Consider the following 115,343-nt stretch of genomic DNA (forward strand, 5'->3'; position numbering starts at 1 on the left):
TAACGAGCTAAAGCTTGCTGCTCATTTGCTTGTTCAATGTTGGCACAAACCGCACCTAGCATTACCGCTGCTTTGATAATGGCACCGGTTTTATGTTGGTGCACTTTTTCTAATTGCTCAAGGCTAACCTGTTGGTCGGTAGCTGCAATATCTAAAGCCTGACCGCCACACATACCGTTGTAGCCGGCCGCTTGGCTGAGTATTTTTAACATCGCCACTTTTTGGGCATCGCTAGCGGGGGCTTCGGCAATTAAGCTAAAGGCGAGGCTTTGTAAGGCATCACCCGCCAGTATTGCGGTGGCTTCATCAAAGGCAATATGGCAAGTAGGCTGGCCACGGCGCAGCTCATCATTATCCATGGCAGGTAAGTCATCATGAATTAATGAATAGGCGTGAATGCACTCTACAGCCGCCGCAGCAGCGTTCAGTATTTCTTTGGGTGCCTGAGTTAATTGCCCCACTAAATAAACCAATAGTGGGCGTACTCGCTTACCGCCTAGCAGTAAACCATGGCGCATGGCTGCCAAGAGTTTTGGGTCATTAACAACTTGATTGGCTAAAACACGGTCTAAATGGGTGTTTATTTGGGATTGGTAGTCAGCAATGGTGCTAGCTAAACTAGAATTCACTCAGAAGGCTCCTGTTCTAAGGGTTCTAGTGACTCGCCATTTGGCCCTTGGCGAAGTATTTCTACCTGTTGTTGAGCCTGCTGCAATTTAGCTTGGCCAGCATTGGCTAAACTGATACCACGTTCAAATTGCTTAAGAGAATCTTCTAGGCTTAGCTCACCTTGTTCAAGCTGTTGAACAATGTCTTCAAGTTCATTTAAGGTTTCTTCAAACTTCATCTTTTCTGGTTTTTTTGCAACCATGCTAAAGCCTCTATCAAGCGTATTCTGGCGCAAAGTTACCTTAGCCGTATGGGTAGGTCAAACTTGCGACTCAAGTATTTTAATATTGGCCGATAAATATAGAAGAGCTTGGTAGGTCAAGATATTGAAATGAGAACACAAAATTACCTTCGATTCTGTTTTGCGAGTAGACTAGTATTAGTTTAATTAGAATCTCTAGGCTACAGGTTAAAAGGAAAAAGCAGTGGATTTAGCAACGCTGATTGGGATTATCGGCGCCTTCGCCTTTGTTGTTATGGCGATGGTGATGGGTGGCGGAATTGAGATTTTTATCGACATTCCCTCGGTACTAATTGTTTTTTGTGGCTCCTTGTTTGTTGTATTGATGAAATACAACCTAGGTCAGTTTTTGGGAGCAGTGAAAATTGCGGCCAAGGCTTTTATGTTTAAAGCCGACAAGCCCGATGATCTTATCGAGCGCTCTGTCGAAATGGCTGACGCTGCCCGTAAAGGTGGATTTTTAGCCTTAGAAGAAGCCGAGATCACCAACCCCTTTATGCAGAAAGGCATTGATATGCTAGTGGATGGTCATGACGCAGACGTTGTGCGGGCCACCATGGAAAAGGATATCTTGCTTACCTCGGAGCGCCACGAATTTGGAGCCGGTATTTTTAAGGCTTTAGGTGATGTAGCACCAGCCATGGGGATGATTGGTACTTTGATTGGTCTGGTGGCCATGTTATCTAACATGGATGACCCAAAATCTATTGGTCCTGCCATGGCGGTAGCTTTGTTAACTACTTTGTACGGTGCAATTCTCGCCAACATGGTGGCCATTCCTATTAGCGAAAAACTGCTATTGCGTGCGGGTGAAGAAAAGCTCAACCGCACCTTGATTTTGGATGCGGTATTAGGCATTCAAGATGGCCAGAACCCAAGGGTGATTGAAGGCGTGTTGAAAAACTACTTGCCAGAAGGCAAGCGCTCACTAGGCACAACAGACGAGTAGGTAGCGCAGTATGGAAGAACCTTGCAAGTGCCCCCCCGAAGGACTGCCCGCATGGATGGGCACCTTCGCCGATCTCATGTCTTTGTTGATGTGCTTTTTTGTATTGCTGCTCGCTTTCTCGGAAATGGACGTATTAAAGTTTAAGCAAATTGCCGGTTCAATGAAGTATGCCTTTGGTGTGCAAAACTTATTGGAAGTAAAAGACATTCCAAAAGGGACCTCGGTGATTGCGCAAGAGTTTAGGCCGGGTCGTCCAGAGCCAACACCGATTGAAACTATCATGCAGCAAACCATTGATATGACTCAGGCAAAGCTTGAGTTTCATGATGGTGAAGAAGCCGATGCTGGTGGTCAGCAAAAGGCTGCTGGCCAGCAAACCGGTGGCCGAGCTTCAGCCACTCAAGCTCAGTCCTCACAAAGCCAATCAGAAACTCAAGCTCAACAAAATGAAACGGCAAAACGAATTGCCCAGCAGTTGCGTGATCAGATTGAAGATGGCGCGATTGAAGTGGAGTCACTTGGTCAGCAAATTATTATTCGAGTGCGAGAAAAAGGCGCTTTCCCTTCAGGTTCAGCCTTTTTACAACCTAAGTTTCGTCCGGTTATTCGCCGAGTGGGCGAGGTGATTAAAGACATTCCTGGCATTGTTACCGTGTCTGGCCATACCGATAACCAGCAAGCAGAGTCAGAGCTTTACCGCTCTAACTGGGATCTATCAAGCCAGCGAGCTGTGTCGGTGGCTCATGAGCTGATTAAAGTGCGCGGCTTTGCTGAAGAACGACTGGTTGTGAGCGGCTTAGCGGATACTCAACCACTATTGAAAAACAACACTCTTGAGAACCGTCGTCGTAATCGCCGGGTAGAAATTGGCATTATGCAAGGTAAGGCCTCTCAATCGGGTGAGATTGCCGTCTCAGGAGAAGAATAAATAAACCAGCTCGCTTAACTCTGTTAAGCTCGCTTAACTTCCTTTCTACTTTACTACCTTCTATTTTCATTTGATAAATAAGCACCAAAGCGAGCTAAACTAAACATTATTGGCTCACTGCCTAAACACGCGGTATAATTCGCGCCCAAATTTATCAAGGCCCTAGAGTTATGAAGTTCATCGTTAAACTATTTCCAGAAATTGCCATGAAGAGTAAGCCGGTTCGTAAGCGCTTCAGCAAAATTCTTCAAAGCAATATTCGCAATGTAATTAGTCCAATCGATGAAACTATTCGTGTGCGTTTAGACTGGGACCGCATGGTGGTTACCTCGCGTAACGACAGTGAAGAAAATCGCGCCGCGTTGATTCAAGCGCTTTCTTCTACCCCAGGTATCGTTCACTTCTTGGAAGTGAAACAGCATAGCTACACCGACCTACATAATATCTATGAGCTCACTTTTGATGCTTGGAAAGATCGCCTAAAAGATAAAACCTTTTGTGTGCGCGTTAAGCGCAGTGGTCAGCAAGATTTTTCATCAATTGAAGTAGAACGCTATGTTGGTGGTGGCTTAAACCAACACTGTGAAAGCAATGGCGTACGTTTAAAGAATCCTGATGTCACGGTAAAAATCGAAATTACCGACGATGTGATGTATTTGGTGCAAGAGAAGCACCCTGGCTTAGGCGGCTTCCCTATTGCCACTCAAGAAAGCGTATTGTCGTTAATCTCTGGTGGCTTCGACTCTGGGGTATCCAGCTACCAGCTCATTAAACGTGGCGCTAAAGTACATTACTGCTTCTTTAATCTAGGTGGCCGAGCTCATGAGTTAGGCGTGAAGCAAGTGGCGCATCACTTATGGAAGCGCTTTGGCTCATCACATCGAGTTAAGTTTGTAGCCATCGACTTCGACCCTGTAGTCAATGAGATCCTTGAGAACGTTGATAACGGCCAAATGGGCGTGGTACTCAAGCGTATGATGGTGCGAGCCGCGTCTAAAGTAGCGCAGCAGCTGGATATTCCTGCGCTAGTAACTGGCGAAGCGGTAGGGCAGGTCTCTAGTCAAACCTTGGTGAATTTAAGCATGATTGACAGAGTCTCAGAAACCTTGATTCTACGCCCGCTAATTGCCACCGATAAACAAGACATTATTGATACCGCCAAACATATCGGCACCAATGACTTTGCCGAGACCATGCCAGAATACTGTGGCGTTATTTCAAATAAACCCACGGTAAAAGCGGTTGAATCTAAGTTGCTGGCCGAAGAGCAAAACTTCGATTTCGCCATCCTAGATAAGGTAGTCGAAGACAGCCGCATTACTGATATTCGCGACGTGACTAAAGAAGCTGACGAGCAAGTAACCGAAGTCGCTAGTGAAGAAGAACTAGCACAAGATAAAGAAGCGGTAGTCTTGGATATTCGCTCGATAGAAGAACAGGAGCAGCAGCCTTTCTCCATCGACGGTGTTGAAGTAAAGCATATTCCATTCTTTAAACTATCAACTCAGTTTGGCGATTTAGACCAATCTAAGCATTACATGCTGTATTGTGACCGCGGTGTAATGAGTAAATTGCAGGCTTTGTATTTGCAAGATGCGGGTTTTAAAAACGTCGCTGTTTATAGCAAAAAATAAGCATGAAGAGAGCCGACGAAAGTCGGCTTTTTTGTAAACTTTACCAAGCAAACTCGTTAATAACTATGCGTTTTTCTGCCTACTTAGCATTTTTGCAAGCTTTTACTGATGGCTCACTCAAATCCTGCGTTTTGTCACACCGTTTGCTGCTAGGTGGTATAAACTTAAATTAGGTTTTAGCACAAAGGGGTAGATGTATGAGCGCTCTATTTTTAGTTACTGCCATGGGTGAAGATAAGCCCGGTACGCTAAATCGCTTGGCCGATATCACCCACTCTCATCAAGGAAAGTGGTTAAGTAGTCGGGTTGTAAATTTAGACGGGCAAGTGGCTTGTATCTTCAAAGTGCAGGTTCCGCAAAAAAACAGTCAGGCCTTGCAGCAAGCTTTGCTCGCAGTGGACGACTTACACTTAACCATAAATGACTGTAAACCCGCTCACTTAACTCAAAGTGAGTCATTAAGTTTGGTGATTGACGCTGAAGACCGCCCTGGCTTAATTAACGACATAACGCGTTTATTGGTGGGGCATGGAGTTAATGTTAATAAGCTCGAATGCCATCGAATGAGCGTGCCCGAAGCTGGCGGCAGCGTGTTTACTGCTGAACTAGACCTTATGGTGCCAGATAGTGAAAACACCGCAGGGATTATTGCCGAGATAGAAAGTTTGCAATCTCAGATGGTGGTAAACCAAGTTCACTAAATTAATTGGTAAACAGTAAAAAAGGGCAGCTAGCTGCCCTTTTTAGTGAGTAATGAATGCTGGTTTAATTATTTAAGATTAAATTCCTTCACAGCATGAAGAATGCTTCGAATACTGTATTGACCAATAAATTTGCCATTCTGCACCACTGGCATTCTGCGACGTTTTTCCTTAATTAACTTTTCCGCCACAGCAAGAATATCCATGTCGGTGCCAATAATATCTACTTCTTCACTCATGTAATCAGAGACTGGGCCGCCAATCTCACCATGATAAGTGCCTTTTAAAATGGCCTGTAAGCAATCAATTTCAGAAATAACGCCTACTACTTCACGTCGCTCGTTAATAACGGTCGCGCCAGAAACCTTGGCAGTAATCATGATATCAATGGCTTCAAATAGTGAGTTTGAAGGGGTAACCGTAACCGGATTTTTGGTCATGTAGTCAATTGCACGAATAGAGGTTAACGGCATGCTTTCTTCCTTAAAATTGCAGGGTTTCTTTAAGATATGAATAAAAAAAACGCTTTTTGTCCAGTTGTTTGTATAAAAAACTAGTGCGAGTTAAAAAAACCAAGGTGACTTTGAATTAATTGTAGTTGTAATGTTGCTCAATAGTCGTATTTTTTGTGGGTAATTAGATTAATAGCCCTTTGGTTACTCTAATTGCTCTGCTTACTACCTTGGTCTAGCGATGTAAATTGTGTGAACAATGAATACTTTAGTCTTAGCCGATACACGTTACACTTGAGCTTAATTGCTTAAGTTCAGCCAAAGAGATCCCGCTAATGAGTCAACGCAAGCTGCATGATTTGTTTTCGCCAAAGTCTATCGCGGTTATTGGCGCATCTAATCGTTCCTCACGCCCAGGCAATGTGGTAATGAAAAACCTGATGAGTGCAGGTTTTAATGGCCCCGTTATGCCGGTAAGCCCTAAATATAAAGCGGTGTTAGGCGTACTGGCTTATCCAAGTATCGAGAAGCTCCCGCAGCGGCCAGACCTCGCCATTATTTGTGTTAACGCCAGCCGCCTGCCAGAGGTTGTGGAAAAGCTCGGCCAATTTGGCTGCAAGGCGGCGATTATTACCGCCGGTGGTTTAGACATTACTTTGGAAGGACAAGAACAAAGTGTTGCAGAGCAGGTTCTGGCATTTGGCCAGCGCTACGGCATGCGTATTTTAGGTCCAAACAGTTTGGGTTTAATGCTGCCCAACATTGGCCTAAACGCTTCCTTTGCACACGCTAATAGCCAGCCCGGCAAAATCGCCTTTGTATCGCAATCGGCTGCGGTGTGCACAACCGTACTTGATTGGGCAAACAACAAGGGCATTGGATTCTCATCTTTCATCTCATTGGGGGATGCTTTAGACATCGACTTTGGCGAACTGCTCGACTTCTTAGCTCGAGACGCCAAAACCCAAGTGATTATGTTGTATATCGACTCGGTGAAAGACACTCAACGCTTTATGTCGGCGGCTCGAGCTGCCTCGCGCAACAAAGCCATATTGGTGATTAAGTCTGGCCGCAGCCGCTTAGGCGCGCAAGCCGCAGCGCTGCATACTGGTGGCTTAGTCGGTAACGATGCGGTATACGATGCAGCCTTTAAGCGTGCTGGTATGTTGCGTGTGAAAGATCTTCACGAGTTATTTGCTGCAGTAGAAACGTTAACCTACGCCAACCCTCTGCAAGGCGAACGCTTAGCCATACTAAGTAATGGCGGTGGCCCAGCTGTGCTGGCGGTAGATGCTTTGATGGAGCGCGGGGGTAAACTGGCAGAATTCTCTCAAGAAACCCTAGCAAAGCTCTCCGAGGTGCTACCCAGTGCTTGGTCAGGGCAAAACCCTTTGGATATTGTTGGTGACGCAGACCCAAGCCGCTACGCTAAAGCCTTAGACATTGTGGCTAGCTCGGGCGAAGCCGACGCACTGCTATTAATGCATGCACCTTCTGCCTTAGCCGGCGCCGAGTCTACAGCCGACGCTTTAATTAACGTAATTAAGCAAGACAGCAAGGCGCGCCGTTTAAATATTCTTACCAACTGGATGGGCGAAGAAACCGCTTATTCAGGCCGCTTGGCTTTCACCAAGGCAGGCATTCCTACTTACCGCACTCCCGAGGGGGCAGTGGGCGCATTTATGCATATGGTGGAGTTTCGCCGCAACCAAAAGCTGTTGTCGGAAACCCCCAGCACCACTGACAGAACCTTAGTTGATCAATCGGCTAAGCAAGTGCTCCAGCAAGCGATAGCTAAAAATATACTTGTACTGGAAACCCATGACGCCAAGCCCCTGTTGCACGCTTATGGTTTGCAAACTATCGATACCTGGTTTGTACACAATGTTGAAGAAGCCATTAGCTGTGCCGATAAAATCGGTTATCCGGTAGCTTTAAAAATTCAATCGCCCGATATATTGCATAAATCAGATGTGCATGGGGTGAGCTTAAACATTAATAACCAGCATGAGCTGGAAATAGCCGCAGAATCAATGCTCGACCGAGTTAAACAAGCCTACCCGCAAGCCAAGGTTGAAGGCATGATCTTGCAGCGAATGGCCTTAACTGCTGGCGCACAAGAGCTGCGTGTGGCGGTAATTAATGACCCAGTATTTGGCCCCGCGATTTTCTTAGGCGAGGGCGGTTCAGAGTGGGACGAAACCCAAGATGCGGCGGTAGCCCTTCCTCCACTTAACATGAGTTTGGCGCGCTACTTGGTTATCTCAGCGCTTAAAGCAGAAAAGATTCGAGACAGACGTTTGCCTAATGGCTTAAAAATGCAGGCGCTTTGCAACATGTTAACTCGGCTCTCAAATCTAATTATTGATTGCCCAGAGATTGCCCGCTTAGATCTTAATCCTGTGCTAGCTGCCGGTGATAACATTACTTTGCTGGACGTGAATATGCGTTTGCAAAAAAGCGATGAGCGCTCAAGCCAGCGCCTTGCTATTCGCCCTTATCCCAAAGAGCTTGAAGAATATTGCCAAACTAAAAGTGGCACTAAAGTACTGCTTCGCCCGATTTTGCCGGAAGATGAGCCAAACCACTTAGCTTTTGATTCATCGCTTACCGAAGAAGATCGCTACAAGCGTTACTTTGGCGCGCGCGGTCAAATGACCCATGAAGAAATGGCGCTATTAACTCAAATTGATTATGCCCGAGAAATGGCCTTTATTGCGGTAGATGAACAAGCTGAAGACGACCGGATGATATTAGGTGTAGTACGCGCCAGCATTGACCCCGATAACTTAGATGCCGAATTTGCCATGGTGGTGAGAAGTGACCTACAAGGCCAAGGCTTAGGCAAGCACTTGCTGCAAAAGTTAAAACGCTACTATCAACAAATGGGCACTCAAACTTTAAGCGGCATGACCATGATTCAAAACCGTGGCATGGCAGGTTTGGCCAAACATCTTGGTTTTAAAGTTAAGTTTGAGCTGGAAGATGGGGTAATTGAAATGCAGCTTGAACTACAAAACAATCCCCCAACCAATAATGAGTAGCTAGGATCTAAAGAACCTAGTTAGCGCTTGAGTTTACAAACTGCTGCATCACTGCGCAGTTTGCATTAATGCGCTGGTCAAAGTCTTCTAGAGCTGGGGTTTCGCTGCACGCACCTTGCTTAGCGCCAATGCGCACTAAGCATGACTCAAAAGAGCTATCGTAGTGGTTGTGAATTAAACCATCGTCAAGCGGGCAACCATCAATACTGTTGTCTTCTGCCACCGAAAAGTACTCGGCTAAGCTGTTGCGCAAACCATAACTGAAGCTGCCGGCTGCTTGCTCAGGCTCAAACGAATACACGTAGCAGTGGTGCTGCAATACATCCTCATGACAGGTAAGTATGCCGTCTCGGCTTAGGGCTTTAAGCAAAGCTTGCTGCTTGATTAACAGCTTACCTTCTTGCGAACTTTCCTCGGTTTCCACTGCATTACCATCGGCGACACCGAAGCCGCGATTAGGGTTTTCTCCTTGAATGTTAAAGCGATGCCCAGCTTTAAAACCAGTAGGATTTACTAGCGGCAATAAGCTTAGGTTTACGCTTGTGAAAACCTGTTCACTGAGCTGGCTAAGAAACTTTAACATGCCCCAAGGGCCAGCAGCCTCTTCACCATGAAAGCCAGCACTAATCAATATATTGGGTAGATGCTCCTGAGGCGCGGGTGAGCAATACAAATCCACCGGATAGTTTTCAATGTCGCCGAGGGTTTGTTTTAGCATGCCTAAGCGCTGCATTTGTTCACTAAGTAGTGAATAAAATCTGTCGATGTCATTGCTGGCGCAGCCAAATTGTTGAGACTGCCAATGAAACTGTTGGAATGAAGAACGACTCACAACCTAAGCTCCTGCATGGTTACGTGATTGGATACACGAACACTACCAGTAGTTTTGCCTAGGCTCTAGTCTGGAACGGCATTTACTTGTTTTCTATTTGCTTTTTAAAGTATTGGTGGGCGGGGCTTGAATGACTAAATTGGCTTAATCGTCGTCATCTGGATATTGGCTCACGACTTCAGCAAGTTCTTGTTGAAACAGCTCTGCAATCGCTCGATGTTTATCACTTAAATAGAAGTAGCTTTGAATAGTGACGTAGGGAGAGCCAAAACAGGGCTTTATTTGTAACTTCTCTACATCATCAAGTAGGAATTCAACGGAGCGTTTACTGGCAGGGAAGTAGTCTGCTCGACCTCGCCTTAGCATTTCTACCATTTGTTGTGGTGTTGAGACTTTCTCGTGACCCATTTCAGATATGTTGTAAAACATATTGAAGTAAGGAATACCGTTTAAGCCAACCGGCTTAAAATTTTTTAGTTGCTGAGGGTCGCTCACGCAGTTTTGCTCGCTAGGCACCCAAATCCACAATGATGACCTTTCGATAGGCACATCAATTTTTATCATATTGTTGGAATCACGACCGGGAATGTCATAGGGAAAAGCTTCGCCATCTAACTCGCCATTTTGTACTAGGCGGTGGGCACGGGCTTCGGGTAGAGGAATAAGCTCTAATTCAATGTCTATATTTTCTGCAGCTTCACTCAAGTAGTCTAAGCCTGGCTCATCTTCGCCCGAATCTAAATCGTAGTCGAGCACAGCTACTTTCATCAACGCTGCTGCGTTAATGCTACAAGATATAAAAAAAAGACTCGCTGCGAACAAAGGCGCGGCCATAATTACCTAGGCATTTTATTGGCTTAAGCAAAGTATAGAGGGCATTTCAGCTAAGCTGATTGTATTTTAGCCATTTTGTGCTGAATGCCTAAAAATACTCCGAAATGGCTAGGTAATGCTGCCTAATATGTTCGATCAGCAATTTGATTTTTTTCGGTTGTTGGCGGGTAAACGGATACATGGCGTAAATACCCAGCACCTTTGCCGCTTGTCCTACTAGCACTTCTTGTAAGTCTTGCGTGGCTAAATCCTGGTAGACCAAACAGCGCGGCACATAAATTAAACCGTGCCCCGCTAAAGCGGTTTTACGTAAGGCCCGAGCATTGTTGGTGCTAAAACCACTATTGATGCGAATGGCTTGCGTATTGCTGCCAACCTTAAATAGCCAGTCTTCGGCACCACCTTCTTGGTAGCTATAACTTAAGCAGCGGTGTTGTTTAAGTTCATCGGGGGTGGCGGGAGTACCATGTTGCTTTAAGTAGGCAGGGCTGGCTACAACCACCCAGTGCGAGTCGATAATGTGTCGAGCAATTAACGAAGAGTCGGGCAAGCTGCCGGTACGAATCACCAAATCGAAGCCATCTTCTAATAGGTCGACGAAGCGGTTGTCCATCGACATCTCAATACTAATTTCGGGGTGTTGCTCGCTAAAAGCCGCTAAGGCTTCGGCAAGTAGTAACTCCCCAGAAATTGTAGGTACGCTAATACGAATTTTGCCACTTAGGCTTTCGCCATATTCGCCTACTTCGGCGAAGGCTTCTTGGGCGCTCAAAGCTATGTTTTTCGCTTGGCTGTAAAGCGCTTGGCCTGCCTCGGTTAGGCTAAGTTTGCGAGTAGTGCGGTAAAGCAGCTGCACAGCGAGTTGTTGCTCTAACCTCGCCACGCGTTTACTCACCACCGAGTTGGTTAACTCGCGCTGTTCAGCCACTCGGGAGAATGAACCCTGCTCGACTACATCAGCAAATAAAATCAAATCATCTACATTAGGCATGTTTTGGAAATAATTAATTTCTTTGTTTCTATATATGGATAAATAACCAAGGTGTAAAGTAAATGTTAATTAAAGGTTTGTTTTTAGCTAAAGCTTGCATAGCAGTTCACGCTTTACTTGCACTAAGGTCTGATTTTCGCCCGCGCATAAACAACTAGAATCAAAGCTGAAATGCTAAACCTTAATGAATAACGTGTTGTTCTAAGAGTAAGGAAAAGGGATGAGCCAAACGGGATTAAGGATTTACCCCAGCAAACCACATAAGGTGTATTTTTATGCCACGTGTTTGTTGGACGTGCTCGATCCCGATGGTGGCATTGCAGCCATAGAGCTTATCGAACAACAAGGGGTAGAAGTAGTTTGGGTCGAAAAGCAAAGTTGTTGCGGCCAACCTGCATATACCTCTGGCTATCAAGGCCAAGCTAAAACCGTTGCCTTAAGCCAAATGGAACTGTTCCCCAAAAACTATCCCATTGTGGTGATGTCTGGCTCTTGCGCCGGAATGATGTTTAAACACTACCCCCAGCTATTTAAGAATGACGAGATTTACGCTGACCAAGCGGAAGCATTTGCTGAGCGGGTGTTCGAGTTCAGTGAATTTTTAGCCCACATTTGCCGAGCAAAACTGCATGACCAAGGCCCCTTAAGCTCGGTGGTATTGCATACCTCTTGCAGCGGAAGGCGAGAGTTAGGCATACATGCAAGCTCGCAAGCCCTGCTGTCACAACTCAAAAACGTAGAGCTTAAAAAAGCCGATTACGAAACTGAATGCTGTGGCTTTGGCGGCAGCTTTGCACTGCGCCATAGCGAGATTAGCGAAGCTATGGTGGAAGACAAGGCAAAGCATCTAAAACAATCTGGTGCTAACTACTTAGTGAGTGCCGATTGGGGTTGTTTAGCCAATATCAACGGCCACTTAGCCTACCGCGGAGAAGGCAATCAGTTTAGCGGCCAGCACCTAGCTAGCTTTTTATGGCAGCGCACCTTAGGAGCTAAGGCATGAGTGTGCAACATGACCAAGCCAGCCAATTTAAGCAGCAAGCTAGCGATGCCTTAGCCGATCCACAACTGCGTAGTAACTTTCGCGGCGCAATGGATTACTTACAACAAAAGCGTAAAGACGCCTTCAGCGATGAGCAAGAGCTCGCGCAACTTCGTGAACATGCAGAGAACATTCGCCAACGCTGTTTAAGCAAGCTGCCACAGCTATTAGAGCAGCTAGAGAAAAACTGCCAAGCCAATGGAATACAAGTGCATTGGGCCGAAGATACCAGCCAAGCTCAACAGCTGATTGCCGAATTAATTCAGCAAAAAGGTGCTAGCAAGGTGGTTAAAGGCAAGTCGATGGTGACTGAAGAAATCGAGCTTAACCAGCACTTAGAAAACCTTGGCATTGAGTGTGTCGAAAGCGACATGGGTGAGTACATTGTGCAGCTGGCCCAAGAAACTCCTTCACACATCATCATGCCGGCGATTCACAAAAACAAACAACAAGTGGCCGATTTATTCCAACAGCATATTAAAGACTTTGACTACACCTTGTCGGTAGACAAGCTAATCCAAACTGGCCGCGAGGTTCTGCGAACTAAGTTTAAACAAGCCGATGTGGGCATCTCTGGCGTTAACTTTGCGGTGGCTGAAACCGGCACCTTGTGTTTGGTTGAAAACGAAGGCAATGGCCGAATGACGACCACTGTTCCGCCCTTACACATTGCGGTAACCGGCATAGAGAAAGTGGTGGAGTTTTTAAGTGATGTACCACCACTATTTAACATATTAACTCGCTCGGCCACGGGCCAGCAGATCACCACTTATTTCAATATGATCTCAGGGTCACGGCGCGCGCCAGAGCGTGATGGCCCAAGTGAAGTGCATTTGGTATTGCTGGATAATGGTCGCTCGCAAGCCTATGCCGATGAAGCCTTACGTAAAACACTGCAATGTATTCGTTGCGGAGCCTGCATGAATCACTGCCCTGTTTATACTCGGGTGGGCGGCCATGCCTATGGCACCACTTATCCTGGACCCATTGGTAAAATCATCTCCCCACACTTGCAGGGCTTAGAGCAAACCAGTGACTTGGTGACCGCCTCTAGTCTATGTGGCGCTTGCGAAGAAGTCTGTCCGGTTAAGATCCCCATTCCCAGTTTACTGCAGCGCTTACGCCACGATGCCAAATTGCCCGCAGCTAAGCAGGCTGCCAGCCTTAAAGGCCAAGCCAGTGCCGCCAGCAGTTTAGAACATAATGCCTGGCGAGTATGGGCATGGCTTAGCACTCACCCCCGTTTTTATAATTGGGCGATGGCTGTTGGGGTAAAATTTGCCAAGTACTTACCCATGCCCATGGGAGAGTGGACGCGCTGTCGCAGCAAGCCGGAACTGGCAGAGCAAACCTTCCATCAAAAAATGAAGCAGCGCGCAGCTAAGCAGGCATCTGAGTCTGTAGCGTCTGTGAACAAAGGAGCAAACTAATGGCCGCCAGTACCACTAGTGCCAAGCAAAATATTATCCAGCGCTTAAAGGCTGTATCGGCCTTGGCGCCAGCAAACTCTAGCACCAGTTATAAAGCTTGGCAGGCACAATCTGCAGCGCAGCGTTTAGCCCGTTTTAAGCAAGCTTTAGTGGCTGCCCACGCGGAGGTGCTTAGCCTTACTAGCTCTAGCCAATTATCTGCCTGTTTGCTTGAGTTACATCAGCAGCATAAGTGGCAATCTGCCATGTGTGGAATCGGCGGCGAGTGGCACTCTTTTATTAAGCTGGCTTTGGCCGACAAGCTGCAACTCAGCCATTTCTCACAGCCATTTGAGCAACATAAACACGCCTTGTTTGAAAACACCCAAGTTACCTTTACCGCTTGCGATGCAGGCATTGCTGATACTGGCACCTTAGTGCTTAAGCCCAGCGCTGAAGAGCCGCGCAGTTTATCGCTAATTGCGCCCTGTCATGTAGCCGTTATTAAAGCCAGCCAAATTGTAGATAATTTCGCTCAGCTAATGGCCGAGCAGCACTGGCAGCAAGGTTTACCCAGCAATGTGGTGTTGATTTCGGGGCCATCTAAAACCGCTGATATTCAGCAAACCTTAGCCTACGGCGCCCATGGCCCCAGCGAGTTAGTTGTGATTGTGATTGACGGCGAATAGCCGAACAAATTTTACTTTTTAAAGTACCAGCAGAATCAGTGGAGTAGCAAAAAGCATGACTCAAGCACACACCGAGTTAGACGGACCTTACCTAAAATTGTTTGAACAACTGTCGCTTAAGCTAGCCTCCGAGCAGCTTATGAGCAGTAAAGCGCAAACCTTGGCTTATGGCACCGATGCCAGCTTTTACCGCTTAATCCCTAAACTGGTGGTTAAGGTGAACAGCTTGGATCAGCTGCAGTTGGTAATGGCTAACTGCGCTGAGTTAGCGCTGCCTTATACCTTTCGGGCCGCAGGTACTAGCTTGTCGGGCCAAGCGATTAGTGATTCGGTGCTTATTTTGCTGAGCGATGATTGGCGTTCTCATCAAATTTTGGAAGACGGCAATAAAATTAGCCTGCAACCGGGTGTAATAGGTGCTGATGCTAATCGCTATCTAGCGCCGTTTCAGCGAAAAATTGGCCCTGATCCCGCTTCCATTAACGCCTGTAAAATTGGCGGCATTGCGGCCAATAATGCCTCGGGCATGTGTTGCGGTACTGCACAAAACTCTTATCATACAATGGCTTCTATAACTTTGGTGTTTTCTGACGGCACGGTGCTTAATACCGGTGATCCGCAAAGTGTTGCAGCCTTTAAACAAAGCCATGCTAGTTTGTTGGAGCAGCTAAGTGAACTGGCGCAAACCACCCAACAGAACCAAGCTTTAGCCGACAAAATTCGCCATAAATATCGGCTTAAAAATACCACCGGTTATAGCTTAAATGCACTCGTGGACTTTAGCGATCCCTTCGATGTTTTGCAGCACTTAATGATTGGCTCAGAAGGGACTTTAGCCTTTATAGCCGAGCTTACCTACAACACCGTGGAAGAGCATCCGCACAAAGCTTCAACTTTATTAGTATTTGAAAACAGCGAGATAGCCTGTAAGGCGGTGCAGGTAATAGCCAAACAGCCAGTGGCAGCGGTAGAGCTAATGGACGGCCGCGCCTTAGCATCGGTAGCCAATCAGCCGGGCATGCCTGAGTTTATCGCCGACCTAGATAATCAAGCCTGCGCTTTACTAGTGGAAACGCGTGGTAGCCAAGCCGATGAATTAAGCCAACTGTGCCAACAAGTGATGGACAGTTTGCTTGATTTCCCCCGCATCGGTGAGGTTGCGTTTACCACTAAATCTGCCGAAACCGCAGCCCTTTGGGCCATTCGCAAAGGCATGTTCCCAGCCGTGGGCGCGGTGCGAGAAACTGGCACCACGGTGATTATCGAAGACGTGGCTTTTCCAGTAGAACGTCTTGCTAATGGCGTAAACGAGCTGCAAGCGCTGTTTACCAAACATGGCTATCACGAAGCGATTATTTTTGGCCACGCGCTAGCTGGTAACCTGCACTTTGTCTTTACCCAAGGCTTCGAAGACCCGGATGAAGTGGCGCGTTATGGACGCTTTATGGATGAAGTAAGCCAACTGGTGGCGGTGAAATACCAAGGTTCACTAAAAGCCGAGCATGGCACTGGCCGCAACATGGCACCCTTTGTTGAGCTAGAGTGGGGCGCCGAGGGGATCGCACTTATGCAGCAAATTAAGCACTTGTTTGACCCGCAAGGTTTGCTTAACCCCGGAGTTATTCTTAATGACGACAAACAAGCACATTTAGCTAATTTAAAACCAATGCCAGCCGCCGATGACTTAGTGGATAAGTGTATTGAGTGTGGCTTTTGCGAACCGGTTTGCCCCTCGCGCAGTTTAAGTTTAAGCCCACGACAACGGATAGTGCTGTATCGAGAACTTAGCGAGTTGCGCCGCAGTGGCGATAAACCCTTGCGCTTAGCCGAACTAGAAAAAGACTTTAAGTACCAAGGCGTAGATACCTGCGCCGCAGTAGGTTTGTGCGCAGACCGTTGCCCCGTAGGCATTAATACCGGAGATTTAGTGCGAAAACTTCGAGAGAAGCAATACGCCAAACATCAAGACATAGCCCGTTGGACAGCTGAGCATTTCTCTAGCGTAGCCACTATGACGCGCTTAGGATTAGGAACTGCTGAACTGGGCCACAAAGTATTGGGCGACAAAGCCCTCGGTGCGATAAGCAAAGGCATTACAAAAGTCTCGGCAGGCAAAGTGCCTACCTGGAACCCGAGTTTTCCGCGGCGGGCAAAGTATCAACCCCCTCAAGCGCGCTTTCATAAACAAAAGGTCGTGTATATTCCATCCTGTGCTTCGCGCACTATGGCGCCACCGGCAGATGCTATCGACCCGCGCCCCTTGCTAGAAGTGACTTGCAGCGTGTTAGAAAAAGCCGGTTTTGAGGTGATAATTCCCGACAATGGTGATGAGCTATGTTGCGGCATGCCTTATCACAGCAAAGGCATGTTTGATTTGGCTAGCAGCAAATCTCAACAGCTAGAAGACAGCATTTGGCAACTTAGCGAACATGGCCGCTGGCCAGTACTTATGGACACCAGTCCCTGTGCAAAACGCAGTAAAGAGCAGTTTGAGAAAGACTTAGATATTCACGAACCCATCGGCTTTATTCACCAGCACGCCTTAGACAAGCTAGAGATTGCCATGCTCGACGAGCCAGTAATGCTGCATTTAACTTGTAGCTCTAGGCGAATGGACATGCACGATCCCTTATTAAGCATTGCCAAGCGCTGCGCCAAACAAACAGTATTGCCAGAGCATATATATTGCTGCGGCTGGGCAGGAGACAAAGGCTTTACCACCCCTGAGTTAAACCAAGCCGCACTTGCGCCACTTAAAGCCCAAGTGCCAGAAGGCTGCACCCGCGGTTACAGCAATAGCCGAACCTGCGAAATAGGCTTATCGCAGCATAGCGGAGTGGTGTATCAATCGATATTGTATTTAGTCGATGAAGTGAGCTTGTAAAGTTCTGAGCAAACAAGCTTATAGCTAAGAGTGATAATTTGGTTTGTAGAGTTTGAGTTAACGCCGCGCTAAGCGGACGGAAATTGTTGGCTATTGTGCGGAGTTAAGCTGAACTAAGCTAACTGTTTTTATTCCGCTAAAAGCGCTTGTTAGAGATTGCTCTCTATACGGTTACTTTAATCCGTATGTAAGTACAGCTCCAAGGACAACTATTAGAATAGGAATCCATAACTTTTCTATTCTAAACAAGCTGCTTTGCTTTGAAACTGTCGGCTTTTCAAGGTAATCAACACCTAGAGTAGTTAACCTTAAATTTTGATATTCAAATTCGGTCGGCGATGAAGATGACGTAACATCTTCACCATAAACTAAGCCCCTCTCACAAAGGTCATTAACAATGTAACAGTCAACTCCCAAAGAGTTACAGTTCGGGTTAGCTTGAATATACTTAAGTACATCGCGTACGTTCACAATTGCATACCTCTGACATTTGTATAGTGCACATGCGTGTTTCCCACAGTAGACCAGTGAAAGCGCACGCAACTAATCATATGAACTTATTGAAGAAACAATAATAAGGCTCAATACGTTATCTGGCAAAACGCTCATGCACAGTTAATAAACCTATTATTTAATTTCACACTTAGCTAAGTGATTGATACTAATATTGTAATTTTTACACCTCAAGGCCAAACGGGCAAAATTTAGCGTATACGAGAGGTAAAATGGCTCAGAACCAATAACACTTTTGCAGTTTACATCTTTCGGCTAAGGCTAGGCCTTGGTTACCTAGCTATTGTTGATGTTTAAACTGCAACTCTACCAAGCGTTGATATAACTGGCAGCTTTGCAGTAAAGATTGATGGTTGCCAACATCAATTAGGCGGCCTTGGTCCATAACCGCGATTTTGTCGGCGTGCTGAATAGTTGATAGGCGATGGGCAATAATTAAGGTGGTTCTGTTGTGCATTAATTCTTGCAGGGCTTGCTGAACGTGGTGTTCACTTTCGCTGTCTAGGGCGCTGGTGGCTTCGTCCAACAACAGTATGCTGGGGTTCTTTAATATGGCTCTGGCGATAGCAATGCGCTGGCGTTGACCGCCAGAAAGGCGCACCCCGCGCTCGCCTAAAAAGCTGTTGTAGCCTTGTGGTAGTTGGCTAATAAACTCATGGGCGTGAGCTTTTTTCGCTGCCTCAATCACCTGTTCATCGCTGGCTTCGGGGTTGCCATAACGTATGTTGTGGAATACGTCGCTGCTAAATAGGGCTGGGTGTTGCGGCACTAGGGCCATGTGTTGGCGCAGTGCTGCTGGATCTAGTTGGCGAATGTTTACGCCGCCTAAACTTACCTCTCCCTTTTGCGGGTCGTAAAAGCGTTGCAGCAATTCAAACAGGGTTGTTTTGCCCGCGCCCGAAGACCCAACAAGTGCCAGTACTTTGCCTTTATCAGCCTGTAAACTGAGTTGCTCTGTGGCTGCGATATCGGGTTTGGAAGGGTAGAAGAAGGTAACATTGTTAAAGGCCACTTCGGCGGCTAGCCCCTTGGCTGAAATGAGGTGCTGGCGAGGTGCGGTAATGTGGCTTTCTACTTGGAGAATTTCTATCAGGCGCTCGGTGGCACCCGCAGCGCGTTGTAACTCGCCCAATACTTCAGAAATGGTGGCTAAAGAAGAGGCTACCATAATGGCATAAAACACAAAGGCGGCTAAATCTCCGGCCGACATTACGCCGTTAATTACGTCGCTTCCACCTACCCATAACATGCCAGCAATGGCACTAAACACAATTACTATCACGCCAGAAATTAAGATGGCGCGTTGTTTAACTCGCTGCCGGCCTACTTCAAAGGCCTTTTCTACTTCTTTAGAAAATAGTGCGCTTTCTTGGGGCTCGTTGCTGTAGCTTTGCACCGTTTTTATTTGCTCAATGGCTTCGCCTGCATAGCTGCCTACATCGGCCATTGAATCTTGGCTTTGTCGCGATAGCGCTCTCACTCGCCGCCCGTAAATCAAGATAGGAACCAAGATAAAAGGCACCGAGGCTAATACAATAAGGGTGAGTTTTATATTGGTGGCAAACAGCATAATTATTGCGCCCACGCACATTAAGGCGCTGCGCATGGCCATGGAAAATGACGAGCCAATAATACTTTGCAATAAGGTGGTGTCGGTGGTGATACGCGACATAATTTCGCCACTGCCGTTGGTTTCAAAGTAACTAGGGTGCAAAGTAATAACGTGATTAAACACCGCTAGCCTAATGTCGGCGCTCACCCGTTCTCCCACCGAAGACACTAAATAAAAGCGAAAAAAGGTGCCGATAGAAATGAGCAGGGTAACTAGCAGAATAAACTGAATGGCATTGCCCAGTTCTTGTTGCGACTGCTGGGCGAAACCTTCATCAATCAGTATGCGCACTCCATAACCCACCGAGAGCGTGAGCGAAGCGGTAAAAATGAGCGCTAGCAGTGCAGCCGCTACCTTAAATTTATAAGGGCGAATAAAGGCGATTAACTCGAACAAAATACGCAGGTTTTTAGTTTTTTGCTCAGGCTGCATAGAGCGGGTATTTGCTGTGGTTTTAGCCTTGTTGTTTGCCGGCGTTTGAGTTTGCATTGCTGAGCCTTGGTTGCACTAGCATGTCGCTAACTAGTTTTGTTCTGCGTGTTAATAGCCGCCTAAAGTAAACAGGGCTAATCATATAGCTATGGCCTTAAGTGCTTAGAATAGCAAGCCTAAGCCAGAGAAGTGTGGGTGAATTGTCACTTTGTAAGCCCGGGTTAGTTGGGGCGCTTACTACTTGGCGTTGTTGCGTCTTTTACGGCGCGGTAAACCTTGAGTTTGCAGGCGTCACATCTGGTTTCTAAACCAATGTATAAAGGGCCCTGGCAAAAGTGGCAGTGGGCGTCTTTAAGTGGTGCAAGTTTGGCTCGCCGCTGTTGGTGACTGGGCAGTTTTTTATGTTTAAACAACCACACTAAACACAAAATATTGATGATGATACTTAAGCCCCGTAGCCACCAAATGTAGTTATTGTATTGCTGTGCCTCTGGGTCAAATAGCAAAGCGGTTACGATCAGCGAAAATAACAAAATCACTATTTTTGAGACTAAGCCAGTGGTGTAGCGGCTATCGGTTTGCTTATTACATTTGCTGCAAAGCCAATGCTGCCTTTTATTTAAGGGCAAAATGGGGATCCAAAACAAACCTAGCCAAGCGCGATAACGCCACAGTTCGGCAATCACTGGTTTCTCACAATAGTTACAGTAATCTCGGCTATAGCCAATTCGTTTGGCGTGCCGCTTCTTAATCCCTAAGTGTAAATACATCCTGGCTGCTTCCGTGGCTAAGGGCTTATAGTTTCTGGCTTGGCTTTTGTTCGCTTGAGCCTTTATGTTACTGATTGCTATGCAATTAATACAGGGCATTATTGGATTATGTGATGTGACTTTAGCTGCACTAAAAAGGCCAGCAAATATGCTGGCCTTGGCTATTAACTGTGCTTATTAGCTTGGCTGAGATTATTTAGCGAAGTTAATAATTGGGAAGCACTTAAAGAAGCCATTGTCGGCACAGTTAAGTAAGCCGATTTGCACTCCGTCAATTTCTTTAGTCATGTTGAATACACCTAACTGAAAGTTAGACTTTTCAGACATGCTAGCCAAACCAACATCGGCTTTGGTGTAACCTTCAGATACGTTTACAGCGCTCCAGTTTAGTCCGTTCACGTCGTTTGTCACGTTAACCGCTGCTAGGTTTACGCCGGTCGTTGAACCGGTATTCCAGTTAAACAAACCTAAGGATGCGCCTTTCATTTCTTCGGTTACTTTAGCGCCGCCAAAGAACAAACCAAAGTTAACACCGGTAGTGCGTTTGGTTTCAGACATGCCTAGTACAGAAAAATCCACGCCTTTTACTTCATCAACTTGACCGTGAAGTACTGATAAACGTACACCACCAACAGCGTCTGAATCAGGCGCATTGTAGCCATTTAAGCTAGAGAACATAACTGGCGAGCTGGCCAGTGCTGGCGCAGAAATTAACGCGCTTAAGGCTAAAGCAGAAACAATCTTTTTCAAGGGTAGAACTCCATTTACTCTGGCTGGCGGTAAAGTAGTTTGCCAGTTGAGAGAAGGGTTAATTTGGGCGCGCAGTATACATTAGCTTTAGCTAAATGGAACACCGAAATGCTTATATCTACAATGCGCACCATGTAAACATTTAGTGCCTAGGGACTGTTGACCTTTCGCGGTTAAATTTTATTCGAGATAAAATCGTTTTAAGCGCGGCAAGGAGTGTGCAGCCTAGTTATTCTAAGCAAATACTCCTTAACAAAGCGTAAAAGGATTTTAGCCGAACCCTTCGGGCAGCGTTTGTGACTGGTTTCTACTGCGTTATCGGCTCCTCATGCAGGCCAGCTGCACATTAAAGCCTCAGTCATCTATAAATTAGCCACAAACTGCTGCAAAAGTAAGTGCAAAAGTTCAACAGACCCTAGTTAAAAGGGTCACTGTATTTTTCGTCGGCCAGCATGTCGTGGTCAGTGAGAGTATTCAAAAAGGCGATGAGCGCTTGCTTTTCTTCTTCATTAAAATTGAATTGGAAAGCTTGGCCATTAGAGTCTAAAAGTGGTGCTTGTAAATTTTGGTGTAGCTGAATACCGCTGCTGTAATGCTCTATCACTTCCTCTAAGCTGGCAAAACGCCCGTCGTGCATATAGGGCGGGCGAATGGCAATATTACGCAGCGAGGGCGCTTTAAACTTTCCGGTGTCGTTGGCATTGCCGGTTGTCTCAGAAATACCTAAATCATCGGTAGATAGCGCATCTAGCCCGTTTACTGTGGCGGTGGTTCTAACTACCGGACCATTAGGTATTGGGCCTACAAATGCCTCGCTAACATGGCAGCCTGCACAATTGGCTTGGTCGCCATTCTCATTTTCTCTGGGCAAGAGGAAGAGGTCTTTCCCAAGGTTTTCTTGAGCAGTAAAGCCCGGAAAATCAGGGCGTGGAGAAAGCACTTCGCTTCTGGCTATATCGTATTTAGCGGTGGTGCTTACCATGCTTCTTATAAACTGCGCTAAGGCTTTGGCGATGCGGTCACTGGAAATACTCTCATCACCAAAGGCATCGTTAAATAGAGCAGGGTAGTATGTTTGGTTTGAAACAATTTCTTCTAGTTCGGCGAGAATAAGCCCCATTTCTACAGGATCCTGAAAGGGCATAAGCACCTGATCTTCAAGTGTTGCTGCGCGTTCATCCCAGAAAAAGGCACCACTAAAATAAAAGCGCGCGTTAACAATACTCATTGAATGACGGCGAGTTAGTTCGCCATCAAAACCAATGCTTTGTACCCGCGGATCTGAGAAGCCATGTTCTGCCAAATGGCAAGATGCGCAAGCAGTAGTGCCATTGGCGCTAAGTTTTTTATCATAAAAAAGTACCCGGCCTAAGGTAGCACCCGCATCGGTGATGGGATTGTCTACCGGTGTATTATCAAGCTCGATGGCAGCATGTTGAAACTGAGATTGCGCCGGAAAGTTGTTTTCAGTGTAGTGAGTAGGCAGGGCAATGTTGGCGTAGTTAAAATGCTCTTCAGGTAGGTTTAACTCGGTTTCTGGCTCGGTGATGGGTAAGTCAATTTCTGGAATATCTCCGCTAGAGCTCGTTTCATCGCTGCCGCCGCCACAGGCACTGAGTAAAAGCACCAACCCAAGTTGAATAGCAAACTGTTTGTTCATCACTGAATTACACCTTAAAAAATCCTTTTTTTTAAACTACCAGCTGCAGTGTAAAGATGTGTAAACCTGCTCAATCTCTGGCGATAGTGTGAAGTATTTCTAGCATTTGCCGTGCTAAAGCACTTTACCAGGAGACACGCCGATAACCCGTTTAAAAGCGCGGGAGAATGCTGCTTCTGAGTTGTAACCGAGCTCTTCGGCTAACTCTATAAGCGGGATGCGCTGCTGTTGTAAGCGCTGGTGGGCCAGGTTCATTCGCCATTGGGTTAAATAGTTTTTCACACTGTTGCCAATAAGTTGGCTAAAGCGTGCCGAAAAGCCAGAGCGTGACATGCCGCATTCTTGGGCGAGGCTGCTGACCGTCCAGTTTCTCTCTGGTTGATGATGAATAGCACGCAGGGCAATGCCAATGTGTTTATCGCGCAGCGCACCTAACCATCCTTCGCTAGCTTGTGGTGCTTGCTCTAGCCAATGGCGGATTAGCTGTATCACTAGAATATCGGCCAAGTGGGTAATAATGGTTTCTCCGCCTGGTTTTAGCTGCTGCGCTTCGGCAGAGATTAATCCAAGGGTACTGGTAAGCCAGTGCGGATGAGCTAACTCATCTTGCTGCAAACTCAATACTGCAGGCAATTGCTGGATCAGTTGTTGTGCTGCCAGTTGGTCGAAGCCCAGCACGCCGCAGGTAACCTCTGTTAGTTCATCGCCGTTATTTATCTCTAGGGTTTCGTAGCGCTCGCTTAAGCGTTTGAGGCCAGATTCAAACAAGGGAATGGGTGTGAGTTGTGGATCGCTAGTTAAGGTATGACCAAGTGCATGCGGAATTAATACTAGAGTGCCTTGGCTAAGCAAGCGCGGAGCTTGCTGTTCAATACACAGCCAGCATTGGCCAGTTGTTACGATGTGAAACATCATTTTTCCGGGGAGTACTGGCATTGATACAGACCAAGCGCCTCGCAGGGTCGAGCGGCAATACAAACCTCCATCTACCCGTAGTTGATGCAAAGCTTCGCCTAAAGGGTCATTGGCGGTGGGGAAGGTGCTTGGATCGAGTGACATCTTTATTCTGGCCTAGGTTTTTTGGACGAATTATCAAAAATTGTAGCTATATAAGCATTAAAAATCCACCTGAGCTGTTTGATACTGAATAGGTGCACAACACCAAAAACTTTAATAACTATTCAGGAGCAACCCATGACAGCAACAACCTTAATTATTGGCGCTAAAGGCAAAACCGGTCGCCGCGTAGAGGCTTTATTACAGGCCAATGGTCACGTTACTCGAGGCGTTTCACGCTCAAGTTCACCAGCCTTTGATTGGCTAAAATCAGATACATGGCTAGAGGCCATGCAGGGCTGTGATTCAGCCTATGTGACTTATCAGCCAGATCTGGCGGTTCCAGCCGCAAAACAACACATTGCTCAGTTTATCCAAAAAGCCAAGCAGGCCGGCATTAAGCACTTAGTATTGCTATCTGGCCGCGGCGAGCAGGGGGCAGAGCTTGCCGAGCAACAGTTAATCAATAGTGGCCTCACTTGGAATGTGGTTCGCGCCAGCTGGTTTTCGCAAAACTTTAGTGAAGGCTTTTTAATTGAGTCGGTGATTGCCGGACAAGTCGCTTTACCAGCCGGTGATGTATTAGAGCCCTTTGTTGATGTAGACGATATTGCCGAAGTGGCTTTTGCTTGTTTAACCAATCCCGCCTTGGCCAATAAGTTATTTGAAGTAACCGGGCCTGAACTACTGAGTTTGCGAGAGTGTGTGAATCAAATCGCCCAGCTAAGAAATACCCCAATAGAATTTATTGATATTAGCGTCCCACAGTTTGTTGAGGCGCTTGAGCAGCAAGGTCTGCCAGCGGATATGCAATGGTTAATGAACGAATTGTTTGGCGTAGTGATGGACGGTCGAAATAGCCATTTGTGTGAAGGAGTAGAGCAAGCCTTGGGGCGTAAACCTAAAGCGTTTTCTGCCTATGCAGCAGCTGCTCAAGCAGCCGGGGCTTGGCAGGCTTAGTACAAATCAGCTTCCCAATTAAAAAGCGAATGCAGGGCATTCGCTTTTTCTGCTCTCAGGGCCGTTTAATTCGCTGGGAAGTTGCTCTGCTAAGAAAAATGAGAGGCAGTTCATAATCTTACTTACTGATAACTGGGTCACTAGCTATGCTACAACTAAGCTAGAACTATGAAAAACTATCTCATTAAATTTAGGGCCTTTTTACTGTTTGTTTGCCCAGCTATGTTTGCTTTTGCGCTGCCATTTGTAACACCATTTTCCCAAACTGGTGACTTTTATGGGCAACTTAGCCAAGCGCAGGCTTACAACATTTTGCTCAATCAACAGGGTGAACTGAATGATTACCAAGGCAAATACACCTATTTGTTTTTAGGCTTTCAGGGTTGTAGTCAGGCTTGCCCTCGCCAACTCCTCAATTTAGCTGCCTTAGCCGATGACGCGGCATTGCAGGCTGCCCAGTTTTTGTATATTGATTTAGTGATATCCGACCCTCAACAGGCCTTTAACTCTGCGGTGCTAAACAAAGTTGAGTTTCGTCAGGTTGCTGATTTTCAGCAATCCATCGAGGTATCACAACGCTTTCCGGGTTATGTCTCAACCAGTTTTGATCAGCAAGTTGTTGACCACTCAGCCTACTTGTATCTGCTTAATCCACGAGGTGAAGTGAGTTTGGTATATACCCAACAAAACCTCGATATAAGTCAGGTAGTTACCGATTTTAAGTTATTGCAACAAGGTGATTTATTATGATTTCTAACTCCGCACAGCTAGCCGATAAACAGGTGCTGTATATTTTGTTAGCGCATTTACCCGTAGTAGGGCTACTGGTACCCATTGGTTACGCAAGCCATTCTTTTGCGCTAACTATGTCGGTGCTTATCTCCATTGTAGCCTTGCTTAACTATACGTATATGCGAGGCACTCGACTGTCTTCTTGCATTAACGCCATGCTGCTGATGGTGTATTCCATGGTAATGATTCAGGCCCAGTTAGGCCGATTGGAAATGCATTTCCATATCTTTGCGGCTTTGGCATTTGTATTGATCTACAAAGATTGGTTACCAGTGGTGGCTGCAGCCGGTTTAATTGCAGTGCATCATTTGGTGTTTACTGCCTTGCAGCTAAACGATGGGAGCATAGGGAATATACCGGTGATTTTGTATAGCACCGGTTGTTCTTGGGGAACGGCGTTTGTGCATGCAGCCTTTGTGGTAGTAGAAAGCGGAGTACTTATTTTTTACGCGATAAACATGGCCAAGGATACGAAGGTGTCGAATTCGGTTATTTTGGCAGTAGATAAGCTGGCCGAAAACAAAGATCTTACCGCCACTATTACCAGTAATACCGAGCACCCCACGGTGATTGCCTTTAATACCTTAATCACCGAGTTCAATGAGCTGTTTAGCGACTTAAAGCAATCTATTGTGGATGTGAATGGTTTAGTGAGCGGGCTAAACCAGCAGAGTAGCGAAACCAAAGAAATCGTTATGCAGCAAATGCAGCAAAGTGACTCTGTTGCTAGCGCTTCTGTGCAGTTATCTCAATCAGCGCGAAATGTGTCTGATAATGCCAGCAATGCGGCAAATGCGGCGGAGTCAGTGGAAGCGCAAATTCAATCGGGCTCGCAAGATGTAGATGAATCGGTAGCCGCCACCCAAACTTTAAATAGCTTACTTAGTGATTCGGAAGTTTATACCAGCCAACTTAACGACAATGTACAGGGCATTAACGCGGTTATCGAAGTGATTAAAGCGATATCGGAACAAACCAATTTGTTGGCCTTAAACGCCGCAATTGAAGCCGCCCGCGCTGGCGAATTAGGCCGGGGCTTTGCGGTAGTGGCCGATGAAGTACGAGCATTAGCAGCAAGAACCCAGCAATCGACCGGAGAGGTCAATCAAATCATCGATACTTTGCAAACTAACGCCTCGCAGGTGGTTGATTCGATGCAAAAAGGGCTGGTGTATTCCGACGAATCTAAAGTCAAAATTGAATCGGGCGGCAGTACCCTTTCTCAGATAAATCAGAGCGTAAGTGATATGCGCGATGTGAATACCCAAATTGCCGACAGCACCACCGAACAAACCGATGCTTGTAATCAGATAGAACAAAGTATTAATGAGATAAGAGATAAAAATACCGTGTTAATTGAGCAAAGCCAGTTGCTTGCCGATACTGCTGAAGAAGTGGCTAATACTATGCTTTCGCTAGAACAGCGGGTCGCTTTATATCAAACTCAGGGTTGATTGCTAGGCAGCAGGCTAAGTTTAGCCTGCTGCCTTAATTGCTGTAGTTATTCAGTCAGCGGTATTAACTGCGCTTGCTGCTGTTTTGGAATACTGTTTAGCATTGCAATAGTGAGTGATTCTTTGCTTTCTTGTTTGTTTTCGCTGAGTTCTGCAGTGGCTTTTTCTGGCAGCTTGTACATAGCACCCGTGGCTGGGTCTACGATTAACATACCAATTAAGCCGCCAAACAAAATGTTACCAAAGTACCAACCATCTACACTGCTTTTAAGCTCGATGATTTGCTCTTCATAGCCTTCTTTATTAAATACTAATTGGTAGGTTTCGCCTTTAAAATAACCAGCAGATGCATTTAGGGTAAGGGTTTCTGGCGTTTGTCCGTTCTGAACGGTTACACCTGCTCTGTTCTTGATATAGAAGCTGGCTTGGCTGGGAGTAGAATCAATGGCTACCAAATATTTACTATCACTAACGATGCTCGAGCAACCTGAGGCCAACAGGATAGAAAGGGCTATAACACTTTTCTTAAACATGGATATTCTTCGTCCTTGATGTTTGACGCTAATACCGAGCAACATAAAGTAAACCAAATGGAGTGAACTTAGTTGCTGCTAGGTTTGGGGAAATAGAGAAAAATTGGTTCAACGATCCCTTGCAGTTGGCCAATTTGATGTTGGGGTGAGGATTCTAGGGCTTTTATGTTATAAAGCTAAGTAAGTTTGCACTACATCCTATAAATGTGAGCTGAGCCCCTGCTAATGTTTGTGACAATAAGTTGATGTAAAGAAAAGGGAAAAGCTATGTATCAAGGAAGTTGTTTATGCGGTGCAATCAAAGTAGAAATATGTGGCGGAATAGATGCCATTATTCACTGCCATTGCTCTCTATGCAGAAAAAATAGCGGTACTGCTTTTGCGACAAATGGCTTTGTAAATAGCAATGATTTTACTGTACGCGAAGGGCTTAATAGCTTTGGTCACTATCAAACTTCGCCTGGCAAGCAACGACATTTTTGTAAGGTATGTGCTTCGCCAATTTACAGCTCTAATGATGCCGACCCTAGCCGCATTCGTATCCGTTTAGGTATCTTAGATACGCCAATTAAAGAGCGGCCAATAGCGCATAACTTCGTTAGTTCTAAAGCCAACTGGGAAGACCTAGACGCAGATATACCGCGCAATAATGCTTACGAGAGTTCGCGCAGCAATTAGCTTGCTCAGTATTACTCAAAGGCCATACATCAAGGAGAAGATAGTTAATGACCGGGAAAAGTCTCGCTAAATATGAACAAGAATTAAAGTGGATTGCTTTAGTGCTTGGGATTGTTAGCACGGTAGCAGCAGTACAAGATTGGTACCCACTGACCATTTTTGTCAGCCTGCCATTTTGCTTGATTTGGATTTATTGTGCGTGGCTTCATACTGAGCGACAGCTTAAGTACATCAACATCATCTTTTCGATACTATATATTTACGGAATCATTCGTTATTTCCTAGTTGGTTAATGCCCTTAATCGTTAAGCTAAAGGGCTAGCAATAATACCCTCAACATAGCCCAAAAAACCTAGAGTACACATGGACGTTAAACCTTATATTGATTATTTCGACGAGATCGCCCACTTGGATCGAGAGCAGCAATTTACCCTGTTAGAAAAAGCCTTTGAGCAAGTAAATGGCTCGGCAAAGCTGCCGGTGCTTCCGCTTTTAAAATACTCGGTGCGTATTAGCTTTGTGCTGATATTTATGGCTGCGAGTTATTTATTTTTTGGTTTAAGCACTTGGGCACTAGTGCTATCGGCATTATTGGGGCTGCTAGGCGCGCGTTTAGTTATCACCGAAGTTAGCGATAAACTGATTCGTAAGGCGCTTAAATCCCTCTTGAGCGAATGAGTGAATTGTTGATTTTTATCAAATGCTTAGCCTACTTGTTTTAGTAGTCTCTTGAGACATTTTTTGCCTCAAGGAATAGAGCATGAGCAAGTGTGGCCAATGCCGTCAATTTACCCGTACTGCCGATAACCAAAAAGATTTGTGTGGCGCGTGGGAGCAACCTACCTTAGCAACACGAACCGCCTGTGATTTTTTTGCAGCTAAAAAGGCTTCGCGTAGCGCTACTTCGTTTAACCCTGAGCGTGACGACTGATTGAGTCTGTGGGCTGCATTGTCTACAATGACGCACTTTTTACGTATTTCAGGTATTGAACATGAGCGACAACAACGCTAAACCTGCTTTGCCAGATCACCTTGCGGGTAACCCTCGTAGCCCTCACCATGTAGCTGAGTGTTTTGAGCACGACATTGGCATTAAACTTAATGGCAAAGAGCGCACCGACGTTGAGGAATATTGCATGAGTGAAGGCTGGGTAAAAATCCCTTCACCTAAAGCAAAAGACCGTTTCGGCCAGCCAATGCTGATTAAACTAAAAGGCGAAGTTGAAGCGTTTTATAAGTAAGCTTCTTTTGTCTCAAGCCATGGAGCAACTTGCACTGTGGCTTACATTTCCCCTTTACTACCATTTAGCTTGTTAAGCTTTACCTCTGCGTTTTCCCTCATTTCCACTGTTTTCTTAATGCCTTAGAGAGTTTCTCTGTTTCTTCTCAGTTGATTGTTTTTGTGTGATTTTTCTATCGCTTGGTGTTGAGCGTATTCAGTTTAGGCTGTTCATTAGGCGTCACTATACGACTGCTTAGTTGACCTGGGTAGAATGTTCATTCTACAATTGCGGGTAGAATGAACACTCTACTTGATGGTAGTAATGATTGAACAACAGATCGCCGCACAACTTGAACAAGCTTTTAGTGATTATGGTTTTACTGAGCCAAGCGTAGCTAAATTGCAAAAAGCCTCAGGGGTAAGTTTGCGTACCCTTTATCGCTATTTCCCTTCCAAAGAATCCATGGTGATTGGCGCTTTGCAGCATAGACATGCTCGTTATATTGAGCTTTTGTCGGCCGAGCAAACAACCACGCGCAAAGACAGTTTATTAGCGATATTTAGTCAGCTAGAACAGTGGATGCAAACTCAAGCGCCAAAGGGTTGTATGTCGATGAGTGCATTGGCGGCGTATCCCGACAACAGCTTAATCAGCGAAGCGGTAAAGCAACATAAGCAAGATCTGCTGGCCCTGTTTGTAACACTGTGTGGCGATGAAGCATTAGCCATGCAAGTCTTTTTACTGCATGAAGGCTTAAGCGCTGCGTGGCCGGTAATTGGTGCCTCGAGCTTTGAGACGGCTCAACTCACTTTAGAACAACTTTTAGGTAACTGGTAATGACTACTCTTCCCAAAACAATGTGCGCCGTGCAAATGACTGGCCACGGTGATACCGACAAACTGAGCTACCGAACCGACATAGCACTGCCAAACATTGGCGCGCGCGAGGTATTAGTGAAAGTAGCCGCCGCTGGGGTAAACAATACCGACATCAATACCCGTATTGGTTGGTACTCAAAAAGTGACGATGCAGAAGACGCCAGTTGGTCCAGCGAGGCTTTGCAATTTCCGCGTATTCAGGGGGCTGATGTGTGTGGTTACATTGTTGCCGTGGGCGAACAAGTTGATGCGAGTCGAGTAGGCGAGCGAGTATTAATTGAGCCGTGCTTACGTGAAGTAAATGGCACAGAGCCAGAACAAGCCAGGTACTTTGGCTCTGAGTGTGATGGTGGTTTTGCCGAATATAGCAAGGTTGCGGCTCGCCATGCTTACCAGATTAACAGCGACTACAGCGATGCTGAGTTAGCCTCTTTCCCATGTTCTTATTCTACTGCCGAAAACCTACTAACGCGGGCGCAAGTAAAAGCGGGGGATCGGGTATTAATTACTGGTGCCTCTGGCGGTGTTGGCTCGGCTGCTATTCAGCTAGCTAAAGCGCGTGGCGCTTATGTAATGGCCTTAACCAGTGCGTCTAAGCAGCAAAAAATTAGCCAGTTGGGTGTAGATGAAATAGTACTTCGTAGTGAAAAACTTAGCGATGTTGTGCCAGCCAATAGCGTAGATGTAGTAATTGATTTAGTGGCGGGGGATTTGTTCCCACAGCTGCTCGAAGTGCTTCGCTCCAAAGGTCGTTATGCGGTGTCTGGTGCCATTGGTGGAGCCATGGTTGAGCTAGATGTACGCACACTTTATCTCAAAGACCTGAGCTTTTTTGGTGGTACGGTGATCGAGCCAGAGGTATTTGGCAACTTGATTAAGCGTATAGAGCAACAAGAAGTAGCGCCGCTGGTGGCCCATACCTTCCCGCTTAAAGAAATTGTAGCGGCTCAAAGCAAGTTTCTAGAAAAGCAGTTCTTAGGCAAAATTGTGCTTACAGTTTAACTTGCTAGGCCAAGCTAGCACCTTTGCTTAGCTTGGCCGATTTGCCATTAACCAAGCAGCGCAAGAGCGCGACCAAAATGAAATAACGAGTGTATTTTTGTAGGCTATGGGGTAAGTAAATACGTGAATAAAAAGCCGACTTTAGTCGGCATTATAGAGGCTGCAATTATCTAGATAAATTAGTTGGCTTTCATTTTTGCCGAGAATATCTCAAAGCTTTTCGCTTCAAGGGCTAAATTGCATCTAGAAAACGACTTTATGTAATCGGTTATATATAAGTTGTTTTGCTTATCTATTCCAAAAGATGTTGCTTGGGCCTTGCAAGCAGAATCCGACTTAAGGCTATTTTCGATAAAAAAGACATACATACCATTTACATATAAAGTTTTGGGAACGTTAGTCTTTCCGTGTGTCATTATTGAACACTGACCTTCCTGAGAGAAAGCAGGTTCAATCGTTTTTGTTATTCCATCTGTTTCAACAACGAGATTGCAATTGGCTTGTAATTCTACTTTTGAATCAAATACTTCTAGTGCCGCGGTGTTGCCAACCAAACTGAAGCTAAGTGTAATAAGGCACAGTGAGAAATTTTTCATTAAGTGATGCTCCAAAACCAAATCGTTTCGGCATCCCAATAGTGGCTGCCAACAGCATCCGTTTTATTCCACAAGTCAATGTGCCCTTGGCCATCAAAGCCCGGTATGTTCATAAAACAAATTATTCCTGTTTCGGATTTGATATCGTCTGGGACTACAGCATTTGGCGTGCCATTCCACCCTTTCGTTCTGGTACCTAATACACTAGGTTTCGAAAGCACAGATGCCAAATCTTGCGCACCTCGCAAGTAACCATGAGGGCACTTATTTTTAGCTGATCCTTTAAAGCGTGCTAAGAATAAACTATTTGTTTTTACTAAAGCTTCACTCATTCTTATTGCACACGTATTCGGGAAATACATCGTACAATCATGGGCATCATAGGAATAAGGTGAGTAGTTATTTTTTAAGTTACGAAATGCTATGTTGATCATGCTAACTCCTTTTGTATCTTAAAATTAACAGAAGGTAAGCTTTAAGAGAACCCCTAGTGATTGATTTATTATTAATTTCGCTTAACTCTTAAACTTTGAATGAAGTATCAACTCGTAGCTCTCAGCTTGAATGGAGTTTGTCATGGTAAAGACTTTACAAATAGACTCGTTTCTTAAGACGATAATTTGCTGTTTTCTATGTTTAATTGCTCTTGCCGCCAAAGCAGAGCGGTTGTCGACATTTGCCAGCCAAGACCAGTCTTTCGAGCTGGAAAAGCTCATTCAAGTCCCAGGTGTGCCTTGGGGTATGGCTTGGCTAAACAGCAATACACTTATCGTAACCTTGCGTCGTGGCGAGTTAGTAAGCGTTAACCTCACTAAAGCAAAGCAAGGTAAACAGGCTTGGCAAAACATTAGCGGTTTGCCAGCTGTTTGGGCGCAAGGGCAGGGTGGTTTACTCGACGTGGTAAAAGGCCCCGATGGCTACTTTTATTTCACCTACAGCAAACCACAAAATGGCAGTGGAGTGACTACCTTAGCTAAGGCTCAAATTCAGCAAAACGAGATTGGCCAAGTCAGTATGAGTGCTTGGCAGGATGTGTTTATTAGTGACTCTGCCAGTTCAAGTAATCGCCATTATGGTAGCCGCATCACATTTGATGACTCGTATATCTACTTTTCGATAGGGGATAGAGGCGACCGCGACAATGGCCAAAACACCCTTAACCATGCAGCTACCATTGTGCGCTTGAACCTTGACGGCAGCGTACCTAGTAACAATCCCTTTGTGGCCAATAAAAAGGTAGCCGACGCCATTTATAGCTATGGTCACCGTAATCCCCAAGGCCTAGCTTATGATACTAAACATCAGCATGTGTGGGCGATTGAGCACGGCCCGCGCGGAGGCGATGAACTTAATTTACTTGAAGCTGGAGCCAATTATGGCTGGCCAATCACCTCTCACGGTAAAGAGTACTGGGGGCCGTTAAAAGTAGGTGAAGCAGAAACTAAAGAGGGGATAAACTCACCGCTAAAAGTATACGTGCCTTCCATAGCTCCAGGCTCGCTGCTTTACTATTCGGGAGAGGCTTTTCCAGCATGGCAAGGTGACTTGTTTAGTGGTGCCTTAAAGTTACAACACCTTAACCGAATTATCATGGACGAAAACGGCATGCCAGCGGGCGAAGAGCGGCTGCTTGAAGATCTTAATGAGCGAGTGCGCGCGCTGCTTAGCGACAGCCAAGGAAACCTCTACTTTAGTGCCGACAGCGGCAACTTGTACAAGATAAGCCCAGCGCGCTAAGGCTGGGTCTACGCTGCTTGAGCGTAAGAATTTAACAAAACTCCTGCCACTATTTTAGCCTGCTTGGCCGAGGCTAAATCGTTAGTGGTGTGAGCGCCTACTATCGCGCCATCGGCTAAAATAGCTAGCTGCTTGGCGGTTTCTAAAGGCTGGGGAAGTGCTAACTCACTTAGCTGCTTTTCAATCAGTTTTATCACTAAATTTTTGTGCTCGGTACAAGCTATGTGTACTGGGTTGTCGGCTTGATGGTATTCGGCAGAGGCATTAATAAACATGCAGCCAAAAAAATCATCAGAGTTTATCCAGCCATCTAATGCATCAAAAAAGGCCATAATGCGCGCTAGCTGAGGCGAACATTGTTGCTTAGGGGCCAGTCGCTCAATGCTGTTTTCTAACAAACTTAATAGCTGCTGATCTCGGCGATACAAACAAGCTACAATAAGATCTTCCTTCGACTTAAAGTGGTTGTATAAGGTTTTTTTTGCCACCCCAGATTCTGCCAAAATAGTATCAATACCAGTTGCTCTAAAACCATGTTGGTAAAAAAGCCCTTGGGCAGTGTCGATCAGTAAATCTCGTTTAGTGCTAGCCATATTAATTCCCAATTGCGTCCGCTAAGTATACCGCTCTGTCTCTTTGTTCAGCAAATCTTCTTGTTCACAAATTCTTAATTAATTATTTGGTAATAAAAACAATAGCTTGAATTGTTTCCGTTAGATTTCTTATCACTTTGGTTTATATTTTTATTGACATAGACAGGTCTGTCTCCTAATTTATTTAACAAGTAGACAGATTTGTATACCTTTGGGTTTGAGTAATAGCTAGCCACGTATAGGGCTTGGCAAATACCAATTTGTGTATACAGCTGTGGGAAAACCTATTTTGGAAAATTTTTTCGGAAATAAGCGTTAAACAATAAGGACAACACCATGATTAAGCTTTACGATTTTGAACTATCTGGCCATGCGCATCGCGTTCGATTAATGCTGGGTTTAATAAACCAGCCTTATCAGAAAGTCGCTATTAACCTCGCTCAAGGTGAGCATAAACAGCCAGCATTTAAGGCTTTAAATCCCTTCTCGCTAGTCCCTGTTTTGGAAGATGATGGCCTAGTGATTCGCGACTCTATCGCCATTATTACCCACCTAGCTAATACTTATGCACCCAGCTGGAACCCTAAATCTAGCGAGCAGCAAGCACAGGTTCAACAGTGGTTAGCCTTAGCGGCGCGTGATCTTGCTGAAGGCCCAGCTCGAGCCAGGCTAATTACAGTGTTTGGCGCTAAATTTGACCAACAAGCAGTGATTGAAACGAGCCATCAAATGTTGGCGATTATCGACGGATTGCTGGAAGACAAGCAGTGGATGGTAGGCGAACGCGCCAGCATTGCCGACGTAGCCTGTTACTCCTACATCGCCCATGCTCCAGAGGGCAAGGTTGAGCTGGGCACCTATTCCAACATACTGCGCTGGTTAGCCAATGTTGAGGGGCTAGAAGGCTTTGTTGCCATGCAGCAAACCCCGCTAAAAGAAGTCGTTTAAGCAACACTCGTTGCATGGTGCTTAGCCATGCAATTGCCTAACTTGCCCAGAAATTGCTTAAACAGAATGCATTCAATGACTAATGCCTCAAACATAGGAAAACAGTATGACCACAGAGCAACGCCTGCCGTTACCGCCGTTTAATGCCGATACCGCTGCACTAAAAGTGCGCATGGCCGAAGATGGTTGGAACTCGCGAAACCCAGAGAAAGTGGCTTTGGCTTATACCAAAGACAGCCAATGGCGAAATCGCGATACTTTTATTAATGGCCGTGAGCAAATTCAGCAATTTTTAAGCGCCAAGTGGGATAAAGAGCAAGCTTATCGCTTAATTAAAGAGCTTTGGGCTTACAGCAGAAATCGCATTGCGGTGCGTTTTGCTTACGAGTGGCAAGATCAAGCGGGACAGTGGTATCGAGCTTATGGCAACGAAAACTGGGAGTTTGATGAGAATGGTTTGATGCAAAGCCGTCATGCCAGCATTAACGATTTGGCGATAAGTGAAGAAGAACGCTTATTTCATTGGCCGCAAGGGCGCAGGCCTGACGATCATCCAAGCTTAAGTGATTTGGGTTTATAGCAAAAACTCGCGGTAACAAGGGGGAGGCGTTTATGGCTGTTTTTCATCAAGGTGAACTAAGCGTGCAGCAACGGGTAGGGGCAGCGGACATTGCTAAAGCCATCGGCGATAAAGCGATTCGCAGCTACATGCCACAACAGCATCGCGAATTTTTTAGCCAGCAGCCCTTGTTGTATGTCGGAGTGCTAGACAATCAAGGCCACCCTTGGGCCACCCCTATTTTGGGCGAGCAAGGCTTTGTAAGCTCGCCCAATTCCACCACCTTATCTATAGAAGCCAGAGCACTTATCGAATACGCGCAAGTCGCCCAGTTGTCGGTGGGGGATAGCATCGGTTTGTTGGGCTTGGAATTAACGACTCGTCGGCGCAATCGAGTAAACGGTTTGGTGGCTTATTTAAGTGAACAAGCGCTGCGTTTTGAAGTACAGCAAAGCTTTGGCAACTGTCCAAAGTACATTCAAAAGCGCGAGTTAAAGCCAAGTGTATTTAACCAAGCTTTTGTGCCAAAGGCTGCAGACTTTAGCGAACTTGAAGTAAACAATGTAGTGCTTGAGCAGGTGCTAAAACACAGCGACACCTTTTTTATCGCCTCTAGAGCTGCTGCTTTAAATAGTGAAGACAGCGATGGTGTGGATATCTCTCACCGTGGTGGCAAGCCGGGTTTTATCGAGGTAGTTAAGGGCAATAACAGCAAAGCACCAAGCCTAATATTCCCAGATTTTTCGGGCAACAATCTCTTCAATACTCTCGGCAACATAGTGGCAGACTCAAGGGTAGGTTTGTACATACCAGACTTTGAAACAGGCTACAGCTTTTGGATTAAAGGTAAGGCTTCAATCATTTGGGATATGTCGCAAGTAAAACCTTATCCGGGAGCGCAGCGTTATGTGCAAGTCAACATTGAACAATGCCTAAGCCTAGCCACTCCCACCTTAATTCAAAACTCAGATGTAGAGTTTTCACCGGCTTTGGATGATTTGGCTTAAACCATGTCTAAGGGGCTAGCCACGCCATCGGCCCCCATATTAAGTACATGGGTATAAATCTGAGTGGTTCTAATATCACTGTGACCTAACTGAGCTTGAATGGTGCGAATATCGGTACCTCGTTGCAATAAATGCGTAGCAAAAGAATGGCGCAAGGTATGGCAAGTGATAGGTTTACGAATATGAGTTTTTATTCTGGCAGCCTTAAGTGCTTTTTGAATACCGCTTGGGTCTAGATGATGGCGGCGAATGCAGCCATCGTTGGGATCTTTACTTAAAGAGTGCGAAGGAAACAAATAATGCCAAGCAAAGTCGTGTGGCGCAGCTGGGTACTTCTTAGCAAGAGCATAAGGTAAATATACACCGGCATATTGGTTTTTTAGCTTGTCACTCTGATAGTACTGATAGGCAACTGTAATTTGCTTTTGTATCGCAGCAACCAGTGACTTTGCCAGTGTCACCCGCCTATGCTTACCCCCTTTGGCGTCCCATATTTCAATACCGAAATAGTCAAAATCAATATCTTTAATACGCAAACGTAACATTTCGGTTTTTCGCAGGCCGCTACCATACATGAGTTGAGCCATTAATACGTGTGGTGGGGAAAGCGCATCTATTAATGCGGTAACCTCGTGACGAGTGAGTACAACAGGCAGTTTGGCTTGACGCTTGCTATGGCGAAAGTCTAATTGAAGTGATAAGGGCTTATTAACAACCTCTTTATAAAGAAAGACCAAAGCGTTTAGTGCCACTGCTTGGCTTTGCGGAGCCAAGTTCCTTTGATTGGCTAAGTGGCTGAGAAATTGCTCAACTTCATGATTATGTAAGTCGCTAGGGTGCTTTTTGTGATGAAATAAAATAAAGCGTTTTATCCATTGTCGGTAGCTACGGATGGTTGATTCCCTAAAGCGCTTAGTTCGCATTTTTTCTTCTATATAGCTGAGATAAGGCGAGTTCATTGCAATCCTTCTTTCACTGTTTTTTTATACAGTATTGTTGCAATTCCTACTTTCTACAAGTTGTTGCATACTTTCATGCTGATGTTTTTGTTATTTTTCGAGCTAGGTGGCTGATGTAGCTTAGGAAAGGTGATAACCTTGTTTTTATCAAATGTATGATAAGAGGAAAAATTCCGTGTTTAAACAAGGAAATTTTCCTATTAATAAACTGTTATGCATATAGGTAGTGAATATGGACATTGAGTTTTTTCTTAAGGATCGAATAAAATTCATCCGTTATTTTTACGAGGCTGCTATAGCACCATTCGCTAAGACTATGGATGATATTGAGAATGAGGTAGAACCTTATGTCCCGCCATACAGTGAAGATGGCGAGCCACCTTTTTTATCCGAATGGATAGATGCAAAATCTGGCTTGGAAACCTGTGGGCATCATGCTTTGTCAATGCTTGCATCGTCACTTCAGCTGTATCTTAAAGCATGGGTTGATCGTTTAGATAAGTATCACGGCATGACTTTTGAGGTGAACTTCAAAAAGAAAGGTTGGTTCAATGGATATCGTGAAATCTTCAAAGAAATAGATTTAGATATGTCGGCTTGCCCGGCTAATTTGGATATAGTTGAGCAGATCCCCTTGGTCAGAAATCGTATTCAACATCCTGAGGAACTTACTACAGTCAACGTATCTCATTCGAAAAGTGATTTAAATAAACATCCAAATCCGTATTTTGTTCAGGATTCCGAGTTGGCGCTAGCTTCTGATCAGGAAGAACAGTCATGGTTATTTCCACCTACTATTTCTCCCTCTCATGAGAAAATTATTGAGGCAATTTCTAATGTAGAGGCACTCTGTTCTTGGTTAGAAGCAGAGTACTGGGCGGCAAGAAATGCATAACAATACGCAGCAGTTCGCCCCTACGGGGCAGGACGCGCAAAAAGCCGCGCGCCTCTGTGCTTTGCGTTATGGTTAAAGATGAAGCCTGTCTCTAAAACAGTAGATCCAAATGATTCGGACTATTTGTCATTAATATCTGAATTAAACCAAGAATTAGGGTTGCTAACCGGTGACACTGGTGAGTCGTCCTTTAGCACAGAAAGTTTTAATCCTTCGACGGATTCCATAGTCGTTGTCTACAGCGACAAAAAACCGATGGGTACTGGCTGCATTCGTTACATCAACAAAGGTACCTGTGAAATAAAACGAATGTATTCTAAAAAGAAAGGTGTTGGAAAATTCCTAATTTCTGAGTTGGAGAGGGTTGCCATCCAATTAGGTTACTCTGAGGCAGTCTTATCCACTCGTAGGATTAATGAAAACGCCGTAAATTTCTACTCAAGTCAACGCTACTTAGAAATAGATGGTTATGGAAATTATGTTGGTGTGGAGCGCTCTATATGTATGGGCAAGAAACTCACACCATAACAATCACAGGCAATGGACGCGAAAAAGACCGCGCCAATGCTGTAAGCGTTATATGTCATGAAGAGTATTGAAGATCTCGAGCAACTTTGGAGTGAACATAACAACCTGATGTTTTTACTTCCAATACTGGAATACCCATATCCTGAAGTATTAGGTGAATTGTCCGAGAGTAGCTCCATCACCACAGACGTACTGTCGAAGGTTGTTGAATTTTCCTTGAGTTTTCCAAGTCGACATTGGGCGTTGAAGGCAGTTGGTTGGACGGAGAACGGATTTCAAATGAACTCAGCTATTTGCGAGAAGCTTTTAAGTATCTCGTCAGATAAAACTGATTTACAACAACTACGGCATAAGTCGTTTGCGCAAGCGCGACGGTGGCAGCGACAAAATGACATATAACAAGTCAAGCAATTGCACTCCGGCCGCTGAAAAGCACGGCCTCCGCGGGACTGGCTACGCCAGCCCATTCTTGAAGCGTTAAGTGTTTCTCCACGATTGAGGATGAATTAAATTGGGTGTATCAAAAAGTACTAAAATCATTGAATATATAACTATATTTACAACAATTTGCGCCGCTATGTTTGCATTCTCAACATACATCTACAATTACTCTTTTATGAACGAGTTAGGTGTTGATCCTAAAGGGGTTTCTGTTGTTTTATATAAAGATGATGCGTACGAGTTAATAAAATCTACGCGTGCGGAGTTTAAAGAGATTAAAGCTAAAATAGATGCTATGGGAGAACTACCAACAGAACTTCCAGTTTCAACTAAAATAGCGGAGTTAGAAAATAGAATTAATGATTTAAGCGGAACCCTAGATAAACTTAATAACGCAATCCTAGAGTCTCCACAAAAAGCTTTAGAACTCCCCTTATTAAAAAGGGATATTGTAAGCCTCCAAAGTCAATTGGACTCTACAGTTACAAATATTGATAAACAAGTATCACGTGCTTATGACATGTTTAAATGGATTACTGGTTCACTAGTTCTAGGCTTAATTAGTTTAGCTATAGGTTTATTTGTTAGAGAAAAAAACACTTAACAAGGCGTTAAAGTGCGACTCCAAACGCTTGCCGGTTTCGCTTCGCTCACAGTTTGGCAAGCGTGTTGTCGCGCCTTAACTTAGCGTTATGTGCACAAGGAGTCTGAGTGGATAAGGAGCTGAATAGACTAAAAGAGTTTTGTGTTGAGGTACTTGAATACATCAATCGAACAGAACATGAAGAAATACCGTTCTTGAAAGATATGATAAAAGTAGTTTCTTCGTTTAAGAACAAGAGAGATATAAATAGTACGGTCTCTGAAGTCATTGAAATGTCTCAAGACTACACAGGCGAAAAATTAGAACTCCTAAATGAAACATTAGAAGCTAAAAATTTGCCTTCGCTTACTTTCATGCGGTCAAAAGAATCAAGGTTAGTGCTATCTATTGTTCAGCGGGGCGCAATTAAAACAGACGATGAATTTCGGTTACTAAATTCGTACCTAAACGAAACCAGTACTAAAAAATCTAGCTCGGTATCAATCGAATCAGTTAATTCATTATTGCGGGCGTATGAAACTAATCAATAAAACAAAATCACATAACCAGGCCATCATAGGGACATTGTTTACTCCGCTGCGCTTTGGGGTGGCTTCGCCACTTTACCCCAAAGCTCCACTCCATAAACAATGCCCCATATGGCGGCGTTAGCTTTCTTTTGAGATTGGAGATTAATGGTAGGTTACAGATGGACATGTCAGGCTTGTGAGTCTGGTAATGAAGCAAACTTGGATAAGTGTGCATTTTGCGGCTGTCCTGCAAACGCAGGCAGTGAAGATATTGAAAAACACACAAATCCAGAAGGCTTTAAGAAAAAGAAAGCAAAAGAGCAGTATTCGAACTCATTGTTTATTTACTTCTTTATCCCCTTTTTTGCTGCAATCTATGCTTTAAATGGCAGGTACGAATCCCTTTTGCTTCTTATAGGGATAACAGCAGTGATTAGCATAAAAAATATCAAATTGCTGAGGCATATCTGGAGTGACAACTGGGCTAGAACCACACTAATATCGATATCGAGTCTGTTTTTAATCTCCATACTAGTCCGGATATTTATAATTCCAGATAATAGCCCGTTTGTTTGGTGGTCTGCCTTATTTTATTTTTTGCTAGCTCCGTCATCTTTCTATTACTTTTTTAGCAGTCAAAATGGCAAAAGAGTTTTTAGGGAGTATTACACGAAAGCTAACAAAGCAATTAATTCGGACACGTAATGCTTGGCTCGTGCTCGTACCTCGCAAATTTTAGCCAAGCACTACTTGCCCGTTTATTCGCGGCGTTACATTTCAAAATAGATCGAGCATGGAACTAGCAGAGATAATAGATCCAGGTTTTTCAACCGCAGATGCTGACTTCCCCGACATCGATATGGATGAGGGAGACTTGATCCTTAAATTTAAGGATTGGCAGGAAAATCAGCGCGAAGTGTTCTTTTCAGATACCGTTGCATTTAAATGGCAAATGATCGAAACCTTCATCGAAGGCGAAGAATACGATAGAAGCCACGTAATTACTGAGTCAGAATGGTTGGCAGAGCATATAAAGCAAGGTGAAATCGGGGCTCAGGAAGAGTACAAGCATTACAAATTTAATTTTAATGGTATTGGGCAACTTGAGGTAATCAGCAATGGCTTCACGGTTAAAATGTAACAAGTCAAAGCACGCGGACTTGGTAAAGCTGTCACCTTTTTTGTTCCAAAAAAGCCGCCAACTTCACCAAGCCGGTGTTTGAGGCGTTAGGCTTACAAATAATTAGGTCCGCGTAAATATGAGGTTACTAATAATTTTTGTGTTTTTCCTTTTTGGTTGCGTTGATCCCCCTTTACTGAAAACAGGGCTACCAAATGGATATTCTTTCCATTCAAATGGAGGGATATATGGATATATATCGACTCCAAATGATCAGCGTATGTATGAATATTTCGGAATGTTAGATAATTCAGAGCAGTGGTGTAATAACTTTGGTTGGGATTCTAATTTTGTTATTTGTGAACTGGAAATTGTAAAAGAAAATGCATCGGGTGGTTACGAGTTTAAATATTTAATTCTTAACACAGGAGATGGGACGGTTTACATAAAAAACAGCATCAGTGAAGCAGAGTTTTTTTGGAAGTCTGTTCCTAATGGAAGTTTCCCAGAGATGTTAGCTAAACATCAAAATACGGTTCGTAAATAAAGCCTAACAAAGCAATTTAAGCGGGACAAGTTAATAGCTGGCCGGTTTCGCTTCGCTCAAGAGTATATCCAGCTACAAACTTGCCCCTTAATTGGGCGTTAGGTGTCACAAAGAATGAGCGAGTTTAAATTTCAGTCCCGATGGAAAGAAGAGTTAGTTGTAACTGGCTCTGGAGGCTCTTTCATTCTTGAGCTGCCAATGGGTATTTTATCGGCGTATTTGCCAACGGAAGAAGTCTGGACTCAAAACGCACCATCATGGGCAAAGGGATTATACCCTGAACTTAAAAATGAGCTTGAAGCATGGTGCAGGGAAAACAAAAGTAAATTAGTAATCGACGCAACTGCTGGTGTTTATTAAATTACATGCCATACCGTAAACCACACCTAACAAGAGCATGTTGCATCAGCCACTTCGTGGCTTGGACAGCTTTGCTACGCTGCTTCGCCGCTCCACAAAACTACCGCAAATGCAGGCGTTATGTGTCACATCTAACACGGAGAGTAGTTTGAAAAATCCTACAGGGACAAAAAATAATCATCGTGGGACTTTTTTAATGAATGGTGGTTTAACCCATGTGAGGTATGATCACAAAAGTCGTCCATCCAAAATTGATATTAAATGCCCAAATTGTAGTTCTTTAGCAATTGCTAAAGATGAAGAAGTAGGTGACTCATTATTTGTCGGTGATATGTCACCAAGCTTTAAAGGCTCACCATTTTCAATTACATGCACATCGTGTATGTACCGAAAAAAAAGTTTAGCCTATGATGAGCTAACCGAACCTTACTTCCAGTTTGAAGGGCGCGGCGAGGTTCTTTGGGCATGGAATCGTGAACATTTAGATATGATTTATAAATATTTAAATGGCGTACCGATCAAAGAACATGACTATGAGTTTTATCACACATACATTCATGGCGATTGGAAAAAATATAAAACAAGTTATTTAAAAACAATTAGCAAAGGTTTAAGTGACACATAACAAGCTAATTAATAAGGACAAAAAACAGTTGGCTGTTTTCGTTCCTCAACATTTTAGCCAACAATTTTTTGCCCATTATTAGGGCGTTAAATGGCAATCGAAACTATGGACATTTTAAAAGAACTTGTCATTGATGCTGGCGAAAAGGATGATGATGGTAATTACGATTACTATTATGAATTCGAAAATTATCAGTGTCAGTTTTCTAAGTTTACGCTTTTAGCTAAGTCTTACAAAGATGAACCAGAATTGGTTTCTTTTTATGGCTTGGAGAAAGAAGGAGTACGACTAATGCCTCCTAGTAAATCAACAAAAGAAATCCAGGAAGTGATAAGTGCTCTCATTCTAGAAGGTAAGCTCAAATTCACTACTTTATCAGAGCAAGGCTATGTGGAAATCACACCTTCTAAAGCCAAAAAAGGAATGCTTTCATGGTTCAGAAAAAAGTAAACCTGAGTAATGCATTTAACAAGCGCATGTTGCATCAGCCACTGCTTGGCTTGGACGGTTTTTTCGCTCGTGCCTCGCTACAAAACCGCCGCAAATGCGAGCGTTATGTTTCAAAGGAGTCTAGATTCACATGGAGTTATGTAGTTGATCCGATTCAGTAGACACTTCATTCAAACAAGATGAGGTGGTTAAGGCACTTCTTAGGAGAGTTGCCAATGTCACTTTGGGCAGCCTTCGCCAACCCGCAATCCCGCCTTGATGGCAGTCAAAATCTCTTACCAGCCAAATTAATTGCATAATATTTGCCAATTGGAGGAGTCTTAAGCTTGATCGCAGTGCCATAAGACCACATACTCTTTTACCATTCTGCGAATCCAGTTTATGGAAAAATTGGCATTGGTCGTTCAGGTACCTCGGTTTAATAAAAGCGCGAACTCGTTCAGTCCCACCAGTTTTCTACTTCGCTTAATCACAGACAGTCAAAATAAAGAAAAGGGCTTGTAAGCCTCAACATAAGTAGGAACACAACATGGCAGCTTTTGGTACGGTTTTTATGCCACAAATGGCATTAGCAAAATACGAAGATCAGCAATGGGGTGATAGTGAAATTGTCTCGTCTGACAGTATTAGCTTGCACCCTGGCGCGCACGTACTTCATTACTCAAGCACTTGTTTTGAAGGGCTAAAAGCCTTTCGTCACGAAGATGGCAGCGTGCATATCTTCCGCATGGACGCCAACATTAAACGTATGGCTCAATCTGCTGAACTACTAAGCTTGCCGGCTTTTAAGCCTGAATTATTAGAGCAAATGGTTAAAGACATTGTGGCTAAATTTGCCGATGAGGTGCCAGCTGCTCCGGGCTCTATGTATATTCGCCCAACCTTTATTGGCACCGAGCCTGCCATTGGTAAAGCGGCAGCGCCCACTAGTTCGGCTTTGCTGTATGTATTGTTGTCGCCAGTGGGCGATTACTTTGCAGTAGGTGCTAAGCCATTACGTTTGTTGCTAGAAGAAAACGGCATGCGCTGTGCGCCGCACATGGGTATGGTTAAATCGGGCGGTAACTACGCCAGTGCCTTAGGCCCAATTAGCCAAGCACGCAGCGAAGTTGACGCCGACCAAGTATTGTTTTGTCCAGGTGGCGACGTACAAGAAACAGGTGCCGCAAACTTTATTTTGATTGATGGCGACGAGCTTATTACTAAAGCACTCGACAGCAGCTTTTTGCATGGGGTTACGCGTAACTCTATTCTTACTCTAGCGCGTGACTTAGGCTTGAAAGTAAGTGAACGTGAACTTACCGTTGAAGAGCTATTAGAGCGTGCAGCTAAGCCGGGTTGTGAAGCGGCCTTATCGGGCACGGCGGCAGTGCTTACTCCGGTAGGTACGCTTATCCACAATGGCAAAGAGCACACCGTAGGCAACGGTGAAGCCGGTGAAACCACCTTAAAACTGCGCCAAGCCTTAAACGACATTCAATGGGGTAAAGCCCAAGACCAGCACAGCTGGTTAACTAGCATTTAAGCTAAACAGATAGCTTGATGTTAAACAGCCCGCTTATGCGGGCTGTTTTGTTTTAACAATTGAGAGTAGTTTTAGCCTCCGCTATAGCCTAACTAGGAAGTAAGAAAAAAATTTAACTTTTTTAGCCTCGCTTTTTTATTCGCTGCGATTACCTCTGTGAGATTGACTTAAACAAGGTATTCAAATGCAAAACTTACACTTTTCTTATTCGCCAGTTGCCCGCTCTGTGTTAGTGGGTTTAGCCTTATCTTCTTTGCTGGCTTGCGGCCAATATGTTGCTGATGATCAAGCAGCAGTTGAGCGGGTAGAGCCGCAACAGCAGAACGAATCGCTTAAGCAAACAAAGCCAGCCGAAAGGCCGCAGCACGATCAACACATTAAGGCGGTGCATCCCATCGCCAAGCACAAACGAGAAAGAGCAGCAGCTAGCCAAATGCAAATGGCCAGAGTATCCAGCTTTGCTGCCATTCAAGCACCTGCCGATGCCGCTTTTTACTACGAGCAGGGCAATAACGAAAACTACCAGAAGTTTACCGACCTATCGGTAGTCGCTGTAGCAGACCAACCAGTATCTACCTTTAGTGCTGATGTAGACAGCGCCAGTTACGCTAACATGCGCCGCTTTATTAACAATGGGCGACTACCGCCAAAAGACGCGGTGCGTGTAGAAGAGTTGATTAACTATTTTTCTTACGATTACGCGACTAGCAGTGATGCTGCTTTGAGCATTGAGCAGCCTATTGCCATTGATACCTTGCTTACCGCTTCACCTTGGAACAGCAATAACCAGCTGATTCGTATTGGCGTTAGCGCTTATAAAGCAGATACCAGCATTCGCCCGGCTGCCAATGTGGTGTTTTTAGTGGATGTTTCTGGCTCTATGCAATCTGCTGAGAAATTGCCCTTACTTAAGCAGTCAATGATGTTGATGCTTAACAACTTAAAAGCCAGCGATAATGTGGCAATAGTAACTTACGCCAGCGGCACCGGGGTAGCCTTGCCAGCTACTAGCGTGAAAGACAAACACAAAATTGTTGCGGCGATTAACGGTTTACAAGCCGGTGGCTCCACCAATGGCTCTGCAGGCATTGAGCTGGCTTATAGCCAAGCGCAGCAAGGTTTTATTGATGGCGGCATTAACCATGTTTACTTGATGTCGGACGGTGACCTAAATGTGGGAATTACCGACATAGATGAGCTAAAACATCGCATTACTCAAAAGCGTAAAGCTGGGGTGCAGTTCTCTACCATTGGTTTTGGCACAGGCAACTACAACGACCACTTAATGGAGCAATTGGCCGATAACGGTAACGGCGTTGCTGGTTACATTGATACCTTGCACGAAGCACAAAAGCTGTTGGTGGATCAGTTAGGTAGCAGTTTGCATACGGTGGCGCATGATGTGAAATTTCAGGTGGAGTTTAATCCAAGCATGGTGTCTGAGTACCGTTTACTGGGCTACGAGAACCGTCAGCTAGAGCGCGCCGATTTTAACAATGACAAAAAAGATGCTGGCGACATGGGAGCGGGGCACAGCGTAACGGCTATTTATGAAATTACGCCTGTTGGCAAACCCGGCTTAATCGACCCACTGGTATTTCAACAGCAAAAGCAAAACAAAATGGCGGTGAAACCTAAAAATGAAGCCTTAGCTGAAGTGAGAGTGCGTTATAAAAAAGCCCAGTCGCAAGCTTCCGACAAATATACGCAACGGGTATACAACAAAGACCTCGTTAACTTTGAGCAAACTAGCAATGACGACCGCTTTGCCATTGCGGTAGCGGCCTTTGGTCAAAAATTGCGGGCGAACGAGCACTTGGATGACTTGGCTTATCAACAAATTATTGATTGGGCGAATGCCGCAAAAGGCCAAGATCAGTTTGGATATCGTGCAGAGTTTGTTAAATTAGCCCGACTAACCAATACCTTAGCCTTGCAATCGCCAGCTGCGCCGCAGCCACAGCAATTGCCAGAGTTAGAATATGCAGTGCAACCATTACCGGTAACCTTACCCGCAAGGATTGATGCGCAGAATGAAGAGCTTAGTCAGTGATGAACAACTGATGCTTGATTATGGTCAGCGTGGCAATGTGGCCGCGTTTGACCAACTGTATCAACGCTATCGCAAACCCTTGTTTGGTTTTATTCGACAAAAGATGACCGAGGCCGCCTGCAACGAAGTATTTCAAGAAGTATGGGAATCAATCATTAGCCAAGCCAGTACCTATCGAGTCCCTGGTGGCGAAGCGCAAACTACGGCGCATTTTCGTGGGTTTCTATATACCATTGCAAGGCGTCGAATCGCCGATTATTGGCGCTCGCAAGGCAAACAAAGCAATAGTGATGAACAAGGCTTAGATGAGCTGGCTGCTGATTCAAACCCAGAGAAAGAGCACCAGCAGGGCGTCGATAAGCAAGTAATATTGCGTTGTGTAGAGTTACTGCCAAGCAAGCAACAAGATGTATTCATGTTAAAGCAATCTGGCTTGGCAGTAGCCGAAATGAGCCAAGTGCTTGATGCCTCTTTTGATGCGATAAAAAGCCGCATACGGGTGGCTTATCAACAACTGCGAGAATGCTGGGAGAAACACCATGGTTGATACACCAAAAAGCAAGGCGCCCAGCGACCAACAAATTAATCAGGCCTATCAGCAAGCTTTAAGCGAGCTTGAGCCCTCTGAGTTGCTCGATAAACGCATCCAAAATATGGCTAAGCAGCAGGCTAAACAAAACAGCAAAACGCGTTCCTATTTCTGGGCAGCTGCGCCTTGGTGGGCGAGTGCTGCGTCTTTAGCCTGTGTGGGAGTATTAGGCTGGTGGCTAGTCACTGAAATGAGTGTGCCGCCAAGTGAAATGAGCTACCAAAGCAATGTGCAGTTAATGAGCCCGCCCATACAGCGTAATGAGGTCGCGACTGAAGAGCTTGAGCAGCAAAAGCAAGAGCTAGCAGAAAAGCTATTGCGTAAGCGAGAGGAAGACATCCAAGCTATTGAGCGAGAGAGAAGACAGTTAGCCAAACAGAAAGCCATGCAAAAGCGGGCTATGCAACAAGAAGCTATGCAAGCTCAAGCTAAACAACAAACGCTGCAAAAGCCATCTGTTCAACAAGAGATTGTGCAGAGCAAAGCAGACCTAGCGGTTAAGCCCGCTCAATCCGCCGACCAGCACTACGCCAGCGAAGAGCAGCAGCTAACTTCGTTTTCAGCTTTAGCTAGTGATGCTGCCAGCGATGCAGGCGCTATTGATGTAAGCGATCTTGTTCTGCTATGTGTTGAGCAAAGCTTAGGTAATTACAGCGCTGAGCAATTAGAGCCACAGCTAACACAGGACTTACAGCAAGATGCTAAACAGGCGCTTAGCCAACCAGCACGTTGGTTAACTTGGCAGAAAAAGCAGTGGAAATTAGTTACCGTTGAGAGTGCTTGGCTACTAGTGGGAGATGGGCTTGATGCCAATTCATCGCTTATTTACCGCTTGCCTAGTCAACTAGTGGAAGCCTGTGAGCAGCCATAAGGTTTACCCTTAGGACAAGCTTTCAGGCTAAACCTTTCAATAGACCAGTAATAGCGGCTACAGGGGAGCCGCTTTTTTTTGTGCGCCAAAGCGATCTGCATCTACGCCTTGTTTCCAGTAACCTACGGCAAAGGTATTTAAACGCTCAAAACCTAAGTCTTGTTGCAATATCGGACGTAAAGTACGGATTTGCGAGGCTTCTAAGCCGATAAATATGTGGCTATCGCTGGCCATGTTAGCAGCGGTTTTTTGCACTTGCTCGGTAAAGCTAATATCTGCTTCATCTTCAACATACCAGTAGGTGTTTTCAGCTGCGTGGTAGTCTAGCTCAATGATGTCTGCGCGAGTAGGAACGGCAATAACTACCCTTACCTCAGCGTGTGGGTTAAGCCTTGGCACATAACCGTTAATGGCATTAACCGAGGTAATGTCCCCCAGCAGCAAATAACTATGATGGTTGAACTGAGTCAGCTTTAGTTGCCCAGGGCCTGCAATGCTTAATTGGTCGCCTAGCTTTGCTTGGCTCGCCCAGTTAGTCGCCGGCCCGCTGTGCCGATTTATTACAAAATCTAAGGCTAGCTCTTGGCTCACCGAGTTAAACCAACGAATGGTGTAAGAGCGCATTTTAGGTTTTGAACCATCGCTGTTTGGCAATATTACCTTCACGTGTGCGCCTTCCTTAGATTCGGGAAAGCCTTTAAGGCTGCTGCCTTTTACTACAATCCGCAGTAGGTGAGGGGAGAGCGGGATAAGCTGTGATACCTGAACCGGATACATTTTTGGCTTCATCGTTACTCCTAATGACTTGTACATTGTTTAATAAGTTGATAAAATCAACTATATTTTTAAAGGTAGACTTAGTCAACTATTATTTGAGGTCTTATGAAACAGCAATCAATTTCTGATTCGGTTTTTGCTCTGGTTCAAGCGTATCGAATTGCTATGCGCTCTGGCTTAAAAGCCCAACAACTAGGCTTAAATGCCATGCATGTGAGTTGTTTAAGTTTTATTGCCGCAAGCCACCATTGCACGGCTAACGACATTGTTAATCACTTTTCTCGCGATAAAGCGCAAATAGCCCGCTTGCTAAAAGAAATGATTGAAAAAGGCTGGCTGAGAAAAACCGCCAACCCAGAAGACAAACGCAGCCAGCTCTTGTCTCTCACCGACGAGGGACAAGCGCTGGCAAGCTTAATAGAAGAGACCCAAAGCAAAGTGCAAAGCCAAATGCGCCAAAACTTGAGTGACCAACAAATTGAAGAATTTGAGAAGCTAGCAAAGCTTATGGTGAATAACCTAAACCAAGTGACTTAAGCAGCACTTTGTTGACTAAGGCCCGGCCTTATACCAATCGTATTAAATAACTGTTCATACTATCTGGTTAAAATACTCGATAATTGCGTTAGAATTTTTGATTGTAGAATAACTACTTATCGAAAAATTCCGCTTTGTTCTCGAGTATTTTTCCTGCGCTATTTCTGATCACTTACTTAGTGTGATTGGTATTAGATCCAATTTTTCACCTTAAAGATGGCAAAAAACGATGCGGCAATAATCGCCATGCCACTTAAAGTGAAGTAGTAACCATAGGTGAACGCGAGCTCTGGCATGTTCTCAAAGTTCATGCCGTAGATCCCGGCGATAAAACCTAAGGGAACAAAGATGGCGGTAATCATGGTGAGTACTTTCATGGTGTTGTTTAGGTCGTGGGTGCTAATAGAAATATGCCCGTCTAACAAGTCACCGCTCAGTTCGTAGTACATTTTAGACAAACCATATATGCGCTTACTGCGCTCACATAGTTTTAGCCATTCATGCTGGTCTTTGGTTGATTTTATCGAAAAGTACGCCAGTTCATCGGAGCTTAGGCGATCAACAACATTTTGATTAAACTCTAAAACGCGGTTGAGTTTGCGAAAATGGTATCGATAATTAACTAGTTTTTTCAAGCTGTTAACTTTATCGCCAGCGAGCAATTCATCTTCCACTCGTTCGATTTCTTGGTCAAAATCTAATAACTTGTGTAAGTAGTTATTCGCCACGTTTTGCATCAGAGCTACCGCTAAGTGCTCGGTGGTTTTACTGTTCTCTTGGCTTAAGTTAGCTTGTAGCGTTTCAATGGCTTGCGAAGGCTGTGGGTGTAGGCTAACAATCATTTGGCTCTTACAAATTAAACCAATATTTTGTGCGCGTAGTTCATAGTCATCGGCTAGGCTAACAGCTTCTTTAAACAGGATTAAGGTGCTGCCGGGAAATGCTTCGGCTCTGGCTGTTTGTTTTTGTTGGAAGTAGCTGGCAACAGCCAGCTCATGACAACCAAGGTGAACTAACTGCTGTTGCAGCTCCTCAGATACTTCACCCGAAATATCTATCCACAAAAACTCATCTACGTCTGGGTTAAAGCTGGCGACTAGCTCAAGGCCAGCTTGTTTATACACACCGGCCGTTTTTTTAATTACTTTTATGCTCATCGAGTCTCTCTTTAATTAAATATGTTCGGGTGATTACTGCTTAAACTACAAGCACCATGGTTTGATAAACTTCGGTGAGGCCGTTAACCAAGAACTGAGCGCCCATACATACCAACAAGAAGCCCATAATACGGGTGAAGGCGTCGATGCCGTTTTTACCTAATAATTTAAGTGTTGGGTAAGCCATGCTAAGTACTAGCCACGCAACCAAGGCCACGCCGGCAAAGCCTATTAAGCTGCCTAAGTAAACGCTAGGCTTGCTCACATCCTCAGGTAAGCTGGCAATTTCAGATGCGCCACTAATCACTAGCGCCATGGTACCTGGGCCACACATAGACGGAATGGTGAGCGGTACAAATGCGATGGAGTCTTGCTTGGGCAGTTCAATTTTTTCTGGTGGTGCAGGGAATAGCATTTTAAAGCCAATTGCACCAATAATGAGTCCTCCACCTAAACGTAAACTAGGCATCGAAATGCTAAACAGTTCCAAGATAGAAGAACCAATAAAAAAGGTAACGGTTAAGGCGATAAACAAAAACAAACTGGCCAGCTTGGCTTGGCGCGACAGATAGCTTTTACCATGCCCTTTACTTAAACCCAGCAGTAGGGTGGCCGAGGTGGGAGGGTTAACCATTGGGAGCAAGGCCAGCATGGTTAAGCCGGCTACTGTAAAAATAGTTTCAATTTGCATATCAGTCTCTTTGGGTTGATTGCGTTAAGGTTTAGGTGATTTAGCCACCGAGTTACGGGCATTGTTGATGAATTTCTAGCTTAACTCGATGTATTTGAGTGATTCGTTTTTGTTCACCTTTTAGGTAACGACTCGGCACCAAAAGCAACATTAATGAATCACTGAAATACCTCTTCAATCCAGCTTGTTCGGGATAAATTAGCCGCATATCAACTTCCTAATCTTTGAGATTTAAATGCGCAAACAGACAAGAGCCCTTAATCGCTACTCGTTGTGGCATTACTTGGTCATCTTAATTAGCCTTGGCTTTTTGATGCTCAATGCCTTACCCAATATTTATGCCGAACGGCCAGTGATTAAAGTAAGTACTAATCCACAAGGTACGCCTAGCGAGCTAGTGGGTACTCAGCTTTACCAGTGGTTGAATGAGGAAGGTATAGAGATAAGCTTTGCTGAAGTGAGTGATAGCCAGGCCACGCTCACTCTGGCCAATACCAGCGAGCAGCAGCACGCTCAAGCAGTATTAAACAAGCATCTTGGAGAGCATGCTGAAGTAGTTATTGCTATGCAGTCTAGTGGGCCAGCATGGTTAGCGCGCTTAGGCTTATCACCTTTGCAACTTGGCTTGGATTTACGTGGTGGTGTGCAATTCTTACTAGAAGTTGATACTCAACAAGCCATTAATGAGTCTTTGGCACAGCAACGAGGTGAACTAAATACGCTACTACGAGAACAAGGTGCGCGTGGCGCACGAGTGTTAAATAATGAGCAGCAACAACTTGAATTAAGCTTTCCTCCTAGAGTGGCAGAGCAGGCAATGGCAGCACTTAATGCCTTTCAAACCAACTTCCCTGAGCATGAGGTAAGGCAGCAACAAGCGGGTTTGTTCACCATTAACCTCGCTGGCAACCAAGATTTTCATCAAGCGCTGATGATGCAAAATTTGCAAACCTTGAGAGATCGCGTAGCAGCCCTTGGCATCACCGAGGCTGTAGTGCAGCGACAAGGACATAACTTCATAAGAATTGAGTTGCCTGGAGTACAAGACCCAGCGCAAGCAAAACGCGTTATCGGTGCCACTGCTACCATTAGCTTTCACGCACTTAGTGCTAACGGCGATGTTCATCAAAACGCTTCTGGCGACCCTGTTGGCATCGAAGCTAGACCAATTTTAACTGGCCAAAAGATTACTAATGCTAGTGCTCAGTTTGGTGAGTTTGGCATGCCTGAAGTGTTGATTAATTTAGACAGCGCTGGTGGCAACCGAATGTCTGACTTTAGCCGACAAAACATCGGTCAGCCAATGGCCACGCTCTATACCGAGTACTTAGAAAACGAAGCCGGCGTATTGGAGCAACATAGCAAGGTAATTAGCGTTGCGACCATACAAGCACATTTAGGTTCTAGGTTTACCATTACCGGTATGGAAAGCGCACAAGCTACCCAAGACTTAGCCTTATTGCTTAAAGCTGGCAGTTTGTCAGCACCTATTTCAATCGTAGAAGAGCGGCTATTGGGCCCCAGTTTAGGTGAGCAAAATATTAGTAATGGCTTTGCGGCTCTCGCCCTTGGTATGGGCTTAATGCTGGCCTTTATGTTGGTGTGGTATCGAGGCCTTGGCTTAATTGCAAACATCGCCTTGGTGCTTAACTTAGTTTGTCTGATTGGTTTGCTTTCTTTGGTGCCGGGGGCGGTGCTCACTTTGCCGGGCATTGCAGGCCTGGTGCTTACTATTGGTATGGCAACCGACACCAATGTACTCATTTTTGAACGAATAAAAGAAGAAAGACGCCGTGGTTTAAGTGAAGAAATGGCGGTACATCATGGCTACAAAAATGCTTTTAGCACTATTTTTGACGCCAACTTTACCTCACTTATTATTGCAGCAATTTTGTTTTCGGTAGGTTTTGGCCCAATTAAAGGCTTTGCCATTACCTTCGGCCTTGGCTTGTTAACGAGCATGTTTACTGGGGTATATGTGTCGCGATCTTTAGTTAATTTACAACTTGCTTGGCGTCGAAAGGCTGGGCTAAGACAACAGCAGGAGCTTGCATAATGAAAGCTTGGATAAACCGTTTTTCGCTTACTGCATTGCGCCAAGGGGCATTGAACTTGTCTGTAGTGTTAGTTCTAGCTTCTGTAGTGGGTTTGGTCACAAAAGGAATTAACTTTGGCGTCGACTTTACCGGCGGAGTAGTGACCGAGTTAGCTACTCATTACCCGCCAGAGCAAGAGCAAATGGCCAAGCAATTAGATCTATTACTGGTCGATGGTTATTCAATGAGTCGCTCTGGCGCCAACCATTGGATCATTCGCCAAGGTTTGGAAATGAGTGAGGCGGTAAATGCCAATTGGCATAGCCAGCTACCCGATGCTTGGCAAGTAGAGTTGTTGGGCAGCTCGATTATTGGCCCGCAGGTAGGTAGTGAGTTGTTTGAAATGGGCGGTTTGGCAATTTTTGCTTCATTGCTGGCGATGATGCTGTATTTGTCGTTCCGCTTTGAGTGGCGATTAGCTTTAGCGTCGGTGATTGCGCTTTTTCACGATGTATTGCTGGTATTAGGTTTGTTTGCTTGGTTACAGATTGAATTCGATCTAACGGTAATGGCTGCTGTTCTGGCGGTGATTGGCTACTCCTTGAATGACTCGATAGTGATTGGCGACAGGATAAGAGAGTACTTACGGGCTAGCAGCAAAGTAGAACTCGATACTCAAATTAACCGTGCTTTAGCATCGACAATGACCCGTACTCTGGTGACATCTGGTACCACTTTATTAACCGTGGCTTGTATTTGGCTATTGGCCGGCGCACCGCTACAAGCTTTTGCTATCGCCTTATTTAGCGGGATTGTTATTGGCACCTTTTCCTCGGTAGGCATTGGTGCCACCTTGCCAAAAGTATTGGGCTTACAAGCGTCTGACTATCAGCTTATAGAGCCAACTAAAAACGGCCGAGTTGGCTAAAGATTGGAGGATAAATGATGAAACAAAGCTATTTTATTGCCTTTATGTTGTTACTTTTTATTGCGTTACCAAGATTGACGCATTCTGTAGTCAATCCTGAACCTAGCCTGGCCAATGAAATGAGCATTGAGCTAATTCAAGAAAGCTAGTTCTAACTAGGCTTAGATTTTTGCATTAACGGCACCCCTTGGGTGTCGTTTTTTGTTGGGTCTTACACAGTAGTGATATGTCTGCTGGAGGTAAAACGAGCTTGTTCTAGGGTTGGTTGGTTGGTCTTTTGAGATGATTCTAGCAGCAGTTTGTGGCTTATTTATACAAGACAGAGGCTTAAATAGCCTTCATGAGAAGCCGATAAGGCGCTAAGAATGAGCAACAAACGCTGCCCGTAGGGTTCGGCTAAAATTGATTTACGATTTGTTGATGAGTATTTGCTTAGAATAACTAGGCTGCACACTCCTTGCCGCGCCTAAAATGATTTTATCTCGAACAAAACTCAACCGTTAAAGGTCAACAGACCCTAGTGATTGCGGAAGCAGTGGCAGTTGGCAAACCATGAGGCCGAGTTTAACTAGGCTTTATTACGAAAGGTAAGATGGTGAAAAGTTCACTTAAGTCGTCCGTGACTGTTAGTGGGCTAGTGATTGAAGTGCCCTGTGTTTACTAGTAATGAAAATGTAGAGTGAAGCCGTAGTAGGATTCTTTAGCACGAACTTCACTTGGAGTTTGCACCGGGTTACTGGTGTTAAAAGTTATGCCCGTTTTTATGGTGTCATTTCCGGTAACTCGGTTAATACCTTTACCAATACTTTCTACTGGGTCCAGCAAAAACAAGGAAGCGTTCCCCAACCGAGTAGAGCCCATTACTTCACCGCCACCAGCGCGAATGCGCTGCTCGGTTTGGTAGGCCCATTCGCCATATAACCAGCCGCCAATGGGCGTAACAATGAGATCTTGAATAGACGGTACTTCTGCAAAGGCCTCAATACCATATTCCCAGTAAAAGGTGCTCATAAGGGTGGTGTAGAGAAAGGAGTTGAACTGGTCGTAACCGCTTTTTCTGGCTACTTGATAATACACACCGCCAAAGTAGGGGTGGCCAATGTAGTTTATTGCCCAATGATCGTCGTCCCATACCGGACCTTGCCTTACATTGTCCCACCATTTTTGCGCCATGTTACCGCGGCCCATTTCTGATTTATCCCAGTTAGTCACGGATTCTGGCATTAGATATAAAGCACCAATCACTCCTGCTCCAAGCCCAAACATTAACTTAGTTTGCGACCATAGGCGCTCTTGGTCTTCGCCATTTGCAGCGTTAAATAGAGTAACTTCAGGGAATAGGTTGGTTGAGCTGCTTTCAGCAAAACTAGCGCTGCTAAATGTTAAGGCAAGGGCAGCAGCAACAGGCTTTATCATGGTTTCTCCTCATAGTAAAAAGAAGAGAATTTTAGTGACTAAGTCATAAAGCTCACAGGTATATCAAAAATTCATATTTGCATTTCATCGGGCGAGGCTAGGTGGGATAGAGCCGCATAATGCAAGGCATTAAACTTAGTGATTGAATCAAGCAGCAGCAATAGAGCAGTGCTTTTTACCTACAGGGAGGGCTAAGCTCCTTGCTAGCATGGGCCGAGCAAGGAGGCACTATAAAGTGGCGAGTAAGGCCTAGCGACCGATAACCTGGTCAACTAGTTTTAGCTCTTTATCTAGCTGCGAGAAAGCCAACTCACCTAGTAACATTTGATCCCATTTTTGTTTTGTTAGCTCAAAGGTTTTGCCTTGATTCGTTTGCTGGTTAATAGCAATTACTCCGTTTCTCAGCGCAATCGCATAATGCGCATCTTCATCTATAAAATGCAGATTAAACTGTAGCAACTTATCTTCAGCCAAACGGGTATCAAGCATATAGCGTAGATAGTGAACGTTAGCTTCTAGTGGCGAGCTAGCAAGCTTTTGCGCATCTAAGGCTCCGAAGCTATTGCTGAGTTGCTGGTAATCTGTGATGGTTTGTTTAGCAAAACTGATGCTTCCTTCCTGTAATAAGGCTTCGGAAATGTAGAAGCCACGCGCGTTAGCTGAGCTAGTATGTTGGCCAAGTGTTCGGGCGCTATCGGCACGGGTTTGTTTGGCTGTTTCTGTTAATGCTCCCATGTTTTGCAATTGCGTGGTTAAAAATAAACTCCACTGAGTGCTGCTTATATCTCCTTTGGCCTGAGCTTGTTGCGCCATGCTGGTGACGGCCTCCACGCCGCCCATTGCTTCTACGGTTTTCTGCGCTTGTAGCTGCTTGGGAAGTGGGTTGATATCGTAGACATCCCAACCCATCCAGCCGATTCGAGCGTTGTATACTTGTTTGGCGTAGCTCTCTACTTGGCCATAGGTTTCTTGATTGGCACGTAAGCTCTCTGGCAAGTAGATCCACTCTGCTATTTCTTGGGCATCTTTACCCATAGCAATGCCTCGGTAGGTTTGGTCATGAATAAGTTGCATGCTGTCTCTAAAGTACTCTAGTGCTTGGCGGGCATTGTCTTTACCAATATTAGCGGCGCCGTGAATGTCTATATGCAACTCTATATCGCGACTTAGCGCTAAATCTGCCGCTTTCACTAAGCGCATAGGGTCTCGGTAGATATCACCTCGCAAGGTATAAAGGTTAAATAGGCTGTCGTCATTCATAGCATTAGATACCAGCAACTTATGTTGCGGGAAATAAAATGCCACAGAATCGAGAACGTCGGTTTGGCTTGGCAATACTTCTACCTTAATCCCTGCAATGGTGTGAGTTTCTACTTCGCCGTCTTTAAAGGTTATGTCGGGTGGGATAAACCCAGATTCACCACTAAGCTTCTCTGGACTAAAACCTAACATGCTAGGGAATGCATCTTTACCCTGTTGAGGGTGAAGCATGCCAAATTGAATGGCGGCTCTGGTTTTAAAGTTACCGCTTAATATGCTTATGCCTTCGTCTGCTTGTAAGTTAGCGGTGAGATCCTCGTGTCCAAAAATTTGGGTATTTTCATCCCGCCAAGCCTTGGCTCCATGCACATAATGGGAGTGGGTGTAGAGAATGCCGGCTACTTTAATTGGCTGGCCTACTTTTTTCTCTAGCGCTGCTCGTTGTTCGCTTGCATATTGAATGTTGTCTCCGGTATCTATAATGATCCATCCACCAGACCCTTCTAAAGCAATGATGTTGCCAATTCCCCAACCTGCGATGCGATATACACCGTCGCTAATTTGGTTTACTTGTTTCTCGGCCACATTCCAGGCGGCATTCACTGCTGCTTGAGGACCAGCGGTAACTGCGCCATTACTAGTGGTAACCAGCTGTTGTTGCAGAGACATACCGTATTGATTAGGCGCAGCAGACACTGTCCCAGCAATAGCTAAACTGACTAAGCTGGCACTTATTGGCTTAATAGACTTTATTATCTTCATCTTTTTAGAACCTGATTATGTTGCAGTATCCAATAGCAGCGTTAAGCGTTAAGGCTTAAGCAACTGCCGTTATATTGCGTTGATAACTTGGGATACATGAGAAAAGGTATTCCCGTTTAGTTGATAAGCAGTGTATTCATGGATAAGCACGGAGGCGATGAATTACAGTGATTCATTTGCCTTAGCTAGCGGGGAGAGTTATAGCCTTGCTGAGCAGATATCTTTGATCAGAAAATAAGCCCTAGCAAGTGAGCAGCAGAGGCTTTGGCTTTGGCTAAGGCGCTAGACGCGCAGACAAATGAAGCGACTGTTTTCGGCTGTATTACTATTCGATGATAGCGCTTGCCAGCGGTGTTTACTGATAAAAATTATTTAGTTCTCGGGTTGCTCAAAATCATTCAAACAAGTGCTAAGTAATTGATGGATTAGTTGGCTAAGTGGTGAGCCGCGTCGGGTTTGCAAGTAGTTGCCAAATACCGGTATTTCACGATATTCGCGAGGAATGTTACTGGGCAGCGGATAGCATTTAAGCTCTGGGTTCTTGTGGGTAATAAAGCTACTTGAATAGGTTATAGCATCAGAGCGCTTAAGCTTTCCTGTCATTATCTCTACTTCGTGAGAATCCAACACTATATTGGCTTGGTAACCTTTGGCGCTATAAAAATTTTGCAAGGTGGAGTTTTTTGAATCTTGGTTTTCAGGTGCCATGCGAACAATAGGCAAGTGATGAATATCAGCTAATTCGGAGCTTTGGCTTAATACTGGGTGGTCTTCCCTCGCCACAATCGCTAACTTTATACGTTTTAAGGTATGGGTATAGATCTCTTGCGGTAAACTTAGTTCGCCGAGCTGGATAATGTAATCAACTCGTGCATTAAGTAAGTGATTTAAGCTGTTAGCGTTAATAAATCTCAGCTTTATTTTTGCTTTCGGCAGGGCGGTTTCTAAGGCTAGGTAGATATCAGAACCAAACACTTCTAACAGTGATGGGGTGATCGCTAGGCTTACTTCTCCGTCAAATTCTAAGGGGTTAAAGTTTTGATAGGCCTGAATAACTTTACTGATGGGTAACAGCATGTCGTCGGCTGCTTCTGCCAGTTTTTCGGCTAACTCCGAGGGCTCTATACCGTGAGCCTTGCGTATCACTAATTGCTCACCAAAGGTTTCTTTTAGCTTGGCTAAACCTCGGCTGACACTGGGCTGAGAAATGCCCAGAACTTTAGCGGCTTGGTGGGTATTCTTGGTTTCTACAACTACCTTGAGTAACTTTATAAGGTTTAAATCAAGATCGGCCAGTTGTTTATCCATGTTTACCCTGCTTGGTGACAAATAGTTAGCATATCGGTAGATGATAAACATCAACGGCTAGCTTAGCAATTTTACTCAGTGCAGCAGGTAAAATAGCAATCCCTTGCTATCAATATATTTTACAAAGACTTAATCTGCTTACCTCGGCGGCTTAGACGATACAGTATGCCCACTACTGCCACTAGCATAAGCACTAGACTACTAAGTATAAAGATCCGGGTTAGTAGATGTTGGTAGGCATCTACTAAGGGGTTAATGGTGATCCATTTACCCACTAGTAGTAGCAGGCAAACCCACATCAAGGCACTGGTAAAGCTCATTAATACGGTTTTTAAAGACTTAAACCTAGCTGCTCCCATAAGCATTGGAGTGACCACGCGTACAAAAGGAATAAAGCGAGAAGCCAGCAGGGCGATAAAACCAAAACGGTTTAACAGGGTATTTGCTCGCTGCATGGTATCGCTAGGAACCGCGCGTTTGGCATGGCTCATTAGCTTGGTTTTTTGCAAGTAACGCCCTTGCAAGTAAGCCACGCAGGTTCCTAAGCCTGCTCCTAAACTCAACAAAGCAAAGGTGCTGGTAAAATCCAGTATGCCTAAGCCGATGAGTGTTCCGGCAAATAGCACTAAGCTATCGCCGGGAAGTGGCAGGAATACAAAGCTAGATTCAATAAATAAAATCATGACCAACAAAAACAATAACCAGTTTGTTGAGCTCATTTCCCGCAAAGATTCAAAGTCGCTGTTATAAATCATCGACAATAATTCAAGCATTTAGCACCTCTTCTTATACAAAAATTAGTACTAGATACATGGTGAACAGTATTAAGTGAGAAACGCCATTAAGTACGTTGGTTTTGGCGCTAACAACGCTCACAGAAGTGGCCAACAAGGTAGCGATAAGCAGGGTAGTATCAATTGCCCCTAAACCCAGAGTAATGGGCTCAGCCATCAAGCTTGAAATCACTAATACAGTAGGCACGGTGAGGGCAATACTGGCCAGTACTGAACCAAAGAATAGGTTCATGGCACGCTGCAATTGGTTTTTCATGATGGCTTTAACCCCACCAAGGCCTTCTGGCGCAAGCACTAACAGCGCAACAATTAAACCACCTAGTGCTGCTGGCGCACCAAGGTTGCTAATGCCGTGGTCGATAGGCATTGCTAAGTTTTTGGCTAACAAAATAATCACTGCTAGATAGCCCACGAGTAGCAAGAAGTGATAGAGATTGCTCTTTAATGGACCATGCGCTTCGTGCTCGTCTTCGTTTTTAGCATCAACAAAGAAGTAGCTATGACTTTTAGTTTGGGTGTAGAGGAAAACAGCATACAAGGCTACCGACACTACAATCAGTGCGATGGTGAAAATGAGTGGCATTGCTCCTGCGCTGTTAGTGGGAATAAAGTTTGGCAGAATCAAACACAATACCGACAGCGGAATAATGGCTACCATGTATGAAGTAATGCCTTCTCGGCTGAAGGTTTGGGTATGGTAACGGAGGCCACCTAGTACCAAGCCTATGCCGAGTAAGCCATTAAGTACCGCCATAATCACCGCAAACATAGTGTCTCTGGCTAGTACCGGGTTGGCGTCTCCGGTTAACATCACCGAAGAAATCATCACAACTTCAAGAATAATCACCGAGAGAGTCAGCAATAAGGTGCCGTAGGGGTCACCTAGTTTTATGGCTAGCGCATCGGAGTGACGAACTACCGCAAAGATAGCTGCCAATACAATACCGAACAGAATAAGTGTGGTGAACGAGTAAGCTACAATGCCGCTAGTGGCGCTAAGAAAATTGTCGCCACCTAGCTTAAGAAAGGCAATAAGTAGCACTCCCAAAATTAGTGTGTGTTCGCGTTTCAAGAAAGCTGTCATGGTGTTGTTCCAAATAGAAGTTAAGGATAAATATTTGACTTCTATTTTGCCTATATAGGGCAATGAGTATATGTATTTCAGCAATTCATATACTCGCCTTTGCCTACATATTTAGTTGAATTGACTGTCTTTTCTTACTGCCGATGTGAGGACAGGAAAGATAGAGGTGTCCTTAATTTCATAACGGTAGCTGTAACTAAAGTTAGGGAAGGGGAAGCTTTCCTCTTCATGCCACTTTTGCACGGTTTGTTGTGCTTTAAGAACTTGTTCTGCTTCAATAGTTTTAAGCCTACCTGCATATTGGTGCTGAGTTGAAAAAGCCAGTTTTGCGCCAACTTGATCAACAGCCTTGTACAGCATAAATAATAAATCTTCTTGCAATGCCATAAACTCATCGTGATCGCGACAGCGAATGTACAGTACGATCGAGACTTTAAGTGAATAGCTCCCTAACCCCATAAATCTAACACGAGTCGGTTCCTCTTCTACTTTAGGGTGGCGCAAAAAATCACGCCGTAAATTCACCAGCAATACTTGCAGTTGCTCTACGCTTATTTCTGGTCTTAGCTTGAGTACGTGATCCATACGGCGCCTATCTCGCCGTTCTAGGTTATCGATTTCCATGTTGGCAAATTCAGAGTTAGGTATGGTAATTACAGAGCGTTCTAATGTTCTAATACGAGTTGCCCGCAGCCCAATATTCTCGATAACACCATAAAGGTTTTTGTCGCCGTAGCGACATAGCTCGCCAATTTTAATGCCGCCATCAGCGTACAGAGTTAAACCATTAATTAAATTCTCAAGTAGCGGGCGAATAGCTAAGGCAATTGCCAAGCCACCGACACCTAAACCGGCAACCAATGGAGATATAGATACGCCCATAAACTCCAAGACGTACAAGCCGAGCAATACAATGGTTATGCCACCTAATATTTTAGCCAGTACCAAAATGAGCGAAGAATCTGGGGAAGATTCCAATGGCGTATCTTGATACTTTTTGGTGGTGATAAGGATCGCGATATAGATAAAAATAGACAAGACAAACCAGGCAACAAAGACAAACTGAACAATAAGGATCAAATTTGAACTTAGTTGATAGACTATACCGTAGAGCCAGATACCGTCATCAATAATGCGCCTAAATAAAAACATCCACGTCATGTTAAATATTAGCGCCAATTGCCTACCAAACTGCCAGTGGCGTTTGGTGTTGTCAAACCGAGCATTCCATTGGCGACCCAAAAAGAAACTAAGCCGAATGACCTTCATACTGATAAGCGATAAACCCAGTAACAACATCCACTGCCAGGCTGGCAGCCCTGCAAGTAGTTCTTGGCTCCAGGCTGGAAGCGACATTACTAGGCTCCGAGATATCAGCGGCCCCGGGTTTAGGATAAATTCTTGATGAAGGTCGTGGTGGTCTAAGGCTTGTTGCTCACTAAGGGTAAACAAATAGTATTGATGTGATAAACGGTTAACTGATAAGGCAGAGAACAGGTACTGGCCCGCTCTAAAACCTTCTAACTGTTTTTCAATGACAAGGTCGGTACCGCTAATGCGCCAGCGAGAATTGAGTCCTCCTTCATCTACTGGCAAGGAGGTAAATTGTGCCGATTCACTGGACTCAATGCGGTTTAGTATTTCCCTTAGCAATACAATTTTCTCCATCACTACCACATCCCGATTGCGATTTGCGGTGGTGGATAAATCAAGGGTTTTACTGGCTTGATAAAAGGCTAGTTGCCCTTCTACTGAGTTGAATTGTTCGGCGCGCCAAGCACTAATAACCTGCTTAGAGCTGCGAAGAAAACTGTCTAAGGTTTGCTGAGGAGAGGATAAATCGATACTGCGTTGCGCTAAGGCCGGCTTTTCTGTTGAGGCAGTACTGGCCATTGCTGAAAGTGAAAGGCTTAGTAAGGTAATAGCAATGAGTAAGCGCGTCATATTAAGCAATGCCCCATTTATAAGAAGACTAGCGAGCCCCCTATGAGGCTCGCCAGTTATTTAGTTAAGGTGAGTGTCAAAAAAGCTGCCTAACTCAGCCAGAGCATCATCTGATTCTGGTAAGTCATAAAGTAGCCCCATCATGTAATCACCGTGTGATTGGCCGTCGTAAATGTGTAGGTCGGCGTTTACGTTTGCCGCACGCAGAGCTCGGTGCATACGAACCGTGTCGCTAAGCAGTAAGTCGCGGGTGCCAGAGATCAACAGTGTTGGAGGAAAGCCTTCTAGGTCAGCGTAAACTGGAGAAACCAAGGGGTTTTCAAGGTCGCCAGATGGCACATAAACCTCAAAAGTACCGTCTATTACACCTTCTCGGCTGCCTAGGGCATCAAGCCCTTTTAGGGTGTGCCATGTATCGGTGGTATGAGCCAAATCGGTCGCAGGAGTACCTGCGAACAGAGCGCCTGGAAGATCTAAACCTAGCTCTTTAAGGCGCAGAGTGGTGGTTAAGGTTAGATTACCACCGGCTGAACTACCAAATATGGCTGTTTTGTTGGCAGGTTGCTTGCGCGTAATCTCTGTCCAAACCGCTACCGCATCATCTATTGCTGCAGGAAAAGGATGTAAAGGAGGCTGACGGTAATCAACAGAGATTACTTTTACGTTAAGGCCGTTTGCCACCCACATTGCTTCACGCAGAGCAGACTCTTCTCCACCAAATACAAAAGCACCGCCATGCAAGTGCATGAAGTAACGGTCTGCGTAGCGCGAGTCGATATTGTCTGGCGTCACCACAAAGGTATTAACCCCTGCAATGGCCTTTTTCTCGTAGCTCAGTGCTAATTTATCCGCTAGTTGAGAGGCGAGTTCTGCTGAACCTTTGTTCCAAAGCTGCTGCAACTCGAGCCATTGCTCGGTAGAGGTTGGTGCTTCTAGCTCCGCTTCTGCAAACTGGCGGTTTTCAATAATGGAGGCCATTTTAGCTGATACGCCAACTGGCGTTGGTGTGTTACGGATTAGCTTGCTGGGCTCTGTTGGTGATGGCTTGGCAGTGCTGGCGACAAGCGATGGGCTTATCATCGCAAGACCCACTCCCGCCACAAGTACTGCGCTTTTAATCTTATTTACATTAAGCATATTGGATTCTCCAGGGTTAAATCTACTTTGCTAGCGTTCGCATTCATGCCAACAATTGATGGCGGCAGAATAGTTGGTTTGAGCAACAAATTGGGGAATTAGAGAAATTCATTTTTGCCGCAGTAAACACTAAAAACAGCGTAAAAAGTCGCTTATTGATCTACAAAACAAATAATGCACTAGACTTGATGGTGGACGGCAAAACAGCCACTGGCTTGTTTTACCAGTATTTATTAACCAATTAGGATGTGGGCAGATGAGGGAAGTAGGGCGAAGCGTTATCAGTAAGATGGGCGTGTTGTTGCTCATGTGCTGCAATATATTTGCAGCACATGCCGCAAGCGATGGCGTAATTAGCGTGGCAAGTCAGCATGATGTAGACCAAACCGCAGAGCGTATGTTGAACATACTCGAGCAAAAAGGCATGACGGTGTTTAATCAGGTTAAACATTCTGAAGGTGCTGCAAAAGTGGGTATTGAGTTAGCCGATACTCAATTGATTATTTTTGGTAACCCTAAAGTGGGCTCACCACTGATGAAGTGCCAACAGCTGGTGGCTCTCGATTTACCGCAAAAAGCGCTGATTTGGCAAGACCAACAGGGCAAGGTATGGATTTCTTATAACGATCCTCAATATTTAGCTAAGCGCCACCAAGTCGCTGGTTGTGATCCGGTGTTTGCTAAAATAGCTGGCGCGCTAGCGGGCATTAGCAAAGCGGCGGCTAACTAAGCCTTCAACATCCCCTCCAAAGCAGCATTTGGCTGCTTTGATCATTACCCTCTCAGAGCTTGGTAAATCCATTTCTAAGTTAATTATCATATAAACCGTTTTGTGAGCCTTCTCGCTGATATTGTTATTGCAACAAAGTACAAAAAATGCCCGTGCACAGTGCTTGTTGATATAAAACAAAGAAAGCGCCTATCAGCTCTTGATGAGATTTACTTCACCCGATCTTTTACTTAAATTAAGCCTAGATGACATTTTGTTGACTAATAAGTCAGCATTTTAGTAACAGGGAGAATTGTCATGATTAGTGGGTTTAAGAGTCGCAGTATCTCATTGCAGTTGCAGTTAGTGATTGGCCTGATCATTCTTTTAGGTTTGGGCTTAATGGCGGCGCTGGTTTATAACAAAGCTTCTAAAGCATTGTTTGAACAAGCTATGGCTGATCATGAGTCAAAGGTTAATGCGGTGGCGTCTATGGTTGAAGGGCAGTTCGCTTCTTATTTAGAGCGCGCCCATGACCTAGAGGCAACATTTCGTAACGGCTATGTATATGGCGTAGAGGTCGCCGAGCGCGAAGTGGCTTTCGAGCAATTTCAAGTTAAAGATTTACACATACGAGGCGCATCGCTGATTGGCAATAACCGTTATGTGGATCGATTTACTGAAGATACTGGCGCAGTTGCCACTCTATTTAGTGCCTCTGGCGATGATTTTGTGCGAGTGAGTACTTCCCTAAAAAACAGCCAGGCACAACGTGCGGTGGGCACTAAACTGGGCTTAAACCACCCCGGTTATGCTACCTTAAAGAGTGGGCAAGCCTTTCACGCCAAGGTAATGTTATTTGGTAAAGATTACCTGACTTACTATCAACCGATTAAGAACCAACAGGGTAAAGTAGCAGCATTAAGCTTTATTGGTGTACCTATTGACCAAGCCACAGAAGAGATTTTCACCAACTTATCCCAAATTAGCTGGGGCGATACCGGTTACACCATAGTGGTTGATAACGATGCTAGCCATTTGCTGGGTAACTACCTGCTACACCCGGAAATTAAAAGCGGTGAGTCAATCATTGACCGCCGAGACCACGATGGCAATCAGCCATTTAAAGCAATATTTAAGCAAGCTTCTGGACGTTTATTTTACCCCTACCAATACCAAGGTGTAGTGGGCGAGAAATACCTAGTATTTGCCGAAGTAGCAGGTTGGAATTGGAAAATACTCGGTGGAACTTTTGTGAGTGAAATTACCAAAGCGAGTCGCGATTTACTCATACTCATTGCCTTAGTGTCGGTTTCGGTAGCGGTGGTGGTATTGCTCGGTTTGGCTTTGTTGTTAAAACAAATGACTAAACCTTTAGAGCTGTTAAGTGAAAATATGCAGCGAATGGGCAATGGCGAAATAAGTGTTAGCTTCCAAGATGGTCGGGCCGAGTCGCGCAACGAAGTGGAGCAACTAAGCGCTGGCGCGAAAGAAATGGCCAGTAAACTAAACGAGTTAGTTGGTAGCATTCGAGATACCAGTAGCGCCTTGCAAGATCGCTCCAGCGGGGTATATCAAGATGCTGAGCATAGTCTAGGCCAGCTAGATAACCAGCAAGCTCAGGTGGACCAAGTGGCAGCTGCTATTGAGGAAATGTCCTCCTCGGCAGCATCGGTTGCTGAACAAGTAGAAGATATTGCCAGTAGCGTACGTGCTGCAGATGGCAATACTCAACAAGGCGCAAAATTGGTGTCGCGAATGGTGGGCGAGATTGATTTGCTCAATGAGCAATTACATTCTTCGGCCGAGGCGATTGAGTTGGTAGGTAAAGAAAGTAATAACATTCAAGATGTTACCAAGATGATCAACGATATTGCCGACCAAACTAACTTGCTTGCGCTTAATGCGGCCATTGAAGCAGCACGTGCCGGTGAGCAGGGGCGTGGTTTTGCGGTAGTGGCTGACGAGGTAAGAACCTTAGCCCAACGCACCCAAGAGTCGGTTAAGGAAGTTGAAACCATTATCGCCAAGTTGCAATCAAGCACCAGCAATGCGGTTAGCATGATGAGCGAGAGCCAAAAGCGCGGTGAGTTTTTTACCGAACATGCAGCGCAAACTGGTGAAGCTTTAAATGGCATTACCGAGCAGGTGACTAGTATTGCTAGCCAGTCGGAAACCATTGCTGCTACTACCGAGCAACAAGCTCAGGTGTCGCAAGAAATTGCCGCCAACGCTTCGCAAATTAGTAGCCTAACCACTGATAGCAGAAATACCGCGGCGCAAACCGCAAGCAGTGCTACTCAGCTGCAAACCTTATCGCAAGAGTTACAACAGCAGGTTGCACAATTTAGCTAATCAGCTTTGCGCTTAGCTTTGACGCAGTAACACTAACTAGCAAATCGTCGGCGAAAGTCCCTAGGGCTTAAGCCGATGATTTTTATAAATACCTTCCTAAAAGCGCCGGCATCTTCATAGCCTACTTGTTGGGCGATAGCTTCAGTGCCAATCGAGCTTGATTCGATCAGCTCGCAGGCTTTTTGTACCCTTAGTTTTTGCAAATATTGAATCGGTTTTAAACCTGTCGCTTTAACAAAGCGCCTAAGCAGGGTACGCTCGGTGAGAAAACATTGCTCACACAATAGGGCCACATTGATGTTTTGCTGGTAGTGGCTTTGAATAAAGTGCTGCACTTTGATGATGTCTTTGTCGCCATGCTCAAAACTTGGGTTAAAGCTTTGGTAGTAGCGTTGTTCCCGCGGTCCAGTATCAACCACGAGGTTCTTGCCAAGTTGGCGCATAATCGCTGGCTGAGTATATTGCGCCACCAACTCTAAACCTAAATCAAGCCACGACATTAAACCGCCAGCGGTAATAATATCGCCATCGTTAATCAAAATATCTGCGCTACGTAGTTGGCTATTAGGAAAGCGAGCGGAAAAGTCTTCGCTTAAGGCCCAATGGGTTGTCACTGGGCGTTGCTCTAATAATCTTGCTTTAGCCAGAATAAACGCGCCAGCGCATGCCGAAGTGATGATACAACCCTGTTGATGTTGCAGCTTTAACCAAACAAGCACCGGCGTAGATGGCTCGAGATAGTAGTTGTGATTAATGCTTGGCGGCACGATGGCTACTTGAGGCTTGAAGCTGTGCTCGCTTAGCTCGTTATGCTCGATAATTTTACATTCAAATTTATGATTAGAGTGTTGCTGCTGCGCGGTAATGTTGGCTAACAAAAACATCTCTTCTAGGCCAAAAATTGCCGCTTGAGAAGCGCCAGGATAGCGAATAATACAAATGGAGGTAGTGTCTGTCATAAAAGTAGATTCACGCCGTTTTTGTGGTTGAACATAGAAACGTAGATAAGCATTGATTTAGCTTCGACCCGATTAATTTGGCTAAGTTGCATCGCTCTATAACAATTTGTTTTGCCAGCTAAATATTACTCAGCAATCTTTACTTGAACGTGTTTAATTAGCTAATCACCACGGGTTTCACTTGTAATCTTTAAGCTGTATAAGTAAAAAGTGAGCATCACTTTGTTATTCTCAAACTATGTTGTTTAAGCAAACCACTTTTAAGGCGCAAATGAGTTTACTGCTGTTGGCAGTGCTTTTGGCTGCCTGTGTGGCAAAAAACTTTGGTGTGAGTCTAGCTTGTCCAAGCGCTCAGCTGGCGGAAAGTCAGCCTTTATCTGAGCACGAACAGCAAAGTTGTCAGTTTGCAGAGCAATTGCTTAAGCAGCATGTGCAAACCCTAGAGCAAGTATTTGTGGTAGTGCTGTTTATCGCTCTAGTATTTGTAACGCTGTCTCACTTAGGCCCTATTCGGGTTTTTCTTAAACCTACCATCCCGCCTCCGCGGCGCATGCATCGTTTAATTTGTCACTTTCGAGAATAAAAACTAGCGGATTTTTTTGCGTTAGTTTTTGTTTAATGGAGATGATATTGAAAATTTTATTACCCTGGCTGTGTTTGTTACTGAGTTTGCTGCCGAGCTTGGCACATAGCCAAAGCACCGGCTGGTTGACACACGAGCAACATCCGCCTGCTCAAGTGCGCCTCACGCTCACTGGCGAATTTGATGAGCAAAGCAAACAATTGCCTTTGCTACTGCAAGTTAAGCTAGAAGACGATTGGAAAACCTACTGGCGCTCGCCAGGAGAAGGCGGCGTTGCGCCGAGTATTCGCTGGGACGAAGCCAGCAATATTCATTCACAGCAGTGGCTATGGCCAAGCCCTGAGCGTTTTACTTTGTTGGGCTTGCAAACCTTTGGTTACCGAGAAGCGGTGGATTTCCCGCTATTGCTTACTTTGGACTCTAGCTCTAGCGCTAGCCATCTAAGCGGCGTATTAACCCTATCTACTTGTACCGATGTTTGTGTACTCACCGACTACCCCTTTGAGCTCGATGTTGACCCTCAAGCTTTACGCCCCGATAGTGAGGCGATGTTTTTATATAACAAAGCCAAGGTTGCGGTTCCGCAGTTAGCTGAAGCGAGCAGTAGTGAGTTTGTATGGGATGAAGCAAAGCAGCAGCTGCAGGTAACTTTGTTCAGTGAGCTTGATTGGCAGCAGCCTCAGCTAGTTGTGGATGGTGACCCTGACACGGCCTTTAAGTTAGTGCAGTTGAACCTGCAGGCTGGAAACATTGAGGCGGTATTTGACGTTGAAAACTGGATGGCTCCGCCGCAGCTGAGTGGCAAAACCCTAAACTTAACCATCTTTGATCAGCTGCAGGCCAAGGAGTATCAAAACACAGCTGTTTCTGGCGCTGTTAGTGTGCAAGCTATCGGGTGGTTTAAGCTGCTGGCATTCGCTCTGCTTGGTGGCTTAATCCTGAATATCATGCCCTGCGTATTGCCAGTGTTGGGCATCAAACTGAGCTCGGTAATTGGCGCTTCAAGTGACGATAAAAGGCGGATCCGCAGTCAGTTCTTGGCCTCGGCGGCAGGCATTGTGGTGTCGTTTTGGATACTTGCAGGGTTTGTGCTTTTGCTTAAGTTGGGTGGCCAAGCAGTCGGTTGGGGAGTTCAGTTTCAGCAGCCTTGGTTTATTGGCTTTATGGTCTTAGTAACCGCTGGGTTTGCCTTAAATATGTTAGGGGCCTTTGAAATCACTTTGCCAGCTTCTTGGCAAACTCGCATGGCAAACAGTGGTGGAAGTAACCACCGAGGGCATTTTCTACAGGGCATGTTTGCAAGCTTGCTAGCAACCCCTTGCAGCGCACCTTTTTTGGGTACGGCAGTAGCATTTGCCCTCGCAGCCGATACGCTGACTTTAATTATTATCTTCAGCGCTTTGGGCCTAGGTATGGCTTTGCCTTGGTTGTTGGTAGCTGCATTGCCTAAGCTTGCGCAAAGTTTACCTAAACCGGGTAAGTGGATGATGCAGGTAAAGCTGCTCTTCGTCCTTATGCTACTTGCCACATGCCTATGGTTATTAAGTTTACTGGCTAATTTTATCTCAAGTAGCATTGTGCTGGCACTCAGCGCCGTGGTGCTGCTGGTATTCGCTTGGATCTTGCTTAAAAAGTATGGCGCTAAAGCCCTGTTAATTAGCGTGAGCAGTTTGATGCTAGTAGGCGGGGGCGTGGCCTTAGTTGGCGCGATGACCAGTGAGCGCTGGGCAAAAGTATTGCCTAGCGATTTGGTATGGCAGCCGCTGCAACAAAGCAATATTGCTGAGCAAGTAGCCCAAGGCAAAGTAGTGGTAGTTGATGTTACCGCTGATTGGTGCATTACCTGTAAGGCCAATAAAGTAGGGGTGTTGTTGCAAGACCCAACCTATAGCCGGCTGAAGCTAGATTATGTGCATTTAATTAAGGGCGATTGGACTAAACAGTCCGATGGCGTAAGTGCGTTCTTACAACAACATCAGCGTTTTGGTGTGCCCTTTAACATCGTCTACGGACCAGCCGCGCCAGAGGGCATTGCTCTCCCCGTTATTTTAAGCCACCAAGTGATTGAGCAAGCCATTGCTCAAGCCGCAGGTGACGCTGCTCTTTTTCAGGAATAAATAAATGAAAGATCTAAAGTCTAATGCTTTAAAACAAGCTCTGTTTGCTCTGGAGTTTAGAGCGAGTTATTCGAGCCTCTCTGCGGAGGTTCACTATGTTAAGTAAATTATGGTCTGCGACTAAGTCGCTAGTTTCCATGGTGCTTTTTGTCACTGTTGTTAGCATTGCTGTGGATTATTGGCGCTCACAAGACTTACCAGAAGGTGAGCTTCCCAATTTAAGCGCAGTTACCTTAAAAGGGGATGTCATCGATTTACAAGCGCTGAGTAAAGGTGAGCCGGTATTAGTGTATTTTTGGGGCTCTTGGTGTGGTGTATGTAACTTTGTTAGCCCGGCGGTAAATACCATGGCTAAGCACTTTAATGTGGTAACCGTTGCTTTGCGCTCGGGCGAACAAGCCAAGGTACAAGCCTACTTACAGCATCACGAGTACCAGTTTCCGGTGATTAATGACCCGCATGCTAGCTTGGGCGGACAGTGGGGGATATCGGTAACTCCCACACTAATGGTGATTAAAAACGGTGAGCTTAAGCATTACACTGCGGGCTTTACTACTTTGCCGGGTATGTGGTGGCGCATGTTAATGGCGTAGCGCTTCACTTTGAAACCTTGGTTGCTGCTTAATATGGCGTGTTAGTTGTGCTCAAGTAAGGCAGCATCATCAATAATTTGTTGATAGGCACCAGATTGCTTCAACTTTTGTAAGCCGCGATTAAAAGCCGCCAACAATTGTTCACCACGTTGTTGGTTCTTTTTTGAAAAGATGACATGCGTATAAGTTTGTTGCACGGATTTAGGGTGGTGGGTGAATAAGGCTGCCTCTTCAGAAGAAAAGTGCTGATTGATCAGTTGATAACCCACATGAATGTCGGAAGGGAAAACGTCAATTCGACCAGCCAATAATTTCTTTAGATTGAGTAAATCGGAAGAAACATACTCTACCTTTAGCTCGCTTTGCTCCGTGGCTAAATCGAAGGCATAGCCGTAGGTGTATTTCTCTGTGGCGCCAATGTTTAGGGTTTTTAAACTGTCTATATTTTGCCAACTAAAAGGCTGATGGCTTAAATGAAAAAACACTTTGTTGTGCCAAAAGACTGGTTCACTAAATAGCACTTCTTGCTCTTTATCATGGGTCTTTGCCCATGTTAAAGAGCCATCTACATTGCCTTGTTCTACATACATATAAGCACGAGCCCAGGGCAAGAACTGATATTGCACTTCATAGTTTTCAAGAGCAAAGGCTTGGCGAACGATTTCGGAATAGAAGCCTTGATGCGCTAAAGACTTAGATGTAAAAGGCGGCCATTCGCCACTGGAAAGAGTTACTAGTTCGGCCGCTCTTACCGGCAAAGCTAGAACGGCAATCATCAAGATGGTTTTGCAAGCGTAAAATAGGTAACAGAAATAGCGGCGCACATTCACTCCTTATTCGTTTGCTTTTTAATCATCCGTGTTGTTTTCATTAAAACAGTTATTGTGGTCTTTTTACAGCTTACTGATAGGTTTATGCCTTATGCTACTTAAGCACGCACGTAGTGGCTTTGTACTAGTTCGTTTAGTAAAACTTTGGTTTGTTTGTGTTTAAAGCTTTGGCTTTGTAGGAGATCGCCAAATAATGGCGCTCCGCCGCCTAGCAAGATAGGGAAACGGGTAAGAATCAATTCGTCAATCAGCTCGTGTGCTAAAAACTGTTGAATGGTTAGGCCGCCATCAATGTACAGATTTTGGTATCCCTGTTGGTTGAGCGATTCTACCAGTTGTTTAAGCTCGCCATTTACAATGCGTACGTCGCCAGTAAAGCCTTCTGGTAGTTGCTTTAGGCTATTACTTAACAGCATTACCGGTTTGTTGTAGGGCCAATCAATGCCAAAGCTCACCACCTTTTCAAAGGTGTTTCGCCCCATAACCAGTGCATCGATACCAGCCATAAACTCGCTAAAACCTAAATCACCGCCTTCGGGGTTGGCAACACTTTCTAGCCAGGAGATATCTCCTTGTTTGTCGGCGATGTAGCCATCTAAACTTAAGGCGATATAAACAATATTCGACATGCTTGGTTCTCCGGTTTGCTTGCTGAAGTGCTTAGCTTAAGCTTTTAGCTTTGTTTTCAGTATAGGCTCGCTAGCGTTGCCTTTAAAGCCCTTAACTTTAACTAAGGAAAATCGATTTCGCAGGCGCTGTCTAACCAGCTTGGGTGTTTTTGCATAATTGAGCGAAATAAGGCGGAGTCGATGAATTGTTTTAGCCAAGCTTGTAGGTGGGGGTAAGGTGCTTGCTCAAACCATTGCAAGTCTACCGACGCAAACTGACGGATAAAAGGCAACAATGCCATATCGGCTAAGCTTTGCTGCTCTCCCATAAGGTAGTGGCTTTGACTTAGTTGTTGCTCTATTCGCTGTAAAAAAACTTCACCCTGTTGACGATACTCTTGTTCACTGTGTTCAGGAAAGCGTACCGCATATTTGTATTTGTCTAACAGTGGTTTGAACTGCTCATCGTTGGCTTTTACCCACTGCAACATTTGTTCAAAATTGGGCGCTAACCAGGCCTTTGGATCATTTTGTTTAAGTGCCCACAACATGATGTCAAAGCTTTCATCAATCACTTGGCCGTCGGCCAGCTGTAAAACCGGAACGGTGCCTTTCGGCGAGATGGCCAGCATTTCAGGCGGCTTATGTTTCAGCACTATTTCGCGCAGTTTAACCGGCGTTTGGCTAACTGAAATAGCCAAGCGCGCTCGCATTGCATAAGGGCAACGGCGAAATGAATACAAAATGGTAGGCATAGATAGTTCCCTCTATTCAGATGGCATGACCTTAACCAGTTCAACTTAGCCCTGCAAGTGTTTGCTGAGCCTGCTTGCTAAAACCCACATCTGGCACTATCACTAAGTCATTATTTACTTTTCTCATATTAAAGTAGTCATTGGCTGCGCATGTTTATTTCAAGGATGGATAATGGAACATAGAACGCGAAGTGTTGGGATAGTTGGAGTGGGTAATGTTGGTGTGGCAGGAGCTTATGCACTGTATCTACGTGAAGCCTGCGAAGAGCTAGTATTAGTGGACATGAATAAAGCGCGGGCAGAGGGCGAGGCATTAGATTTAATGCATGGCCAAGGCTTAACCGGAAGGATGCAAGTGAGTGCCGGCGAATATGCCGATTTAGCTCGCTGCCAAGTAATTGTGGTTACAGCAGGAGTAGGGCAAAAGCCTGGCGAAAGCCGATTAGAGCTGTTAGAAAACAATGCCAAGGTCTTTAAATCTATCGCTGAGCAGCTGGATCGCTACGCGCCTAGCGCTATTGTAGTGGTGGCCAGTAATCCCGTGGATGTGCTGACCTTTATGCTACAGGAGTTGAGTCAGCGCCCTAAGCATCGAATTATCGGCACCGGCACCATGCTCGATACCTCGCGGTTAAAAACCTTATTAGGTGAAATGTATCAAGTGGATCCGCAATCTGTGCATGGTTATATCTTGGGCGAGCATGGCGATACCGAGTTGGCAGCCTGGTCTACGGTAAGTATTGGCGGCTTAGCCATTAAAGAGCAATCAGTGTTTGGCCTTGCCTACTCGGAGGAAAAACTTAACCAATTAGCAATAAGCGTAAAGCAAGCCGCTTACAAAATCATTGAAGGAAAAGGTTACACCAATCTCGCTATTGGCGTTGTTATTGCGCGTTTGGTGGAAGCTATTTTGGACGACAGTAAAACGGTATTGCCAGTATCGGTGCGCTTAAGTGGGGAATACGGATTAAACAATGTTGCCTTAAGTTTACCCGCTTGTATTGGGGGAAAAGGCGTAGAAAAGTTAGTTGAATTGCCTTTAGAGAGTGACGAGCTCGCCGCCTTGCAAAGCTCTGGTGAAACTATGCGGGGGAGCTTAAGTAGTATTGGCTTTTAAACAAGAAAAAGGAGGCATTAGCCTCCTTTGTTATTGATGCCGTGTTGGTTTTTTAGTTACACACTGCACCACTTACAATGGCAATTGGTGCCGGGGTGTTAGGCACACCTTTGCTGCCTTGCAAGCCAAAGCTCACCGATTGGCCGGGCTGAATTTGACCATTCCACGCGAGTGAACTTGCGCTGTATGGATTGCTGCCGCTAATCGTAGCATTCCAGCCGCTACTCATGCTTGAGCCATCATCATAACTCCAGCTTACATCCCATGAGTTAATCACTGCATTGGTGTTGTTGCTAATCGTGATGCTCGCGACAAAACCCGAGTTCCACTCGTTATCAACGGTGTAAGTACAGTTAGCGACTACAGGTGCTTCGGTAATGGTTATCACTTTAGTGCTGGTATCCACACCGCCTTTGCCATCATCAACACTTAACACTGCGTTATAACTACCAGCTGCGGCATAACTATGAGTAGTGCTAACCCCCGTTGCGGCGTTGTTATCACCAAAGGCCCAGCTATAACTTAGGGTATCTCCATCGGCATCACTTGAGCAGCTTGCATCAAAGCTTACCAAATCACCCACATAGGCATTGCTTGGCGTAGCCGAGAAGCAGGCTTCTGGAGGCAAGTTACTATTTGGGTCTTCTACCGTAATGGTGACAGTTGCCGGTTCAGAGCTAAGTTGCTCGTCGTCGGTAACGGTGTAAGTAAAGCTATCTACGCCTACAAAATCACTATTAGGTGTGTAGATGACTTGCGGACCATCGCCACTGACCGAGCCATTGCTCGCCTGGGTATAGCTGTAGCTAACAATGCTGCCGTTGCTATCGCTTCCCTCTAGAGTAATGCTTGCAGCAGAGTTCACCTCGCTGCTTACTTCAATATCTTTAGCGCTTGGTGGGCAGTTAATGTCACAAGTGATAGGGAACAAGTCTTCGAACAAGGCATTAGCTGTTGCTACATCAACCTGCGCCCAGTATCGGTGGTAGGTATATACAGGGTCGCGGTCTTCAGCAATGGCATTTTGTAGCTCTTGATAGCCTGGATCGCTTTCATTAAAGAACGGACGCATGCTAGTAAAGGTGGTATCAGCGTTAAGATCTGCACCCACCGCATTAACACCGCTCCAACCCGGTGGGAAGTAAACCGATTGGTTGATTCTATCGCGGTAGTCTCCGCGTGACTCAGGCGCAGATACCCCTTTGTCGGTGCGGTGATTTGCCCAGAAGCGGTCAAGTATCATTTGCGCCGCATCTTTGGCGCCTTGGTGAACTTGGCCTTGATGTTTTTCTTCAGCTGCTGCGTAATACATCAGAGCTTTAGCTAAACTGTGGGCAACACCTACATCTTGGTTTTGCGAAGTAACCGTAACGTGTAAGTTGTTGTTGGGTTTAGGATCTGCGGGGTCCCATTTTTCCGGTAAACCACTAAACTCTAAACCCGCTGCTAGTTGAACATCGTCATTACTAAAATCGAGCACGGCTAAGCCAGTTGCTGGGTTACTATCTAAAATCCAGCCAATCCACTTGTCCATAATCGCTTTAGCGCGAGCTTCGCCGGTAATGTAGTAGTATTCGGCTACGCGCTCGGTACCCCAAGCTTGCCAGCCAAACCAAGTGCCCGAACCGGGATCTTCATAAACCGGGTTTTCATCGTAAACCATGCCATAAAACGTGGCGTTTTGGCGCTCAACGGGATAGGTAGAGTAGGTGCCATTCCAGCTATTGGTAGCACCGCCAGAAAAGGCACCTTCAGCTGATTGCGTCCATTGGAAAAACTCGAGAGAGCGTTCTAGACCAACCGTCCAATCTTCTACGGAGTTTGGCGCCATTGGCTTGAGTTCTGGGATCTGTGAAAGGGCGTAGGCGGCCATTGGGTTTTGGTAGGCGTAGTGAATATGGCTAGAGCCAATTCGCCAACCCCAATTTTGCGTTGTATCTATCGGACCGCCCCAAGAGTAGTACCAAGACATTAGGTAGTGAGCTGATTCATAGCCCGTTCCTGCGCTGCCTTGTTCGTCTTGCGAGCCAATTTTTTTGAAGTACTTGTCGAACATTGCTAAACGTAAGTAGTCACCCATTTTTGAGGTTTTAGCCATTAGGCCGGGGGCAACTACTTCGGGGTCAACACCTTGGTCTTTCATCCACTGCAGCGCCCAGTACATTACTTGCACTACCCGCGCATCTGCATCGGGCGCATTGGTGTAACGCCACTGTGCTGCTGGTGCTTGAGGCTCTTCCACATATAAGTCTAAAAAGCCGTACTCGCCGCCCCATTTAAATTCCTCCCACGAAGGGTGAGGTACCGTTTCCCAAACCGATTCTTGCTCGCCACGCTGGAAGGTATTTATGTAAGACGGGGTTGAAGTGCCATCACCTAAATTACCGTATTTGTAGACATTATCCATGTCTAACAACCAGTGCATGCCATACACATCCCAGGTGCCATAGGTAGCGGCTAGCCCAGCACTAATCGGGTCTTCACCTACGGCCGCGCCTGAGTCTAGTGGCAAAGGATAGCTAGAGGGCAAGGGGCCTTCTGGCACATAGGTCGCTTTGCCTGAGGCGTAATTGGCCGCAGTGGGCTGCATGGCAGAAGTAGGGATAATTTGCTCTTCAATAATCGCCCACGCATCAATTAGTGGTTGCCAGTCACCGGTGATTTTACCGTGAACCGCTTCTAACCAAAGGATGTAGGAGTAGGCTTCTGAGGTTGACTCATGGCCGTGATCGGGGGCTTCGATTATAAAGGTTTCGATAGAGTGGTAGGGCCCACCGTCGGCACTTAAATAGCCGTTAGCTGGGTTGTAAATCTCATCACGCATTTCAGTAAATCGGTCTTGATAGACTCCCGCATTGGCGATACCGCTTAATCCACTGCTGGCCAAGGCCGCAAAGATAGATAAGCGTAATGAGTGGTGTTTAATTTTGCCCGCAATACCATGATTAGCTGATGGTTTGTGGCAGGATGTTTTCGACAAAAACATGTGAATCTCCGTTTCTATGAATGCTCACCCTCTAGGTGAGCAGCTATTATTAATAGCAGGCGATTCGTTACTGCTTAGCTCTGTGCAATAAGCTTAATTCCGTTCGCTGGCTATTTACCTTTTGCTTTGCATGTATGTTCATTCAACGTTGTTGTAAGAAGCGCTAGCGTTTGCTCTGTGGCAAAGTCTTCGCGGCATTACTGCCCTCACGGTATTGACTAATCACATAATTCCCTCATGCGAATAAAGGTATAACTCAGCTTTTTCATTTTTATTTTGTATTTACACAATAAAAATATGTTGTGTGAAATGTGTACAAATTTAACTGGCAGCAAGAAATTTAAGATACTAGTTTCAGAGAAAACCAAGGCAAAAATGAGAACTAGATTGATTTGAATTTTTGCCGCACTGATTAGCGAGGAAACATCGGATGAGTTGAGCTTTATGTTTAAAAGTATTGTTTTTAACTGTTTGTTTAAAAACAAAAAAGGAGGCCTAGGCCTCCTTTGCTTAAGGATTATGAAACGAACATTAGACTTAGTTACACACAGCGCCATTTACGGTTGCTACAGGAGCAGGACCGTTGAATACCGCTTTTTTACCTTGCAGACCAAAGCTTACCGATTGGCCTGGCTGGATGCGTGAGTTCCAGCTTAATGAGCTTGCCGAGTATGGTTTGCTACCACTAAAGTTAGCATTCCAACCGTTGCTCATTTCTGATCCGTCGGCGTAGTTCCAGTTTACATCCCAACCATTAATCACTTCGTTGCCGTTGTTAGTAATGGTTATGGTTGCAACAAAACCGGCGTTCCAGTGGTTTTGCACTTCATGCTTACAGCTTGCGCTTGATACTGGCGCGTCTGCAATGGTGATGGTAGTGCTAGACGTATCTACACCACCTTTGCCATCATCTACTGTAAGTACGGCATTGTAGTTACCCGCTTGCGAGTAACTGTGTTGCGTTGATGCTCCGCTACCCTCGCTATTATCACCAAAGGCCCAGCTGTAGCTTAAGCTGTCGCCATCAGCATCGCTTGAACAATTTGCGTTAAAGCTAATTGCGTCGCCCACATTGGCACTGCTTGGAGTAGCGCTAAAGCAAGCTTCTGGTGGAAGGTTACCTGCTGGTTCTTCTACGGTGATAGTAAGGCTGGTAGTGTCTACACCACCTTTACCATCACTTACCGTTAACATGGCATCGTAAGTACCGGCAGCAGCATAGCTGTGCATGATACTTGCGCCGCTACCATTGCTGTTATCGCCAAAGGCCCAGCTGTAGCTTAGGGTATCGCCGTCAACATCGTTTGAGCAGCTTGCGTTGAAGCTAATAATATCTCCCACCATTGTGCTGCTTGGTGTAGCAGTAAAGCAGGCTTCTGGAGGTAGGTTGCTATTAAGATCTTCAACGGTAATGGTTACCGTGGCAGGCTCAGAGCTTAGTTGTTCATCATCGGTGACTGTGTAGCTAAAGCTGTCTACACCTACAAAGCCAGCTAGTGGCGTGTAAGTCACTTGTTTACCCGCACCACTTACTGTTCCGTTAGTGGCTTGGCTGTAGCTGTAAGACTCAATAGCGCCATTGCTGTCGCTACCTTCTAAGGTAATGCTAGCGGCTGTATTTACTGCTGTTTTAACGGCAATGTCTTTCGCTGTAGGTGCACAACCATCGGCACAATCTGCTTCTGGGAATAGTTCTGCGTATAGGGCGTTGGCGGTTGCAACGTCTACTTGCGCCCAGTAACGGTGATAGGTGTAAGTGGGCTCACGACCTTCTGCGATGGCATTTTGCAGTTCTTGATAACCAGGATCTGACTCGTTATAGAACGGACGCATGCTGGCAAACGTTGTGTCGGCATTTAAGTCAGCACCAACCGCATTTTTGCCTGTCCAACCCGCAGGGAAGAATACGGGCTCGTTAATACGCTCAGCATAATCGTTACGTTTTTCTGGCGCAGATACACCTTTATCGGTGCGGTGATTTGCCCAAAAGCGGTCCAAGATCATTTGTGCTGCGTCTTTGGCACCTTGGTGCACTTGACCTTGGTGTTGTTGTTCTGCAGCAGCGTAGTACATTAAGGTTTTAGCCAAGTTGTGGGCTACACCTACGTCTTGTCCATGGTCAATAACTTCAACATGGAGGTTGTTGTTAGGTTTTGGATTGGCAGCATCCCATTTTTCAGGTACACCAGAAAACGCCAAAGTAGCAGCCAGTTTCACATCGTTGTCACTAAAGTCGAGAACCGGTAAGCCTTTTTCTGGCGTCGCATTTAGTACCCAGCTAATCCACTTATCTAGAATTGCTTTAGCGCGAGCTTCGCCCGTAATGAAGTAGTATTCTGCAACACGCTCAACACCCCATGTTTGCCAACCAAACCAAGTGCCTGAACCTGGATCTTCATAGACAGGGTTTTCATCGTAAGCCAAGCCATAGAAAGTATTGTTAGCACGATCGGCAGGGTAAGTATCGTACTTACCATTCCAGCTGTTAGTGGCACCACCAGAGAACGCGCCTTCTGCTGATTGCGTCCATTGGAAGAATTCTAAAGAACGCTCTAAACCAATATCCCAGTCGCGAACTGAGTTTGGCGCTTTAGGCTGTAGTTCGGCAATTTGTGATAGCGCGTAAGCTGCCATTGGGTTTTGATAAGCAAAGTGCACATGGCTAGAGCCAATACGCCAAGCCCAGTTGGCTGAAGGATCAATCGGGCCGCCCCAAGAATAGTACCAAGACATTAAGTAGTGAGCAGAGTCGTAACCTTGGCCAGCGCTTCCTTGCGCATCTTGCGAACCAATTTTCTTGAAGTATTTGTCGAACATAGCTAAACGCAAGTAATCACCCATTTTAGCCGCTTTGGCCATTAGGCCTGGCGCCACTACTTCTGGATCTTGACCGCGTTCTTTCATCCATTGCAGTGCCCAGTACATCACTTGAACCACACGGGCATCAGCGTCGGGTGCGTTGGTATAGCGCCATTGTTTAGCGGGTGCTTGTGGCTCAGACACAAACAAATCTAAAAAGCCACTTTCACCGCCCCAGCTAAAGTCTTCCCAAGATGGGTGTGGAACGGTTTCCCAAACTGATTCTTGTTCGCCACGCTGGAAGGTATTGATGTAAGAAGGGGTAGAGGTACCATCGCCAAGGTTACCGTATTGATAGACGTTATCCATGTCTAACAACCAGTGCATACCGTAAACATCCCAAGTACCGTAGGTTGACGCTAAGCCAGCACTAATTGGGTCTTCACCAACAGCGGCGCCGTTAGTAAGAGGTAAAGGGTAGCTTGAAGGCAGTGGGCCTTCAGGCACATAGGTTGCCTTGGCATTGGCGTACTTGGCTGCAGTGGGTTGCATTTCCGAAGTTGGAATAATTTGTTCTTCGATAAGCGCCCAAGCATCAATAAGCGGCTGCCAATCACCGGTGATTTTTCCGTGAACAGCTTCTAACCAAAGAATATAGGAATAGGCTTCTGAGGTAGATTCGTGGCCGTGGTCTGGCGCTTCAATAATGAAGGTTTCAACCGAATGATAAGGGCCGCCGTCGGCACTTAAATAGCCATTTTCTGGGGCGTATATTTCGCCACGAATTTCAGCAAAGCGATCTTCATAAACTGACGCGTTGGCAAGGCTAGAAAAGCTAACTCCTACCAAGGCGCTAACAATCGCAGTGGTTAGCTTAGTGCGTTGCAGTAATCCAGTAGCTTGATTTGAACCGCGCTGGCTCAAACCCAAACGTTTAGCAAATTGCATTGTAAACTCCATTTTTAAAATAAGCCCTAACACAGGGCGTTGCTGTCACCTATGGAACACATTGGTCACTGTTGTTATGTGTGGCTTTTTAGCCGCATCAATTTGCAACAGCTTTCTCTACAGCTTGATTAAATCGAATCTATCGCTAAGCCCTTGGCTAGTTTGGGCGTGTTGATTATTTAAAAGGGGAGTGAACACCTAGCCGGCGGACCGAGCGATAAATCCGGGCCAAATCATTAATCTTACTGATAGAAATATCTACAGTTGTTTTGGTTAACAAATTTAGTGATGTGATCTAAAACGGTGATTGCTTAAAAAAGAGGCTGATATTGGACTTTGTTTCATGCGTAATTGCATAAATATGTGATAGTGATCGGTTTGAGGTTTTTTGTTTATATTGATTTTTTAAGGTTTTTATAGCCTGTATAAGCGATAGCATTAAACCTTATTTAGTATTTTAGTTGGCTGGTTGTAGTATTTAAATAAGTTAAAACAGTGCTTTATGGTTACCTTTTAAAGTGGTGAAACTTAGAGCATATAGAAAACATCTCGATTGAATTCCCTTATCTATCTATGCAAATTTTTATATTTTTAGTCACTTTTGTCAAGTTCTGTGTCTGCTATTTGCGACAGGGGTATTTTTTGGCTGGATTTGGCTAGTGATGAGGCCTGTAATGCTTAAGTTAGCGGTGTTCTGTAACTTGCTTAATAGAGCTTGTCATGTATTGGCGACAAAATATTAGTAAATGCTGCTAGCTAACTTTAATGCTGTTTTTATTTAACCAACAAAGCTAAAAGCCGCTGCAGGCTCGATATCAAGCGCAATACCAGGGCTTGGCTAGCCTGGTTTTAAATGTTCGCTATTGGTGAAAAGAGCATAAGGCGAACTGAGTTCGCCTTATGCTAGAGCGCTAGAGGTGCAGACTTGTGAAGCTTTAAGCTAACTTAAAGCCAGATAACTCACTGAGTTGTTGTTGTGATTGCTGCTGGAGGGCATCACTAATTTGCTGGGTTTGGTGGGCATCTCGGTTTGCCAATTCGCTTAGCTCGACAATCTTTTCTACATTGTTTGCCACTTGTAAGGCTACGGTGTGTTTATCTTGAGCATTGTTGGCAATGTCTTCACTGCGTTGTTGCACGGTACTTAGTAATTGGGCCACTTGTTCTAGCTGTTGAGAACTTTGCTCGGCCTCGTTGATACAGCTGCCAACCATGGTTTCGCCTTGCACCATCATATCCATGGCTTGTTGAGCGCGGCCTTGCAGCTGCTCAATCATGGTCAGGATCTCTTGGGTTGCCTCGCGGCTACGAGTCGCTAAACCTCTAACCTCATCGGCGACTACTGCAAAACCTCTTCCTTGTTCTCCAGCGCGCGCTGCTTCAATGGCTGCATTTAACGCCAATAAGTTGGTTTGTTCTGCAATGCCTTGAATAACGTCTACGATGCGATTGATGTCATCACTTTGTTGTTTAAGTTCACTCACTTGCTGGCTGGCATCTACCACGGTGGTTTGTAGTTGATTGGTTGTGGCTAAGGTCGATTGCGCTGCTTGGTGGCTTTTCCCGGTAAGTTGATTTACTTGGCCAATGTCGTCACGGCTTTGCTGAGCTTGCTCCGAGACTTCGTTAACTCCCACTTCCATTTGGCTTACTGCTACTGCAACTAACTGGCTTTGATCCTGCTGCTCTTGAATCACTTTATGTGAGTGTTCGCTGGTGGCTAAGCCACTTTTGGCACTGGCAGCCAGTTGTTTAGCATTGCTGCTCATTTGGCTAATCACTTGATTCATCTGAGCGCTTAGCTCTAGCAAGTGGGTGGCAATTTGGCCAAATTCATCATCAGATTTAGGTCCGGTATTGGCGCTAAAGTCGCCATCAACCATGCGTTTTATTTGCGCTAATGTGTTTGCCAAAGGTAGGCGAATTTGACGGCTTACATTCCAGGCTACAAACACCGTGATGAGAATAGACAAAAGCAGCACTAGGCCAGTTTGTAACAGGGCTGAGCTAGAGCTTTGTTGGGCCTGTTTATGAGCCGCAGCAATAATTTGGCTTAATTGTTCCGAGGTATTATCGAGCAAGCTTAAGGCCTGATCAGTTTGTTGGTTTAAGGTAAGCAGTTGCTCGTTTTGTCGACTAAGCACCACTTGTTGATTCTTTAGATTGGCAAATAAGCCATTGCTAGCAAAGGCTTGCTTGAGTAAGTCGAAATAAACAGCAATTTCTTCGCCGCTTGCTGGGTCTAGTTTGAGCAGTTGTTCCTGCTTTTGCAGCAGTGATTTGTAATAACTAGATACCACACTAAATTGTGAATCAAATTGCTGTGGGTTTTGAGCATAAAACAGTTTTTCCAGAGAGCCAGAAAATGCAGCAATGTCGGCTTGCATGCCAGTGACGACCCATTCGGCATTCTCTTCAACCATTTCAATCATAAATTCCATATCACCGGCAAAGTTTTTCCATTTCTGGCTAAAACTTTGTCGCTGACTGCTTAGCAACTGTTGAGCTTGCTGAGCTTCATTTGCTAAGGCGATTTGCGTTTGGCTGGTGGTTTTAATGTTATTCACGTCTTGGTCTAGCTGTTCTAAACCATCGACTATTTGAGGGTAGGGCTGAGCAAGCAGAGATAGCGACTGAATGCGTTGGCCGTAGCTGCTAAATAAGCTGTTAACTTGCTGCTCAAGTTGTTGTGCTTGCTCGGAGTTTTGGCTGTTGCTGTGTAAACCCACTTTACGCGCCGAGTTAAGTAATAAGCCCGATAGTTGGTTTATTTGCTCTGCCATAGGAGCTAAACGGCTAACAGTTTGATCTAGTTGGCTTTCTAGTTGGCGCATATTGAGTTGGCCAATTAGTGCTACCACTAATAGCAGTGCCAGTAGAACAGCAAAGCCAAGTAGCGTGCGGGTAACAACTTTGAGTTTCATGATACAGATCCCTGTTTGTATTCCTGAGGTTCCTGAGCCAAATCGGTAAAAATAATGTAGCTTATGTCTAGCAAGCTAACTTACTAATTTACTGATTTTTAGGAATAATTATTACTAATCGTTAGTATGACTAATTAGTATCATAAGTGATATTGGTTGACCAGATAATGAATTGTAAAAATTATCAAGAAAAGTCGATAGCTTTTAACTTTTGCTTAATGCGTAGATAAATACACTGTCTTTGTAGGTGATTGCGACATCGAATGTAGGTGCAGTGTAGTTGGCTTAAGTGAATTTGGGAGTAAATTCAGCAAGGTACTCGCTTTGTTATTGAAGTGTTGAGCAGAGTAGAAAATAAATAATAAGCCTATTTTTGAGAAAAACTGATTTTTTGAAGCTGTATTGATGTTTTTCTCGGTTGAACATGCGATCTTAGCCCCTTATTATTCTGTTAAGAAAAGCACCATCAAATCAAAGGTATAGTTAGCTCTCTTAGCTTGGCTATGGTGGTTAGGTTTGGTAGACGCTGCCAAGCACGGTGGGTGCACCAATTATTGATGTAAGTTTATTTTCTGCTTTAAGGATGAAGATGAGAAAATTATTAGTCGCTATGGCCCTGTGCGGTTTACCAGCTTTGGCTTTTGCTAGTGTTTGTTCTAAAGAAGGATTTGCAGACGCCTCTAATACTAATCAGCAAATACACCAAGATATTCAAATCTTGAGCAAGCAATATGTCGCAATATGCTCTTGGGACTACGACATGCCTCGTGACAAAGTTTGCAAACTGTTTACCGACAAGCGCAGCCAACTCGCGTTGATTAACCAAGTTCCCCTTAATACGGTATTAGATAATGCCGAGAAAGCCACTGAGCATTGGTATTCGGTACATGAAGCCTGTGCCAGTGAAGGCAATAAAAGCAATGCTGACTTAGCATTTAAAGGCTACGAAGAAAGCTTTGATGTATACAGCAGCCTAATTAATGAAATCGATACACGCTACAAGCAAACTTGCCATCAGCAAATTGAAGCTAAGGTAGAAGAGTTCTGTGACTAGTTTGCAAACCTCTAAAGTTGCGGTGGTGTATTTTACTAAAACCGATGTAACAGGAATTTTAGCTAAAGCCTTACAAGCAGGGCTTACTAAGTCGCGTTCAATAGACGTCATCACTATTCAAATTCTAGGTGAGCAAATAATAGAAGGGCGCTTTTGTGCTCCCGAGGTGTTTGAGCAGCTTGCCGATTGCGATGCCATTATCTTTGGCTCACCGACTTATATGGGCGGAGTAGCTGCTCAATTTAAGGCTTTTGCCGATGCCACCAGTGAACTTTGGTGCAAGCAGCAATGGGCAGGAAAGCTCGCAGCTGGCTTTACTTGCGGCAGTGCGCTTAATGGCGATCAAACCAGCACCTTGCAATACCTAGTCACGCTAGCCAATCAACATGGCATGTTGTGGGTAGGTTTAGACATAGCCAGTGGTTACGATGAAGATGAGTTAAATCGCTTAGGTTGTCAGCTAGGCGTAGTGGCTCAATCAAGTAACGGAGAACTTCACCCAAGCGATGTTGCTACCGCCCAGTACTTAGGTGAGCGAATACAGGTTATCTTATGTAAAAGTATTAATGCATCACAAGGAGGATATCGTGGAGTGGAAGCCTAAGCTTTGGGTATCGATTTTATTAGCGATTATTATTCAACCATCTGTTTTTCTTTATTTAAATCGTCTTCGATTGTTCGGCTTCTACTTCTGTGTGTCGATTTTTACCGCAATAATCGATTGGTATTATTCAAGTTTTTTAATTCTCGCTCTGGTGTTAGTTATTCTTGTACATAGTTTTATCATCGTTAGGTATTACGACGAAAGTTTGCCGAGAGCTTGGTTTTCACGGTGGTGGGGCTTAGTCGCTGTTCATGCTTTGGTATTAGGGTTATTAACCCTGTTTAGGGCATTTTTATTTGAGCCGTTCTCTATTCCTGCTGCTTCAATGAGTCCTCAATTAGAGGTTGGGGATTATATTGTTGTAAAGAAGTTTGGCTATGGAACCTATGGTACCTATGGAGTGACCATCTTAGATCAAGATGGAGTTAATCCTGAGTTGATGGAAAAAGGCAGCGTTTACGTATTTTATCCTCCAAATATGGAGGTGCCTCATGTGTCTCGTCTAGTTGGTCTACCGGGAGAACTGGTTAGTTTCAAAGGAAGTGAAATAAGCGTAAACGGAAAAGAGTTATCCGCAAGTTTTGTATCGGGATCCACGGATTTCGAGATCTATAAAGAAGTATTGGCTAACAATAGCTATTTAGTACAAAGAATGATTGGCGTTTCTCGTCCATTTAGCGATGCTTATGTCATCCCTGATAATTCCTACTTTTTTGTTGGCGATAATCGAGATAATTCGGTGGATAGCCGCTTATATGGCGTTGTTGATGGTAGTCGTGTTCTTGGGAAGCTAGCTTTAACACTTAAACCCAATGCTTTTTCCCTTAAAAATAGCCTGCCTGAATAAACTATATGGTTGAGTAAGATAGAGTTGCTTCAATATAGTGAAGTCACCAATGAAGTTTGAGAGAGCGGTGAGCCCATCAGTTTTGAATACTAAATATATAGCTTGTATGTATAGCCGCTTGTTGTAGGCTTAATAGCTGCTATAACTTAGTTAAATCAATATATTCCGAGCTAATAGTAAAACTCAACTCGTGCTTTCAATAGCACGAGTTGTTGCTCAACTTATGTCGTGTATTCTTTAGTTTGCTTGAAGGAGTATCGCTACCTTGAACTATCTATCTAAGTGGCTAAGGCTTATTTCCCTTTGCTTTGTGTTGCTTGTTCCATGGCAAGCAAATGCGCAAGACAGCTTAGATAAACAATATACGCTTACCTTGGCCTTAATGCCCAGCAGCGGTAAGCAGCGTCAAGCTTACAAACAGTTGATTGAACGCTTTAGTCGCGCTTATCCGCAAGTGAAGGTAGGCACATTGGTCTACGAAAACGAATATTATAAAAAGAACATCGAAGACATAATCAAAAACAATGATGGTAAAGGTGATTTGTTTTTTTGGTTTGGCGGTGAGCGGCTTAGAGGTTTGGCTAAGAACAACTTAATTCTTGATATCTCATCCTGGTGGCAACAAGCCAACTGGCAGAACACCTTTAGCCCTGCAGCTCAACGCGCCTCTCAACATCAGGAGTATTATTACGCCCTGCCAATCAACTACTATCAGTGGGGCTTTTACTATCGCCAGTCGATGATTCGTTATCAACCCAATACCTTTGATAGCTGGCAGCAATTTCTCTCCAGTTGCCAACGCTTGGCAAAACAAGGCCAGCATTTAGTCACTATAGGCAGTAAAGAAGCGTGGCCGGTGGCTGCATGGTTTGACTACCTTAATTTAAGGATTAACGGTTTGGCATTCCATCAGCAGTTACTTGCCGGGGACATTGCCTACACAGATAAGCGGGTGGAGCAGATATTCACTTATTGGCAGCAAGCGATAGATGCCCAATGTTTTGTGCCAAACAGTGACAGCATGGGTTGGAAGCAGGCGCTGCCCGCAATGTATCGTGAAAAGGCTGCAGCTATATTAATGGGTAACTTTTTCCTTGCGGCGGTACCTGACAGAGTGCGCAACGATTTAGCGTTTGCAGCTTTTCCGCCGGTGATTGAAGGACAAAAGCAATATGAAGAGGCGCCAGTTGATGTGATTGTGGCGCACCCTCAAGCTCAATCCAATATTGCTGCCTTTTGGTTTTTAGATTTTTTGTCAAAGGATGATGTTTTAAACGAGCTAAACCAGCAATTAGGTAAAATTAATCCCTTGCCCAATAGCAAATCCAGTGAAGACCGCTTCATTCAAGCTGGCACTCAGCTACTCAATTCGGCCAGTGGTGTTTCGCAGTTTTTTGACAGAGATAGCCCCAAGCAATTTGCCTCTCCTGCCATGGATATTATGGTGGAGTTTTTAGAGCAACGGATAAGTATTGTGGAGGCAATGGCTCAATTAGAGTCTCTGCGGTTAAAGGTTTTTGCCATTGCTCAGTAAGTGCTTAGCTAACTTAATAAAGTGCTAGCTTTACAAAGCCTAGCGCAATGACAATAATGTGCTTAATAAAGGCGCAGGACAAATTCATGAAAACCACAGATAACATCTTATATCGAATAAAAAGCCAGGGCGGGCTTACGGTAAAGATGTTAGCCGAACAGCTTGATATCACTACCATGGGCGTTCGTCAGCACCTGCAAAGCTTAGAAAACGATGAGCTAATCGAACACTTCGACAAAAAAGTAAAAGTAGGTAGACCAACTCGTTATTGGCAATTAACCGACAAAGGCCACGGGCGTTTTCCAGATTGCCACAGCGATTTAAGTGTTCAGCTTATTGGCGCGGTAAAGCAGGTGTTTGGTGAGTCTGGATTAGAGCAATTGGTTAGCCATCGTGAGCAGCAGAGTTTTAGTGCTTATAAACAAGCGATGGACGGAATCACCAGTATTGCCGATAAATTAGAGCTTTTGAGTAATAAGCGTAGCCAAGAGGGTTACATGGCCAATTGGCAGCGCCAGCAAGATAACTACCTGTTTGTTGAAGATCATTGCCCGATTTGCATCGCTGCTACCGAATGCCAAGGTTTATGCCGCTCTGAATTAGAAATGCTGCAAAAGCTATTTAGTGAATGTGAGGTTGAGCGAACCGAGCATATCGTAGCGGGATCTCGTCGTTGTGCTTATACCTTAAGGCCTTTAGATGCTAATGAATAAGCTCGCTTTGTTGCCCGCTATCGCGCTATTTCTTCTGCTCAGTACAGCGGTTCAAGCGTGTGAGTTGCAGCCTATTCCCATTGCGCAGCAGCATAGAGGCTGCGGCTGTAGCTACTATTTCCCCTCACGGCCTCCGATTCGCCCCGATATAGTGTTGCAAACTGACTTAGACGGGACTAATCCGATAATGATGCACCAAGGTAAGTTGGTGAACTTGTGGGGAGCGAAAGAGAGCCCCTTACTAACCCAAACGGGATTTAGTTTAGCTCAGCATTTTCGCTATCAAGCCACTGCTATTAAGGTTGAAAATCGCGTTCGCCCTGGTTGTTCCTGGGGGGAGCTAGGCTGTGAAGTAGTGGGTTACTTGAGTCAAATATCTACTGTAGAAAACTATCAGCAATGCCAATGGGATTTACAAGGCGATTGCGGTTGCTAATTGACCGATAAAGAGGCGGATATGGCTTATCAAGAAGTATTAGATTTTTGGTTTGAGCACTTAAGCCCTGAGCAGTGGTTTAGTGTAGACCCCAAGATTGATGAGTTAATCAATCGCAAGTTCTCGGCTCTTTTGCAACAAGCTGCCAGTGGTGAGTTGTATGCTTGGCGTGAGCAAGCAGAGTCGAGCTTGGCTGAAATTATACTCTTGGATCAGTTCTTAAGAAATATTCATCGCGGCCAAGCGGGAGCCTTTGCAAACGATTCTCTAGCACTCTGTTTAGCGCAGCAGGCGGTGGCCAAAGGTTTTGATCAACAGCTGAGCGTTGGCCAGCGAAGCTTTATATATATGCCGTATATGCATAGCGAATCTTTAGTTATTCACCAACTGGCAGAGCAATTGTTTAAAGCGCCGGGGCTAGAGCTAAACTATCAGTTTGAGTTAAAACACAAAGTGATAATTGAGCGCTTTGGGCGCTACCCTCACCGCAATCAAATACTTGGCAGAGAGTCTAGCGCTGAGGAAATTGCTTTCTTAGCGGGTCCCGATTCTTCTTTCTAAATGATCTCAATAACTTAAAAACATGACATAAAATTGTCATGTTTTTTTGTGCTGCCAATATCAGTTAGACACTAAGCTTAAAGGGGGTTGTTTGGTGTTGTTTGGTGTTGGAGTGGTCCGTGGGTAGGTTGCTGTTAGGCCTTTGGGTGAGTTGTTTTAGTTTGTATGTGCATGCAGCGGTAAGCTTGCTGGGGCCTAACGAACCAGCCAGTAATGTGTTTAAACAGGCCAATCAAATTCATCGTGATGCTGACGATTCTCAGACGGAAATTAAAGGCTTAGAGGCTTCTCCAAACAACGAATTAGGCGTGGGGGAGCGTTTATTAAGTCGCTTAAGTTGGCCAAATCAAGCGCTTAATGATTCAGCCATAGTACTTAAGGCCGAAGACTACCACGTTCGTTATTCAGACCTTCAACAATCTATTCAGTATTTTCATCCCGAGTCACTGTGGTATGGCTATCCGCAGGCCAGAAATACCCGTGACCAGCTGCAGTGGATGTTGTTGGAATTTAGTTTGGCAGGTGGGCCAAAACAGTTGAGCGAATGGCTCGCTCAAATAAATGCCATTAACAACGATAACCCACAATGGGAAGCCTTATATACCGATGCCTTCTTGGGCTTAATGGCATTTTGTCAGCAGTTGATGCGTTTAGATTATGCCCAGAGCATGGCTTTAAACAACATCACTTCTACGCCCTTAATGTTGCTGATTGATGAGCCTTGGCTTGCTCACTTAAGCCGAGCTGATTTATATCAGCAGCTAAGTAGTATGCGAGGTGAACTGAACATCGAGCGTTTACGTTATCGACAGCAGATCTTGCATTGGTTAAATGTACAACAGCAGCGAAAACAGCAGGTGCATATTGCCAGTGGGCCGCTGCTTAGTCTAAACAGCCGTGATTGGCGGGTTCCACTAATTCGCCAGCGCCTTGCTGAATTTGATATTGCTAACCAGTTCGCCGATTTGCAGTTAGATACTATGGATGCAGACACGGTAAGTGCTTTAAAGCGTTTCCAAGCGCAGCATGGTTTAAAGGCCGACGGCATAGTAGGAAGCGATACTCTGTATTGGCTAAATTTTAAGCCAGTAAATCGTTCTAAAATGTTGGCCAAAAATTTACTGCGTAAGCAGCTACTCGAGCGTTTTATGCTGAGTTCTAATCAGCAGCGGATTATGGTTAATGTACCGGCTTACCAGATGACTTACCTTGATAAAGACAGTGAGGTTTTTCAATCTAAAGTGGTGGTTGGTAGAGCGTCACGAGCTACGCCTTTATTAGTGAGTGAAATAAGCAGTGTAGTGATAAACCCTTATTGGAACGTGCCACGAACCATTGTTCGTAAAGACATTATCCCTAAACTGCGCCGCGACCCTACCTATGTTGACCAGCAGCGTTTTGAGTTGTTTGATTATCAAGGTCAAGCGGTTCCCAGTGAGCAAATCGATTGGACACTGGTTAAAGATACCGGAGCTTTTCCTTATCGTATGCGCCAGCGCCCAGGCCCTGGTAATGCATTAGGTGCTTATAAATTCCATTTTGATAACCAATTTGCGGTTTATTTACATGATACTTCTTCACCGGAGTTGTTCTCCGAACAACAGCGGGCTTTTAGCTCCGGTTGCGTGCGGGTAGAAGCAGCAGATTACTTAGCAGATACTTTGCTTAAGCAGGCAGGGTATAGCGAACAGTATAAACAGCGTTTGATTGCTAAAGGTGATCCGAAGTGGGTTCCGTTGAAGCAAAAAGTACCGGTTTACTTGGTGTATTTCACTTCTTGGTTTGATGGCGGTGGTGGACTACATTATCGAAAAGATATTTATAATTTTTCCTCACTTGATTCTTCTTTAGCGAGCTAGAAAATCTAGTTTAAACAAACTACTAGCTGGCACCTGTAAACTATCCTTAGCCAAATTGTATGATCAAACCCTAGTGCATTGTTTGCTTTTTAGGCTGCTTGTCGGTATTTTGCGCCGAATTGATTGTTTTTTGATCTATTTGGAGTGTGTGTTGATGTTAGACCGAAATATAAAACGGCGGTCGTTGTTGTTAGGGTTAGGCGCTGGGTTAGTCGGTCTTGGAATACCAAAAAGCTATGCGAGTTCTAGTATTGCGAGGGAGTTGCCGGGAGAGCGCTTTTTAAGCATGACCAATCTACATACCAACGAAAGCTGTGAGGTGTGTTTTTGGAAAAGTGGTGAGTTTCAAGACAAGGAAGTAGGGCAGTTGGACCAATTGTTACGTGACTTTAGACGTAATGAAGCCACTGAGATGGATAAAGCCTTATATATGCAAATGGCCTTGTTGCAAGATCGTTTAGGTGGAAAGGTGCATTTTGACATCATATCTGGCTATCGATCACCAGCAACCAATGAAATGCTACGTAAAAATGGTGGCGGGGTAGCTAAAAAAAGCTTCCATATGGCTGGTCAAGCGGTGGATCTGCGCGTTAAGGGGCAATCTCTTGCAAAGGTTCACAAGCATGCTCTTGAGCTAAAACTAGGTGGAGTAGGGTATTACCCATCTAGTGGTTTTATTCATTTAGACACTGGAAGAGTGCGTAGCTGGCGCGGTTCTTAGTACTTAAGGGCGAATGGATTATTCTGTATTCGCCCTAATTTTCTTTTGTTTGTTAGTTATAAATCCTTACTTTTATATAAAATATAAATAAAAACTCCGACATAAAGCTAAAATATCACCCATTAATCCTTTTTGTAATCTATCTGTCATATTTGCTTGTTTCAATGCCTCCCGACTTAGACAAATTGATTGTTATTTTTAATTACAAAGAGAAATCTTATGAAAATCAAGTTAATCACGGCATTAAGTGCTGCTTCTATGTTGTTTGCTACCAGCGCTTTTGCAAGTAACACTGTTACAGTTTCTGGTTCTACATCGGTATCAGGAATCATGGAAGTATTAGCTGAAAAATACCAAGCAACCCAGCAAGATGTAGTTGAAGTGCAAAGCACCGGCTCATCTGCGGGTATCCGTGCAGCCAAAGAAGGTACTAGCATGATTGGTATGTCTTCTCGTGATGTTAAAGATTCTGAAAAGAACGAAGTCACTCAAGAAATTGTTATGGCAATGGATGGCATCGCGGTAGCTGTGAACAATGCTAACCAAGTTCAAGACTTAAGCATTGAGCAAGTTAAGAAGATCTACATGGGTGAGATTAAAAACTGGAAAGAAGTAGGTGGCGCTGACCAACCTATTGTTGCCGTTACTCGTGAAGTAGGTTCTGGTACTCGTGGTGCATTTGAAGACATTATGGGTCTTACTCGTAAAATTAATGACGTAACAGTTACTGCTATTTCTCCTCGTGCGCAGGTTGGCAGTGGCAACGGTGCAATTAAAACCTTAGTAGCTAACAACCCTTATGCTATTGGTTTCATCTCTTTAGGTTCGGTTGATGATTCTTTATCTGCAGTATCTATTGAAGGTGCCGCAGCCACTAAAGACAACATCAAGTCTGGCTCTTACGGTATTGCACGTCCATTCGTATTGTTGGTAAACAACCAACCTGCTGATGAAGCACAACAGTTCCTAGATTTCATTATGGGCACTAATGGTCAAGCGATTGTTGCTGAAGAAGGCTACATCGAAGTTAACTAAGCTTCCCATTTGGAACGAAGAAAAGAGGCATTGTTTAATGCCTCTTTGTTGTACGTTGATTTTGGAATAATTTTAAAATGAATCAAACGATTGCTGCTCCAGCTCAAGAATTTGAGTTGAAAAATTCTGCGCTATTAGAAGCGCTTAGCCAGTCTTCCCAGAAGGTTGACTGGGTTGGTCGCTTCTTTAACTTGCTGTTTTTGCTGAGCGCACTGATTGGTGTGCTATCGGTAGCGACCATTGGCTATTTCTTGGTGCTGGAAGGCTTACCCGCCATTCAGTTTGCTGGATTAAGTAACTTCTTATTGGGCGTAGATTGGTATCCGCCAGCCTTATATGGCATTGGTGCAATGATTGTTGCATCGGTGGTATCGGCTTTAGGCGCGGTAATAATTGGTGTACCAGTGGCCATACTAACAGCAATATTCTTAGCTGAAGTTGCGCCAAAATGGTTGGCTAATATTATCCGCCCTGCGGTAGAGCTATTAGCTGGCATACCATCGGTAGTATATGGTTTCTTTGGTTTGGTAATTATTGTTCCAGCAATTGAATCAACATTTAATGTTCCTGCCGGTAGCACTTTGCTAGCTGCCATCATTGTGTTGGCAGTGATGATACTACCTACCGTAATTACTATTGCGGAAACCTCTATTAGAGCGATTCCACGTACTTATAAAGAAGGCTCATACGCTTTAGGTGCTTCGCCGATGTTCACCATTTTTAAGGTGATGTTGCCAGCCGCCCGTTCGGGAATATTGGCAGGTGTGGTGCTAGGTGTTGCTCGCGCCGTAGGCGAAACCATGGCCATTATTATGGTGATGGGTAACTCAACAGCAATGCCGGGTTCGCTATTAGATTCAGCCCGTTCCCTAACCGCTAACATCGCCTTAGAGATGTCTTATGCCACAGGCATTCATGCGAGTTCTTTGTACTCAACGGGTATTGTTCTATTGGTATTTGTGATGATTTTGAATACTAGCTTAGTGGTATTAAACCGTAAGAGGGTGAAATAATGCGTCGCCGTATTGAAGACAAGATTGCACTTAGCCTAATTTGGGGCGGTGCAGGCATGACCATCCTATTTTTGGTGTGGATGCTTTGGCATATCTTAAGTAACGGCTTAAGCCATGTTAGCTGGGAATTTATTAGCTCAGCTTATACCACGGTGGGTAAAACCTCGGGTATTTTCTCGATGATTGTTTCAACCATTTATATGGTTGGCTTGTCTATCGCAATTGCTGCGCCGATTGGCATTATGACCGCTTTGTACTTAACCGAATATGCAAAGCCAGGCAGCAAGTTGGTCAAGGTAATCCGCTTTTGTACTGAGTCGCTAGCGGGAATTCCGTCGATTATCTACGGCTTGTTTGGTATGACCTTCTTTGTGGTGACCTTAGGTTTAGGTTTCTCGATTTTGTCGGGCGCTTTAACCTTAGCCATTTTGATTTTACCAGTAATTATTCGTACCACTGAAGAAGCGCTAATTGCAGTGCCTCAAGCCTATCGCGAAGCGTCTTATGGTTTGGGCAGTTCACGTATTTACACTATTTGGCGAGTGGTATTACCCTCGGCAATGCCAGGCATTGTTACCGCAGTGATTCTGAGTACTGGCCGAATTATTGGTGAGTCTGCGCCGGTATTTTTAACCGCAGGTATGGTTACTCGTATTCCTGAGTCAGTGATGGATTCAGGCCGAACGTTAACGGTTCACTTATATAAATTGACCCAAGAATTGTTCACCGTTCATGAATGGAATCAGGCTTATGCAACAGCAACAGTACTGATTGTACTAGTACTGCTGATTAACCTAATGACTAAATGGATCGCCAGCCGATTCAATAAAGCTTCTTACTAAGAGATTGATAATGAATAAGTTTGACGTTAACCAACTAGACCTACATTACGGTGACACTCATGCCCTTAAAGGGATTAACTTACCGATCCCTGAAAAGAAAGTTACCGCGCTAATTGGCCCTTCTGGCTGCGGTAAATCTACTTTATTGCGCACCTTAAATCGTATGAACGATTTAATTGAGAACGTAACAATTAAAGGTGACGTAAAGTTAGAAGGCAAAGACATTTATCAAGACCGCAATGTAGCGGCGCTTCGCATGAAAGTGGGTATGGTGTTTCAAAAAGCTAACCCATTCCCAATGAGCATTTATGAAAATGTTGCTTACGGTTTGAAAGCGCAAGGTATTCGCAATAAAAAAATCCTAGATGAAACCGTAGAGACAGCCTTGCGTAGTGCTGCTTTGTGGGATGAAGTGAGCGATCGTTTAAATAGCCCTGCCTTTGGTTTATCGGGTGGACAACAGCAACGTTTATGTATTGCTCGCACCATTGCTATTCAACCAGATGTTATTTTGATGGATGAGCCAACCAGTGCCCTGGATCCTATCGCGACTCATAAGATTGAAGAGTTAATGGATGAGCTGCGTAAGAAGTTCACTATTGTTATTGTTACTCACTCTATGGCGCAGGCTAAGCGTATTTCTGACAAAACTGCATTCTTCTGGATGGGAGAGTTAGTTGAGCATGGCGATACTGAGCAGGTATTTAGTGCACCTGTAGATGAGCGAACGCGCGGTTATGTGAACGGCGATTTTGGCTAGAACTCGCCAGTTAAAAAAGCCGCGGAACTGAGTTTCGCGGCTTTTTTGCATCTGTATGTACCGTCCTAAATAAGGTTTTCACTAACGCTAGAGCTTAAGAATGTTGTGACTAAACTGCCATTGCGGTGCTAGCTGTCTGCGTTGTTCGCAGCGTTGCAAAATCGCTTTTCTGGCTGCATTATCTGAACCGCTCCAAGCGCAAATCTCATCTAGATGGCGAAAACAGCCAACACAAACATCATCACCATCTAAGGTGCATTGCCTAATGCAGGGCGAATCGATGAGTTTGTGTAATTCCATTTTGCTTAAAAGCTCCCCAAGGGTATTTGTTAAGTTTAGTCCACTAAACTGTATGGCAGTTGCGCTAAGGTATATAGGCTTTGCTCATCACCAGCTAAGCGAAACTTAGCTTCGGCGTCGGTATCGTTATTTAACACTGCTAATAGCTCTACGTAGCCAGGTTCTAATTGTACTGCTTGTAGTACAGTACCTTTACCGCGCCAATTGTCACCCATTTGCTGCTCTAGTCTGTCACCTGCTTTTGGTAAGGTAGTGCCGTGACCGGCTAAACGTAAGGACGCTCGCTTATTGGCGCCGCGATACTTGGCTCGAGCAATGGTTTCTTGGCCGGTATAACAGCCTTTAGAAAAGCTCAAGGCATTTAAATGCTGTAAGTTTAAAGCTTGTGGAATGAACTGCTGCTGAGTGGCTTGCTCAATGGTCGGTAAACCGGAAACAATCTGCAGGGCGCGCCATAGTTCATTGGCATCTAAGTCACTGGCTGGTGCATCTGCTCCCCAGTTAGCCGCTTCTGTTATCACCAAGTAGCGACGTTTAGGGCCATCAATGTGTACACAAATGCCTTGTTCAATTAAGCCGCCATGGCTGGCTATTTCTTCACCAAATTTTTCAGCGATGTAATGAGGGGCTTCGGCGCCCATTACTGCAACAGTGTGCAAAGTGGTTTCAGTTTCTATAGTGACTTTCGAAAACACCGCATATTTCTTAAGCTCTTTTAACTGTGACTCAGCTAAAGAGGTTGGTTGTAAGTAGAGGTAGTCTTGCTCCAAGCGCAGCAGACGCAATACCGACCACATTTTCCCGGTAGGGTCACAGTGTGCAGCCAAGCTTTGTTGGCCTGGTAATAGGCTGTTTACATCGCAGCTAAGTTGGCCTTGTAAATAACTTTGGGCATCTTCGCCACTTACTCTAACTAGGTGCCATTGGTCCAAAGGTTGAACCAATAATGGAGGAAGAGTACATAAAGTTTGTTGAGACATAGTCGGCTTCCGTTGAGAGCTAAGTCAAGCTTATAAGGGTGTAATTTTGTTGCTGAAATGGTATCTTCGTCAATACTTTTACAGCACTACTTATAAGGCTTTTAGTCGAAATAAGTTGATGCTGACCAGTGTAACTCAAGTCTACAAGGAACAACATGCAGGAAAATAAATCACGTTTAAAATGGGCTTGTCGTCGTGGCATGTTAGAGCTAGATGTTTTGTTTATGCCTTTTGTTGATGAAGCATACGATGAGCTAAGTGATGAGCAAAAACTTACCTTTAAACGCTTACTTGCTTGTGATGATCCTGATTTATTTGCTTGGTTTATGGGCCATAAAGAATGTGAAGATGCCCCTTTAGCAGCCATGGTTGAGCTTATCCTTAAGCGTGTCAAAGTGTAATTTCTCGGCCAGTCGCTCGCGCAGCTACTTGTATTTGGTAGCTGCTAGTGTGCTTTTTCAAGGCTTGGTGTTAAGCCTCTTTCCCAAGTTAATCCCCCTCGTTGTTTTTTGCCTTTTAAGCAGTGCCGTGCTTATCTCTCATTGGTGGCGTTACCAACCTAGTGGCTACTTTAGCCCTGACAAAGTAGTTTTTAAACGACAAGACGAACCCCTTGAATGCACCTGGTCAAATTACTCACGAGTAGCATTTGGCTGTTGTTTAGTGATTGTATTTGAGCAAGGTGTACCTAGATGTAGACTGATTTTTGCCGACAGCTTACCGGAGCATGTTTATCGCAAGCTGTGTTTTGTAATTAATTTCCCTAAGGCGGAAGTAAGGCTCTAATTTGCCAAAGCCACAGCTAGAAAAAAGGCTTACTCTTGTAAGCCTTGTATTGATTACCTTTCGCTATCGTCTTCCTGATAGAAAGTGTTGGGGTCAAGAATGGTGGGTTTTATCTTATCCAACTTATCTGGGTAATCTAGGTTGTAATGTAGGCCACGGCTCTCATGACGGCGCATCGCACAGCCCACTATTAGCTCTGCCACTTGCAATAAATTACGCAGCTCTAGCAGATTATTGCCCACTTTAAAGTTTGAGTAATACTCAAAAATCTCTTGTTGAAGCAAGTGGATGCGACGCATTGCGCGCTGTAGGCGTTTGTTAGTGCGAACAATGCCTACGTAATCCCACATAAATAAGCGCAGTTCATGCCAGTTGTGGTTAATGATGACTTCTTCGTCAGAGTCGCTTACTTGGCTGTCATCCCATGGCTGAATGCTGTTACATAGCTCTACATCGTTTAAGTGTTGCTTAATGTGTTCACTAGCTGCGTGGGCGAATACCACACATTCCAATAAGGAGTTGCTGGCCATGCGGTTAGCACCATGCAGGCCGGTGTAAGCTACTTCACCAATGGCGTATAAGTTGGCTAGGTCGGTTTCGCCTTGCAGGTTGGTTACAACGCCACCACAGGTATAGTGAGCGGCAGGCACCACCGGGATGGCTTGCTTGCGGATATCGATGCCTAGCTCTAAACAGCGTTTAAGAATAGTGGGGAAGTGGAGTTCAATAAACTCATCATCTCGGTGACTAATGTCGAGATAAACACAATCTGCGCCCAAACGCTTCATCTCGTAGTCGATAGCGCGTGCCACTACGTCGCGCGGTGCTAGCTCTTCACGTGAATCGAAGTCGGGCATAAAGCGGCTGCCATCGGGGCGTTTTAATAAAGCGCCTTCGCCACGTAAAGCTTCGGTAAGCAAAAAGTTGCGTGCTTCTGGGTGAAATAAACAGGTTGGGTGGAACTGGTTAAATTCCATATTGCCTACCCGACAGCCCGCGCGCCAAGCCATAGCAATGCCATCGCCGCTACTTACGTCTGGGTTACTGGTGTATTGGTAAACCTTACTCGCACCACCCGTAGCCATGGCCACAAACTTGGCTTTAACGACTTCTACTCGCTCTTTATTACGGTTCCACACATAAGCACCAACCACTTTTTTCTGCTCGTTGTTTGTTTCGGTAATTAAATCAACGGCGTTGAAACGCTCTAGTAAAGTGATATTAGGGTGGCTTAGTACCGCACGTACTAAAGTTTTTTGTACCGCTTTACCGGTGGCATCAGCGGCATGCAAAATACGGCGTCGGCTGTGCCCGCCTTCACGGGTTAGGTGGTACTTGGCTTCGCCATTGGTGGCGGTTTCTTGGTCGAACGGCACGCCCAAGTTAATTAGCCAGTCAATGCATTGCTTGCTGTTTTCTGCGGTAAATTTAACCGCGTCTTCGTCACATAAGCCATCACCCGCGATCAAGGTGTCATTGACATGTTCTTCTACGCTGTCATTCTTATCAAATACAGCAGCGATGCCTCCTTGAGCATAATAAGTGGAACCTTCTTTGAGAGGACCTTTGCTCAGTACGTGGACTTTGGCATAATCAGCTAAGTTTAAGGCCATAGTTAAGCCTGCAGCGCCACTGCCTATTATTAGAACATCGCTAGTGTATTCCATTAGATGCGCTCTTATACGTAGTTAAAAGAAAAATTGGAGTATAAGCTAGTTTAACTGAAACTTACGCAAGTTTGCAGTGTCTCACAGAGGCGCAAAAATTTTATTTGGTTGGAAGAGAACTTTTTTGAAAACAAGCAGTCTGAAGAGATGTGCCGCCAAAAAAGCTACCGAATCTCAAGCATTAGGGGGACGGTAGTTACAGATGTCAGAACAGTGGACAGATCAAACGTTGGTCGAAAGGACGCAACGTGGCGATAAGGCGGCATTTAATTTGTTGGTACAAAAGTATCAACATAAGGTAGCAAACCTTATATCACGCTACATAGTGAATCACGGGGACGTAGCCGATGTAACGCAAGATGCGTTTATTAAAGCTTACCGTGCACTACCAAACTTTCGAGGAGAAAGTGCGTTTTATACATGGTTATACCGAATTGCAGTAAATACTGCTAAAAACCACATTGTTGCTCAAGGTCGCAGACCCCCAGCAAATGATGTGGATGCTGATGAAGCAGAGTTCTATGATGGTGCAGAAGCTTTGAAAGAAGCAGACACTCCAGAAACTTTGTTGTTATCCGAAGAAATAAAAGAGGTAGTTTTTGCTACAATGGAAGGACTACCTGATGATTTGCGCACAGCAATTACTCTTCGTGAGATAGATGGTTTAAGCTACGAAGAGATTGCCAATGTAATGGATTGTCCTGTCGGGACCGTGAGATCACGGATTTTCCGAGCAAGGGATGCAATTGAAAAGCGAATACAACCGCTTTTAAGTAGGTAACTTTGGGGATTGATGACTAATATGGCAAATAAAGAACAGTTATCCGCACTGGTTGATAACGAATTAACCGACGCAGCACTGTTAGATCTGTTAGCCAATGAGCCGGAGCACGCAGAGCAGTGGAGTCATTATCACCTAATTGGTGATGTACTTCGCGGAGAAACTCCCAAGCAAATCGATATAGATATTGCTGGCGGTGTAGCTGCTGCCTTGGAGCAAGAGCCAGCGATTGTAGCCCCTAAACCTCAGGCGGCCGAACAAAAAGAGTCGTCTGTACGTGTGGTTCGATTCTTCAAATATGCTGGGCAATATGCAATTGCAGCATCGGTAGCGGTAGCCGCTATTATTGGTGTTCAGCAATACTCATTCCAAGCCAACGATGCTGACCAACCTTTACCAGTATTTAATACTGTTCCGGTAGGTGGAGCTGTAGCACCAGTGAGCTTACAGTCTAATCCGCAGCCTCGTGAGCTAAGCGAAGCTGAAATTATGGAACAACGTAAGCGTATTAGCGCCTACTTACAGGACCATCGCTTCCAGCAACGAATTGTAGAGTAAATAATTAGCCTATGCGCTTAAAGACTATCTCGATGCCAGTAATCTTATTACTGGCATCTTTTTCTGTTTCAGCAGAGTCCTCTGTAACCACCTCTGATGCCTCGGCTACTTCTGTTAGCCAAACTAGCCCAGCGGTGAGTTTGTTACAAAACTACCAACAGGCTTTTCATCAGCGCCAATACGAGCTTTCGTTCATTGTGGTTCGCCAAGGGCACATAGAGCCCGTGCGTTTAATCCACGGCGTGGTTAACGGTGTCGAAGTTGCCCACCGTGTTTACTTAAATGGTCCCGCTAATGAAGCTGTTTACCGAGATGGTACGGTAGCCTTTTTTGAACCTGGGCAATCACCTTACAGTTTGGCTTCAAGTCGTTTACCCGGCATGTTTGGCAATTTAGCCGCGGTAAAACTAGATGAATTACAAAGCAACTTTGACTTAGTGATTGCGGGTAAAAGTCGCGTTGCTGGGCGACCCGCTCAGGTGATGCGTATAGTGCCAAAGTCTTCCGATTTATACGGATTGTACCTGTGGATTGATTACGCATCTCACTTACCCTTGCGCTTGGATGTGGTCGATCAAAATGGTGAGCTGATTGAACAACACATGGCAGTGACGCTTGCTGAATATGAGAAGCCTAGCGAGTGGATGACAGAATTAGCCAGCTTAGAGTTGCCTAGTACTGTGATGGGTAAAGAGTCAGCAGATACACAAGAGCACCAAATTAACTGGCGTTTGGGTTGGTCACCCAAAGGTATGAAAGTTGCTCAAAAGGAGCAGCATTCTTTAGCGGCAATATCCGAGTCGGTTGATTACATAAAACTTAGTGATGGCCTGTTTGATATTTCGGTTTATGCCAATGCCGTTGGTAAAACTAACCCCTTACGTGAGCAATTGGTTCGCCAAGGTGCTACCAGCTTACATACAGTAGTACGCAAAGGCATAGAAATCACCGTTGTTGGTGAAATCCCACCAGAAACTGCCTCAAAAATGGCAGATTCAGTGACTATTGGTCCTTACTTTGAGAAGCCCGTTGAGCCGGCACAGTAATCCCGCTTTAATCATTGAAACAGCCAAGGTTGTTGAGGTGGGCGACGGATACGCAAAAGTTGAATGCGTAAGCAAAAGCGCCTGTGGCAGTTGCGCCAGTGCCGATAATTGCGGCAATAGCGCCATAGCTAAAGCGTTTCCGACCCGGGTTCACCAGCTTCAAGTAAAGCTTACTGAAGCTGTTGAAGTAGGGGATCAGATAGAGTTAGCCTTGAACGCCAAAAACATGCTGCAAAGTGCAGTGCTTGTTTATCTTGTCCCCATCGCTATGTTGATAATTGGTGCTGCTGTAGGCAAGTTTGTCACTATGCAAGGTTTTGCTGGTGAATGGATTATCGCCATTAGCACCTTATTGGGCTTAGCTTTAGGCTTTTTATTGGTGCGTGGTTTTACCCGCTATTTTGCTCGACAGACACGATATCGTCCCAAAATGCATGCAAAGCATTAAACATCTTCTAGACAAACGCCCTGTAATGGGCGTTTTTTGATTTTGGGTAGCGTAAAACAATTGCTAATTTAGGCCTGCATTTTTTTTGGTTCTGAGTGGATTGTGGTAGTATCCGCGTCAACGATATAATGCGCGATTGCTGCATTTTTAAGAAAAGCGAACTCCAATTCGCTTATAGATGATTTTTTATAGGTAAGCTCTTGATAAATAAGAATATTCGTAACTTTTCGATTATTGCCCATATTGACCATGGCAAATCGACCTTATCTGATCGCCTGATTCAACACTGTGGTGGATTAAGCGCGCGCGAAATGGAAGCGCAAGTTCTTGACTCTATGGATTTAGAGCGTGAACGCGGAATTACCATTAAAGCACAAAGTGTAACTCTGGATTACACCGCAAAAGACGGTGAAACCTATCAGCTTAACTTTATTGATACCCCAGGACACGTGGACTTCACTTATGAAGTATCACGTTCATTGGCGGCATGTGAAGGTGCTTTACTGGTTGTTGACGCGGCACAAGGCGTAGAAGCACAGACCTTAGCGAACTGTTACACCGCTATGGAAATGGATCTTGAAGTGATTCCAGTGCTAAACAAAATTGATTTGCCACAGGCCGATCCCGATCGCGTAGCTGAAGAAATTGAAGATATCGTAGGTATTGACGCTACAGATGCAACGGTTTGTTCAGCTAAAACCGGCCTAGGTATTGAAGACGTGCTAGAAACCATTGTACGTGACGTGCCGCCGCCCGAAGGTGACGATACTGCGCCAGTTCAAGCGCTAATTATTGATTCATGGTTTGATAACTACCAGGGCGTAGTGTCACTAGTACGTATTAAAAGTGGCGAGCTCAAAGCTGGCGAGCGTATGACGGTAATGTCTACTGGCCAAGTTCACGTGATTAACGAAGTGGGTATCTTCACACCTAAGCAAACCAGCACCGGCGTGCTGAAAACAGGTGAAGTAGGTTACGTTATCGCCGGTATTAAAGAGATTTTGGGTGCGCCAGTAGGTGATACGCTAACTACCCAGAAGAATGGAGCTACCGAAGCTTTACCAGGCTTTAAGAAAGTAAAACCACAGGTTTATGCTGGCTTGTTCCCAACCAGCTCTGATGAGTATGAAAACTTCCGTGATGCACTAGCTAAGTTAAGCCTTAACGATTCATCATTGTTTTATGAGCCGGAGAACTCTACTGCATTGGGCTTTGGTTTCCGCTGTGGCTTCTTAGGCATGCTGCACATGGAAATTATTCAAGAGCGTTTAGAGCGTGAATACGACCTTGATTTAATTACCACTGCACCTACCGTAATCTACGAAGTAGAGATGAACAAAGGTGAGGTTATTTATGTTGATAGCCCAGCCAAACTACCACCTACTAACAACATTGCTGAAATTCGTGAGCCAATTGCGGAAGTAAATATTTTGGTTCCTCAAGAGTACTTAGGTAATGTAATTACCCTGTGTGTTGAGAAACGCGGCGTGCAAAAAAACATGGCTTACCACGGTAAGCAAGTGGCTTTAACTTACGAAATTCCTATGGCTGAAGTAGTGTTGGATTTCTTCGATAAGCTTAAGTCTACGAGTCGCGGATACGCTTCATTGGATTACAACTTCAAATACTTTAACGCAGCTAACATGGTGCGTGTAGATATCATGATTAACGGCGATAGAGTTGATGCTCTGGCCTTGATTACTCACAAAGATCACTCTGAATCTCGTGGGCGTCAGGTGGTTGATAAGATGAAAGAGCTGATCCCTCGCCAAATGTTTGATATCGCGATTCAAGCCTCAATTGGCATGCATATTATTGCCCGTTCTACGGTTAAACAGCTGCGTAAAAACGTTATTGCCAAGTGTTATGGCGGTGACGTAAGCCGTAAGAAAAAGCTGTTAGCTAAGCAGAAAGAAGGTAAAAAACGCATGAAGCAAGTTGGTAATGTAGAAGTGCCACAAGAAGCCTTCTTAGCCGTACTTCATATTGGTAAGGATTAACATGGCCACTATATTTCCGCTAATCCTGGTTATTGCTACCTTTGTCACGGGCATAATCTGGGCCTTAGACAAGTTTCATTGGGAAAAGCAACGCGAACTTAAACTGCAAAGCGCCCGCACTGCTGCGGGTGGCGAATTGCCTAATGACGCCGAAGAGAAAATCACAACGCCGCCAAGCTGGATTGAGAATGGTCGCTCGGTATTTCCGGTCATCGCCATTGTAATGGTATTACGCTCGTTTATTTACGAGCCTTTCCAAATCCCATCGGGCTCTATGATGCCAACCTTGTTAGTGGGTGACTTTATCTTGGTAGAGAAGTTCGCTTACGGCATAAAAGATCCGGTGACTCGCAGCACTATTGTGGAAACTGGTTCACCTGAGCGTGGCGATATCGCGGTGTTTAAATACCCTCAAGATACTCGTATTGATTACATTAAGCGCATTGTTGGCTTACCTGGTGACCGAGTTATTTATCGTGGTAAGCAGCTGTTTATTCAGCCGAAGTGTGAAGCAAAGCCTTGCCCTGAGTTAAAATCGGTACCGCTAGATTTTGAAGTGTCCGGACGCTTTAAACAAGGTCCAATGGCTTTAGAGAACTACCGTGAGAGCTTAGCTGAAGTTGAACACGAGATTTTAATCAACCCTGCAGCACCTGATCGTGTGCAATACTTTTATCAACAGCCAGGCACGGCTCAAGATGAGTGGATTGTGCCTGAAGGCCACTATTTAGCCTTTGGTGATAACCGCGATAACAGCACCGACAGCCGCTACTGGGGTTTTGTATCTGATGACCACTTAGTGGGTAAAGCAGTAGCAATATGGATTAGCTTTGAATTTGAGCGTGCTGAAGATTCAATATTACCGGGATGGATACCCACAGGTGTTCGATTTAATCGCATTGGCGCGATCAAGTAGGTAGATGATGATTAGCTCAAACCCAGAACGCTTACAGCGTGCCATAGGGTATACATTTAAAGATGACAGTTTATTGCACCTAGCGCTCACTCACCGCAGTGCCGGTGGCGTGCACAATGAGCGCCTAGAGTTTTTAGGCGATGCTGTGCTTAGTTGGGTAATTGCCGACGAATTGTATCACCGCTTTCCTAATGTATCGGAAGGCGATTTAAGCCCGATGCGCTCAACCTTAGTAAAGGGAAAAACCTTGGCTGAGTTAGCGCGCAGTTTTGAATTAGGCGAGTACATCAAGCTTGGGCCAGGTGAATTGAAAAGCGGTGGTTTTCGCCGTGAGTCAATTTTGGCCGATGCCGTAGAAGCAATTATTGGTGCGGTGTATTTAGATAGCGGTAACGATAGCGCAAAAGAATTGTTATTGCGTTGGTATAAAGATCGCCTAAACACTATCGAGCCGGGCCTTAGCCAAAAAGATCCTAAAACTCGATTACAGGAAATACTGCAATCTAGAAAGCAAGCCTTACCAGACTATCAAGTGGTTGAAATTAAAGGCGAAGCACATAATCAGCAATTTACCGTAAGCTGCGCAGTAGAAGGCTTAGATAAGCCAGTTATTGGTATCAGCACTAGCCGCCGTAAGGCCGAGCAAGTGGCGGCCGAATTGGTATTGGAGCGTTTAGTATGAACTATGATACACGGTGTGGCTTTGTCGCCATTGTTGGTCGCCCAAATGTGGGTAAATCAACCTTACTAAATTCCATTTTAGGCCAAAAGGTAAGCATTACCTCTAAAAAGCCTCAAACTACGCGCCACCGTATTTTGGGCATCGATACCGATGATATTTATCAAACCATCTTTGTTGACACGCCGGGTTTGCACATTGAAGAGCAACGCGCAATTAACCGCTTAATGAACCGAGCGGCGACCAGTTCGCTGGGTGATGTTTCGATGGTGATCTTTGTGGTTGAAGGCACCAAGTGGAACCCCGACGATGAGTTAGTCTTAGGTAAATTACGTCACTTGAAAGTGCCAGTGGTATTGGCCATTAATAAAGTGGATAACGTGCAAGAAAAAGAAGAACTGTTCCCGCATATGAAAATGATGCAGGAGAAATTCGATTTTTCTCATATTTTGCCTATTTCTGCCAAGCAGGGTAAAAACGTTGAGCAACTACGCGAGTGGGCTCAACAAACCTTGCCAGAGAACGTGCACTTTTTCCCTGAAGATTACATTACCGATCGTTCATCACGCTTTATGGCGGCAGAAATTGTGCGCGAAAAGCTGATGCGATTTACTGGCCAAGAACTGCCATATTCTACTACCGTAGAAATTGAGCAGTTTAAAATGCAAGAAAATGGTGTTTACCAAATTAACGCGCTTATTTTGGTAGAGCGTCCTAGCCAAAAACGCATGATCATTGGCAACAAAGGCGACAAGCTAAAAACCATTGGTAGAGAAGCCCGTCTAGATATGGAGCGTTTGTTTGATAACAAAGTGTTCTTGGAGATGTGGGTGAAAGTTAAATCCGGCTGGGCTGACGACGAACGCGCCTTGCGTAGTCTAGGTTACGGAGACGAATAAGCTTGCCTGAACAGGCACTCACACCGGCGTTTGTTATTCATACGCGGCCATATCGAGAAACCAGTTTGCTAGTACAACTGTTTACCCTTGAATATGGCAAAGTGAGTGCTGTGGCCCGCGGAGCGCGAGCTAAACGCTCTAAGTGGCGAGGCATATTGCAACCCGGTGTGCCGTTACTAGTTGAGCTTAGCGGTAAAGGCAGCTTACTTAACTTTAAACAGGTGGAAGCCAGTAACTTAGCGCTGCCTTTGTTTGGCCAATACCTTTACAGCACCCTTTATCTCAATGAGCTGCTTTATTACTTGCTGGAAGAAAATACCGCTTATCCAGCCTTGTATCACCATTATCAAGACAGCTTAATGGCCTTGGCCAAACAACAGCCTTTAGAAGCATGTTTACGTGAATTTGAATTGCTGTTGGTCGCAGAACTCGGTTTTGCCTTAACCGAGCCCGAAGAATTTGCGCAAGGGCGAAGTTACCAATACCACTTGGGCGAAGGTTTTGTTTTGAGTATGAGCCGCTATTCTAATGTGGAATTTAGCTACCAAGAAGTACTTATGCTATTAGCTTTTGACCCGCAGCAAGCACAACATCTATTATGTGCAAAACGATTTTGTCGAATTGTGATTGCTCAATTGCTAAATGGCAGAGAATTGACCAGTCGCAAATTGTTCAGCCAAATTAAAACTACCAATAGAGCCTTTAATTAAGGCCTTGTTGAAAAAGGAAAATACGTGAGTGAAATTTTATTAGGCGTAAATGTTGACCATATCGCCACTCTTCGCCAAGCACGCGGCACAACTTATCCAGATCCCGTTTTGGCAGCAGGGATTGCTGAGATGGCAGGCGCTGATGGTATTACTATTCATTTAAGGGAAGACCGCCGCCATATTGTTGATCGTGATGTTGCTATCATGAGTCAAACTGTGCAAACCCGCTTAAACTTGGAGATGGCGGTTACTGACGAAATGGTAGCAATTGCCTGTGAACACAAACCTCATTTTGTGTGTTTGGTGCCAGAGAAGCGTGAAGAGTTAACCACCGAAGGTGGACTAGACGTAGTTGGTAATCTTGAAAAAATTAGCGAAGCAGTAACCAAGCTCAGCCAGGCTGGCATCTTAGTTTCGCTGTTTATCGATGCAGATGATGAGCAAATTGATGCCTCTATTGCCTCTGGCGCACCTTTTATTGAGTTGCATACTGGCCATTATGCCGATGCAGCTGATGAAGCGGAGCAGCAAGCAGAGCTGAAAAAAATAGCCGCAGCGGCAAGTTATGCTGCCGACAAAGGCTTAAAAGTAAATGCTGGCCATGGCTTGCATTACCATAACGTACTGCCTATTGCTGCCATGCCAGAGATCATTGAGCTCAATATCGGTCATGCGATTATTGCTCGTGCAGTAATGGTTGGGATGGATGCGGCCGTACGCGAAATGAAAGCTTTAATGGTTCAAGCGCGTCAAGGCGAAGCGTAAACCGTGGCAATAGTAGGCTTAGGTACCGACATCGTTCAAGTAGAGCGAATAGCCAATAGCAAGCAAATGCATGCTTTGGCTAAGCGAGTATTAACCCAAGTCGAACTTGCTCGCTTTGAGCAACACGCTGCTCCAGCGCGTTTTTTGGCGAAGCGATTTGCAGCCAAAGAGGCAGCGGCAAAAGCGCTGGGAACTGGGATTGCTAAAGGTGTTGGTTTTCAGCAAATAGAAGTATCTAATAACCAATTTGGTAAACCCGAGTTGGTATTTAACGGCGCTGCGCTAGCTTTGTGTGAGCAACTTGGGGTGAGTAGCCAGTTTATTAGTATAAGTGATGAGCGTGATTACGCGGTGGCTACCGTGGTATTAGAGCGCTAATTAGGAGAAGAACATTGGTTGAACGATATCGCGTTCAGTTAGACTTATTTGGTCTAATGAAGTTATTGGCTTTAGTGGGGTTTGGCGTGGGTGTTATTGCCGGCTTGGCATTACTCATATATACCGTAATGAATGGTGGCAATATTATTCAGGCTGTATTGCCAATGATTATTTCGCCCTTTAGTAATGCCTTAGTGACAGCCTTATTTGGTTTGGTCAGTTACCCCTTCTACAACTGGTATTGTAACCGTAATCGCGGCCAAATATTAACTGGACGCTTTCTTAAAGAGCAAGAAGCTAATCAAGACATTTAAGTAGTCTGCTTATTATTGCTGGATAAACAAAAAAGCCGCTTTTATGCGGCTTTTATTTTGTTTGTAGGCTAGTGATTGTTTAACTGAGCTGCTGGTTTAACTGCACGGCAGCCTGTTTGACCTTTTCGATTTCATCACTTAATTCCAATAGTTCAGGCTCCACTTGGGCAACATCACCGTGTTGGCGCAGGCTATCTTCAATGGTGGTTGTTAGTGACTCTAAGCGTTTGCAGCCACTATAAGCACAGCCTCCGCGGAAGCGATGAACCGATAGAACAAATTCATCGGCGTTTATTTGTTGGTTCAATATTTGCTCTATCGCGGCTTCTATCTCTACGAAGCTTTCTTGCAGCATGCTAAACATATCTATGGCTAAAGCTTGGTTATTGTTGGCGCGTTGCATGGCCAGTTGCCACGACAAGCTAGCATTCTCAAATTCTATAAGCTTGGGTTGCTCTAGGGGGGCTGCTAGATTTTCTCTACTTAACAGTTTAGCGTTGGGCTGCCAACGGTGAATCAGCTTTTCTAATGATGATTCATCAATGGGTTTGGCTAAGTAGTCATCAACGCCTTGGCCCAATAACTGCTCTTTTTCTCCAGCTAGAGCATGAGCAGTAACTGCGATAATTGGGGTTTGCTCATTTTTACTGTCTTGGCGAATTTTTTGGGTAGCGCTAATGCCATCTAAAATAGGCATTTGGATATCCATTAAAATGAGGTCGTAGCTCTCTTCTTCAGCTTTAGTGATGGCCTCTAAACCATTGGTACAAGTATCAACTTGGGTAACTAGTTCATGCAACATCGCTGAAATCAGTTTTAAGTTGGCTGCGTTATCGTCCACTGCTAGTACCTTAAGCACGAGCTTTGAACGGGATACTTTAGCCATAGGCGTAACTGTTGCGGCAGCGGCTATCTTTTCATCTACCAAGGCCTGAGCGAGCTTGCGGTGGTTAATCGGCTTGCTAAGGCAGTGTTTGGCACCCGCTTCGATGATTTGCTGGTGAATATCTGGGTCGTTTGAGTTAATTAAAACAATCACTTCAGAATTACGTTCTAAAGCTTCACTTATTTTCTTCTCTAGTGGACTCAGAGTTTGCCAGTCGCTATGACCAATAATGACGGTGCCAGAGAAGTCTTTGATCAGTGACTGCCACTGCGTTTCGTCTGTTGCTGTTTTCAAGGGCAGTTGCCACTGTTGAGCTAAACCTCTAACAACCGATAGGCTTACTTGATGCGGTTCAAACATCAATACCGACTGCTGGCTAAGCGCGGTTAATGGTAGCGGCGCGCCCAATACCATGTTGGCTGATTCTAGGTGAATATCGAAACTAAACACCGCGCCTTGTTCTGGCTCTGAGCTCAGTTTGATATCACCGCCCATGTGTTGAACTAGCTTCTGAGTAATCACTAGCCCTAGGCCAGTACCGCCGTATTCGCGGTTAATACTGGTATCAGCTTGTTTAAAGGCTTGGAACAATTGTGATTGTTGTTCTTTCGAAATGCCGATGCCGGTATCTTTTACCGACGCGTTCAATACCACTTGCTGGCCTTGTTGTTTTACTAAGCTAATCGCAACGGTTATTTCACCTTGGTGAGTGAATTTGATAGCGTTGCCCAGCAGGTTAGTAAACACCTGTTGCAAGCGGAGTGGGTCGCCACGCAGGCCTTCTGGCACCTCAGGATCTATGAGTAAGTTAAGTTCTAGGTTTTTGTCTTGAGCGCTAGGAGCGAGCAGGGTGACTACATCGTTAATGGTATCGCGAAAGTTAAACTCAATGCGCTCTAGTTTGAGCTTGCCAGCTTCCAATTTAGAGAAATCAAGAATGTCGTTGATGATAGCCAGTAGGTTATTGGCTGACTTTTCAATAGTTAGTAAGTAGTCCGCCTGATTGCTGTTTAACTGGGTTTTTAATAGCTGACGGGCAAAACCAATTACACCATTTAACGGTGTTCTTAACTCATGGCTCATATTGGCTAAGAATTCAGATTTAGCTTTAGCGCCTTGTTGGGCTTCTTTCTTAGCAATATCTAACTCGATGTTTTGGATCTCAATCTGCTCGAGAGTTTCACGCAAATCACTGGTTGCCTGGTCAATGCTTTGGTGCATTTCTTCATGGTATTCGGCCAGCGATTTGGCCATTGAGTTAATACCGTGTTTTAGCAAACCTAGCTCACCGGTGTAGCTGCCATCAACACGCGCATCTAAGCGCCCTTGGCGGATCCGGTCAACAATATTCACCATGTTAGTAATCGGTTGGGTCACTTGCTTACTTAATTGGAAGGCGAATAGCACACTAATCAGTACGCCAAATAACACAATAAACAGGGCTACCGTGGTATCTCTAAATTGCAGCAATAAAGCGCGGTCTTTGTTGTATTGCATTGAGATGTAGCCAAGCAGTTCTGGCTTACCGTTACTAAATGCAGCAAAACTGCCTTCTGCTTCAGCCCAAATAGGCGCACGCAAAATAATCCGGTTAGGGTAAATCTCAACTTGGGTTGATTGAGGTAGTGGCAACTCTGGATCACTTTGCAGTAGTCGTATATTGCGATGGTAGTTGCTGGTTACAAACAGCTGATTGTGTTTGTCATATACCGCAATGCTTTTGATCAGCGGAGACATTTTGCGGTGAGTAACACTAATTAGTGATTTAACTTTTTCGCGATTATAGCGGCTTAGGCCTACTTCGCTGGCAATGGCGAGAGGCTCAATAACATTCACACCCTGTTCAATAACAAAGTTATCTAATTGCTGGTTGCGGTTAAAGGTGAAATAACTCGCTAACAAGATACCAACAAAAAGAGTAGGTATAATGGTGAGAATATATACGCGGGCGCGTAAGCCATACTTGGTCATAAACGTTTCTTATGGGAAAATGACATGGTTCCAATCGCTTATGATGACATAAGCCCATCCTTTTTTGTATTCACCGAGTAAATAAGTCTCTTCTATGGCCCAATTTTTTAAAGCAAAAGCAAAAACAACGTCGATAAAGGCAATTAGGGACGCTCAAGTTCACGCACTTGACCACCATTTAAAGGGGGTGGTTAAACACCAAGGGCAGGCTTATTTTGTTGACGGTGTATTGCCTGGAGAGCGAGTTGACCTATTGCCTAGCGCAAAATCTGGTCCGGCTAAATTACTCAAACGCTTGAGTGATTCTTCCCAGCGAGTAAAACCGGCTTGTCAGTTCTATCAGCAATGTGGTGGCTGTAGCGCTCAGCACTTGTCGTCGCAGGCGCAGCGTGAATACAAACTAAAGGCAGTAGGGGAGTTGATAAGCCGTCTATCGGGCTACCAAGACCTACCCGAGTTTAGCGTGCTTAGCAGTGAAGACTGGCAATACCGCCGCGCTACTCGCCTAAGTACATGGTTTGACAAACAGCATGGTTGGCAGCTGGGTTTTAGGCAAAAATCTAGCAAGCAAATAGTCGCAATATCAGAGTGTTTGGTACTGAAGCCTCAACTGTCTGCTTTATTACTGCCATTACAACAGCTGGTAAAAAGCTGGCCTAAGTCCGCAGGCCTTGGCCATGTGGAGTTGATTGACTGCCAACCAATAAATGTCTGCCGTATCAGGCTGAGCAAAGCACCCTCGGACAAGATTAAAACCTCCTTGCTCAACTTCGCTAAACAACATGAGCTAGCGCTAGCAATCGCCACAGATGAGGAATCCAGTTATCTGGTGGGCGAGCAAGCCTACTATATCTTGCCTGAGCAAAATCTGCGTCTAGCCTTTACTCCTGGTGATTTCATTCAAGTTAATGAGGCTATGAATCAAGCGATGGTCTCTCAGGCGCTGGCTTGGTTAAAGCCCAGCATAGAAGACCAGATTTTGGACTTGTATGCGGGGATTGGTAACTTTAGCTTAGCTCTCGCGCAACAAGCCCAACATGTGATAGCAGTAGAAGGCGTTGCTGCGATGAGCAAACAAGTGCTAAGAAACGCTGAAGCCAATGGCTTAACCAATATAAGCGCCTTTAGTGGTGATTTAGAGCAGGCAGAAACCGCTAAAGCTTGGCAGAAGACTAAAATTAACAAAGTATTGCTCGACCCAGCCCGAGCAGGGGCAAAACTGGCCATTTCGCAGGTTGCCAAGCTTAGCCCAAGCACCGTAGTATATGTCTCATGTAATCCTGCTACCTTAGCGAGAGATGCCAAGGTGCTTAAACAAGCGGGTTATCGTTTAAGTCAACTCGCCTTAGTCGACATGTTTGCACACACTGAGCATGTAGAAACAATGGCCTTATTTGAACGATAATCGTTAATGGAAAACCCGTGTTTGTAGCATTTATAAAGGAAATTTTGTTGTATGGTTTCGGTACGAGAAACACATCTAAATGAACAACTTTTATTTGATGAAAACCAGTGGGTTGCTAGCCTTGATATTGCGGTAGACGATCAACAGCATTTATTTGCCGCCAGCAACTACTTTCGTGCTTTAGAAGCAGATAAAGACCAAGTCCATGCTTGTTTAACCAAGGGCAAGGAGATGGTAGAAATCCTCGTTACCTTAAACATGGATTTACCCACCTTAGAAGCTGCTTTGCTGTTTCCCTTCGTTGATGCCAATTTGCTTGCAGAAGAAAAGCTAAGTCCTCAGTTTAGCGATGAGGTGATAAAATTGCGCCACGATGCGTCGCAAATGGACGCTATGAAAGCGCTGCGAACGGGGCAAAATAAAAGCCTGTCTTCAGGGCAAATTGATAATGTTCGACGGATGTTATTGGCAATGGTGGGCGATGTGCGAGCTATTGTGATTAAGCTTGCCGAACGGATTTGTTTTTTACGAGAAGTAAAAAATGAAGAAGAAGATGTTCGTGTACTTGCTGCTAAAGAAAGCCAAGACATTTATGCGCCATTGGCGAATCGCTTGGGTATTGGTCAATTAAAA

The 115,343-nt window shown here is 45.0% G+C and carries 112 protein-coding genes (2 of these 112 running past the window's edge); 75 read left to right on the forward strand and 37 right to left on the reverse strand.

Annotated features, from left to right (window positions below; genetic code table 11):
• Both ispA and G6R11_RS01925 read right to left on the reverse strand, forming a co-directional pair.
• Window positions 1–629, reverse strand: partial view of a (2E,6E)-farnesyl diphosphate synthase gene (gene ispA / locus G6R11_RS01920; protein ID WP_163130965.1) — the 5' portion only. Its footprint begins 259 nt before the window's first position; only the first 629 of its 888 coding nucleotides appear in the window; it begins with the start codon at window positions 627–629; its stop codon lies beyond the left edge, outside the window.
• On the reverse strand, window positions 626–871 hold the full coding sequence (locus G6R11_RS01925; protein WP_163130967.1) for an exodeoxyribonuclease VII small subunit: 246 nt from the start codon (window positions 869–871) through the stop codon (window positions 626–628). Before G6R11_RS01925 ends, ispA begins: the two co-directional genes overlap by 4 nt.
• Before the next feature lie 223 nt (window positions 872–1,094).
• On the opposite strand from G6R11_RS01925, the gene pomA reads away from it, so the two are divergent.
• From pomA to G6R11_RS01945, 4 genes are all read left to right on the forward strand, one after another.
• The gene (pomA, locus tag G6R11_RS01930) at window positions 1,095–1,859 is read left to right on the forward strand and encodes a flagellar motor protein PomA (protein ID WP_163130969.1); all 765 of its coding nucleotides are present in this window, start codon (window positions 1,095–1,097) and stop codon (window positions 1,857–1,859) included.
• Between the two features lie 10 nt (window positions 1,860–1,869).
• Entirely contained in the window at window positions 1,870–2,787 is a 918-nt protein-coding gene (locus G6R11_RS01935; protein WP_163130971.1) for a flagellar motor protein MotB, read from the forward strand.
• Between the two features lie 170 nt (window positions 2,788–2,957).
• Window positions 2,958–4,421 carry a tRNA uracil 4-sulfurtransferase ThiI gene (gene thiI / locus G6R11_RS01940; RefSeq protein ID WP_163130973.1) on the forward strand — a complete coding sequence of 488 codons (1,464 nt, stop codon included), beginning with the start codon at window positions 2,958–2,960 and terminating at the stop codon, window positions 4,419–4,421.
• A 197-nt stretch (window positions 4,422–4,618) separates the two neighbouring features.
• Window positions 4,619–5,122 carry a glycine cleavage system protein R gene (locus G6R11_RS01945; protein WP_163130975.1) on the forward strand — a complete coding sequence of 168 codons (504 nt, stop codon included), beginning with the start codon at window positions 4,619–4,621 and terminating at the stop codon, window positions 5,120–5,122.
• 68 nt (window positions 5,123–5,190) lie between these two features.
• Here the strand turns inward: G6R11_RS01945 and G6R11_RS01950 are convergent, their stop codons facing one another.
• Window positions 5,191–5,595, reverse strand: a complete 405-nt coding sequence (locus tag G6R11_RS01950; protein WP_163130977.1) for a CBS domain-containing protein — start codon at window positions 5,593–5,595, stop codon at window positions 5,191–5,193.
• 314 nt (window positions 5,596–5,909) lie between these two features.
• On the opposite strand from G6R11_RS01950, the gene G6R11_RS01955 reads away from it, so the two are divergent.
• Window positions 5,910–8,618, forward strand: a complete 2,709-nt coding sequence (locus G6R11_RS01955; protein ID WP_163130979.1) for a bifunctional acetate--CoA ligase family protein/GNAT family N-acetyltransferase — start codon at window positions 5,910–5,912, stop codon at window positions 8,616–8,618.
• A 16-nt stretch (window positions 8,619–8,634) separates the two neighbouring features.
• On the opposite strand, the gene G6R11_RS01960 is transcribed toward G6R11_RS01955, so the two are convergent.
• From G6R11_RS01960 to G6R11_RS01970, 3 genes are all read right to left on the reverse strand, one after another.
• The gene (locus tag G6R11_RS01960) at window positions 8,635–9,450 is read right to left on the reverse strand and encodes a M14 family metallocarboxypeptidase (RefSeq protein ID WP_163130980.1); all 816 of its coding nucleotides are present in this window, start codon (window positions 9,448–9,450) and stop codon (window positions 8,635–8,637) included.
• A gap of 144 nt (window positions 9,451–9,594) precedes the next feature.
• Window positions 9,595–10,218, reverse strand: coding sequence for a hypothetical protein (locus G6R11_RS01965; protein ID WP_163130982.1), 624 nt, complete (start codon window positions 10,216–10,218; stop codon window positions 9,595–9,597).
• 154 nt (window positions 10,219–10,372) lie between these two features.
• Window positions 10,373–11,275, reverse strand: coding sequence for a LysR family transcriptional regulator (locus G6R11_RS01970; protein ID WP_163130984.1), 903 nt, complete (start codon window positions 11,273–11,275; stop codon window positions 10,373–10,375).
• Between the two features lie 220 nt (window positions 11,276–11,495).
• On the opposite strand from G6R11_RS01970, the gene G6R11_RS01975 reads away from it, so the two are divergent.
• The 4 genes from G6R11_RS01975 to G6R11_RS01990 are packed head-to-tail and all read left to right on the forward strand — an operon-like array spanning window position 11,496 to window position 17,299.
• Window positions 11,496–12,278 (forward strand): (Fe-S)-binding protein, encoded by a 783-nt coding sequence (locus tag G6R11_RS01975; protein ID WP_163130986.1) that lies wholly within the window; start codon window positions 11,496–11,498, stop codon window positions 12,276–12,278.
• Entirely contained in the window at window positions 12,275–13,747 is a 1,473-nt protein-coding gene (locus G6R11_RS01980) for a LutB/LldF family L-lactate oxidation iron-sulfur protein (RefSeq protein ID WP_163130988.1), read from the forward strand. Before G6R11_RS01975 ends, G6R11_RS01980 begins: the two co-directional genes overlap by 4 nt.
• A complete protein-coding gene (locus tag G6R11_RS01985) occupies window positions 13,747–14,415 on the forward strand; it encodes a lactate utilization protein C (RefSeq protein WP_163130990.1) in 669 nt (222 codons plus the stop codon). The genes G6R11_RS01980 and G6R11_RS01985 overlap by 1 nt, the downstream gene beginning before the upstream one ends.
• A 55-nt stretch (window positions 14,416–14,470) precedes the next feature.
• Window positions 14,471–17,299: an FAD-binding and (Fe-S)-binding domain-containing protein gene (locus G6R11_RS01990; RefSeq protein WP_163130992.1), complete on the forward strand. Its 2,829-nt coding sequence runs from the start codon at window positions 14,471–14,473 to the stop codon at window positions 17,297–17,299.
• A 793-nt stretch (window positions 17,300–18,092) separates the two neighbouring features.
• On the opposite strand, the gene G6R11_RS01995 is transcribed toward G6R11_RS01990, so the two are convergent.
• The 5 genes from G6R11_RS01995 to G6R11_RS02015 form a co-directional block, all read right to left on the reverse strand.
• On the reverse strand, window positions 18,093–19,913 hold the full coding sequence (locus G6R11_RS01995; RefSeq protein WP_163130994.1) for an ABC transporter ATP-binding protein/permease: 1,821 nt from the start codon (window positions 19,911–19,913) through the stop codon (window positions 18,093–18,095).
• A gap of 164 nt (window positions 19,914–20,077) precedes the next feature.
• Window positions 20,078–20,626, reverse strand: coding sequence for a hypothetical protein (locus tag G6R11_RS02000; RefSeq protein WP_163130996.1), 549 nt, complete (start codon window positions 20,624–20,626; stop codon window positions 20,078–20,080).
• Window positions 20,627–20,818: 192 nt separating this feature from the next.
• Entirely contained in the window at window positions 20,819–21,376 is a 558-nt protein-coding gene (locus tag G6R11_RS02005) for a VC2662 family protein (RefSeq protein ID WP_163130998.1), read from the reverse strand.
• Window positions 21,377–21,791: 415 nt separating this feature from the next.
• Entirely contained in the window at window positions 21,792–23,036 is a 1,245-nt protein-coding gene (locus G6R11_RS02010) for a cytochrome-c peroxidase (RefSeq protein ID WP_163131000.1), read from the reverse strand.
• Window positions 23,037–23,150: 114 nt separating this feature from the next.
• Window positions 23,151–24,095, reverse strand: coding sequence for an AraC family transcriptional regulator (locus tag G6R11_RS02015; protein ID WP_163131001.1), 945 nt, complete (start codon window positions 24,093–24,095; stop codon window positions 23,151–23,153).
• 135 nt (window positions 24,096–24,230) lie between these two features.
• Between G6R11_RS02015 and G6R11_RS02020 the strand changes: the two genes are divergently transcribed.
• The 3 genes from G6R11_RS02020 to G6R11_RS02030 all read left to right on the forward strand — a co-directional run bounded on the left by G6R11_RS02020 (window position 24,231) and on the right by G6R11_RS02030 (window position 27,298).
• Window positions 24,231–25,052 (forward strand): NAD(P)H-binding protein, encoded by an 822-nt coding sequence (locus G6R11_RS02020; RefSeq protein ID WP_163131002.1) that lies wholly within the window; start codon window positions 24,231–24,233, stop codon window positions 25,050–25,052.
• A 168-nt stretch (window positions 25,053–25,220) separates the two neighbouring features.
• Window positions 25,221–25,802, forward strand: a complete 582-nt coding sequence (locus G6R11_RS02025; RefSeq protein WP_163131004.1) for an SCO family protein — start codon at window positions 25,221–25,223, stop codon at window positions 25,800–25,802.
• Window positions 25,799–27,298 (forward strand): methyl-accepting chemotaxis protein, encoded by a 1,500-nt coding sequence (locus tag G6R11_RS02030; protein WP_163131006.1) that lies wholly within the window; start codon window positions 25,799–25,801, stop codon window positions 27,296–27,298. Before G6R11_RS02025 ends, G6R11_RS02030 begins: the two co-directional genes overlap by 4 nt.
• A 47-nt stretch (window positions 27,299–27,345) precedes the next feature.
• On the opposite strand, the gene G6R11_RS02035 is transcribed toward G6R11_RS02030, so the two are convergent.
• Window positions 27,346–27,831: a hypothetical protein gene (locus G6R11_RS02035; RefSeq protein ID WP_163131008.1), complete on the reverse strand. Its 486-nt coding sequence runs from the start codon at window positions 27,829–27,831 to the stop codon at window positions 27,346–27,348.
• 267 nt (window positions 27,832–28,098) lie between these two features.
• On the opposite strand from G6R11_RS02035, the gene G6R11_RS02040 reads away from it, so the two are divergent.
• From G6R11_RS02040 to G6R11_RS02065, 7 genes are all read left to right on the forward strand, one after another.
• Window positions 28,099–28,509: a GFA family protein gene (locus G6R11_RS02040; RefSeq protein WP_163131010.1), complete on the forward strand. Its 411-nt coding sequence runs from the start codon at window positions 28,099–28,101 to the stop codon at window positions 28,507–28,509.
• 47 nt (window positions 28,510–28,556) lie between these two features.
• On the forward strand, window positions 28,557–28,802 hold the full coding sequence (locus tag G6R11_RS02045) for a peptidase (RefSeq protein ID WP_163131012.1): 246 nt from the start codon (window positions 28,557–28,559) through the stop codon (window positions 28,800–28,802).
• Window positions 28,803–28,872: 70 nt separating this feature from the next.
• Complete coding sequence (locus G6R11_RS02050) at window positions 28,873–29,187, forward strand: hypothetical protein (protein WP_163131014.1); 315 nt, start codon at window positions 28,873–28,875, stop codon at window positions 29,185–29,187.
• Window positions 29,188–29,269: 82 nt separating this feature from the next.
• On the forward strand, window positions 29,270–29,440 hold the full coding sequence (locus tag G6R11_RS21675; RefSeq protein ID WP_205472559.1) for a hypothetical protein: 171 nt from the start codon (window positions 29,270–29,272) through the stop codon (window positions 29,438–29,440).
• A gap of 61 nt (window positions 29,441–29,501) precedes the next feature.
• Window positions 29,502–29,750 carry a DUF3297 family protein gene (locus G6R11_RS02055; RefSeq protein WP_163131016.1) on the forward strand — a complete coding sequence of 83 codons (249 nt, stop codon included), beginning with the start codon at window positions 29,502–29,504 and terminating at the stop codon, window positions 29,748–29,750.
• A 303-nt stretch (window positions 29,751–30,053) separates the two neighbouring features.
• A complete protein-coding gene (locus G6R11_RS02060) occupies window positions 30,054–30,569 on the forward strand; it encodes a TetR/AcrR family transcriptional regulator (protein WP_163131018.1) in 516 nt (171 codons plus the stop codon).
• Window positions 30,569–31,612 carry an alcohol dehydrogenase family protein gene (locus tag G6R11_RS02065; RefSeq protein ID WP_163131020.1) on the forward strand — a complete coding sequence of 348 codons (1,044 nt, stop codon included), beginning with the start codon at window positions 30,569–30,571 and terminating at the stop codon, window positions 31,610–31,612. The genes G6R11_RS02060 and G6R11_RS02065 overlap by 1 nt, the downstream gene beginning before the upstream one ends.
• A 179-nt stretch (window positions 31,613–31,791) precedes the next feature.
• Here G6R11_RS02065 and G6R11_RS02070 read toward each other — a convergent pair whose 3' ends face one another.
• A complete protein-coding gene (locus G6R11_RS02070) occupies window positions 31,792–32,208 on the reverse strand; it encodes a hypothetical protein (protein ID WP_163131022.1) in 417 nt (138 codons plus the stop codon).
• Window positions 32,208–32,642 carry a T6SS effector amidase Tae4 family protein gene (locus G6R11_RS02075; protein WP_163131023.1) on the reverse strand — a complete coding sequence of 145 codons (435 nt, stop codon included), beginning with the start codon at window positions 32,640–32,642 and terminating at the stop codon, window positions 32,208–32,210. The genes G6R11_RS02070 and G6R11_RS02075 overlap by 1 nt, the downstream gene beginning before the upstream one ends.
• Window positions 32,643–32,784: 142 nt before the next feature.
• Between G6R11_RS02075 and G6R11_RS02080 the strand changes: the two genes are divergently transcribed.
• Entirely contained in the window at window positions 32,785–33,945 is a 1,161-nt protein-coding gene (locus G6R11_RS02080) for a PQQ-dependent sugar dehydrogenase (protein WP_163131025.1), read from the forward strand.
• A gap of 8 nt (window positions 33,946–33,953) precedes the next feature.
• Here the strand turns inward: G6R11_RS02080 and G6R11_RS02085 are convergent, their stop codons facing one another.
• On the reverse strand, window positions 33,954–34,538 hold the full coding sequence (locus G6R11_RS02085) for a TetR/AcrR family transcriptional regulator (RefSeq protein ID WP_163131027.1): 585 nt from the start codon (window positions 34,536–34,538) through the stop codon (window positions 33,954–33,956).
• 336 nt (window positions 34,539–34,874) lie between these two features.
• Here G6R11_RS02085 and G6R11_RS02090 point away from each other — a divergent pair, with 336 nt between their 5' ends.
• The 3 genes from G6R11_RS02090 (at window position 34,875) to G6R11_RS02100 (ending at window position 37,052) form a co-directional block, all read left to right on the forward strand.
• The gene (locus G6R11_RS02090) at window positions 34,875–35,486 is read left to right on the forward strand and encodes a glutathione S-transferase family protein (protein ID WP_163131029.1); all 612 of its coding nucleotides are present in this window, start codon (window positions 34,875–34,877) and stop codon (window positions 35,484–35,486) included.
• Window positions 35,487–35,592: 106 nt separating this feature from the next.
• The gene (locus G6R11_RS02095; protein WP_163131031.1) at window positions 35,593–36,066 is read left to right on the forward strand and encodes a nuclear transport factor 2 family protein; all 474 of its coding nucleotides are present in this window, start codon (window positions 35,593–35,595) and stop codon (window positions 36,064–36,066) included.
• A gap of 32 nt (window positions 36,067–36,098) precedes the next feature.
• Window positions 36,099–37,052, forward strand: a complete 954-nt coding sequence (locus G6R11_RS02100; protein ID WP_163131033.1) for a pyridoxamine 5'-phosphate oxidase family protein — start codon at window positions 36,099–36,101, stop codon at window positions 37,050–37,052.
• Here G6R11_RS02100 and G6R11_RS02105 read toward each other — a convergent pair.
• Complete coding sequence (locus G6R11_RS02105; RefSeq protein WP_163131035.1) at window positions 37,049–38,011, reverse strand: integron integrase; 963 nt, start codon at window positions 38,009–38,011, stop codon at window positions 37,049–37,051. The two genes, G6R11_RS02100 and G6R11_RS02105, sit on opposite strands and share 4 nt — an antisense overlap.
• 232 nt (window positions 38,012–38,243) lie before the next feature.
• Between G6R11_RS02105 and G6R11_RS02110 the strand changes: the two genes are divergently transcribed.
• From G6R11_RS02110 to G6R11_RS02175, 14 genes are all read left to right on the forward strand, one after another.
• The gene (locus tag G6R11_RS02110) at window positions 38,244–38,906 is read left to right on the forward strand and encodes a hypothetical protein (protein WP_163131037.1); all 663 of its coding nucleotides are present in this window, start codon (window positions 38,244–38,246) and stop codon (window positions 38,904–38,906) included.
• 78 nt (window positions 38,907–38,984) lie between these two features.
• Window positions 38,985–39,434 (forward strand): GNAT family N-acetyltransferase, encoded by a 450-nt coding sequence (locus G6R11_RS02115; protein ID WP_163131039.1) that lies wholly within the window; start codon window positions 38,985–38,987, stop codon window positions 39,432–39,434.
• A gap of 511 nt (window positions 39,435–39,945) precedes the next feature.
• The gene (locus G6R11_RS02120) at window positions 39,946–40,479 is read left to right on the forward strand and encodes a hypothetical protein (protein WP_163131041.1); all 534 of its coding nucleotides are present in this window, start codon (window positions 39,946–39,948) and stop codon (window positions 40,477–40,479) included.
• 107 nt (window positions 40,480–40,586) lie between these two features.
• Window positions 40,587–41,009: a hypothetical protein gene (locus tag G6R11_RS02125; protein ID WP_163131043.1), complete on the forward strand. Its 423-nt coding sequence runs from the start codon at window positions 40,587–40,589 to the stop codon at window positions 41,007–41,009.
• Window positions 41,010–41,153: 144 nt separating this feature from the next.
• Window positions 41,154–41,693, forward strand: a complete 540-nt coding sequence (locus G6R11_RS02130; RefSeq protein WP_163131045.1) for a hypothetical protein — start codon at window positions 41,154–41,156, stop codon at window positions 41,691–41,693.
• Between the two features lie 88 nt (window positions 41,694–41,781).
• Window positions 41,782–42,129 (forward strand): hypothetical protein, encoded by a 348-nt coding sequence (locus G6R11_RS02135; protein WP_163131047.1) that lies wholly within the window; start codon window positions 41,782–41,784, stop codon window positions 42,127–42,129.
• A gap of 118 nt (window positions 42,130–42,247) precedes the next feature.
• Complete coding sequence (locus tag G6R11_RS02140) at window positions 42,248–42,655, forward strand: hypothetical protein (RefSeq protein WP_163131049.1); 408 nt, start codon at window positions 42,248–42,250, stop codon at window positions 42,653–42,655.
• A gap of 114 nt (window positions 42,656–42,769) precedes the next feature.
• The gene (locus G6R11_RS02145) at window positions 42,770–43,015 is read left to right on the forward strand and encodes a hypothetical protein (RefSeq protein WP_163131051.1); all 246 of its coding nucleotides are present in this window, start codon (window positions 42,770–42,772) and stop codon (window positions 43,013–43,015) included.
• Between the two features lie 148 nt (window positions 43,016–43,163).
• Window positions 43,164–43,640: a hypothetical protein gene (locus G6R11_RS02150; protein ID WP_163131053.1), complete on the forward strand. Its 477-nt coding sequence runs from the start codon at window positions 43,164–43,166 to the stop codon at window positions 43,638–43,640.
• A 90-nt stretch (window positions 43,641–43,730) separates the two neighbouring features.
• Window positions 43,731–44,090 carry a hypothetical protein gene (locus G6R11_RS02155; protein WP_163131055.1) on the forward strand — a complete coding sequence of 120 codons (360 nt, stop codon included), beginning with the start codon at window positions 43,731–43,733 and terminating at the stop codon, window positions 44,088–44,090.
• Between the two features lie 529 nt (window positions 44,091–44,619).
• Complete coding sequence (locus tag G6R11_RS02160) at window positions 44,620–45,615, forward strand: branched-chain amino acid aminotransferase (protein WP_163131057.1); 996 nt, start codon at window positions 44,620–44,622, stop codon at window positions 45,613–45,615.
• A gap of 184 nt (window positions 45,616–45,799) precedes the next feature.
• Window positions 45,800–47,668 (forward strand): VWA domain-containing protein, encoded by a 1,869-nt coding sequence (locus G6R11_RS02165; protein ID WP_163131059.1) that lies wholly within the window; start codon window positions 45,800–45,802, stop codon window positions 47,666–47,668.
• On the forward strand, window positions 47,649–48,215 hold the full coding sequence (locus tag G6R11_RS02170; protein ID WP_163131061.1) for a sigma-70 family RNA polymerase sigma factor: 567 nt from the start codon (window positions 47,649–47,651) through the stop codon (window positions 48,213–48,215). The genes G6R11_RS02165 and G6R11_RS02170 overlap by 20 nt, the downstream gene beginning before the upstream one ends.
• Window positions 48,208–49,128, forward strand: coding sequence for a PRKR-interacting protein 1 (locus G6R11_RS02175; protein ID WP_163131063.1), 921 nt, complete (start codon window positions 48,208–48,210; stop codon window positions 49,126–49,128). The genes G6R11_RS02170 and G6R11_RS02175 overlap by 8 nt, the downstream gene beginning before the upstream one ends.
• Before the next feature lie 57 nt (window positions 49,129–49,185).
• Here G6R11_RS02175 and G6R11_RS02180 read toward each other — a convergent pair whose 3' ends face one another.
• Entirely contained in the window at window positions 49,186–49,917 is a 732-nt protein-coding gene (locus G6R11_RS02180; RefSeq protein ID WP_163131065.1) for a siderophore-interacting protein, read from the reverse strand.
• Between the two features lie 93 nt (window positions 49,918–50,010).
• Here G6R11_RS02180 and G6R11_RS02185 point away from each other — a divergent pair, with 93 nt between their 5' ends.
• Complete coding sequence (locus G6R11_RS02185; protein ID WP_163131067.1) at window positions 50,011–50,442, forward strand: MarR family winged helix-turn-helix transcriptional regulator; 432 nt, start codon at window positions 50,011–50,013, stop codon at window positions 50,440–50,442.
• Window positions 50,443–50,633: 191 nt separating this feature from the next.
• Here G6R11_RS02185 and G6R11_RS02190 read toward each other — a convergent pair whose 3' ends face one another.
• On the reverse strand, window positions 50,634–51,599 hold the full coding sequence (locus tag G6R11_RS02190) for a magnesium transporter CorA family protein (protein ID WP_163131069.1): 966 nt from the start codon (window positions 51,597–51,599) through the stop codon (window positions 50,634–50,636).
• Between the two features lie 40 nt (window positions 51,600–51,639).
• Window positions 51,640–52,290: a MarC family NAAT transporter gene (locus G6R11_RS02195; RefSeq protein WP_163131071.1), complete on the reverse strand. Its 651-nt coding sequence runs from the start codon at window positions 52,288–52,290 to the stop codon at window positions 51,640–51,642.
• A 235-nt stretch (window positions 52,291–52,525) separates the two neighbouring features.
• On the opposite strand from G6R11_RS02195, the gene secD reads away from it, so the two are divergent.
• The 3 genes from secD to G6R11_RS21850 are packed head-to-tail and all read left to right on the forward strand — an operon-like array spanning window position 52,526 to window position 55,403.
• Window positions 52,526–54,346 carry a protein translocase subunit SecD gene (gene secD, locus G6R11_RS02200; RefSeq protein ID WP_163131073.1) on the forward strand — a complete coding sequence of 607 codons (1,821 nt, stop codon included), beginning with the start codon at window positions 52,526–52,528 and terminating at the stop codon, window positions 54,344–54,346.
• The gene (gene secF / locus G6R11_RS02205; protein ID WP_163131075.1) at window positions 54,346–55,254 is read left to right on the forward strand and encodes a protein translocase subunit SecF; all 909 of its coding nucleotides are present in this window, start codon (window positions 54,346–54,348) and stop codon (window positions 55,252–55,254) included. Before secD ends, secF begins: the two co-directional genes overlap by 1 nt.
• 14 nt (window positions 55,255–55,268) lie before the next feature.
• Window positions 55,269–55,403, forward strand: a complete 135-nt coding sequence (locus G6R11_RS21850; RefSeq protein ID WP_255494528.1) for a hypothetical protein — start codon at window positions 55,269–55,271, stop codon at window positions 55,401–55,403.
• Between the two features lie 511 nt (window positions 55,404–55,914).
• Here G6R11_RS21850 and G6R11_RS02210 read toward each other — a convergent pair.
• The 7 genes from G6R11_RS02210 to G6R11_RS02240 all read right to left on the reverse strand — a co-directional run bounded on the left by G6R11_RS02210 (window position 55,915) and on the right by G6R11_RS02240 (window position 64,959).
• Entirely contained in the window at window positions 55,915–56,670 is a 756-nt protein-coding gene (locus G6R11_RS02210; protein WP_163131077.1) for a DUF3943 domain-containing protein, read from the reverse strand.
• Between the two features lie 249 nt (window positions 56,671–56,919).
• Window positions 56,920–58,692, reverse strand: a complete 1,773-nt coding sequence (locus G6R11_RS02215) for an alkyl sulfatase dimerization domain-containing protein (RefSeq protein ID WP_163131079.1) — start codon at window positions 58,690–58,692, stop codon at window positions 56,920–56,922.
• A gap of 372 nt (window positions 58,693–59,064) precedes the next feature.
• Complete coding sequence (locus G6R11_RS02220; RefSeq protein WP_163131081.1) at window positions 59,065–60,000, reverse strand: LysR family transcriptional regulator; 936 nt, start codon at window positions 59,998–60,000, stop codon at window positions 59,065–59,067.
• 119 nt (window positions 60,001–60,119) lie between these two features.
• Complete coding sequence (locus G6R11_RS02225) at window positions 60,120–60,773, reverse strand: DedA family protein (RefSeq protein WP_163131083.1); 654 nt, start codon at window positions 60,771–60,773, stop codon at window positions 60,120–60,122.
• Between the two features lie 13 nt (window positions 60,774–60,786).
• Window positions 60,787–61,878 carry a calcium:proton antiporter gene (locus G6R11_RS02230; protein WP_163131085.1) on the reverse strand — a complete coding sequence of 364 codons (1,092 nt, stop codon included), beginning with the start codon at window positions 61,876–61,878 and terminating at the stop codon, window positions 60,787–60,789.
• 111 nt (window positions 61,879–61,989) lie between these two features.
• Complete coding sequence (locus G6R11_RS02235; protein ID WP_163131087.1) at window positions 61,990–63,822, reverse strand: mechanosensitive ion channel family protein; 1,833 nt, start codon at window positions 63,820–63,822, stop codon at window positions 61,990–61,992.
• Between the two features lie 60 nt (window positions 63,823–63,882).
• A complete protein-coding gene (locus tag G6R11_RS02240) occupies window positions 63,883–64,959 on the reverse strand; it encodes an alpha/beta hydrolase (protein ID WP_163131089.1) in 1,077 nt (358 codons plus the stop codon).
• Window positions 64,960–65,215: 256 nt separating this feature from the next.
• On the opposite strand from G6R11_RS02240, the gene G6R11_RS02245 reads away from it, so the two are divergent.
• Complete coding sequence (locus G6R11_RS02245; RefSeq protein ID WP_240352377.1) at window positions 65,216–65,689, forward strand: DUF302 domain-containing protein; 474 nt, start codon at window positions 65,216–65,218, stop codon at window positions 65,687–65,689.
• A 297-nt stretch (window positions 65,690–65,986) separates the two neighbouring features.
• A complete protein-coding gene (locus tag G6R11_RS02250) occupies window positions 65,987–68,023 on the forward strand; it encodes a methyl-accepting chemotaxis protein (protein WP_163131091.1) in 2,037 nt (678 codons plus the stop codon).
• 32 nt (window positions 68,024–68,055) lie between these two features.
• Here the strand turns inward: G6R11_RS02250 and G6R11_RS02255 are convergent, their stop codons facing one another.
• Window positions 68,056–68,982: a GlxA family transcriptional regulator gene (locus G6R11_RS02255; protein WP_163131093.1), complete on the reverse strand. Its 927-nt coding sequence runs from the start codon at window positions 68,980–68,982 to the stop codon at window positions 68,056–68,058.
• Window positions 68,983–69,253: 271 nt separating this feature from the next.
• Between G6R11_RS02255 and G6R11_RS02260 the strand changes: the two genes are divergently transcribed.
• From G6R11_RS02260 to G6R11_RS02270, 3 genes are all read left to right on the forward strand, one after another.
• Window positions 69,254–69,565, forward strand: a complete 312-nt coding sequence (locus tag G6R11_RS02260) for a hypothetical protein (protein ID WP_163131095.1) — start codon at window positions 69,254–69,256, stop codon at window positions 69,563–69,565.
• Between the two features lie 41 nt (window positions 69,566–69,606).
• Window positions 69,607–71,682 (forward strand): protein-disulfide reductase DsbD, encoded by a 2,076-nt coding sequence (locus G6R11_RS02265; RefSeq protein WP_240352378.1) that lies wholly within the window; start codon window positions 69,607–69,609, stop codon window positions 71,680–71,682.
• A 95-nt stretch (window positions 71,683–71,777) separates the two neighbouring features.
• Entirely contained in the window at window positions 71,778–72,275 is a 498-nt protein-coding gene (locus G6R11_RS02270; RefSeq protein WP_163131099.1) for a protein disulfide oxidoreductase, read from the forward strand.
• Between the two features lie 41 nt (window positions 72,276–72,316).
• Here the strand turns inward: G6R11_RS02270 and G6R11_RS02275 are convergent, their stop codons facing one another.
• The 3 genes from G6R11_RS02275 to G6R11_RS02285 all read right to left on the reverse strand — a co-directional run bounded on the left by G6R11_RS02275 (window position 72,317) and on the right by G6R11_RS02285 (window position 74,468).
• The gene (locus G6R11_RS02275) at window positions 72,317–73,099 is read right to left on the reverse strand and encodes an ABC transporter substrate-binding protein (protein WP_163131100.1); all 783 of its coding nucleotides are present in this window, start codon (window positions 73,097–73,099) and stop codon (window positions 72,317–72,319) included.
• A 104-nt stretch (window positions 73,100–73,203) separates the two neighbouring features.
• A complete protein-coding gene (locus tag G6R11_RS02280) occupies window positions 73,204–73,734 on the reverse strand; it encodes a dihydrofolate reductase family protein (protein WP_163131102.1) in 531 nt (176 codons plus the stop codon).
• A 101-nt stretch (window positions 73,735–73,835) separates the two neighbouring features.
• Window positions 73,836–74,468: a glutathione S-transferase gene (locus tag G6R11_RS02285; RefSeq protein ID WP_163131104.1), complete on the reverse strand. Its 633-nt coding sequence runs from the start codon at window positions 74,466–74,468 to the stop codon at window positions 73,836–73,838.
• Between the two features lie 172 nt (window positions 74,469–74,640).
• On the opposite strand from G6R11_RS02285, the gene G6R11_RS02290 reads away from it, so the two are divergent.
• Window positions 74,641–75,585, forward strand: coding sequence for an L-lactate dehydrogenase (locus G6R11_RS02290; protein WP_163131106.1), 945 nt, complete (start codon window positions 74,641–74,643; stop codon window positions 75,583–75,585).
• A 52-nt stretch (window positions 75,586–75,637) separates the two neighbouring features.
• On the opposite strand, the gene G6R11_RS02295 is transcribed toward G6R11_RS02290, so the two are convergent.
• The 3 genes from G6R11_RS02295 to G6R11_RS02305 form a co-directional block, all read right to left on the reverse strand.
• A complete protein-coding gene (locus G6R11_RS02295; RefSeq protein ID WP_163131108.1) occupies window positions 75,638–78,571 on the reverse strand; it encodes a glycoside hydrolase family 48 protein in 2,934 nt (977 codons plus the stop codon).
• A gap of 537 nt (window positions 78,572–79,108) precedes the next feature.
• Window positions 79,109–82,318 (reverse strand): glycoside hydrolase family 48 protein, encoded by a 3,210-nt coding sequence (locus tag G6R11_RS02300; RefSeq protein WP_163131110.1) that lies wholly within the window; start codon window positions 82,316–82,318, stop codon window positions 79,109–79,111.
• 935 nt (window positions 82,319–83,253) lie between these two features.
• Window positions 83,254–85,242 carry a methyl-accepting chemotaxis protein gene (locus tag G6R11_RS02305; protein WP_163131112.1) on the reverse strand — a complete coding sequence of 663 codons (1,989 nt, stop codon included), beginning with the start codon at window positions 85,240–85,242 and terminating at the stop codon, window positions 83,254–83,256.
• Window positions 85,243–85,831: 589 nt separating this feature from the next.
• Between G6R11_RS02305 and G6R11_RS02310 the strand changes: the two genes are divergently transcribed.
• The 13 genes from G6R11_RS02310 (at window position 85,832) to pstB (ending at window position 97,221) form a co-directional block, all read left to right on the forward strand.
• Complete coding sequence (locus G6R11_RS02310) at window positions 85,832–86,296, forward strand: hypothetical protein (protein WP_163131114.1); 465 nt, start codon at window positions 85,832–85,834, stop codon at window positions 86,294–86,296.
• Window positions 86,289–86,900 (forward strand): flavodoxin family protein, encoded by a 612-nt coding sequence (locus G6R11_RS02315; protein ID WP_163131116.1) that lies wholly within the window; start codon window positions 86,289–86,291, stop codon window positions 86,898–86,900. Before G6R11_RS02310 ends, G6R11_RS02315 begins: the two co-directional genes overlap by 8 nt.
• The gene (gene lepB / locus G6R11_RS02320; protein WP_163131118.1) at window positions 86,884–87,747 is read left to right on the forward strand and encodes a signal peptidase I; all 864 of its coding nucleotides are present in this window, start codon (window positions 86,884–86,886) and stop codon (window positions 87,745–87,747) included. The genes G6R11_RS02315 and lepB (G6R11_RS02320) overlap by 17 nt, the downstream gene beginning before the upstream one ends.
• Window positions 87,748–88,012: 265 nt before the next feature.
• Entirely contained in the window at window positions 88,013–89,281 is a 1,269-nt protein-coding gene (locus tag G6R11_RS02325) for an ABC transporter substrate-binding protein (protein ID WP_163131120.1), read from the forward strand.
• Window positions 89,282–89,367: 86 nt separating this feature from the next.
• Entirely contained in the window at window positions 89,368–89,994 is a 627-nt protein-coding gene (locus tag G6R11_RS02330) for a metalloregulator ArsR/SmtB family transcription factor (RefSeq protein WP_163131122.1), read from the forward strand.
• Window positions 89,987–90,430 (forward strand): hypothetical protein, encoded by a 444-nt coding sequence (locus G6R11_RS02335; RefSeq protein ID WP_163131124.1) that lies wholly within the window; start codon window positions 89,987–89,989, stop codon window positions 90,428–90,430. The genes G6R11_RS02330 and G6R11_RS02335 overlap by 8 nt, the downstream gene beginning before the upstream one ends.
• A 21-nt stretch (window positions 90,431–90,451) precedes the next feature.
• Window positions 90,452–90,991 (forward strand): DUF924 family protein, encoded by a 540-nt coding sequence (locus tag G6R11_RS02340; RefSeq protein WP_163131126.1) that lies wholly within the window; start codon window positions 90,452–90,454, stop codon window positions 90,989–90,991.
• A gap of 104 nt (window positions 90,992–91,095) precedes the next feature.
• The gene (locus G6R11_RS02345; protein WP_163131128.1) at window positions 91,096–92,850 is read left to right on the forward strand and encodes a murein L,D-transpeptidase; all 1,755 of its coding nucleotides are present in this window, start codon (window positions 91,096–91,098) and stop codon (window positions 92,848–92,850) included.
• Window positions 92,851–93,112: 262 nt separating this feature from the next.
• The gene (locus G6R11_RS02350; RefSeq protein ID WP_255494538.1) at window positions 93,113–93,571 is read left to right on the forward strand and encodes a DUF882 domain-containing protein; all 459 of its coding nucleotides are present in this window, start codon (window positions 93,113–93,115) and stop codon (window positions 93,569–93,571) included.
• A gap of 219 nt (window positions 93,572–93,790) precedes the next feature.
• Window positions 93,791–94,606, forward strand: coding sequence for a phosphate ABC transporter substrate-binding protein (locus tag G6R11_RS02355; protein WP_163131131.1), 816 nt, complete (start codon window positions 93,791–93,793; stop codon window positions 94,604–94,606).
• Window positions 94,607–94,683: 77 nt separating this feature from the next.
• The gene (gene pstC, locus G6R11_RS02360; RefSeq protein WP_163131133.1) at window positions 94,684–95,619 is read left to right on the forward strand and encodes a phosphate ABC transporter permease subunit PstC; all 936 of its coding nucleotides are present in this window, start codon (window positions 94,684–94,686) and stop codon (window positions 95,617–95,619) included.
• Window positions 95,619–96,461 carry a phosphate ABC transporter permease PstA gene (gene pstA / locus G6R11_RS02365; RefSeq protein ID WP_163131135.1) on the forward strand — a complete coding sequence of 281 codons (843 nt, stop codon included), beginning with the start codon at window positions 95,619–95,621 and terminating at the stop codon, window positions 96,459–96,461. Before pstC ends, pstA begins: the two co-directional genes overlap by 1 nt.
• A 10-nt stretch (window positions 96,462–96,471) precedes the next feature.
• Entirely contained in the window at window positions 96,472–97,221 is a 750-nt protein-coding gene (pstB, locus tag G6R11_RS02370) for a phosphate ABC transporter ATP-binding protein PstB (protein ID WP_163131137.1), read from the forward strand.
• A gap of 87 nt (window positions 97,222–97,308) precedes the next feature.
• Here pstB and G6R11_RS02375 read toward each other — a convergent pair whose 3' ends face one another.
• Both G6R11_RS02375 and ygfZ read right to left on the reverse strand, forming a co-directional pair.
• Window positions 97,309–97,521, reverse strand: a complete 213-nt coding sequence (locus G6R11_RS02375) for a DUF1289 domain-containing protein (protein ID WP_163131139.1) — start codon at window positions 97,519–97,521, stop codon at window positions 97,309–97,311.
• Window positions 97,522–97,556: 35 nt separating this feature from the next.
• Window positions 97,557–98,501, reverse strand: coding sequence for a tRNA-modifying protein YgfZ (gene ygfZ / locus G6R11_RS02380; protein ID WP_163131141.1), 945 nt, complete (start codon window positions 98,499–98,501; stop codon window positions 97,557–97,559).
• Between the two features lie 155 nt (window positions 98,502–98,656).
• On the opposite strand from ygfZ, the gene G6R11_RS02385 reads away from it, so the two are divergent.
• Window positions 98,657–98,902 carry a succinate dehydrogenase assembly factor 2 gene (locus G6R11_RS02385; RefSeq protein WP_163131142.1) on the forward strand — a complete coding sequence of 82 codons (246 nt, stop codon included), beginning with the start codon at window positions 98,657–98,659 and terminating at the stop codon, window positions 98,900–98,902.
• Between the two features lie 438 nt (window positions 98,903–99,340).
• Here the strand turns inward: G6R11_RS02385 and nadB are convergent, their stop codons facing one another.
• Entirely contained in the window at window positions 99,341–100,954 is a 1,614-nt protein-coding gene (nadB, locus tag G6R11_RS02390) for an L-aspartate oxidase (protein WP_163131144.1), read from the reverse strand.
• Window positions 100,955–101,156: 202 nt separating this feature from the next.
• Between nadB and rpoE the strand changes: the two genes are divergently transcribed.
• The 12 genes from rpoE (at window position 101,157) to G6R11_RS02450 (ending at window position 110,448) form a co-directional block, all read left to right on the forward strand.
• A complete protein-coding gene (rpoE, locus tag G6R11_RS02395; protein ID WP_163131146.1) occupies window positions 101,157–101,735 on the forward strand; it encodes an RNA polymerase sigma factor RpoE in 579 nt (192 codons plus the stop codon).
• A 21-nt stretch (window positions 101,736–101,756) separates the two neighbouring features.
• Window positions 101,757–102,293 carry a sigma-E factor negative regulatory protein gene (locus G6R11_RS02400; RefSeq protein ID WP_163131148.1) on the forward strand — a complete coding sequence of 179 codons (537 nt, stop codon included), beginning with the start codon at window positions 101,757–101,759 and terminating at the stop codon, window positions 102,291–102,293.
• A gap of 32 nt (window positions 102,294–102,325) precedes the next feature.
• The gene (locus tag G6R11_RS02405) at window positions 102,326–103,339 is read left to right on the forward strand and encodes a MucB/RseB C-terminal domain-containing protein (RefSeq protein ID WP_163131150.1); all 1,014 of its coding nucleotides are present in this window, start codon (window positions 102,326–102,328) and stop codon (window positions 103,337–103,339) included.
• Entirely contained in the window at window positions 103,323–103,787 is a 465-nt protein-coding gene (locus G6R11_RS02410) for a SoxR reducing system RseC family protein (RefSeq protein ID WP_163131152.1), read from the forward strand. Before G6R11_RS02405 ends, G6R11_RS02410 begins: the two co-directional genes overlap by 17 nt.
• A 200-nt stretch (window positions 103,788–103,987) precedes the next feature.
• A complete protein-coding gene (gene lepA / locus G6R11_RS02415; protein WP_163131154.1) occupies window positions 103,988–105,787 on the forward strand; it encodes a translation elongation factor 4 in 1,800 nt (599 codons plus the stop codon).
• Between the two features lies 1 nt (window position 105,788).
• A complete protein-coding gene (lepB, locus tag G6R11_RS02420) occupies window positions 105,789–106,703 on the forward strand; it encodes a signal peptidase I (RefSeq protein ID WP_163131155.1) in 915 nt (304 codons plus the stop codon).
• 7 nt (window positions 106,704–106,710) lie between these two features.
• Window positions 106,711–107,385, forward strand: coding sequence for a ribonuclease III (rnc, locus tag G6R11_RS02425; protein ID WP_205472588.1), 675 nt, complete (start codon window positions 106,711–106,713; stop codon window positions 107,383–107,385).
• Entirely contained in the window at window positions 107,382–108,281 is a 900-nt protein-coding gene (gene era / locus G6R11_RS02430) for a GTPase Era (RefSeq protein ID WP_163131157.1), read from the forward strand. Before rnc ends, era begins: the two co-directional genes overlap by 4 nt.
• Window positions 108,282–108,283: 2 nt before the next feature.
• Window positions 108,284–108,991, forward strand: coding sequence for a DNA repair protein RecO (gene recO / locus G6R11_RS02435; protein ID WP_163131159.1), 708 nt, complete (start codon window positions 108,284–108,286; stop codon window positions 108,989–108,991).
• 24 nt (window positions 108,992–109,015) lie between these two features.
• Window positions 109,016–109,756 (forward strand): pyridoxine 5'-phosphate synthase, encoded by a 741-nt coding sequence (gene pdxJ, locus G6R11_RS02440; protein ID WP_163131160.1) that lies wholly within the window; start codon window positions 109,016–109,018, stop codon window positions 109,754–109,756.
• 3 nt (window positions 109,757–109,759) lie between these two features.
• The gene (gene acpS / locus G6R11_RS02445; RefSeq protein WP_163131161.1) at window positions 109,760–110,134 is read left to right on the forward strand and encodes a holo-ACP synthase; all 375 of its coding nucleotides are present in this window, start codon (window positions 109,760–109,762) and stop codon (window positions 110,132–110,134) included.
• 14 nt (window positions 110,135–110,148) lie between these two features.
• Window positions 110,149–110,448 (forward strand): hypothetical protein, encoded by a 300-nt coding sequence (locus G6R11_RS02450; protein ID WP_163131163.1) that lies wholly within the window; start codon window positions 110,149–110,151, stop codon window positions 110,446–110,448.
• A 79-nt stretch (window positions 110,449–110,527) separates the two neighbouring features.
• On the opposite strand, the gene barA is transcribed toward G6R11_RS02450, so the two are convergent.
• A complete protein-coding gene (gene barA, locus G6R11_RS02455) occupies window positions 110,528–113,305 on the reverse strand; it encodes a two-component sensor histidine kinase BarA (RefSeq protein WP_163131165.1) in 2,778 nt (925 codons plus the stop codon).
• Window positions 113,306–113,399: 94 nt separating this feature from the next.
• Here barA and rlmD point away from each other — a divergent pair, with 94 nt between their 5' ends.
• Both rlmD and relA read left to right on the forward strand, forming a co-directional pair.
• Window positions 113,400–114,710 carry a 23S rRNA (uracil(1939)-C(5))-methyltransferase RlmD gene (rlmD, locus tag G6R11_RS02460; protein ID WP_163131167.1) on the forward strand — a complete coding sequence of 437 codons (1,311 nt, stop codon included), beginning with the start codon at window positions 113,400–113,402 and terminating at the stop codon, window positions 114,708–114,710.
• Between the two features lie 51 nt (window positions 114,711–114,761).
• Window positions 114,762–115,343, forward strand: partial view of a GTP diphosphokinase gene (relA, locus tag G6R11_RS02465; protein ID WP_163131169.1) — the beginning only. 1,638 nt of this gene lie beyond the right edge of the window; the window shows 582 of its 2,220 coding nt (coding positions 1–582); its start codon is at window positions 114,762–114,764; the stop codon falls past the right edge of the window.

Source organism: Agarivorans sp. Alg241-V36 (genome assembly GCF_900537085.1).
In the GTDB taxonomy this organism is placed as follows: Bacteria; Pseudomonadota; Gammaproteobacteria; order Enterobacterales; family Celerinatantimonadaceae; genus Agarivorans.

Bases quoted from the DNA above. Each gene is read 5' to 3' on its own strand.
- G6R11_RS01925 (WP_163130967.1), bottom strand. From the start codon at position 871: ATGGTTGCAAAAAAACCAGAAAAGATGAAGTTTGAAGAAACCTTAAAT.
- G6R11_RS01935 (WP_163130971.1), top strand. From the start codon at position 1,870: ATGGAAGAACCTTGCAAGTGCCCCCCCGAAGGACTGCCCGCATGGATG.
- thiI (WP_163130973.1), top strand. From the start codon at position 2,958: ATGAAGTTCATCGTTAAACTATTTCCAGAAATTGCCATGAAGAGTAAG.
- G6R11_RS01945 (WP_163130975.1), top strand. From the start codon at position 4,619: ATGAGCGCTCTATTTTTAGTTACTGCCATGGGTGAAGATAAGCCCGGT.
- G6R11_RS01950 (WP_163130977.1), bottom strand. From the start codon at position 5,595: ATGCCGTTAACCTCTATTCGTGCAATTGACTACATGACCAAAAATCCG.
- G6R11_RS01955 (WP_163130979.1), top strand. From the start codon at position 5,910: ATGAGTCAACGCAAGCTGCATGATTTGTTTTCGCCAAAGTCTATCGCG.
- G6R11_RS01965 (WP_163130982.1), bottom strand. From the start codon at position 10,218: ATGAAAGTAGCTGTGCTCGACTACGATTTAGATTCGGGCGAAGATGAG.
- G6R11_RS01970 (WP_163130984.1), bottom strand. From the start codon at position 11,275: ATGCCTAATGTAGATGATTTGATTTTATTTGCTGATGTAGTCGAGCAG.
- G6R11_RS01975 (WP_163130986.1), top strand. From the start codon at position 11,496: ATGAGCCAAACGGGATTAAGGATTTACCCCAGCAAACCACATAAGGTG.
- G6R11_RS01980 (WP_163130988.1), top strand. From the start codon at position 12,275: ATGAGTGTGCAACATGACCAAGCCAGCCAATTTAAGCAGCAAGCTAGC.
- G6R11_RS01985 (WP_163130990.1), top strand. From the start codon at position 13,747: ATGGCCGCCAGTACCACTAGTGCCAAGCAAAATATTATCCAGCGCTTA.
- G6R11_RS01990 (WP_163130992.1), top strand. From the start codon at position 14,471: ATGACTCAAGCACACACCGAGTTAGACGGACCTTACCTAAAATTGTTT.
- G6R11_RS01995 (WP_163130994.1), bottom strand. From the start codon at position 19,913: ATGCAAACTCAAACGCCGGCAAACAACAAGGCTAAAACCACAGCAAAT.
- G6R11_RS02000 (WP_163130996.1), bottom strand. From the start codon at position 20,626: ATGTATTTACACTTAGGGATTAAGAAGCGGCACGCCAAACGAATTGGC.
- G6R11_RS02010 (WP_163131000.1), bottom strand. From the start codon at position 23,036: ATGAACAAACAGTTTGCTATTCAACTTGGGTTGGTGCTTTTACTCAGT.
- G6R11_RS02015 (WP_163131001.1), bottom strand. From the start codon at position 24,095: ATGTCACTCGATCCAAGCACCTTCCCCACCGCCAATGACCCTTTAGGC.
- G6R11_RS02020 (WP_163131002.1), top strand. From the start codon at position 24,231: ATGACAGCAACAACCTTAATTATTGGCGCTAAAGGCAAAACCGGTCGC.
- G6R11_RS02025 (WP_163131004.1), top strand. From the start codon at position 25,221: ATGAAAAACTATCTCATTAAATTTAGGGCCTTTTTACTGTTTGTTTGC.
- G6R11_RS02030 (WP_163131006.1), top strand. From the start codon at position 25,799: ATGATTTCTAACTCCGCACAGCTAGCCGATAAACAGGTGCTGTATATT.
- G6R11_RS02035 (WP_163131008.1), bottom strand. From the start codon at position 27,831: ATGTTTAAGAAAAGTGTTATAGCCCTTTCTATCCTGTTGGCCTCAGGT.
- G6R11_RS02040 (WP_163131010.1), top strand. From the start codon at position 28,099: ATGTATCAAGGAAGTTGTTTATGCGGTGCAATCAAAGTAGAAATATGT.
- G6R11_RS02045 (WP_163131012.1), top strand. From the start codon at position 28,557: ATGACCGGGAAAAGTCTCGCTAAATATGAACAAGAATTAAAGTGGATT.
- G6R11_RS02050 (WP_163131014.1), top strand. From the start codon at position 28,873: ATGGACGTTAAACCTTATATTGATTATTTCGACGAGATCGCCCACTTG.
- G6R11_RS21675 (WP_205472559.1), top strand. From the start codon at position 29,270: ATGAGCAAGTGTGGCCAATGCCGTCAATTTACCCGTACTGCCGATAAC.
- G6R11_RS02055 (WP_163131016.1), top strand. From the start codon at position 29,502: ATGAGCGACAACAACGCTAAACCTGCTTTGCCAGATCACCTTGCGGGT.
- G6R11_RS02060 (WP_163131018.1), top strand. From the start codon at position 30,054: ATGATTGAACAACAGATCGCCGCACAACTTGAACAAGCTTTTAGTGAT.
- G6R11_RS02065 (WP_163131020.1), top strand. From the start codon at position 30,569: ATGACTACTCTTCCCAAAACAATGTGCGCCGTGCAAATGACTGGCCAC.
- G6R11_RS02070 (WP_163131022.1), bottom strand. From the start codon at position 32,208: ATGAAAAATTTCTCACTGTGCCTTATTACACTTAGCTTCAGTTTGGTT.
- G6R11_RS02075 (WP_163131023.1), bottom strand. From the start codon at position 32,642: ATGATCAACATAGCATTTCGTAACTTAAAAAATAACTACTCACCTTAT.
- G6R11_RS02080 (WP_163131025.1), top strand. From the start codon at position 32,785: ATGGTAAAGACTTTACAAATAGACTCGTTTCTTAAGACGATAATTTGC.
- G6R11_RS02085 (WP_163131027.1), bottom strand. From the start codon at position 34,538: ATGGCTAGCACTAAACGAGATTTACTGATCGACACTGCCCAAGGGCTT.
- G6R11_RS02090 (WP_163131029.1), top strand. From the start codon at position 34,875: ATGATTAAGCTTTACGATTTTGAACTATCTGGCCATGCGCATCGCGTT.
- G6R11_RS02095 (WP_163131031.1), top strand. From the start codon at position 35,593: ATGACCACAGAGCAACGCCTGCCGTTACCGCCGTTTAATGCCGATACC.
- G6R11_RS02100 (WP_163131033.1), top strand. From the start codon at position 36,099: ATGGCTGTTTTTCATCAAGGTGAACTAAGCGTGCAGCAACGGGTAGGG.
- G6R11_RS02105 (WP_163131035.1), bottom strand. From the start codon at position 38,011: ATGAACTCGCCTTATCTCAGCTATATAGAAGAAAAAATGCGAACTAAG.
- G6R11_RS02110 (WP_163131037.1), top strand. From the start codon at position 38,244: ATGGACATTGAGTTTTTTCTTAAGGATCGAATAAAATTCATCCGTTAT.
- G6R11_RS02115 (WP_163131039.1), top strand. From the start codon at position 38,985: ATGAAGCCTGTCTCTAAAACAGTAGATCCAAATGATTCGGACTATTTG.
- G6R11_RS02130 (WP_163131045.1), top strand. From the start codon at position 41,154: ATGGTAGGTTACAGATGGACATGTCAGGCTTGTGAGTCTGGTAATGAA.
- G6R11_RS02135 (WP_163131047.1), top strand. From the start codon at position 41,782: ATGGAACTAGCAGAGATAATAGATCCAGGTTTTTCAACCGCAGATGCT.
- G6R11_RS02140 (WP_163131049.1), top strand. From the start codon at position 42,248: ATGAGGTTACTAATAATTTTTGTGTTTTTCCTTTTTGGTTGCGTTGAT.
- G6R11_RS02145 (WP_163131051.1), top strand. From the start codon at position 42,770: ATGAGCGAGTTTAAATTTCAGTCCCGATGGAAAGAAGAGTTAGTTGTA.
- G6R11_RS02155 (WP_163131055.1), top strand. From the start codon at position 43,731: ATGGCAATCGAAACTATGGACATTTTAAAAGAACTTGTCATTGATGCT.
- G6R11_RS02160 (WP_163131057.1), top strand. From the start codon at position 44,620: ATGGCAGCTTTTGGTACGGTTTTTATGCCACAAATGGCATTAGCAAAA.
- G6R11_RS02165 (WP_163131059.1), top strand. From the start codon at position 45,800: ATGCAAAACTTACACTTTTCTTATTCGCCAGTTGCCCGCTCTGTGTTA.
- G6R11_RS02170 (WP_163131061.1), top strand. From the start codon at position 47,649: ATGAAGAGCTTAGTCAGTGATGAACAACTGATGCTTGATTATGGTCAG.
- G6R11_RS02175 (WP_163131063.1), top strand. From the start codon at position 48,208: ATGGTTGATACACCAAAAAGCAAGGCGCCCAGCGACCAACAAATTAAT.
- G6R11_RS02180 (WP_163131065.1), bottom strand. From the start codon at position 49,917: ATGAAGCCAAAAATGTATCCGGTTCAGGTATCACAGCTTATCCCGCTC.
- G6R11_RS02185 (WP_163131067.1), top strand. From the start codon at position 50,011: ATGAAACAGCAATCAATTTCTGATTCGGTTTTTGCTCTGGTTCAAGCG.
- G6R11_RS02190 (WP_163131069.1), bottom strand. From the start codon at position 51,599: ATGAGCATAAAAGTAATTAAAAAAACGGCCGGTGTGTATAAACAAGCT.
- G6R11_RS02195 (WP_163131071.1), bottom strand. From the start codon at position 52,290: ATGCAAATTGAAACTATTTTTACAGTAGCCGGCTTAACCATGCTGGCC.
- secD (WP_163131073.1), top strand. From the start codon at position 52,526: ATGCGCAAACAGACAAGAGCCCTTAATCGCTACTCGTTGTGGCATTAC.
- secF (WP_163131075.1), top strand. From the start codon at position 54,346: ATGAAAGCTTGGATAAACCGTTTTTCGCTTACTGCATTGCGCCAAGGG.
- G6R11_RS21850 (WP_255494528.1), top strand. From the start codon at position 55,269: ATGATGAAACAAAGCTATTTTATTGCCTTTATGTTGTTACTTTTTATT.
- G6R11_RS02210 (WP_163131077.1), bottom strand. From the start codon at position 56,670: ATGATAAAGCCTGTTGCTGCTGCCCTTGCCTTAACATTTAGCAGCGCT.
- G6R11_RS02215 (WP_163131079.1), bottom strand. From the start codon at position 58,692: ATGAAGATAATAAAGTCTATTAAGCCAATAAGTGCCAGCTTAGTCAGT.
- G6R11_RS02220 (WP_163131081.1), bottom strand. From the start codon at position 60,000: ATGGATAAACAACTGGCCGATCTTGATTTAAACCTTATAAAGTTACTC.
- G6R11_RS02225 (WP_163131083.1), bottom strand. From the start codon at position 60,773: ATGCTTGAATTATTGTCGATGATTTATAACAGCGACTTTGAATCTTTG.
- G6R11_RS02230 (WP_163131085.1), bottom strand. From the start codon at position 61,878: ATGACAGCTTTCTTGAAACGCGAACACACACTAATTTTGGGAGTGCTA.
- G6R11_RS02235 (WP_163131087.1), bottom strand. From the start codon at position 63,822: ATGACGCGCTTACTCATTGCTATTACCTTACTAAGCCTTTCACTTTCA.
- G6R11_RS02240 (WP_163131089.1), bottom strand. From the start codon at position 64,959: ATGCTTAATGTAAATAAGATTAAAAGCGCAGTACTTGTGGCGGGAGTG.
- G6R11_RS02245 (WP_240352377.1), top strand. From the start codon at position 65,216: ATGAGGGAAGTAGGGCGAAGCGTTATCAGTAAGATGGGCGTGTTGTTG.
- G6R11_RS02250 (WP_163131091.1), top strand. From the start codon at position 65,987: ATGATTAGTGGGTTTAAGAGTCGCAGTATCTCATTGCAGTTGCAGTTA.
- G6R11_RS02255 (WP_163131093.1), bottom strand. From the start codon at position 68,982: ATGACAGACACTACCTCCATTTGTATTATTCGCTATCCTGGCGCTTCT.
- G6R11_RS02260 (WP_163131095.1), top strand. From the start codon at position 69,254: ATGAGTTTACTGCTGTTGGCAGTGCTTTTGGCTGCCTGTGTGGCAAAA.
- G6R11_RS02265 (WP_240352378.1), top strand. From the start codon at position 69,607: ATGATATTGAAAATTTTATTACCCTGGCTGTGTTTGTTACTGAGTTTG.
- G6R11_RS02270 (WP_163131099.1), top strand. From the start codon at position 71,778: ATGTTAAGTAAATTATGGTCTGCGACTAAGTCGCTAGTTTCCATGGTG.
- G6R11_RS02280 (WP_163131102.1), bottom strand. From the start codon at position 73,734: ATGTCGAATATTGTTTATATCGCCTTAAGTTTAGATGGCTACATCGCC.
- G6R11_RS02285 (WP_163131104.1), bottom strand. From the start codon at position 74,468: ATGCCTACCATTTTGTATTCATTTCGCCGTTGCCCTTATGCAATGCGA.
- G6R11_RS02290 (WP_163131106.1), top strand. From the start codon at position 74,641: ATGGAACATAGAACGCGAAGTGTTGGGATAGTTGGAGTGGGTAATGTT.
- G6R11_RS02295 (WP_163131108.1), bottom strand. From the start codon at position 78,571: ATGTTTTTGTCGAAAACATCCTGCCACAAACCATCAGCTAATCATGGT.
- G6R11_RS02300 (WP_163131110.1), bottom strand. From the start codon at position 82,318: ATGCAATTTGCTAAACGTTTGGGTTTGAGCCAGCGCGGTTCAAATCAA.
- G6R11_RS02305 (WP_163131112.1), bottom strand. From the start codon at position 85,242: ATGAAACTCAAAGTTGTTACCCGCACGCTACTTGGCTTTGCTGTTCTA.
- G6R11_RS02310 (WP_163131114.1), top strand. From the start codon at position 85,832: ATGAGAAAATTATTAGTCGCTATGGCCCTGTGCGGTTTACCAGCTTTG.
- G6R11_RS02330 (WP_163131122.1), top strand. From the start codon at position 89,368: ATGAAAACCACAGATAACATCTTATATCGAATAAAAAGCCAGGGCGGG.
- G6R11_RS02335 (WP_163131124.1), top strand. From the start codon at position 89,987: ATGAATAAGCTCGCTTTGTTGCCCGCTATCGCGCTATTTCTTCTGCTC.
- G6R11_RS02340 (WP_163131126.1), top strand. From the start codon at position 90,452: ATGGCTTATCAAGAAGTATTAGATTTTTGGTTTGAGCACTTAAGCCCT.
- G6R11_RS02355 (WP_163131131.1), top strand. From the start codon at position 93,791: ATGAAAATCAAGTTAATCACGGCATTAAGTGCTGCTTCTATGTTGTTT.
- pstC (WP_163131133.1), top strand. From the start codon at position 94,684: ATGAATCAAACGATTGCTGCTCCAGCTCAAGAATTTGAGTTGAAAAAT.
- pstA (WP_163131135.1), top strand. From the start codon at position 95,619: ATGCGTCGCCGTATTGAAGACAAGATTGCACTTAGCCTAATTTGGGGC.
- pstB (WP_163131137.1), top strand. From the start codon at position 96,472: ATGAATAAGTTTGACGTTAACCAACTAGACCTACATTACGGTGACACT.
- G6R11_RS02375 (WP_163131139.1), bottom strand. From the start codon at position 97,521: ATGGAATTACACAAACTCATCGATTCGCCCTGCATTAGGCAATGCACC.
- ygfZ (WP_163131141.1), bottom strand. From the start codon at position 98,501: ATGTCTCAACAAACTTTATGTACTCTTCCTCCATTATTGGTTCAACCT.
- G6R11_RS02385 (WP_163131142.1), top strand. From the start codon at position 98,657: ATGCAGGAAAATAAATCACGTTTAAAATGGGCTTGTCGTCGTGGCATG.
- nadB (WP_163131144.1), bottom strand. From the start codon at position 100,954: ATGGAATACACTAGCGATGTTCTAATAATAGGCAGTGGCGCTGCAGGC.
- rpoE (WP_163131146.1), top strand. From the start codon at position 101,157: ATGTCAGAACAGTGGACAGATCAAACGTTGGTCGAAAGGACGCAACGT.
- G6R11_RS02400 (WP_163131148.1), top strand. From the start codon at position 101,757: ATGGCAAATAAAGAACAGTTATCCGCACTGGTTGATAACGAATTAACC.
- G6R11_RS02405 (WP_163131150.1), top strand. From the start codon at position 102,326: ATGCCAGTAATCTTATTACTGGCATCTTTTTCTGTTTCAGCAGAGTCC.
- lepB (WP_163131155.1), top strand. From the start codon at position 105,789: ATGGCCACTATATTTCCGCTAATCCTGGTTATTGCTACCTTTGTCACG.
- rnc (WP_205472588.1), top strand. From the start codon at position 106,711: ATGATTAGCTCAAACCCAGAACGCTTACAGCGTGCCATAGGGTATACA.
- era (WP_163131157.1), top strand. From the start codon at position 107,382: ATGAACTATGATACACGGTGTGGCTTTGTCGCCATTGTTGGTCGCCCA.
- barA (WP_163131165.1), bottom strand. From the start codon at position 113,305: ATGACCAAGTATGGCTTACGCGCCCGCGTATATATTCTCACCATTATA.
- rlmD (WP_163131167.1), top strand. From the start codon at position 113,400: ATGGCCCAATTTTTTAAAGCAAAAGCAAAAACAACGTCGATAAAGGCA.